Source organism: Streptomyces hyaluromycini (genome assembly GCF_002217755.1).
GTDB lineage: Bacteria > Actinomycetota > Actinomycetes > Streptomycetales > Streptomycetaceae > Streptomyces > Streptomyces hyaluromycini.
In genome coordinates, this window is the sequence record NZ_BCFL01000029.1 from 1 (window position 1) to 113537 (window position 113537).

Sequence of the window (113537 nt, forward strand, 5' to 3'; positions counted from 1 at the left end):
CCGGTCGTCTGCAGGCGGCGGGCCACGCGCGCGTGCGTGCGCAGCGCGTCCGCGAGCCCGGGCAGGACGGGCTCGCCCGCGTCGACCAGCACCCGCCCGCCGACCACCGTCGTCCACGCCCGCGCGGGTCCGCAGCGCAGCCAGGCCTCGACGGGGTCGGTGAGGGCACCGGCCAGGGCGACCTCGTGGAGGTCCCAGACGACCAGGTCGGCGCAGGCGCCGGGGCGCAGATGGCCGAGCTCGTCGGCGCGGCCCAGGCAGCGGGCCGAACCGCGGGTGGCGATGTCCAGGGCGTCCCGGGCGGTCATGGCGGCGGGTCCGCCCCGGTAGCGGCCGAGCAGCAGGGCGTTGCGCGTCTCCATCCAGAGGGAGGCGTGGTCCGTGGAGGCCGAGCCGTCGCAGCCGAGGCCCACGGGCAGTCCGAGGTCGCGCATCTCCCGCACCCGGGCGGTGCCGCCGCCGATGAGCATGTTGGAGCTGGGGCAGTGCGCGACGCCGACGCCCGCGGCTGCGAGCCGGCGCAGTTCGCCGTCGTCGGGGTAGATGCAGTGGGCGACCCAGGTGCGGTCGCTCATCCAGCCGCAGTCCTCGAAGTACTCGACGGGACGGCAGCCGTAGGTCGCCAGGCAGTAGGTGTCCTCGTCACGGTCCTCGGCGAGGTGGGTGTGCAGCCGGACGTCGTACCGCTCGGCGAGCTCGGCGGTCGCCGTCATCACCTCCTGGGTCACCGAGAAGGGCGAGCAGGGGGCGAGCGCGACCCGGATCAGGGCACCCGGTGCGGGATCGTGGTGGGCCTTGATCAGCCGTTCGCTGTCGGCGAGGACCTCGTCGGTGGTCTGCGTGACGCTCCGGGGCGGCAGTCCGCCGTCCTCGACGGAGCGGGTCATCGAGCCGCGGGTGGCGTGGAAGCGGAAGCCGATGTCGCGGGCCGCGCGGATCTCGGCGTCGACCAGGCCGGGGCGCGGATGCACATAGAGGTGGTCGGAGGAGGTGGTGCAGCCGCCCATGAGGAGTTCCGCCATACCGACGTACGCGGAGATGTAGGCGGCCTCCTCGTCGAGGGCGGCCCACAGGGGGTAGAGGGTGGTCAGCCAGTCGAAGAGGGAGCCGCCCACGGCAGGGGCGTAGGAGCGGGTGAGGTTCTGGTAGATGTGGTGGTGGGTGTTGACGAGGCCGGGGGTGACGAGCCGTCCGGACGCGGACAGGACCGTACGGGCCTCGGGCTCGCTGCCGGCCGTTCCGACCGCGGTGACCCGACCACCGGCTAGGGCCACCCAGCCGCCCGGGATCTCCTGCCCGCCGTCCACGACGAGCAGTCCGGCGTCCCTGACCAGCAGATCAACAGCAGACGGCATGGGCTCATCGTAGGTGCCGGGCAGCGCAGAGGCCTGGTGATTCGTCGGACCACCCACGTACGGTGTGATCATCCGCACCTTCCCTTCGCCAAGGCGGTTGTTGATGGCCCTGTTCGACCTTCCCCTCGACGAGCTCCGGGAACACCGCAGCGAGTCGGTGGCACCCGACGACTTCGACGCCTTCTGGTCCAGGACGCTCCAGGAGGCCCGCGAGCACGATCTCGACGCCCGCTTCGAGCCGGTCGACACCGGGCTGTCCACGGTCGACGTCCACGACGTGACGTTCGCCGGGTTCGGCGGCCACCCGGTCAAGGGCTGGCTGCGGCTGCCGGCCGGCGCCACCGGACCGCTGCCGCTGGTCGTGGAGTTCGTCGGGTACGGCGGCGGGCGCGGGCTGCCGCACGAGAACCTGCTCTGGGCGTCGACGGGACGGGCGCACTTCACGATGGACACCCGGGGCCAGGGCAGCGCCTGGGGCGGCGGGGGCGCCACGGCCGACCCGGTGGGCGGCGCGCCGGCGTATCCCGGGTTCATGACGCGGGGCATCGACGCGCCGGAGAACTACTACTACCGGCGGGTGTTCACGGACGCGGTGCGGGCCGTGGAGGCGGCCCGTTCGCACCCGCTGACCGACGCGACGCGGACCGTGGCGCTCGGGGCCAGCCAGGGCGGCGGGATCACCCTCGCCGTCGGCGGTCTGGTCCCGGACCTGGTCGCGGTCGCCCCCGACGTGCCGTTCCTGTGCGACTTCCCGCGCGCCACCACGCTGACGGACCGTCACCCTTACCGGGAGATCGCTCTGTTCCTCAAGACCCACCGCGGCCGGTCGGCGGACGTGCAGCGAACCCTCTCCTACTTCGACGGTGTGCACTTCGCGGCGCGCGGCCGGGCCCCGGCGCTGTTCTCGGCGGCCCTGGAGGACCAGACCTGCCCGCCCTCCACGGTCTACGCGGCCTTCAACTCCTGGGCGCACGAGGACAAGACGATCGAGGTGTACGACTACAACGACCACGAGGGCGGCGGCCCGTACCACGAGGCGGCGAAGGTGCGCTGGCTGCGCTCGTACGTCTGAGGAGGCGGCGGAGATGGACACGCGCGAGGCCGCCGAGCGGTTCGTCCGGGTCTGGGAGCGGAGCTGGGCCGCGCACGACGTGGACGCGCTGCTCGCCCTGTACAGCGAGGACTGTGTGCACCGCTCGATGCCGTTCCGCGCCCCGCACCGGGGGCGGGACGAACTCGCCGCCTATCTGCGCTGGTCGTTCGAGGCGGAGCGGGTGACGGACGTCCGCTTCTCGGCGCCGCTGGTGGGCCCGGACGGGGTCGCGGCGGCGGAGTTCCGGGTGCGGTCGGAAGAAGGGGGTACGGCGGCCACGCTGGCGGGGTGCGTGTTCGTGCGCTTCGACGCGCGGGGACTCGCGGTGGAGACCCGCGACTACTGGCACACCGCCGAGGGGCACCAGGAGCCGGCCGGGCGGCTCTTCCTCCTCTGACCTTCCCTCCAGTCCGACCAGTCGGTACGTTCGGGATGCCCGGGCCGCAGCGTCGCGGTCCGGGTTTTCCGGCGTACGACGGAGGACGCATGTCCGAGCACGAGCCACAGCCACACGTCCACGGCCAGTGCGAAACGCGTTTCGCGGCGGTGCGGGAGGCGTTCGAGGAGAACTTCCGGGACCAGGAGGAGCTGGGTGCCGCCGTCGCGGTGACGGTCGGCGGCGAGACCGTGGTGGATCTCTGGGGCGGCTGGGCGGATCCGGCTCGCACCCTGCCGTGGGAGCGCGACACCCTGGTCAACGTCTGGTCCACCACCAAGGGCCCGGTGGCCCTGTGCGCGCACATCCTGGCCGACCGGGGGCTGCTCGACCTCGACGCGCCGGTGGCCGCCTACTGGCCCGAGTTCGCGGCGGCCGGCAAGGAGCGGGTCCTGGTCCGCCATCTGCTGTCGCACCGCGCGGGACTGTCCGGGCTGCGCGAGCCGCACTCGCTCCAGCAGCTGTACGACTGGGAGCTGACGACCGCGCGGCTGGCGGCGACGGAGCCCTGGTGGGACCCGGGGACCAGGTCCGGGTATCACGCGCTGACCTACGGCTTCCTGGTCGGCGAGGTGGTGCGGCGGGTGTCGGGGCTGCTGCCGGGGGCATTCCTGGAGCGGGAGGTCACCGGTCCGCTGGGGATCGACTTCACCGTCGGGCTGCCGGAGAAGGAATCGGGCCGGGCGGCCGAACTGATGCATCCCCGGGTCCTGCCGGACAGCGAACAGGCTGCGATCTTCAGCCAGTTGGCGCCGGCCGCCGTCGCCGCCCTGGCCAACCCGGGGGTGGGCGCGAGTGCGGCGAACACCCCCGAGTGGCGGGCGGCCGAGATCCCGGCGGCCAACGGGCACGGCACGGCCCGGGCGGTCGCGGCGCTGTACGGGGTGTTCGCCGGCCGGGGCGAGTTCGGCGGCCGGCGCGTGCTGTCGCCGGAGGCGGCCGAGCGGGTGCGGGAGGGCCAGGGCAGCTGCCGTGACCTGGTGCTGGGCGCGGGTTTCGAGGACGAGACCGAGGTCGGCCTCGGGCTCTGGCTGAGCGGGTCGAACGGCTCGTACGGGCCGAACCCACGCGCCTGCGGGCACGACGGGTTCGGCGGCTCCTGCGGGTTGGCCGACCCGGAAGCAGGCGTCTCCCTCGGATACGTCATGAACCGCATGGGGCCGCGGATCGCCGACGACCCCCGCAAGACAGCCCTGGTCAACGCCGTTTACGCGAGTCTGTGAGGCCCGTTCGGTTTCGGCCGAACCCGGCGGCCGCTCTTCCCTGATGGTTTAGACCAATGCTAGATGTGGTCGCGGAACGAACCCGCACGGCTACGTCTTGTCATCGGGCCCGTCGGCAGGCGTCAGCACGCCTGTCCGCGTGCCCGGTGACCAAGCCCTGTCACCCACAGGAGGCGCGGCATGGCCCGCACCACCCCGCACGACCACTCCGAGAGCGAAGGGCAGCCCCTGTACTGGCGGATCGCGACACAACTCCTCGGCGAACTGCGCGACGGCACCCTGCCCCCGGGTGAACGGCTGCCCGCGGAACGGCAGTTGGCACAGCACTTCGGGGTCAGCCGGGAGACCGTCCGGCAGGCGCTGGAGGTGCTGCGGCACAGCGGACTGGTGGCCACCGACCGGCGCGGCAGCCACGCGACGCTGCACGGCCGTCCGGTGGAGAGCGCGGTCTCGCTGGCCTTCCCGGTGGGCGCCGGGACCACGGAACACGGCGCGGTCGACCGGGCCACGGTCACCTGGGAGGAGCCGCCGCCCGAGCACGCGGCGGCGCTGGGGCTGGCCCCGCACCGGCCGACCCTGGTGCACCGCTACGAGTCCGCCTCCCCCGACGGACACGCCCTGCGCACCGCCGTGACCTCGTTCTCGACCGTGGCCCTGACCGAGGTCGAGGAACTCGGACGCTACCGGGACCGGGCCGACGGCTGTACCGCCGCGCAGCTGCGCCGGGCCTACGACTGGATGCGCAAGGCCGGCCTCACCCTGCACCACCGGGACTCCATCACCCAGGTCGCGGACGCGTCCTCGGTCCGGGTGACCCGCCGGGTGCACGACCAGTACGCCCGCCCGCTGGAGATCACCGACCTGGTGGTGGACGCCCAGCAGGACACTCTGGTCTACGAGTTCACGGTCCCTGCCTCAGGCTGACCGCGCCGGGCCACGACCAGCCGGGCACGTGGGCTGCCGTCGTCGCGCTCGCCGAACTCGGGCAGCACGGACAGTTCCACGGAGAACCCCGCCCGCGCCAACTCCCCCAGTACGGACCCGAGTCGGAAGGCCCGGTAGTACATGACGAACGGCGGCCGCCACAGGGCGTTGCGCACCCGCATCACGGCGTCGAAGCCCAGCAGCATCCAGAACCCGGGGCTGGTGGGCCGCGGCGGCGCGAGCACCGGGAAGGCGAAGGTGCCGCCCGGCCGCAGCACCGCGTGCACCTGGTCGAAGAGGCCGGGCAGCTCCCGGGGCAGGAAGTGCCCGAACGCCCCGAAGCTGACGACCAGGTCGAAGGCGGGCCCGAACGGCAGGGCCCGGGCGTCGCCGCGCACATAGGTGACGTCCGGGCCCTCGGGCGGGGTCTGCCTGCGGGCGACCTCCAGCATGCCGGCGCTGAAGTCGACCCCGGTGACGCTGTGCCGGCACACCCGGGCCAGCACGTCGGTACCGGCTCCGGTCCCGCAGCACAGGTCGAGGCCGTCCTCGAACGGACCGAGCGGCATGAGCGCCTTCGCGACCGCCTCAAGGACCGAGTCGGGTGTCCTGAAGGGGGTGTGGTCGAACTTCGGGGCCAGCAGGTCGTAACCGCGCTCGACGGAGGACAGGGCCTGGACGGTGAGTTCACGGAGGCTCGGGCCTTCGGGGCTGAACATCCGGCCAGCTTACGGGAGCTCCCGCTGCCGGGCGCGGAGGAGGCGCGGACCGTGGAAGAGACCGCGCCTCCTGTCTGGTGTCACGCTACGGCGCCGGGCATCAGGCCACGGTGAGTGTGAGGGCGCCCGTGTAGGTGGTGCCCGCGGTGATCGCCGTCTCGGTGCCGTCGACCGTCAGCTTCACGGCCTTGCCGCGCGGTGCGTTCACGGCCGCGTCGGCCGCGAGGGTGAGGCTGGTCAGGTACGACGTCCCGGTGACCGTCCAGGTGGAGCCGCTGTCCAGCTTCACCACGACGCCGTTGTTGACGGCGGCCTGCGTGGTGTTGATGACGATGCCCAGTTCGTAGAAGGCGGACGAGTCGATGGAGGACACCCGGTGCTTGGCCCTGGTCGCCGAGATGACGCCCTCGACGGACGAGTCCTCGAAAGTGAGGACCATGTTCTTGCCGTTGCGCATGCCGTTGTAGAAGTCGCCCTTCAGCCTGATGGAGCTGAAGGTGGCGGCGCCGTCGGTGGAGTGGACGGCGGTGACGTCGAAGGAGGAGTTCTTCACCGGGTCGGTGGTGGGCTCGGTGTAGACGCCGACGTTCATCATCTTGCCGTTGACGGGAACCGGACCCGGGTCGTCCAGCTCGATCATCTGCAGGATGACGCCGTCGCGCGGGTTGAGCCGGGCCCCCTTGGAGCCGTCGACCGAAATGGTGGTCTGCTGGCCCTTGTTGAGGAAGGTGGCCCGCTCGGAGTTGATGACGGTGCCGCCGTCCAGGGTGAGTTGACCGGCGCCGAAGAACATGTAGCCGAAGTGGCCGGAGTTCACCTCCGTGCTCCGCTCCGGGATCCCCCGCAACTCGGCGTTGGACAGGCCGAGTTCCAGCTCGGTGTTGAGGGCGGCGACGGCCTCGCGGGTGCTGTCGCCGTAGTGCACGACGGCGGCCGGCCCGGCGATGATCGTCGCGTAGGAGCCGACGTCGAAGCGGGAGCCGAGGACGCGGACGGTGGCGTCGCCGATGGCGTAGGTGCCGTAGCCGTAGTCGCCGGTGTTGCCGACATGGCTGTTGATCGCGGTCAGCTTCAGGCCGCTGCCGCCCTCGACCGACAGCGCGCCCCAGGTCTCGGAGAACACGGTCGAGTTGAGGTAGGTGGCGATGCTGTTCTTGCCGATCAGGTTGGTGGCGCGGACGTTGCCGTCCAGGCCCAGCATCCAGGGCACCGACTCCATGTACGGGGTCTCGACGGTGGCCTGGTAGTCGGCGGGCAGGACGCCGTTGCGGGCGCGCAGGAAGGAGTCCTTGACGAGGACGTTGGCGCCGTTGTCGGCGATGACGGTGGTGCGGACCACGCCCTTGTTGCTGATCCGGGCGCCGTCCACGACCAGCCTGGTCGCGGAGCCGTCGCCGACCACGGCCGCGCCGTACCCGGCGAAGTCCGAACGGCCGTTGCCGTCGAGGGTGATGGTGGGGCTCTGGAGGGTGTAGCTGCCGCTCTCGACGTAGACGCCGGTGAAGCACTCGCCGGTGGACGCGATCGACACGTTGCGGGCGGCCGTGTCGGTGACCTTGCCGCCGCGTACGGCGGACAGCACGGACTTGGCGGAGTCGACCCCGTCCGAACCGACGTACAGGGCCTGCCGGAACGGGAAGGTCAGCGTCTGGTAGGTGACGTCGTTGGACTCGGCGACCGTGAGGACGACGTCACCGCGGTAGGTGCCGGCCTGGACGAGGGTCCCGGTGGCGCCGGTCGCGGTGAGCAGCTGGCCGGTCTCCACCCCGTCGACGGTGAGGCTGATGTCGTACCCGTCCGGGGCGACGATCCTGCCGCCGTCGCCGATGGTCAACTCACTGACCTTGGTGGTCGCGGCGAGTTCGTAGGTCTCCCCCGCGGCGACGGAGATCGTCCTGCCCGGCGCCTTCGGCGCTGCGGTGGCGGTGCCGGAGGCGACCGGGACGAGCACAGCCGCTGTCGCGGCGGAACCGGCGATCAGGAACGAGCGTCGGGATGTCAGCGTCATTGCAGGCCTTTCCACGGGTGGAGTGCGCCGTCGCGCAGAGTCACGGGTCGCCGGTCGGAACCAGGGCGACGAAGGCACCAGAGGTGCACGGGTGGGAGTGAATCAGCCTCGGTAAACCCGGGACAGGGCTTGCACATACGCATCCCGGAACCCGATGCCTCGGATCGTGCCGCCCACTTCATGGCGCTCACACAGAGTGGCCACAGTCCCCGGCGCCGGGCACGCACGACGGCGAGGTGGACGGCCCGCGCGCCGTCCACCTCGCCGGGTCCCTGCAGCTGATCTACGCCGGTGCGATCATCCCCGCCGACAGGTCGATGTCGGCCCCGCACAGTCCCGGCATCGCCAGCATGGCGACCAGCGCCCGCGCGACCTCGTCCTCCTCCACCAGCCGGCCGAGCGCGGCCCGGGAGGCGAAGTCCCGTTCCGCCTCCTCGACGGAGCAGCCGGTGAGTTCTGCGGTGAGCCGGAAGTTGCGGTCCATGCGGGGTCCCCGGACCGGGCCCGGGGAGAGGGAGTTGACCGCGACGCCGTGCGGGCCCACCTCGCCCGCCAGGGTCCGGGTGAGGCCGATCAGCGCCATCTTGGAGGCGGTGTAGGGCGTGCGGTTGAGCAGCGGGCGCTTGCCGCTGACCGAGGCGACGTTGACGATGTCGCCCCGTCCGGCGGCGAGCATGGGCGGCAGGAACGCCCGGCACATGAGGTAGACACCGCGTACGTTGGCGGCGAACACGTCGTCCCACTCGTCGGGTTCGATGTCGACGAGCGGCCGCACCGGTCCCGCGACGCCGGCGTTGTTGACGAGCAACGACACCTCCTCGTCGGCGAGTTCCGCGGCCAGCGCGCGCACGGCGGCGGGGTCGGAGACGTCGCACACCGCCGTGCGGGCCGCTTCCCCGGCCTTGGCCGCCGCCTCCGCGAGGGCCTGCTCGTTCCGGCCGACGAGGATCACCCGGGCCCCGGCGTCGGCGAGCGCCGGCGCGAAAGCCCGGCCCAGCGGCCCTCCCCCGCCGGTGACCAGGGCCGTACGGCCGTCCAGGCTCACGCTTCGTTCCACGGCAGCGCGTCGCCCGCGGCCCTCGCGGCCCGTACGTCACCCGAGCGGGCGTGGCCCTCGAACAGCTCGACCCGGGACGCGCGCCCGCACAGCCGCCCGAGCAGGGCCTGCGAGGCGGTGTCGGTGACCTCCTGGTAGGTGACCGTCTTGAGGTACTTGCCCACCCACAGGCCGCCGGTGTAGCGGGCGGCACCACGTGTGGGCAGCACATGGTTGGTGCCGATGACCTTGTCGCCGAACGACACACAGGTGCCCTCGCCGAGGAACAGGGCGCCGTACTGGGTCATCCGCTCCAGCGCGAGGCGCGGCTCCGCGGTCAGCACCTCGACGTGTTCGAAGGCGAACGCGTCGGCGAGTTCGTACAGTTCGTCGACCGAGCCGACGACGTGCACCTGGCCGTGGTTGCGCCAGGCGGGCTCCGCGTAGTCGCGGGTGGGCATGCCGGGCAGGAGACGCTCCACCTCGGCGATGGTCCGCTCGGCGACCTCGCGGGAGGTGGTGATCAGGACCGCCGGGGAGTCCGGGCCGTGCTCGGCCTGGGAGAGCAGGTCGACCGCGCAGACGAACGGGTCCGCCTGGTCGTCGGCGAGGACCAGGATCTCGGTGGGTCCGGCGAACAGGTCGATGCCGATCTCGCCGAACAGCTGGCGCTTGGCCTCGGCGACATAGGCGTTGCCGGGGCCCGCGATCAGGTTGACCGGTTCCATGGTGTCGGTGCCCACGGCCATCGCGGCCACCGCCTGGACGCCGCCGAGCAGCCAGATCTCGTCGGCGCCCGCGAGGTGCATGGCGGCGACGGTGGCGGCGGGGATCTCGCCGTGGATCGGCGGGGTGCAGGCGACCACCCGCGGTACACCCGCCACCTTGGCGGTGACGATGGTCATGTGGGCGGAGGCGGTGAGCGGGTAGCGGCCGCCGGGGATGTAGGCGCCGGCCGCCTGTACCGGGATGTGCTTCTGGCCGAGCTTCACGCCCGGCAGGGTCTCCACCTCGAACTCGCCCATCGAGTCCAGCTGGTGGCGGGCGAAGGTGCGGACCTGCTCCTGCACGAACCTGATGTCGTCGATGACCTGCTGCGGCACCGAGGCGACGATCTTGTCGACCTCCTCCGCGCTCAGCCGGAAGGAGTCGGGGCTCCACTTGTCGAACTTCTCGGAGTACTCGCGGACGGCCGCGTCACCGCGCTCGCGGATATTCGCGATGACACCGGCGACCGTCTCGCGCACCTGGTCGAGGGAGGCGGCCACCTCGGCCTCGGGCACGGCGTGCTTCAGGATCTCTGCCACAACTGCGGCCTTTCTCAAAGGATTTCGGCTCGGAGGGGGTCACACCGGGGGCGCTTCGAAGAGCACGTCCGGGTCGTTGAACTGCTCCTTGGCGACCGACTCGCTCATCGGGTCGGCGGTGCCCCACTGGTCCTGGGTGATCGGGTCGTCCACGTCATGCCGGCCGGGGTGCCACAGGTCCTCTTCGAGGACGGCGAGCTCGGTGGTGTACTCGACGGTGTTGCCGTGCGGGTCGTGGAAGTAGGAGAAGGTGTTGTCGCCGGCCAGGTGCCGTCCCGGGCCCCAGGTGAGCCGGGTTCCGGCGCGCAGCGCACGCCCGGTGCCGCGCATGTACTCCTCCACCCCCCGCATCTCGAAGGAGGCATGGTGCAGCGACACATGGGGCCCGCGCGCGATGGCGAAGGAGTGGTGCAGCGGACTGCACCGCAGGAAGTACATGAGGTCGCCCATGTGCGTGGAGTACAGGGTGTCGGTGAGCCGGAACCCGAGGTTCTGGATGTAGAAGTCCCGCAGCCCCTCCGGGTCCTGGGAGTTGACCACACAGTGCGAGAGTCGTACCGGAATGGCCTCCCGCTCCTCGATCTTCCGGTGGGTGCGGGTGGCCACGTCGGCCGAGACCTCGACGACCCGCCCGTCGGGGTCGAAGAACCGCAGCCCGTAGCCGCCGCCGGGGGTGTCCAGCGCCCGCGGCTCGTGGACGGTCTGCACCCCGGCCCGTCCCAGCCGCACCGCGAGTTCGTCCACCGCCGCCGGTGACACCGCGCCGAAGGCGACGAGGTCCATCCGCTTCCGCTCGTCCTCGCGGATGCGCACGATGTACTGCTCGGGGCTGCCCTCGGCGGCGAAGAACGCGATGCCGCTGTCGTTCGCGACCTCGGTCAGGCCCCAGGTGGTGCCGTAGAAGGCGCGCTGGGTGGCGAAGTCCGGTACGGCCAGGTCGACATGGCGCAGATGGGTGATGGGCTGGAAGCTCATGCGTGGCTCCTGACGGTGTTGCGCTGGCGGCCGAGGCCGGTGATCTCCGCGTCGATCACGTCTCCGGACCTGAGGAAGACCCCCCAGTGCGCACCGTTGCCGGCCGGGGAGCCGGTGAGCAGCAGGTCGCCGGGGCGCAGGGTGGTGGTCGTGGAGGCGTAGGCGATCAGCCGGGGAATGTCGAAGATCATGTCCTTGGTGGACTCGTCCTGCCGGACCACCCCGTTGTGCCGGAGTGTGATCCGCAGGTCGCCCGGGTCGCCGACGAAGTCCGCGGGGACCAGGAACGGCCCGGTCGGCAGGAAGGTGTCGGCGTTCTTGGCGGTGAACCAGTCGGTGCCGATGGCCTTCAGGTCGGGCCGGTAGAGCCGGTCACGGGTGGTGAGGTCGTTGCTGATCGTGTAGCCGGCGACGTACGACATCGCGTCCTCGACCGGAATGTTCTTCCCGGATCTGCCGATGACCAGGGCGAGTTCGAGCTCCCAGTCGTGCTGTTCGCCGAGCGCGGGCAGCACGACGTCGTCGTACGGTCCGCACAGCGCGCGCGGTGAGCCGAGGAAGATGTAGGGGACGCCGTCGCGGATCCGCTCGTCCATCATCTTCTCGGCGTCGGCGCGGGCCTCCTCGGGGGTGGCGCCGTGCACGCTCTCCTTCTCGGCGGCGACCAGGTCGGCCACGTGCTTGCGGTAGTTGGCACCGCTCTGCAGGATCTGGCCCGGTTCGATCGGCGTCAGGACCCGCAGGTCGGACAGGTTGTGCCAGGCGCCGTCGGTGGCCGCGGCCAGCTCGTGCAGCCGGGGCAGCCAGGTGTCCCAGTCCTCGACCAGCGCGCGTACCGACGGGGCGGCGCCGGAGAGGTCGCGGACCCGCGTGCCGGCGACCAGGCCGGGGAAGGCGGCCGCTCCGTCGCTGAAGGTGCCGAGCGCGAAGGGTCCGGCGTGGGAGGGGGAAGGTTCGGGCACGGGCGGCTCTCCTCGTACGGGTGGGGGCTCGCCTTCGACGCTAGGCATCGCGCCCGGTCGGCGGAAATGGCCGTTCACGATGGCTGCCATCGCCCGCGCACTCCGCCGCGGCCTGCGCCGATGTGCGGCTCCGCGGCGGGGACCGCCATCGCCGTCGGGGATGGATGACGTCCCCCTTGTCGATGCCTCGATCCGTTGACCCTGCACCTACCGCCGATCAGGCTCGATGCCACCCCGAACCGAGGAGCGCACCGTGGTAGTCGAGCACGCCGAGCTGACCGTCCAGGAAGGCCGGGAAGCGGAATTCGAGGAGGTCTTCGGCAAGGCCCGCGAGGTGCTCGCCGAGGCGGACGGGTTCCGCTGGGCCGAGCTGCCGCGCTGCGCGGAGCGGCCTCGGACCTTCCTGCTGCTCGTCGGCTGGGCCTCGGTCGAGGCGCACACGGTCGGCTTCCGGGACTCGGAGCGGTTCGCGCGCTGGCGGGCCCTGGCCGGCCCGTTCTTCGCCGCCCCGCCGGCCGTCGAGCACTACCACGAGCTGGGTCCCCGCTTCACCGGCTGAAAGCTGCTGACCCCCACCATCTGTCTTTCTACTTTCGCAAGGATCGCCCATGCCCGTGAACAAGGTGCTCGTCGTCGGCGGCGGCATCACCGGAAGCGTGCTGTGTCTCGCCCTCGCCCAGCGCGGGGTCGGGGTGGAGCTCGTCGAGGTCTCGCCCCAGTGGTTCGGGGTGGGCCATGGCATCACCATCCAGGGCAACGCGCTCAAGGCGCTGCGTTCGGTCGGCGTGCTGGACCGGGTGCTGGCCCGGGCGGTGCCGTTCGACCTCATGCGGCTGCGCCGGGCGGACGGCGGTCTGATCACCGAGCTGGAGACCCCGCACACCGGCGGCGCCGACCTGCCGTCCACGGCGGGTGCACTCCGCTCGGACCTGCAGAACGCGCTGTGCGACGCGGTGTACGCGCACGGCGTCACGGTCCGCCTGGGCCTGAGCGTGCGCGGCCTCGACCAGTCCGCCGACCATGTGGACGTGACGTTCACCGACGGCTCCGCCGGCCGCTACGACCTGGTGGTCGGTGCGGACGGCATCAACTCGGCGATGCGCGCGCTCATCGGGATCTCGGCGAAGCCGCGCCCCGTCGGCATGTCGATCTTCCGGGTGGTGGCCCGGCGCCCCGCCGAGATGGACTGCGCCGAGGTGTACTACGGCGGTCCGCGCTACAAGGCCGGCTACAGCCCGATCTCCGACGACCAGTGCTACGCCTACCTCCTCGACGAGAACCTGGACGCCGCCCTCATCGGCCCACGGGCCTCGCTGGACCTGCTGCGCGAGCGCGGCGCCGGGTACGGCGGCACCTGGGGGAAGATACTTGCCTCGCTGCCGGACGACACGGCGGTGGACTACCGCTGGATCGAGGCGGTACTGGTCGACGAGGACTGGCACCGGGGCCGGGCCATGGTGGTCGGGGACGCGGCGCACGCCTGTCCGCCGCTGATCGCGCAGGGTGCCGCGATGTGCATGGAGGACGCGGTGCTGCTGGCCGAGCTGGTCACCGCCGACGAGCCGGTGGACAGGGCCCTGGCACGGTTCATGGCCCGGCGGCTGCCCCGCGTCCGCATGGTGCTGGACAACTCTCTCCAGCTCGCCGAGTGGGAGATCCACCCGGACACCCCGGGCGCGGACCCGGCCCGGATCATGTCGGAGACGCTCTCCTCCCTGACGGTGGCCGCATGAGCACGCCCGTCGTCGACTTCCACGGCCATCTCGCGGTCCCCGGGGCCGACGCCCTGGTGGCCGGCACCGCGGGCTTCGCGGCCGAGCTGGCCGCCGAGCAGCGCGCCCACTCCGCCGAGTCGCTGGCCGCCAACCGGGCCCAGCTCCAGCGTCTGGCCGGAAGGCTGACGGATGTGGACATGCGGCTCGCCGACCTCGACGCGATGGGCGTCGACCTGCAGGTGGTCGGCCCGATGCCCATGCACCACTACTGGGCCGGCCCCGGTCTCGCGGTGCAACTGGCCCGTACCGTCAACGAGGCGGTGGCCGCGCACTGCGCGGCCGCGCCCGGCCGGCTCTACGGCCTCGGCACGGTACCGCTCCAGCACCCGGACCTCGCGGTCGCCCTGCTGGACAAGGCGGTCACCGAGCTGGGCCTGTACGGCATCAGCGTCTCCACCACCGTCGAGGGCCGCGAGCTGGCCGACCCCGTGCACGACGACGTCTGGCTGAAGGCCGAGGAGCTGGGTGCGGTCGTCTTCGTCCACCCCTGGGGCTGCTCGCTCGGCGAGCGGCTCGCCTCGCAGTATCTCGGCAACACGGTCGGCCAGCCCGCCGAGACCGCGGTCGCGCTCTCCCACCTGATCTTCACGGGGGTCCTGGACCGGTTCCCGCGCCTGAAGCTGGTGGCCGCGCACGGCGGCGGCTATCTGCCGACGTACATCGGCCGCTCCGACCACGCCTGGCGGGTCCGGCCGGACGCCCGCGGCTGCGCCGAGCCGCCCAGCTCCTATCTGCGGCGGATGTGGTTCGACGCCCTCGTCTACACGCCTCGCGCGCTGCGCCATCTGGTCGAGGAGGTGGGCGCGGACCGGGTGGTGCTCGGCACCGACCACCCGTTCGACATGGGGGTGACGGACCCGGTGGCCCGTCTGGACGCGGCCGGCCTCGCCCCGGCCGCACGGGACGCGATCGCCGGGGGCAACGCCCTCGATCTGCTGCTGAAAGGACACACCCGATGACCCTGGGTCCCCTGGAGGAAGAGCTGGCCAAGGCCCGCGCCGCCTACCGCAACCGGGGGCGCTGGGGCGAGGACGACGTGCTGGGCACGCTCAACTTCATCGACGACGCGATCCGCGCGCACGCCGCGAGTCTGGTCCGGCGCGGCCGCTCCTTCTCGCTGGCCCAGGGGTTCGAGGGGTCCGGTCCGTGGCCCGGCCGCCAAGCCGTCACGCGATGGGAGGGGTTGGGCCGCGGCCACGCCACCGAGCAGGCGTGGAACGGCCGTTCGTGCACCGCCGTCGACGGCCACGGCGGCGACTGCGTGACCGGCTTCGGGCACCTGCGGGGCGCCTTCACCGGCCGCGGGGTGCTGCTCGACGTCGGCCGGGCGGTCGGCGACGCGCTCGGTGAACTCCCGGACGGCTTCGCGATATCGGAGGAGCACCTCCAGGACACCGTCGAGGCGCAGGGTGCCACCTCCAGTGTGCGCCGGGGTGACATCGTTCTCGTCCGCACCGGACAGCTCGGCCGGGTACGGCGGCTCGGCGCGTGGGACGGGTACGCGGCCGGGGACGCGCCCGGCCTGTCCTTCACCACCCTCGGCCGGCTGCACCGCACCGAGATCGCGGCCGTCGCCACCGACACCTGGGGCCTGGAGGTGCGGCCGTACGAGTTCGCCGAGCCGGCGGCCGCGCCGCTGCACCGGATCGCCATCCCCCACATGGGCCTGCCGCTGGGCGAGATGTGGGACCTGGAGACCCTGGCGGAGGACTGCGCGGCCGACGGCGTGTACGAGTTCCTGCTGGTCGCCGCGCCCCTCCCGGTCACCGGCGCGGTCGGTGCCCCCGTCAACCCCATCGCAGTCAAGTGAGCCGCCCGTGAACACGAACCGATTCTCCGGCACCCTCCACCTCCCCGGTGACGAGGACTTCGAGGAGGCCGTGTACGGCAGGGTCTTCAACGCCCGCCGCCCCGCCGACCGCACCCCCGCCGCCGTGCTGAGGGCCGTCACCGAACAGGACGTCGTCGAGGGCGTACGGCTCGCCCTGGAGCGCGGCTGGCAGGTCGCCGTCCGTTCCGGCGGGCACAGCTGGGCCGCCTGGTCGGTGCGCCGGGACGCGCTGCTGATCGACCTCGGGGGCTTCCGCGAGATGGCGTACGACGAGGCCACCGGGATCGTCACGGCCACCCCCAGCGTCCAGGGCGGTGACGAACTCAACCCGTATCTGGGTGAGTTCGGGCGCTTCTTCAACGGCGGGCACTGCCCGTCGGTCGGCATCGGCGGCTTTCTGCTCCAGGGCGGGCAGGGCTGGAACGCGCGCGGCTGGGGCTGGGCGGCCGAGAACATCGTGGCGATCGACGTCGTGACGGCCGACGGCGAGCTGGTCCGTGCCGACGAGACGCGGCACAGCGACCTGTTCTGGGCGGCGCGCGGGGCGGGCCCCGGCTTCTTCGGCGTCGTCACCCGCTTCCACCTGCGTACCCGCCCCCTCCCCCGGCATCTCGCCCACACCGTGCACGCCTATCCGCTCGACCTCTTCGACGAGGTCATGACCTGGCTGCACGGCATCCACCACACGGTTTCCGACCTGGTGGAGATCGTCGCCCTCACCCAGACCCCGCCCGGCCTCGACGGGCCGGTGCTGCTGGTCACCGGGGTCTCGATGACCGACAGCCCGCAGGAGGCGGCCGAGGCGCTCGCGCCGCTGCACGCCAATCCGTACGCCGACCGGGCCCTGTTCCGCATCGAGGCGCAACCCACCACGATCGCCGAGCAGTTGACCGGGCAGCGCACCGCCAACCCCGAAGGCCACCGCTACTTCGTCGACAACGCCTGGCTGACCGGCAGCGCCGAGGAGGTCGTCCCGGCGATCCGCAAGGCGTTCACCGAGCACCCGACCCGGCAGACCTTCACCATCTGGTTCTCCATGGCGCCGCTGCGGCAACTCCCGGACATGGCCTTCTCGTTGCAGTCGGAGATCTACTGCGCCAGTTATGTCGTGTACGACGACCCCGGCCGGGACGCGGAGCTGCGCGGCTGGCTGGACGAGGCGATGGCGGCGATGCAGCCGGTGACCGCGGGCCAGTACCTCGGTGACTCCGACTTCACGGTACGGCAGTTGCGGTTCATGGGCGACGAGCAGTGGCGGCGGCTGAACGAGATCCGGGCCGCCCGTGACCCCAAGGGCGTGTTCGCCGGCCATCTGAGCGCCGGGACCGTCACCAACACCAACCACTGGGAGCAGTGAGCAGCCATGCGTTTCGCGACATACGAGCACGACGGCGAGGAGCGCGCCGGTGTGGTGCGGGACGGGGTGATCCACCCGCTGCCCGACGGGGTGAGCGTCCTCACCCTCGTCGAGGCGGGCGTGCTGTACGCGGCCGGGACCGAAGCCCTCGATACACCGGGCGGGTTGACGGTGGATCAGGTACGGCTGCTGCCACCGCTGAAACCGCCGTCCATCCGGGACTTCGTGGGGTTCGAGGCGCACATCGAGGGCGTGTCGAAGTCGCTGGACGGCCTGGAGCACGTCCCGGAGGAGTGGTACCGGGCGCCCAACTTCTACTTCACCAACCCCCATGCCGCCTACGGCGCCCATGACGACGTGCCGGTCCCGGCGGGGTGTTCGGTGCTGGACTTCGAGCTGGAGGTCGGTGCGGTCATCGGCCGCAGCGGCCGCGACCTGACCCCCGAGCAGGCGAGGGACCACATCATCGGCTACCTGGTCTTCAACGACTGGTCGGCCCGTGATCTGCAGAAGCCGGAGAAGAACCTCGGCCTGGGCTTCTCCAAGGGCAAGGACTTCGCCAACACGCTCGGCCCCTACCTGGTCACCGCCGACGAGGTCGAGGACCGGCGCGATGCGGACGGCTTCCTGGACCTGGAGATGACGGTCACCCTGAACGACGAGCTGATCGGCCGGGACACCCTCGCCAACGTCTCCTGGACCTTCGAGGAGATGATCGCCTACGCCAGCCGGGACGCCTGGGTGCGCCCCGGTGACATCCTCGGCTCCGGAACCTGCGGCTGGGGCGCGCTCGCGGAGTTCTGGGGCCGGCTCGGGGAGCGCACCCCGCCCCCGCTGCAGCCCGGTGACGAGGTGACGCTGACCGTCGAGGGGCTGGGCACGGTGTCCAACCGGATCGTGCCCGGGCGGGCGGACGCGTACCTCCCGCGAGCCCGCAAGAGGGGCCGCACACCACGCCCCTAGCACCCGAAGCTGTGGGGGGCCTGTGGTGCGCGCGGGCCCCCCACCTGCGGGTATCCGGCGACGGGATGCCTGGCATCGCATCTTCCTGAGAGTCGCCCCGACCCCCTTCCTCGACGGCCGTCCGCTGGTTAACCTCGCGTTTCACCGAAGCTTCAAGGACGTGGCCGGCCGGAAGGGGACACTCGTGGGTCTCGGAGCGATCGATCTCAATCTTCTGGTGGCACTGGAAGCGCTCCTGGAGGAGAAGAACGTCACCCACGCCGGTGTACGGCTGTCCACCAGCCAGTCGGCGATGAGCGGCTCGCTGGCCCGGCTGCGCCGGCACTTCAACGACGAGCTGCTGATCCGGGTGGGCCGCGAGTACGAGCTGACGCCGCTCGCGGAGCGGCTGCTGCCGGTCGTCCAGGGCTCGCTGCAGAAGGCCGAGGAGGCGCTGTCGCTGACCCGGCACTTCGACCCGGCCCGCAGCCGCCAGCGGTTCTCCGTGGTCATGTCGGACTACGTGATGACGGTGTTCGTGGAGCCGCTGCTGCGGGTGATCGCGGCCGAGGCGCCGGGTGTGCGGATCGACTTCCATCCGATCGTGGACGGGCAGCTGGAGACGGAGACGCATCTGCGCTGCCACGACCTGATGATCGTGCCGCTCGGCTACCAGCTCCCCGGGGTCAGCGAGGCCGTGATGCACGACCGGTTCGTGTGCATCGTCGACCCGGACAACCCGCGCCTGGTGGACGGCCGGCTCACCCTCCGCGACCTCGCGGAGATGCCGCACGCGGCCTGCGCCATCGGCAAGAGCCACACCCCCGCCGAGCGCCAGCTGGAGACCCTCGGGATCACCCCGAAGGTGCAGGTCAGCACGCCGGGCTTCAGTGTGCTGCCGTTCCTGGTGAGCGGTACGGACCTGGTGGCCATGGTCCCGGAGCGGCTGGCCCGCCGCTACGAGGGCTTCGCGCGCTGTGCGGTCGTACCGGCGCCGTTCCCGGACGTGCCGCTGGTGGAGGCCATGTACTGGCACCACAACCGGCACGCGGATCCGGCGCACCGCTGGCTGCGGGACACCGTGCGCAAGGTCGGGGCGGCGCTGGGCGAGGAGGCCCCGCCGGAGATCGCCGAGGCGGATGCCACCCATTCCGAGAGCGTGTTTCCGGAGCTGTCCGCGGCTTCCTAGCGTGGACGGGAGGACCTCTCCCGTACCCCTCTTGGAGGAAGCCGTGAGCCGCACGCGCCTGGCGGGCCGTACCGTCGTCGTCACCGGAGCCGCACAGGGCCAGGGGGCCGCGGAGGCGGCCGCGGCCGCCCGGGAGGGCGCGGCGGTGATCGTGACCGACGTGCTGGACGAGGCCGGCGAGAAGCTCGCCGCGGCCCTGCGCGCCGACGGACTCGACGTCCGGTACGTCCACCTGGACGTGACCTCGCCGGACGACTGGGCGGCCCTGGCGGCCTCCCTGGAGACCGTGCACGGCCTCGTGAACAACGCGGGCATCCCGATGCGGGCCCGGCTCGGCCATGTCGAGCTCGCCGACTGGAACCGGGCCTTCGCCGTGAACACCACCGGCGCCCTGCTCGGCATCCAGGCCCTCGCGCCGCTGATGCCGGCCGGCTCCTCGATCGTGAACGTCGGCTCGGTCGCCGGGCTCACCGCCCATCACGCGGTCGCGTACACGACCAGCAAGTGGGCGCTGCGGGGTCTGTCCAAGGTGGCGGCCCTGGAGCTGGCGCCGCGCGGCATCCGCACGAACATCATCCACCCGGGGTACATCGAGACCCCGCTGATGGCCACCGCCAACCCGGTGTTCGTCGCCGCCCACCTCGCCATGACGCCCCAGGGCCGCCCGGGCACGGTCGACGAGGTGGCGCCGCTGGTCGTCTATCTCCTCTCCGACGAGGCCTCCTACGTCAACGGTGCGGAGATCACCGTCGACGGCGGCTACGCGGCGCACGGCCCGGTGAAGGCGATCACCAACGCCCTCGACCAGGACTGAGCGTCAGCCCTTGAGCTGCTCCAGCGTGGACTTGGTGTCGGTCTTCAGCCAGCCGGTCACGTCGTCGAGGGACGGCGGGTCGGTGTCGCTGTCGTACGAGGAGAAGTACGCGCTGTAGTACATGGTGTACGTCATCCAGCCGTCCCGTACCGCGAGCGTGGCATAGCGCGAGCCGCTGGTGGTGGAGCCGTTGCTGGTGTCCTGGGTGACCAGGTAGGCCTCGTCGCCGATGCCCTGCACGGGCGTCACGTCGTAGTCGGTGTGGCTGTCGCCGTAGTTCTTCCAGGTGGCCGTGAACTCCGGTGCCGGGTCGGTCTCCTTGTGCAGGTCGACCTGGACGGAGAGATAGGCGTCACCGTAGCTGGAGCTGGTCTTCCTGAGGCTGAGGCTGCAGTAGCTCTCGTCCAGCGCCGGGTCCTTCATCGCGGTCTTCGTGGGGGCCGAGTCGTCCACGGGGTACTCGTCCTTGAACGACGAGTAGTCGGCGCTGGAGCAGAGGTTCGCGGGCGCCCGGTAGCCGCGCAGGTCCGCACTGCTCCCGAAGCCGCCGGTCAGGAAGAGTCCGGCCGCCCAGCCGGCGGATGCCACGACCGCGCCCACGACGGCCCACAGCACGGCTCTCCCGGCCGCGTTCCCACCGGTTGCCGGCGGTGCGGCCGGCGGCGGGTAGCCGTAACCGGGCTGCACGGCATAGGGGTTGGCCTGCTGCGGCGGAGCGGGCTGGCCCGCGAGGGTGGGCTGGGCGTAGGGGTTCTGCGGGAGCGGCGACTGCGGGTTCGGATACGGGTACGCGGTCGGCTGGGGCTGCTGGGGCTGCGGCGATACCGCCGGGGGCTGGTCCGGCTGCTGCGGAGGCGGCGAGGACTGCTGCGGAGCCGACGACGGCTGCTGCTGCGGAGAGGACGGCGGCTGCTGCGGTGGCGTGGACATGTCGTGAAGATACGGCATAACCGGACGTCAAGTCCCCGTCAGGACCGGGATCGTTATGGTCCGGGGACATCCGTTACCGGCCAAGGCCCGTTTGTTACAGGCCAGTTGGACTGCATGCCGGAAGGCCGGGGCACGAGCCCCGGCCTTCTTGTCACGTCGGCGGTCAGGCGGATGCCGGCTGCACCGGCGCCTGGGCCGTCGCCCGTGCGGTGTTCCTGCGGACCAGCAGCAGGGTGACCAGCGCGCCGAGCAGCGACGCGCAGCCGCAGATCACCACGCCCAGGGCCATGCCGTGCGCGAGCGCGTCCTGCGCGGCGGCCCTGGCGCTGTCGCTGCCCGCGTTGACCACGGCGAGCGGTCCGGCCGCGGCCTCCATGCCGGCGTCGGCGCCGGACAGCTTGCCGACCAGCGCGGAGGAGGCCGCGCTCATCGCGATGGTGCTGATCACGGCCGGGCCCAGGCCCTGGCCGAACTCGCGGACCAGGCTGGTGGCACCGCTCGCCATGCCGGTCATCTCGATCGGCACCGCGTTGACGGCAGCCGACGTCAGCGAGGAGACCACGCAGATGAAGCCGATGCCGAGCAGCAGCACCGGGCCGATGAAGGCCGCCAGGGAGGTGGTGGTGATGGGCAGTGCGGCGATCCAGAACTGGCCGGCGGCCATCGGCAGCAGGCCGCCCATCAGGAGCCAGCGCGGCTCGACGCGGGTGAGCATCTTGCTGAGCACCGGTGCGAGGAGCAGCGGGATCAGCTGGAGGATCACGAACGGCATACCGGCGCGCAGGGCGCTGAGGTGCATCACCGCGCCGAGCCGGATGGAGACGCAGTAGGCGGTGCCGATGAAGCCGAACATGCCGGTCAGCGCGACCACCGCGGCCGCCGCGAACGACGGGATCCTCAGCAGCTCCAGGTTGAACATCGGGGACGCGGCGCGCCGCTCCGCCATCACGAAACCGACGAGGGCCACGGCGGCGAGGGTCAGCGCGAAGACGATCGAGGGGCTGCTCCAGCCGCGGTCGCCGCCCTCGATGATGCCCCACAGCAGGGCGGTGAGGCCGACGGCGATGCTGATCTGGCCCGGCCAGTCCAGGGCGCGGCCCTCGGGCGCCTTGGAGTCGGTGACCAGCGCCCAGCAGGCGATGCCGACCGCGACACCGAGGACAACCGGCGGCACGAACGCCCAGCGGAAGTCGGCGACCGTGGCCAGGATGCCGGAGGAGAGCGGGCCCACGGCGGAGGCGAGGGAGATGCTCAGCGCCCAGGTGGAGACCGCCTTGGCGCGGTCCTTCTCCTCGGGCGTCGCGGCCGCGATCACGGCGAGGGAGCTCGGGAAGAGGGCGGCCGCACCGATGCCGGCGAGGGCCTGGCCGATCCAGAGCATGGTGATGTTCTGGGAGGTGGCGTTGAGGAGTTCCCCGATCGCCAGCACGAATCCGCCGAGGATCAGCAGCCGCTTACGGCCGAACAGGTCGCCCACCACACCGAAATTCAGTTCCAGAATCGCGGTGGGCAGAATGAACGCGGAGGTGACCCAGGCGACTTGCGATCCCGAGGCTCCGAATGCGCTCTGGATCTCCCCGTTGATGGGCGAGGGGACGGTAATGCACAGCTGCGCGGCGGCAACTGCCAGACAACAGGCTATGAGCGTGCCCACGTCCAGTTTTTTCACAGCGTTGGTCATTCCGCACTCCATCTCACGGGTTATCGGTGGTGCCGCGCTCTTCGGCTTCGGCGAGTTCGCCGTGCTCGCCGAGTCCGCCGCGTTCTATGAGTTCGATGAGATTTCCCTCGGGGTCCTTGACCCAGGCCATCCGCACCCCGGGTTCGGGGGACGGACCGGGGGCGAGGACCTCGCTCGCTCCGTGCGCCACCAATGCGGCGTACACGGGGTCGAGTTCGGGGGTGGTGACCGCGAAGTGCCCGTACCCCTCGGTGAGGGCTGCGGTCATCGGGTCCGGGGCCCTGAGGCCGGGTACGGACCCGGGCCTGGCGAGCAGTTCGAGCCGCCAGCCGTGCGGGTGTTCCAGGACGACGCCGGTGAGTCCGGGGCCGTCGAGACGGAACTCGAAGACGGTCTTCAGTCCGAAGACCGTTTGGTACCAGGCGAGTTGAGCGGGCAGGTCGCGTACGTTGACGCCGACGTGGTCGAGTCGTGCGTGCATCCGCGCTCAGCCCGCCATCGCGCTGTCGCCGCCGTCGACCATGAGGTTGGCGCCGTTGACGAAGGCCGCCTCGTCGGAGCAGAGGAAGGCCGCCGCGCGGGCGATGTCCTCGGGCTGCCCGACCCGGCCGACCGGGATCCGTGCCTCCAGCTGGGCCTTGGGGCCGTTCGGGTCGTCGAGGAAGGGCGCGGTGGCCGAGGTGCGGGTCATGCCCGGGGCGATGGTGTTGACCCGGATGTGGTGCGGGGCGCCGGCCGCGCACAGGTGCTTGCTCATCGCCAGCACCCCGCCCTTGGCGGCGCCGTGCGGCACCATCGGCATGAACGGCGCGCCGCGCACGGCGGCCACGGACGCGACGTTCAGGACGGCTCCGCCGCCGCGTGCGATCAGGTGCGGCCAGGCCGCCTGCGTGCAGAAGTAGGGGATGTCCAGCTCGTTCCTGATGGTGAAGTACCAGTCTTCGGCGGGCATCGTCTCGAAGGGGCCGTTCCGCAGGGCGGAGGCGTTGTTGTAGAGGATGTCGATCCCGCCGAATTCCGCGATCCCGGCCTCGATCCACTCCCGCGCGCCGGCCTCGGTGGAAAGGTCGACCGGTGCCAGGGAACGCATGACACCGTCGGCCTTCTCGACGAGTTCCACGGTTTCCGCGGCGCTCTTCTCGTCGATGTCGCAGCCGAATACGGTGGCGCCCTCCGCCGCGAACACCTGTGCCGCGGCCCGGCCGATTCCAGCCCCCGTTCCACTGATGAAAGCGATTTTTCCGGCCAGTCGACCCATGATTGCCAAGTCCCTTGTCCATGCCGCCGAAGTGCGGTGGTGGCAGCGTAGGTAGGGCCTATGGCCAGAACAAGAAATGCGTCAGTGAAACGCCATCGGGGGTTCGTATGGCTGGTATGCGCCGCAGCCGCCGGGCCGAGGACGCGGCCGCATCGGGAGGGCGCGGACACGGCCGCTCGTGCTCGGCCGCGAGTCCCCGGGAAGGGACGCTCCCCGGGCAGGCACGTCCGGCACCGGGTCCGGGAATATCGGTGACCGGTGCCATGTTGACGATCGCGGAACCCCGGGTATAGTGCGATCAGCACGTGTGAGCGCCCCTCTATCGGGTGCCCCGTGCCGGTTCCACTCCTCCAGCCGTGTCGCCCGTCGTTTCCCGACCGGCCGCCGGCTTCTCAGCACCACCTCGTGACCAGGGCCTTTCCGCCGTTCCCGAGGTGTTGTTCCCCGCCGCACGGAGACCTGCGCACATGCGCCCTCCCGCTCGCGGCCCACTCCCCCCTTCGTTCATGTCTTCCGTCCGCGAAAGGACCACCTCTCATGACCACCACACTCGAACCCCCCGTACAGCAGCAGGACCGGCCCGCGGGCCGGTCCGTCACCGGTGTCCTCGACATCGACCAGGGCGGGAAGGGCCAGCTGCGGGCCCCCGACTGCCAGCCCTCCCCCGCCGACCCGCAGGTCTCCCCGGCGCTGATCCGCCGTCACGGCCTGCGCAAGGGCGACCTCGTCGAGGGCGTCCGCGGCGACCGGCGCACGCTGACCGAGATCACGCGCGTCAACGGCCGTACGCCCGAGGAGTCGCGCGAGCGACGTCACTTCCGCGATCTGACCCCGCTGCACCCGCACGAGCGGATCCGCCTCGAACACCCCGCCGCCGGGCTCGCCGGACGGGTCGCCGACCTGCTCGCGCCGGTCGGCAAGGGGCAGCGCGGGCTGATCGTGGCCCCGCCGAAGACCGGCAAGACCGTGCTGCTCCAGCAGTTCGCGGCCGCCGTCGCCGGCAACCACCCGGAGTGCCACCTGATGGTGCTGCTGCTCGACGAGCGCCCCGAGGAGGTCACCGACATGCGGCGCTCGGTGCGCGGCGAGGTCTACGCCTCCACCTTCGACCGGCCCGCGAAGGAGCACATCGCCCTGGCCGAACTCGTCGTCGAGCGCGCCAAGCGGCTCGTCGAGGACGGCCAGGACGTCGTCATCCTCCTGGACTCCCTGACCCGGCTGTGCCGGGCCCACAACAACGCGGCCGCCTCCAACGGCCGTACCCTCAGCGGCGGTGTCGACGCCGCCGCGCTGCTCGGCCCCAAGCGGTTCTTCGGCGCCGCCCGCAAGGCCGAGGAGGGCGGCTCGCTCACCATCCTGGCCACCGTCCTGGTGGACACCGGCTCCCGGGCCGACGGCTACTTCTTCGAAGAGCTGAAGAGCACCGGCAACATGGAGCTGCGCCTGGACCGCGAGCTGGCCTCCCGGCGGGTCTTCCCGGCCCTGGACATCGCCCCCTCCGGCACCCGCCGCGAGGAACTCCTGCTCACCCCGGCCGAGTTGACCGCCGTTCGCGGACTGCGCCGGGCCCTCCAGAGCCGGGAGGGCACCCCGAGCGGCCTGGAGACGCTCCTGGAGCGGATGCGGGAGACCCCGGACAACGCGACGTTCCTGCGGCGCGTGCAGCCGACCCTGCCGACGGGCTGACACCGGACACCCCTCCCGGCGGGCCGGGACCGGGCCCGGGCGTGCGGCATCCGGGTTGCTCACGGCATCCGACCGGCCCACGCAGCGCGCGGGACACCGCCCCCATTCCTACGTTGATCATATGACGATCGGATTCCCTGACCGATTCCCTCGGCGAGCGGCGGCGTCGACCTGCGCCCTGTGCCTGGCGGGCCTGCTGGCGCTGGCACCCGGCACGGCCGCCGCCGGCACCCGGGCGCTGGACCCGGCCCCGCCCCCGAGGGCGGTGGTGCCCGGCCCGTCGCTGCTCTACCGGTCCGGCCCGCAGGTGCGGCCGCACCTCGGGGCCCCGGAGCTCCCGGACGTCTCCGCGCTCTCCTGGCTGGTCGCCGACGCGGGCACCGGCCAGGTGCTGGCGGCCAACCACGCGCACCGCAAACTACCGCCGGCCAGCACTCTGAAGACCCTGTTCGCGCTCACGGTGCTGCCCGTCCTGCCCGCGGACCTCCAGCACCGGGTGACGTCCGAGGAGCTGGCGGACGTCGCCGAGGGCAGCAGCCTGGTCGGCGTCGAGGAGGGGCACACCTACCGGGTGTCCGACCTGTGGCGCGGGGTCTTCCTCAGCTCCGGCAACGACGCCGTGCACGTCCTGGCCGCTCTCGACGGCGGCTGGGACCGCACCGTCACCCGGATGCAGGCCAACGCCCGCTCGCTGGGCGCCCTCGACACGCACGTCGAGTCCCCCGACGGCTACGACGCACCGGGGCAGGTCTCCTCCGCGTTCGACCTGGCCGTGTTCGGCCGGGAGGGGCTGCGCAACCCCGACTTCGCGCGGTACTGCTCCACCGCCGAGGCCCGCTTCCCCGACGGCGCCGGCTGGTCGTTCGGCATCGAGAACACCAACCGGCTGCTGACCGGCGAGGACGGTGTGGGGCGGTACCCCGGCCTGATCGGGATCAAGAACGGCTACACCAGCAACGCCGGCAACACCCTCGTGGCCGCCGCCCGGCGCGGCGGCCGCACCCTCCTCGTGACGGTGCTGAACCCTCAGGACGGCGGCGTGTACGACGAGGCCCGTCAGCTGCTCGACTGGGGTTTCGCGGCGGCCGGACGGGTCGACCCGGTGGGCTCGCTGGACGGTCTGCGGGCCAAGCCGCGGCCCCGGCCGGGCCCGAGCACCGTACCGATGGCGGCGGCCACCGCGCCCGAGGACGACTCCGGCTGGTCGGACACCGCCATCGCCGCGGGCTTCGCGGTACTCGGCGCGGGCGCCGTGAGCCTGGCGATCCGGCTCAGGGGCGAACGCTCCGGGCGGGGCTGACCGACCGGCAGGCCCAGCAGCAGGCCCAGCGTGATCCAGGTGTAGAGGTTGCTGCCGAAGAACCCGTCGATGCCGGACGCGTCGTCGAACCACAGCCACACCACGCTGGTGCACATCACCGCGTACAGGGCGCCCGTGATCCGCGGGTGCCCGGCGCGGGCCAGCAGCGCGAACGACGGCAGCACCCACACCAGGTGGTGCACCCAGGTGATCGGGCTGACCAGGCAGGCCGCGAGACCGGTGAGCGCGAAGGCCGCCGTCCAGTCGCCGGCCGTCAGTGCCCGGCGGGTCCGCCACGCCCACACGGCCAGCGTGAGCAGCACCACGATCGCCCACAGCGGCTTGTCCGGATGGCCCAGCCGGGCCAGCACGCCCTGCAGCGACTGGTTCGAGACGTAGTCGAGCCGGCCGACCCTGCTGGTGTCCCAGAGCGCGTCCGTCCAGTAGAAGCGGGAGGCCTTCGGGTCGGCCCAGGCCGCCAGAGCGGTCGCGGCGAGCGCCACGGCCGTGGCGACACCGGCCGCCCGCCACCTGCGGCCGATCAGCAGCATGCCGATGAACAGCGCGGGCGTGAGCTTGATCGCGGCGGCGAGCCCGATGCCGACCCCGGCCCAGCGGCCCCGCCCGCTGCGCAGCAGACAGCAGTCGCCGAGCACCAGGGCGAGCAGTATCAGGTTCACCTGGCCGAAGCTGAAGGTGTCCCGCAACGGCTCGAACAGCGCCAGCGCGCACAGCGCCAGCGCCCAGCGGTACCAGCCCCAGCGCCGCCAGCCCGGCCCGGCCAGGACGCGCAGCACGAACGCCAGCGCGGCCAGGTTCAGCAGCAGCGAGGCCGCGATGGCCAGGTGCAGCCCCACCAGCGCCATGGGCAGCATGCCGACGGCGGCGAACGGCGGGTACGTGAACCCGTACGTCGTACCGGGTACCCGGTAGTCGTAGATCCGCCCGCCGTGATGCACCCAGGTGTGCACGGTGCCGTAGTACACGCGCAGGTCGAACCAGTCGCGCAGCAGCGGCACGGTGGCCGTGAACGCGGTCACGGCGGCGACGAGGACCAGGACGAGCAGCAGCCTCCCCCGGTCGGTCCGTGGTCCTCTCGGGCCTCTCATGCCGTACGTCCCACGGCCGGGGCCTGCGCGGCCTGGTGGGCCTGCCACAGCACGACCACGCCGAGCACCCCGCCGGAGACGGCGAGGACCAGCTGGCCGATGTCGGCGGGACCGCCGCTGGGCAGCACGGCGAGGGCGAGCACTCCGGTGACGGCCGCCACCCGGTGCCGTACCGAGGTGCTGGGTGCCGCCGCCGCTATCAGGAACAGGCCCCAGATGGCGTACCAGGGGCGGATCGCGGGCCCGAAGGCGGCGACCGCGGCCAGGCTCAGGCCGAGGGCGTAGACCGGGCGGGGCCGCAGCCGGACCCATATCAGCAGCACGGTCACCGCGGTGAGCGCGAGCCCGAGCAGATGCCAGGCCGGGACGGCCAGCGGCGCCAGATCACTGCCAAGGTGTTCGAGGAGCGCGCCGGTGGCCCGGCCGAGCAGGCTGCTGAGCGCCCAGTTGTGCGGGGAGACGGGCGTGTCGAGCGCCCTTATCCACCCGTACCCCGTCCCGGCGACCGCGGTCGCCACCACGGTCGTGGCCCCCGACGCGACCGCCGTCGTCAGGGTGGCCCGCACGGGACTGCGGCCCTTGCGCGCCTGTACGACGATCACCGCGAGCAGACCGAGCGCCGCGGGCGCCTTCACCAGCGCCGCGAGCGTGACCAGTACGGCCCCCAGGAACGGCCAGCGGCCGAGCGCCGCGACCAGGCCGAGGCCCAGCAGACCGAGCATGATCGCGTCGTTGTGGGCGCCCGCGACCAGGTGCAGCAGCACCAACGGGTTGAGGGCGCCGAGCCAGAGCGCGGCGGCCGGGTCGGCGCCGCTGTGCCGGGCGAGCCGGGGCAGCGCGGCCGCCATCAGGCCGACCCCGAACAGGGCGACCAGCCGCATCCCGAAGAGCCCGGCCGGGAGTTCGCCCCGGGTCAGCCCGGACAGCAGCGAGGCCACGCCCATGAACGCGGGACCGTACGGGGCGGCGGTGTTCTGCCACACCGGCGCGACCTCGTCGGCCAGCGGGCCGCCGAGCTGCGCGGGTCCCGACGTGTAGACGTCCATGTGCGCGTCGACCATCGCGCCCTGCGCGAGATAGCTGTACACGTCCCGGCTGAACAGCGGGGGCGCGAGCAGCAGCGGGGCCGCCCAGACGGCGAGGACCAGCAGCAGCTGCCGCGGGCTTGGCGGCTCGGCGCCGCGCACCAGGCGGCCGAGCAGCAGCCACGCCGCGATCAGCAGTACGACGCCGAAGTAGACGCCCACCAGACCGAACGCCGCCTGCACCGAGCTCGGTGCGAGCAGGTCCTCCACGGGGAGGGCGCCGGCTGTCTCACCTCCCAGGGCAAGGAACGCGGTGCCGGCCAGGCCGAGTACCTGGCAGCGGCGGAGATCGACGGGGAAAGCCATGGCCAACACTGGGTCAGCGTGTCAATTGCGGGTGGCCGGAAAGCGACGAGGTGTTTTCTTGGGAGGGGCCTGGTTGTTACCTGTGGGTGGTGGACCGTGGTCGGATGCATCAGGTCGCCCCCGTGTTCACCGTAGTGGGGGCCCCTCTGCCGACTGTGCGCTGTCCACGGCACCGGCCAGGAGCGTGACCAGCTCGTCGATGAGCGGAAAGCGGGCACTGGGTCTGCTGACGGCGAGGATCTCGCGGTAGAGCGGCGCGACGCCCGGCTGGAGGACCACTCTCTCGACCCCGGCGTCGTGTCCTGCTCCGAGGAGCGTGGCCGGGATCAGGCCCACTGCGAGACCCGCCCGGATCATGGCGAGCATGCTGTGCAGGTCGTCGGTCTCCAACGTCACCTGCGGCGCGATCCCGGTCTCTCCGGCCCAGCGGTGCAGCAGCCGCCGGTCGGGGTTGTGGGCGTGGCCTGAGACCCATTCCCGTTCCAGGCACTCGGCCAGCTCCACCGGCCGTCGGCGCCCGGGCTCGGCACCTGTGACCAGGACCAGCGGCTCACGCCCCAGAAGAGTGATCGTCAACGCGTCGGACGGGGCCGGCGGGTCCTCGGGCAGGTAGCGGTAGGCGACGAGCAGGTCGATGTCTCCCGACGTCACCCTCGGCAGGCCCTCCTCCGTCTCCACGACGACCAGCCGGATCCGGGGACCTGGGCGGCGAGCCCTGAGCGTGGACAGGACCTGAGGGAGGAGGTAGGTCATGGCGCTGGGGTAGACCCCGACGCGCAGTTCGGCGATCTCGCGGTTCGCGATGCCGCGGGCGGCGTCCTGGAAACGAGCGCTCGCGTCGAAGAGCGGCTGCGCAGCCTGGGCGAGAGCGCGGCCGGCCGCGGTGAGGATCAGTCGGCTGCCGGGGCGGCGGGTGATCAGTTCGAGGCCCATGTCGCGTTCGAGTACGGCGATGTGCTGGGACACCGCCGAGGGCACATAGCCGAGCTCGGCCGCGGCCTCGGCCATCGAGCCCCGGTGCACGACGGCCAGGAAAGTGGCCAGGAGCTTCAGATCCGGCTGAGACTTCACGGTTCATGAACTTTCTCTTCGGGATCCATCGCTTTACGTGTCTCGGGGTCGGCACCCAGAGTAAAGGCAGCGCGACGCCAGGCACTCCGCCCGACAGAAAGCAGAGAGATGGCCATCGACCTCACCGCCCTGCGGGCCCACTTCCCCTCCCTCGCCACCGGGCTCGCCTTCTTCGACGGTCCGGGGGGAACGCAGACCCCCCGCCCGGTGGCCGACGCCATCACCGCGACTCTGACCGGCCCCCTGTCCAACCGGGGCACCGTCACCCCGTCCGAGCTGAACGCCGAGCGCGCCGTCGCGGAGTTCCGCGCCGCCTGCTCCGACCTGCTGAACGTGCCCGCGCACGGCGTCGTCCACGGCCGCAGCGCCACGCAGCTCACCTACGACTTCTCCCGCCACCTGGCCAGGACCTGGAACGCGGGCGACGAGATCGTCCTCAGCCGCCTCGACCACGACGCCAACGTCCGCCCCTGGGTCCAGGCCGCCGAGCGCGCCGGAGTGCGGGTCCGCTGGATCGAGATCGACCCGGAGACCACGGAGCTCGATCTCGACTCGTACGAGCAGGCCCTGACGCCCCGCACCCGGCTGGTCGCGGTCACGGCGGCCTCGAACGTGCTGGGCACCAAGCCCCCCGTCCGCCGGATCGCCGACCGCGCCCATGAGGCCGGCGCCCTGGTGTACGTGGACGGCGTCCACTACGCCGCGCACCACCTCGTGGACGTGCCCGCCCTCGGGGCCGACCTGTTCGTCTGCTCGCCGTACAAGTTCCTCGGACCGCACTGCGGGGTGCTGGCGGCGGCGCCCGAGTTCCTCGAGACCCTGCGTCCCGACAAGCTCCTGCCCTCCCCCGACACGGTGCCCGAACGCTTCGAGTTCGGCACGCTGCCGTACGAGGTGCTGGCGGGCGCCACCGCCGCCGTGGACTTCCTCGCCGAACTGGACCCGGGCACGGGGGTCTCACGCAGGGAGCGGCTCACCCGCTCCCTGGAGTCCGTGCACAAACACGAACTGAGTCTGCGGGCGCGGCTGGAGGAGGGCCTGGGCTCCCTGGGTGACACCGTCACCGTGCACTCGAAGGCCCCCGACCGCACCCCGACGCTCCTGATGACCCTCGAAGGCCGCGACGCGCGCGAGGCCCAGGCGCATCTGGCCGCGCGCGGCGTGGTGGCTCCGGCCGGGTCGTTCTACGCCTGCGAACCATTCGCCGCGCTCAAGCTCGAAGACCCCGCCCTGCGCGCGGGCCTGGCCCCCTACAACACCGCCGACGAGGTGGACCGCTTCCTCGACGGGCTCGCCTCTCTCCTGTGACCTCGCCACCGCGTCGATCGCGCGTGATCTGCTCCCGGCCGGTACACCACCGGCTCCAAAGGAAACAGTGTCCTAGAACACCGACAGACCCGTGAGTGTCGTGAACCGGTCCAGCGCCGCCACGCCCGCCACCGAGTTGCCCCGCTCGTCCAGTCCCGGGCTCCACACACAGATCGCACAGCGGCCCGGCACCACGGCGATGATGCCGCCCCCGACCCCGCTCTTCCCCGGCAGGCCGACCCGGTAGGCGAAGTCGCCTGCCGCGTCGTACGTGCCACAGGTCAGCATCACCGCGTTGACCTGCTTCGCCTGGCTTCTGGTCAGCAGGCGGGTGCCGTCGGCACGTATGCCGTGGCGGGCCAGGAAGGTGGTGGCCAGGGCCAGGTCGGCGCAGGAGGCGGCCACGGAGCACTGGCGGAAGTACTGGTCGAGGAGGACCGGGATCTCGTTGTCGATGTTGCCGTAGGACGCCATGAAGTGGGCCAGGGCGGCGTTGCGGTCGCCGTGCTGGGACTCGGAGGCGGCGACCTCCTTGTCGAAGTCCAGGGAGGCGTTGCCGCTCTCGGCGCGCAGGAAGGCCAGCAGCTCGCCGGCCGCGTCCCCGGTACGGGTCTGGAGGCGGTCGGTGACGACGAGGGCGCCCGCGTTGATGAACGGGTTGCGCGGGATGCCCTGCTCGTACTCCAGCTGGACCAGGGAGTTGAACGGGTTGCCGGAGGGCTCGCGGCCGACGTGCTCCCAGAGTTCGTCGCCCTCGCGGGCCAGGTCGAGGGCGAGGGTGAAGACCTTGGTGATGGACTGCGCGGAGAACGGCTGCCGCCAGTCGCCGACGCCGTAGACCGTGCCGTCCAGCTCGGCCACGGCCATGCCGAAGCTGCGGGGGTCGCAGGCGGCGAGCGCCGGGATGTAGTCGGCGGGGCGGCCGCGGCCCGGCGTGCGCTCAATCTCCTCGGCGATGCGCTCCAGGACCGGCAGGAAGGCTTGGGACGACGTCATTGTCATGATCACTATTGTGCCTCCGGGCCGGTCCTGGTGCGTACTCGCAGGTCAGGCGAGGGGTGAGCCACTGCCGGCGACGACCTCGGGACGCAGCAGGTCGGCGAGCCGCCCGGCGGGCAACAGGCCCTTCTCCAGGACGAGTTCGGCGACCCCGCGGCCGGTGACGAGGGCCTCCTTGGCGATGTCGGTGGCCGCCGTGTACCCGATGTACGGGTTGAGGGCGGTGACCAGGCCGATGGAGTTCTCGACCGTCGCCCGCAGCACCTCGGTGTTGGCGGTGATCCCGTCCACGCAGCGCTCGGCCAGTGTGAGGCAGGCGTTGCGCAGGTGTGTGATGCCCTCCGACAGGGAGTGCAGGATGATCGGCTCGAAGGCGTTGAGCTGGAGCTGCCCGGCCTCGGCGGCCATGGTGACGGCGACGTCGTTGCCGATGACCTCGAAGGCGACCTGGTTGACGACCTCGGGGATCACCGGGTTGACCTTGCCCGGCATGATCGACGAACCGGCCTGCACGGGCGGCAGGTTGATCTCGCCGAGCCCGGCACGCGGTCCGGACGACAGCAGCCGCAGGTCGTTGCAGCTCTTGGAGAGCTTGACCGCGATCCGCTTGAGCACGCCGGACATCTGGACGAAGGCCCCGCAGTCCTGGGTCGCCTCGACCAGGTTGGCGGCGGTGACCAGGGGCAGCCCGGTGATCTCGGCGAGGTGCCGGCGGGCGGACTCGGCGTAACCGGCGGGCGCGTTGAGGCCGGTCCCGATGGCGGTCGCCCCGAGGTTGATCTCGTGGATCAGCTCCACGGCCTCGGCGAGCCGGCTGCGGTCCTCGTCGAGCATGACGGCGAAGGTGGAGAACTCCTGCCCGAGCGTCATGGGAACCGCGTCCTGCAACTGCGTACGGCCCATCTTCAGCACGTCACGGAACTCGACGGCCTTGCGGCCGAAGGAGTCCTGCAGCACGGCCATCGCCCTCAGCAGCCCGCGCACCGCGAAGACCGTGGCGACCTTGACGGCGGTCGGGTAGACGTCGTTGGTCGACTGACCGAGGTTGACGTCCTCGTTGGGGTGCAGGAACTGGTACTCACCCTTCCCGTGCCCCATCAGCTCCAGCGCCCGGTTGGCGACGACCTCGTTGGCGTTCATGTTCGTCGAGGTGCCCGCCCCGCCCTGGATGACGTCGACCACGAACTGGTCGTGCAGCTTGCCGGCCCGTATCTCCCGGCAGGCGGCGACGATCGCGGCGGCCTTCTCCGGCGCCAGCAGCCCCAGCTCCTCGTTGGCGAGGGCGGCGGCCTCCTTGACGGCGGCGAGGGCGTCGATCAGGTGCGGATAGGCGGAGATCGGCGTACCGGTGATCGGGAAGTTCTCGGTGGCACGCAGGGTGTGCACACCCCAGTAGACGTCGGCGGGGATGTCACGGTCGCCGAGCAGATCGTGTTCGCTTCGGGTGACGACGGTGGTGGTCATGAGGGTAGGAATTCCTCTTTCGGAGGGAGTGATTTTTCAGGACCGTGACTGAGTCGCCCCGATAGGGGCGCGGGGAACTGCGCGACCAGCCACAACGGACCCGCAGCCGCCGACCGACAGCCGGCCCGCCCCACTAGGCGCACACAACCGCCTCAACCGGCTCCAGCGATCGAACGGGCCGCACGCACCCGACCGCTCGCCCACCACCGAGCAGCGCCTCACCAGCGAACTGGGTAAGCAGCTCCGGATCAACCCCGGCCCTCTCCAGTGCGGCCGCAGCGACCGGCACCCGCGCCCGGTTCGCCCCGTCGGCGATCTTCACGGCCACGGCCCGCCCGTCGGGCAGCGCCGCGACCTCGACGCCCTCGAAGCCGTCCTTGGCCAGCAGCCCCGGCACGGCCGCCATCAGCGCGGCCACGTCGCGCCCCGCGCCGGACGCCATCTCCGCGTGCTCCCGCATCGCGTCGGCCACCCGCGCCTCGGGCGTACCCGGCGCGGCGGTGACGATCCGCGACACCGCACGCGCCAGCCCGTGCAGGGAGACGGAGAACAGCGGCGCCCCGCACCCGTCCACGGTGGTCGCCGCCACCCGCTGCCCGGTCAGGTCCTCGACGATCTCGGCGATCGCCTGCTGGAGCGGATGGGCCGGATCGAGATAGTCGTCCAGCGACCAGCCGTTCAGCTTCGCGGTCCAGAGCATCGCCGCATGCTTGCCGGAGCAGTTCTGGGCGAGCCGCGACGGCTCCCGGCCCTCGCGGATCCAGGTGTCCCGCACGGCGGGGTCGTACGGCATGTCGGGCACGTTGCGCAGGTCGGCCTCGGTCAGTCCGGCGAGGTCGAGGATCCGCCGGGTGCCGGCGAGGTGGCGCTCCTCGCCGGAGTGGCTGGCGGCGGCCAGCGAGAGCAGGTCGCCGTCGAGGGACAGCCCGGCCCGCAGCATGGCCACGGCCTGGACGGGCTTGAGGGCCGAGCGCGGGTAGAACGCGGCCTCGATGTCGCCGAGCTGGAACCGGACTTCCCCGTCGGCGCCGAGGACGACGACGGAGCCGTAGTGGATGCCCTCGACGACCCCGCCGCGGATGAGGTGGGCGACGGGGGCGTGGAGGGGTTCACGGACGATGGGTGCGTCCGCGGGGGAACTGCTGTGCATCACTGCCTGGTCTCGGGTGAGGTGGGACGGACCGGTGCGCGGTTCACGCGTCGGTTCCGGTGGACGTGCGCGGGCGCCGGCGCCGGATGGCGTACCAGCCGGCGACCAGCGCGGCGACGATCAGCGGCACGCACAGCACGGTGGTGCGTCCGGCGCCGCCGTCGGCGTACATGAGGACCAGGACGGAGGCGAGGAACGCCAGCGTCACGATCTCGGTCCAGGGGGAGCCCGGCAGCCGGTAGCCGGGGCGGGTGAGTTCGCCGTTCTGGGTCTTCCGCCAGAAGAGCAGGTGGCAGAGCATGATCATGCCCCAGGTGGAGATGATGCCGATCGCCGCGAAGTTGAGGACGATCTCGAACGCGTCGGCGGGGACGACGAAGTTGAGGCCGACGCCGAGGACACAGATGCCGCTGGTGAGCAGGATGCCGCCGTACGGCACCTGGGTGCGGCTCATCTTCGCGGTGAACTTGGGGGCGGAGCCGTTGACGGCCATGGAGCGCAGGATGCGGCCGGTGGAGTAGAGGCCGGAGTTGAGCGAGGACATGGCCGCGGTGAGGACGACGAGGTTCATCACGCCGCCGGCCGCCGGGACGCCGATGTGCGAGAGCACGGTGACGAAGGGGCTCTGTCCCGCCGTGTACTTGTTCCAGGGCAGCAGCATCGACAGCAGGATCACCGAGCCGACGTAGAAGAGGCCCACCCGCCACATGATCGAGTTGATCGCCTTCGGCATGATCTTCTCGGGGTTCTCGGTCTCGCCGGCGGCGACGCCGACCAGTTCGACCGAGGCGTAGGCGAAGACGACGCCCTGGATGATCAGCAGCATCGGCAGCAGGCCGTTGGGGAAGACGCCGCCGTTGTCGGTGATCAGGGACGGGCCGGGGGTCGCGCCGTCCACGGGGTGCTGGGTGACCAGCAGGAAGATGCCGATGACCATGAAGATCACCAGGGCGCTGACCTTGACGATCGCGAACCAGAACTCCAGTTCGCCGAAGATCTTGACCGAGATCAGGTTCACGGTGAGGACCACCGCCAGGGCTATCAGGGCGATCACCCACTGGGGTATGTCGGAGAACATCCCCCAGTAGTGGGTGTAGGTGGCGACCGCGGTGATGTCGGCGATGCCGGTGGTCGCCCAGTTCAGGAAGTACATCCAGCCCGCGGTGTAGGCGCCCTTCTCGCCCAGGAACTCCCGGGCGTACGAGACGAAGGCGCCGGAGGACGGGCGGTACAGGACGAGTTCGCCGAGGGCGCGCACGACGAGGAACGCGAAGATGCCGCAGACCGCGTACGCGACGAACAGGGAGGGGCCGGCGTCGGCGAGCCGGCCGCCGGCGCCGAGGAAGAGGCCGGTGCCGATGGCGCCGCCGATGGCGATCATGTTGACGTGCCGGTGCTTCAGCGACTTGCTGTAGCCGTGGTCTCCGGCGTCGACGTGACGGGACGAGGGGCGCGTCTCGTCTTTGAGGTGCTGTTCGCTCACGCCTCGGTTCCGCCTTCCTGGTGCTGGTCCGTGCGCGCGGGGCGCACGATGTGGGTGAGGGTGGTCTCGACGCGGTCGAGGTGGTGGCTCATGGCGTCCACGGCGTCGATCTCGGAACCGTCGATCAGCGCTTCGACGATGGCCCGGTGCTCCCGGTTGGACTGCTCGCGGCGGCCGCCCAGCTCGTTGAGGAAGGCCGACTGACGCGCCAGTGCGTCCCGGATCTCCTCGATGACCCGGCGGAAGACCGGGTTCTGGGCGGCCTCGGCCACGGCCAGGTGGAAGAGGGTGTCCATCGCGACCCACGCGGTGGTGTCCGTCTCCCGCTCCATGCGGTCGAGCAGATGGGCCAGGTGGTCCAGGTTCTCCGGGGTACGGCGCAGCGCCGCGTACCCGGCGACCGGGATCTCGATGTGCCTGCGCACTTCGAGCAGGTCGCTGGCCGCATAGTCGCCGAAGGTGGGGTCCTCGACGGCGTTGGCGACCACGAAGGTGCCCTTGCCGGTCTTGGAGACGGTCAGGCCCATCGTCTGCAGGGCCCGCAGGGCCTCGCGCAGGACGGGCCTGCTGATCTCCAGGGTGCGGCAGAGCTCCGCCTCGGAGGGGAGCTTGTCGCCCACGGCGTACTCGCCGCGCTCGATGGCGGCGCGCAGGTGCGCCAGTACCGCTTCCATGGCGCTCACGCGCCGCGGAGGCTGTCCGGCTGTCGGGCTGTCTGACAGGTTCACGCGTGAGATGTTCCGGGTTGCGTGTGGACGCTGTCAAGGTTTCCGGAAAGGAAACATTCACGGGGTGCGACGCCTGAATGCAGGCATCACACCCCGTGGCGGAGCGGTGACTCGTGGGACGGCGGCCGTCAGGCGTTGATGGTGCCCGCGGCGAGGAGGCCGAAGAGCGCCAGGCCGATCACGATCCGGTAGATCACGAACGCGTTGAAGGAGTGCTTGGCGACGAACTTGAGCAGCCAGGCGATGGAGGCGTAGGCGACCACGAAGGAGACGACCGTACCGACGACCAGCGGGGCGGCGCCCACGCCCGCGCCGAGCGCGTCCTTGAGCTCGTAGATGCCGGCGCCGGTCAGGGCCGGGATGCCGAGGAAGAAGGAGAGGCGGGTGGCGGCGACCCGGTCCAGGTCCAGGATGAGCGCGGTGGACATGGTGGCGCCGGAGCGGGAGAAGCCGGGGAAGAGCAGGGCGAGGATCTGCGAGCAGCCGACCAGCATCGCGTCCTTGAAGGAGGTGTCGTCCTCACCGCGCTTGTGGCGGCCCATCTGGTCCGCGCACCACATCACACCGGAGCCGACGATCAGCGAGCCGGCGACCACCCACAGCGACCCCAGTGGCCCCTCGACGAGCTTCTTGGCGGCGAGGCCGACCACGACGATCGGGATGGTCGCGGCGATCACCCACCAGGCGAACTTGTAGTCGTGGTGGTAGCGCTCGTTCTTGTTGACCAGCCCCCGGCCCCAGGCGGAGACGATCCGCTTGATGTCCTTGAAGAAGTACACGAGCACGGCGGCGATGGCGCCGACCTGGATGACGGCGGAGAACCCGACGACGGACTGGTCGTCGACGGGGATGTTCATGAGCCCCTCGGTGATCTTGAGGTGGCCGGTGGAGGACACGGGAAGGAACTCGGTCACCCCCTCGACTACCCCGAGGACGGCGGCCTGACCGACTGAGATGGCGCTCATGGGATCCAGTTCTGCAGAGTTTGGTCGACAGTGCTGTAGACAGTCTTACAACGGGCGGGTGTGAGGCAAGTCCTAGGCCCAGACGGCCTGGGCGATCGCCACCCCGGCGAAGGCCGCCCCGAGGCCGGCCACGAGACTCGCGACGGTGTTGGCGGCAGCGTAGAGCCCCGCGCCGGTCTCGGTAAGCCGGAGGGTCTCGTAGGAGAACGTCGAGTACGTCGTCAGCGCTCCGCACAGCCCGGTGCCGAGCAGCAACTGGAGGTGCGGGCTCGCCGCACCCGTCGTCGCGGCGCCGGTCAGCAGGCCCAGGATCAGGCAGCCGGTGACGTTCACCACGAAGGTGCCCCAGGGGAAGACGGAGTCGTGCCTGGCCTGGACGGCGCGGTCGGTGAGGTAGCGGAGCGGAGCACCGACCATGGCGCCGAGGACCACCAACAGCCAGTTCACAACGACTTCTTACCCTTCTCGTCCGTTTTGCCCGTGTTGCCTGTTTCGCGCGTGCGGCCGACATACCTGATGACCTCGCAGTCGTCCAAGGTCACGAGTCCCTCGGTCACCAGTTCGTCGAGCTGCGGCAGGAACGCCCGGACCCGTTCCTCGGTGTCCACGACGACGACCGCCACCGGCAGGTCCTCGCTCAGGGACAGCAGCCGGGAGGTGTGGATGCGGGAGGAGGCGCCGAAGCCCTCGATGCCCCGGAAGACGCTGGCTCCGGCGAGTCCGGCCCGGTGGGCGCGGTGCACGATCTCCGTGTAGAGGGGCTTGTGGTGCCAGGTGTCGTCCTCGCCGATGTAGACGGTCAGGCGCAGGGCGCGGCCGGTCAGTCTCGTCATCGCTGCCTCCGGGTGAGGACACGGCGGGTCGCGGTGGCCGCGCACCACACCGCCGCGAGGGCCGCGCACAGGGTGGCGGCGAGATAGGCAAGGCCGACGGCGGGCCGACCGTGGTCGACCAGTTTCTGGATGTCGACGGCGTAGGTGGAGAAGGTGGTGAAGCCGCCGAGGACGCCGGTGCCGAAGAAGGGGCGGACGAGGCGGTGCGCCGGAAGTCCTTCGGTGATCAGGACCAGGAACGCGCCGATCACCGCGCAGCCGATGACGTTCGTCCAGAAGGTCGCCCAGGGGAATCCCCCGGCGGCCGTGGGCAGGGCCAGGGCGAGGGCGTAGCGGGCCACGGCGCCGATCGCGCCGCCGGCCGCGACCACCGCGACGACCGGTGCCTGGGCACGCCACTCGGGCCGCCGCTGGGGGCTCGGCTGGACTCGGAGGCTCTCGGCTTCCGGGGCTGTCATGGTCGTACGTCTCCTGTTCGGCACCGCCCCTGACGGGTGCCTCAGGGTACCGCCGGGCGTACCCGGCGGTCACTTCGCGGTGGGGGCCGCGCAGACCGCGACGCCGGGCTCCCACACGCTGCCGAGGACCAGGTGGCGGCCGGTCCGGCAGACGCTGGTGACCATGCGGAAGCCGGAGTTGCGGCGGGCCAGGTGGTGGACGACCCGGCCGTGGTCGTCGAGCGCCACCACGGCGACGGTGCCGGCGGGGCGGTAGGGGGCGTGCACGGCGGCCCGGGCGGCCGCTCGGCGGACGGCGGGCGGGGCGCGGTGGAAGAGGTCGAGCGGGGGGTTGCGCGGGCCCGCGAGGGCGACCCAGATGAGGTCGTCCTCGCGCCAGATGTTGTCGGGCATGCCGGGCAGCTCGGCGAAGAACTCCGCGTGGCCGGTCCGGGGGCCGGTGAGCCAGTAGCGGGTGAGGCGGTACCCGCCGGTCTCGGCGACGATCAGGAAGGTGCCGTCGCCGCTCACGGTCAGGCCGTTGGCGAACTGGAAGCCCTCCCAGGCCACTTCGGCCGTGCGGGCACCCGGCGCGAGGCGCAGCAGGCGGCCGGTGCCGCTGTGCTCGACGATGTCGCCGATCCACTGGCCGAGGGGGAAACGGCGGCTTGAGGCGGTGAAGTACACGGTGCCGTCGGGCAGGGCGGTGACGTTGCTCGCGAACCGCAGCGGCTCCCCCTCGACCGTGTCGGCGAGGACGTGGACGGCGCCGTCGGCGAGGCCGACGCGCAGCAGGCCGCGTTCCGCGTCGCAGACCAGCAGGTCGCCGTCGGGGAGGAGGTCGAGCCCGAGCGGGCGGCCGCCGGTCCGGGCGAGCGTGCGGACCCGGGCGGTGTCCGGGTCGCCGAGTCCGTCCAGGCGCAGGATGCGGCCGTCCTCGACGCCGGTCAGGACCCGGCCGTCCGGATCGGTCACCACGTCCTCCGGGCCCCGGCCGCCGATGGCGACGTAGTGGAGGGGTACCAGGCGCGTGGGTCGGTCCATGAGTCCCATGGTGGCAGGCGGAGCCGGTCTCACCAGCCCTTCTCGAACATCCGGGCCACTTCGGCGATCCGGATCTCGTCGCGCCGGTAGTAGACGCGGTACCGGATGCGCTTGGTGCGCAGCAGGCCGAGACGGGCCAGCAGCCCCAGATGGGTGCCGGCGACCTTGCGGGAGACCCCGAGCTTGGCGGCGACGGCCCGGACCGTGACGCCGTCCTCGGTGAGGTCGGCGTGGCGCTGGGGCGGGAAGTGGGCCGCCGGATCCTTGAGCCAGTCCAGAATGTCCAGGCGGCTTACGCCGTTGGAGTTCCTCAGCATCCACCAGCCTCCGTCCTGCCTCCTCGCAGTGTGTGTTCCCACTGAACCGCAGCCGAAGCCCCCACGTCAGGGACTCGGTGAGCGTTGTCCGAGACCGAACGGCGGTACGAGATCGACCGGTTGGGAAGTTGCCTGAGCAACATGCCCGGGGCAGGGCGGAGGGGCCCGGCCGTCCCCTTACGGCCGGGCCCCGGTCGGTGGTGGTTCAGCGGTGGCTGAACCACGCCATGGAGGAGAGCGCCTTGTCGTCGTAGCCGAACAGGGCCTGGTTCTCCCAGCCGTTGCCGGAGGTGGCGTCGGTCGGGTCCCAGCCATTGCCGGTGACGGCGGTCCAGGTCGCCTCCCAGTAGAAGACGCCGAGGCCTCGGCCGTTCGGGACGGCCTCGACGATGCTCGCGACGGCGTTCATCCAGGCCAGCTGGCCGGCGGCGGTGGCCGGGTAGCCGGTGACCAGTTCGCTGCTGGTGTCGATCTGGTTCTCCAGCGAGTCGTCCTGGGCGAGGGTGAACGGGTAGGCGGTCTCGGCGATGAAGACCGGCTTGGCGTAGCGGGAGGCCACGTCGTCCAGGGTGGTCTGGGCGGCGGCCAGCGAGCCGTGCCAGTAGCCGTAGTACGACAGCCCGATCACGTCGTAGTTGATGCCGTAGGTCTTGGCGTTGTCGAACCACCAGCGGACCGTGGCGTCGTCGCCCGCGTTGGCCAGGTGCAGGGCGACCTGGGTGCCGGAGGAGACCGCCTTGGCCGCGCTGTAGCCGGAGTTGATGAGGCCGGCGAGCTGGGACCAGTTGTCGGTGGAGCCCTCGGACCAGAGCATGCCGCCGTTGATCTCGTTGCCGATCTGCACCATGTCGGCGGTGGTGCCCTGCGCCTTCAGCGCGTTGAGGACGTCATAGGTGTGGTTGTAGACGTCGGTCTTGAGCTGGCTGTAGGAGTGGCCGGACCAGGCGGCGGGCTTGGTCTGCTTGCCCGGGTCGGCCCAGCTGTCCGAGTAGTGGAAGTCGACCAGCAGCTTCATGCCGGCCGCCTTGATCCGCTTGGCCATGGCCAGGACATGCGCCTTGTCGTTGTAGCCGTCGGCCGGGTTGACCCAGACCTTCAGGCGCGCGTAGTTCATCCCGGCGCCCTTGAGGATGGTGACCGCGTCCCCGGTGGTGCCGGAGCTGGTCTTGTAGACCCCGCCCTTGGCCTCGCTCTTGGCGAGTGACGAGATGTCAGCACCCTTGATGGACAGGCCGGTCGACCCGGAGGCGAAGGTCAGGTCGTCGACGTTGATCCAGTTGCCGGCGTTGGCGTCGGAGTAGACGCTGATCGTGCACTGGTTGTTGGTGACCGCGATCGAGGTGACGATCCGGACCCAGCTGCTGGTGGAGACCGGCAGGTCGGTCTTCTGGTCCGAACTGCCGCAGTTCTTCAGGGATATGTAGGCGGAGTTCTGCCCGCCGCTGGAGCGGGTCCAGGCGGTGAGGGTGTAGGTGCCGTTGGTCAGCCCCGACAGGTACTGGTACGTCTCCACCTTGTAGGCGGAGGCCGAGTAGTGGCTCAGGCGGTAACTGCCGCTGTGGCCGCCGGACTCGGTGTACGAGGCGCCCGTGTCGCCGTACTCCGACCAGCCGGTGGGCGTGGCCACGCCCGCACCGTCGGACTCGAAGCCGCCGTTGGTGAGGGTGCTCGCCGCCTGGGCGGTCTGCGCGGGGAGGGCGGTGAGGGCGAGTCCGGCCAGGAGCGGCAGCAGCAGGGCTCTGATGGTGCGTCTGGGATGGAACATCATCGTCCGTCGTCCCTTCGACGTGACTGGGGTGGGGATGTCCTCCGGCGGGGCCGGAGGAGGCCCCTCCGCCCGCGGCTCTCGTGGCACTCGCGGACGGAGGGGGGTCTCGGTGGGCGCGGACGCGGCGGCCCCGGGGCCCGCGCCGCGGCTCAGCCGTCGAGTCGTACGACCCGCACGGTGCCGGCCGGGACCGCGAGGCGGCCCGCGGCGCGTTCGCCCGTCAGCAGTTCGGTGCCGTGCGCCTCCAGGGGCACCTTGGCGTCGGTGGCGGTGTGGTTGATCGCGAACAGGAAGGTGCCGGACTCGCCGGTGCGGCGGACGACCTCGACATCGCGGGGCAGTTCGGCGCGGGGCGCGATCCGGGCGTCCTCGGCGGCCCAGCCGAGCAGGGCGTCCAGGCCGTGCGCGTCCAGGCGCGTCGACACGTACCAGGCGGTGCCCTCCCCCAGCTGGTGGCGGGTGACGGCCGGGTGGCCGGCGGTGAGGCCGTCGGCGTAGCTCCAGACGGTCTCGGCGGCGCCCGGGACGACGAACTCGGTCCACACGTCGCCGGTCAGCTCGGAGCCGTCGGGGCCGGTCAGTCGCACCCGCTGGTCCTTGAGCAGGGGCGAGAACTCCTCGACGGTGAGGCCGAGGGTCTCGCGCAGGGTGCCCGGGTAGGCGCCCTCGTGCACGGCGTCGTGCTCGTCGACGATCCCGGAGAAGTACGAGACGACGAGGGTGCCGCCGTTCTCGACGTACTCGCGGAGGTTGTTCCCGGCCGCCTCCGTCATCAGGTAGAGGGCCGGTACGACGACAAGGGGATAGGCCGACACGTCGCTTTCGGGGTGGGCGAAGTCGACCGTGAGGTGGCGGTCGTAGAGGGCCTCGTAGAAGGCGTCGGCGCGTTCGCGCGGGTCGTGGTCCTCGCTGGGGCGCCACTGGAGGTTCTGCGCCCACCAGGACTGCCAGTCCCACAGGACGGCCACGTCGGCCCGGGTGCGGGTGCCCTTGATCTGGCTCAACGAGTCGAGGGAAGCGCCGAGTTCGACGACCTCGCGCCACACCCGGGTCTCGGTGCCGCCGTGCGGGAGCATCGCGGAGTGGAACTTCTCGGCGCCGCGCCGGGACTGCCGCCACTGGAAGAACAGCGCGCCGTCGGAGCCGCGGGCCACGTGGGCGAGGGAGTTGCGGGCCATCTGGCCGGGGGCCTTGGCGGGGTTGCGGGGCTGCCAGTTGACGCCCGAGGTGGAGTGTTCGAGCAGCAGCCAGGGGGCGCCGGCGGCGACCGAGCGGGTGAGGTCGGCGGCCATCGCGAGGTTGACGTGGGTGCGGCGGCCGTCGGTGATCAGGTAGTGGTCGTTGGTGACCAGGTCGACCTCACGGCCCCAGGCCCAGTAGTCCATGGAGTCGCACTGGCTGAGGGCGGTCATGAAGTTGGTGGTCACCGGGACGCCGGGCGAGAGGCGGTGCAGGATGTCCCGCTCCATGCGGAAGTTCTCGCGGATGGTGGCGTCGGTGAACCGCTTGTAGTCGAGAGCCTGGCCCGGGTTGCCGACGGTCGGGGTGACGCGCGGCGGGTTGATCTGTGCCAGGTCCGTGTAGTGCTGGCCCCAGAAGGCCGTGCCCCAGGCCTCGTTGACCGCGTCCACGGTGCCGTAGGCGTCGGCGAGCCAGCGGCGGAAGTGGGCGGCGCAGGAGTCGCAGTAGCAGGCCGAGACGGGGACGCCGTACTCGTTGTGGACGTGCCACATGGCGAGGGCCGGGTGGTGGCCGTAGCGCTCGGCGAGGCGGGTGGTGATGTTCGCCGCCGCCGCGCGGTAGTCGGCGTCGGAGTGGCAGATGGCACCGCGGGAGCCGAACTCGTAACGCACGCCCTCCGCGGTCACCGGCAGGGCCTCGGGGTGGGCGCGGTAGAACCAGGCGGGCGGCGCCACGGTGGGGGTGCCCAGGTCGACGCGGATGCCGTTCTCGTGCAGCAGGTCGAGGACCCGGTCCAGCCAGCCGAAGTCGTACTCCCCCGGGGCCGGCTCCAGCAGGGCCCAGGAGAATATCCCGACGCTCACCATCGTGACCCCGGCCTCGCGCATCAGCCGGACGTCCTCGTGCCAGACGCTTTCCGGCCACTGCTCGGGGTTGTAGTCACCGCCGAAGGCGAGCCTGGTCAGGCCCCTGGGGGTGGTGTCCGGCATGGATCTCTCCCGTTTAATCGATCATTTGGGAACGTTCACACACAACGATCGTGGCGTGAGCCCAACATAACCGCACAGCAACAACCATTGACAAGTGTCCGGGATGTTTCTCTACTGTGAACGCTCACAGAGCATGACACGGACTCGCGACGGGTGATGATCCGGGTCTGAGAACGCTCACACATCTGCATGGCAGGTCCCCGCGACGGGCGGGGACCCAGGTCAGGGGAGAGATCCATGCCGCACACGAAGCGCCGCCGCCTCGTGACAACCGCCGTCGCCGTCTCGCTCGGCGCCACCGCCCTCGCCGCCTGCGGCTCGTCCGACGACAGCAAGGCCGACTCCGGTCCGGTCTCGCTGACGTACTGGGCCTGGGCGCCCGGTATGGACAAGGTCGTCGACCTGTGGAACAAGGGCGAGGGCAAGAAGGACCAGATCACCGTCACGGTGAAGAAGCAGGCGTCCGGCGACACGCTGGTCACCAAGATCCTCACCGCGCACAAGGCGAAGAACGGCCCCGACCTGGTGCAGGCCGAGTACCAGGCGCTGCCCACGCTGGTCAGCAACGACGCGGTCGCCGACATATCGAAGAGCGTCGGCGACGCCAAGTCCAAGTTCGCCGACGGGGTCTGGCAGCAGGTCACGCTGGGCACGGACGCGGTGTACGCGGTGCCGCAGGACATCGGCCCGATGATGTTCTACTACCGTGCGGACCTCTTCAAGAAGTACGGCCTCAAGGTGCCGACCACCTGGGACGAGTTCGCCCAGGACGCCCGTCAGCTGAAGAAGAAGGCACCCGGCCTCGACCTGACGACGTTCTCCGCCAACGACTCCGGCCTCTTCGCGGGCCTCGCCCAGCAGGCCGGCGCCAAGTGGTGGACCACCTCCGGCGACAAGTGGAAGGTCGCCATCGACGACGCGGCCACCCAGAAGGTCGCCTCGTTCTGGGGCGGCCTGGTCAAGGAGGGCGTCATCGACAACCAGCCGATGTACACGCCGGCCTGGAACAAGGCGCTGGACACCGGCAAGCAGATCGCCTGGGTCTCCGCCGTGTGGGCACCGGGCACGCTGACCACGGCCGCGCCCGACACCAAGGGCAAGTGGGCGATGGCCCCGCTCCCCCAGTGGTCCGCGTCCGAGAACGTCACCGGCAGCTGGGGCGGCTCCTCCACCGCCGTGACCACGGACTCCAAGCACCAGGCGGCCGCCGCCAAGTTCGCGGCCTGGCTGAACACCGACGGCGAGGCGCTCAACGCGCTGGCCAAGGAGAGCGGCATCTACCCGGCCGCCACGAACGCCCAGACCAGCGGCGCCTTCGCCACCTCGCCCGACTACTTCTCGAACCAGTCGGACTTCTACACCAAGGCCGCCGAGATCGCGAAGACCACGGCGCCCTCCGCCTGGGGCCCGAACGTGAACGTCGCCTACTCGTCCTTCAACGACGCGTTCGGCGCCGCCGCGAAGAACAAGTCGGACTTCACCGCCGCCCTGCAGAAGATGCAGGACGACACGGTCGCCGACATGAAGAAGCAGGGCTTCGAGGTCTCTCAGTGACCAGCCCCACCGGCCGGAGGTCGTACGGGGTCAAGGGGGCCCCGTACGCCTTCCTCCTCCCCGCCACCACCCTCTTCGCGCTGTTCTTCGCGCTGCCCATCGGGTACGCGGTCTGGCTCAGCTTCCGCAAGGTGCACGTCTCCGGCCTCGGCCTGGGCGCCGGCGCCCGCACCGAGGTCTGGGCCGGCCTGGAGAACTACAAGGACGCCCTCACCGACAACGAGTTCTGGGCCGGCGCGCTGCGCGTCCTCGGCTACGGCTGCATCGTCGTCCCGGTGATGCTCGGTCTCGCCCTCCTGTTCGCCCTGATGCTCGACTCCGAGCGGGTCCGGCTCGCCCCGTTCACCCGGCTGGCGATCTTCCTGCCGTACGCCATCCCCGGCGTGGTGGCCGCGCTGCTGTGGGGCTTCCTGTACCTGCCGGACGTCAGCCCCTTCTACTACGTGCTCGCCAAGCTGCACCTGCCGCAGCCGAACCTGCTGGACGGCGGTCCGCTGTACCTGGCCCTGTCCAACATCGCGGTCTGGGGCGGCACCGGCTTCAACATGATCGTCATCTACACCTCGCTCCGGTCCATCCCGGCCGAGGTCCACGAGGCGGCCAAGCTGGACGGCGCCTCCCCGCTGCAGACCGCCCTGCGGATCAAGATCCCGATGGTGGCGCCCTCGCTGGTGCTGACCTTCTTCTTCTCGATCATCGCGACGCTCCAGGTCTTCAACGAGCCGATGACCATCAAGCCGTTCACCAACTCCGTCAACCTGAGCTGGAGCCCCCTGATGAAGGTGTACCAGGACGCCTTCCGCCGGGGTGACATCTACTCGGCAGCCGCAGAGGCGACCCTGATCGCCATCGCCACGCTGGTGCTGTCGTTCGGGTTTCTGCGGGCCGCGAACCGCCGAAACAGGCGGGACGTCAGTCAAGGGGGGGCACAGTGAGTTCTCTTGCCGTCCGCAAGGCCGCCCCGGCGGCCGGTACGACGCCCGGGACCGCGCAGGGACCGCCGCTGCGCCGCCGTATCGCCCTGATCCCGACGATCACCCTGCTGCTCGGCGCGGTCTACACGCTGCTGCCGGTGGCCTGGGTGGTGATCGCGTCCACCAAGTCCGGCAGCGAGTTGTTCTCCACGTTCACCTTCCTGCCCGGCTCCGGCTTCGCCGACAACCTGAAGGACCTCAACGCCTACCGCGACGGCATCTACTGGAAGTGGATGGGCAACTCCGCCCTGTACGCCGGTCTCGGTGCCGTGGTCTCGACGGGTGTGTCGGCGTTCAGCGGCTACGCCCTGGCGACCTACCGCTTCAAGGGCCGCGAGGCGTTCTTCAACGTGCTGCTCGCCGGTGTGCTGATGCCCCCGGTCATCCTCGCCATCCCGCAGTACCTGCTGCTCGCCAAGGCGAACCTCACGGACTCCTACCTGTCCGTGCTGCTGCCGCAGATCCTCTCCCCGTACGGCGTCTATCTCTCCCGCATCTACGCGGCCGCGGCCGTGCCCTCCGACGTGGTGGAGGCCGGGCGGATGGACGGGGCGAGCGAGTGGCGGATCTTCACGCGGATCGCGCTGCCGATGATGATCCCCGGCATGGTGACGGTGTTCCTGTTCCAGTTCGTGGCCGTGTGGAACAACTTCCTGCTGCCGTACATCATGCTCAGCGACGACGAGAAGTTCCCGCTCACGGTCGGTCTGTACACGCTCCTGGAGCAGGGCGCCAACACGCCGGCCCTGTACACCCTGGTGATCACCGGCGCGTTCCTGGCCGTGCTGCCGCTGATCGCGCTCTTCCTGGTCATTCAGCGCTTCTGGAGCCTTGACCTGCTGTCCGGGGCCGTAAAGTCATGACCATGAGCAGCAGTGCGGGGGGCCGGCGCAAACCGCCGACGATCCATGATGTGGCGCGCGAGGCCGGTGTCTCACGGGGCACCGTCTCGCGGGTGCTCAACGGCGGGCACTACGTCAGCCCCGCCGCCGCGGAAGCGGTCAACGACGCCATCCGCAGGACGGGTTACGTCGTGAACCGGCACGCCCGCTCGCTGATCACCGGGCGTTCGGACTCGGTCGGCTTCCTGCTGACCGAGCCGCAGGAGCGGTTCTTCGAGGACCCCAACTTCAACGTCCTGCTGAGCGGTTGCACCCAGGCGCTGGCGAGCCACGACATCCCGGTGCTGCTGATGCTGGCGGGCACGAAGGACGAGCGGCGGCGGATCACCCGGTACATCACGGCCGGGCACGTGGACGGGGTGCTGCTGGTGTCGAGTCACTCCGGTGACCCGGTCGCGCAGGAACTGCGCGAGGCGGGCGTGCCGCTGGTGGCCTGCGGCAAGCCGATCGGGCTCGGCTCGAAGGTGAGTTACGTGGCCGCCGACGACCGGGACGGCGCCCGGGACATGGTCCGGCACCTGCTGGACGTGGGGCGCCGCCGGATCGGCATGATCACCGGCCCGCTCGACACCCCGGGCGGTGTCGAGCGGCTCGCCGGGTACAAGGAGGTCCTCACCGAGGCGGGCATCGCAGTCGACGAGGCGCTCGTCGTGCCGGGGGACTACAGCAAGGCGAGCGGCGAGGCGGGGGCGGAGCGGCTGCTCGCGCAGGCGCCGGACCTGGACGCCGTGTTCGTGGCCTCCGACCTGATGGCGCAGGGCGTGCTGGCGGTGCTGCAGCGGGCCGGCCGGCGGGTGCCGGATGACATCGCTGTCGGCGGTTTCGACGACTCCCCGGCGGCCACCGCGGTGACCCCGCAGCTCACCACCATCCGTCAGCCCTGGGACCGGATCAGTACCGAGATGGTCCGGGTGCTGCTCGCCCAGATCGGGGGCGAGGACCCGGCGGCGGTGATCCTGCCGACGGAGCTGGTGCGGCGCGACTCTACGTGAGACCGGGCGCGGTCCGGGGTGCCGGGGCGCGTTGTCGGGCGGCTGCGGCCGAGTGGGGGCTGAGCGCGCCCACGCGGCGGCAGCCGCATATCAGGCAGAGCCCCGCGCCCCTTCAGGGCGCTATCGGCGAGGGCGGCAAGCGGTCAGGATTGGAGAAGCTGCGGTGGGCGCCCCTGTCCTAGCGTGGGATCACCGGCCGAAAAGCGCCGGTTCCCTTACCGCCAGGAGTGAGAACGCCATGACCGCAGGCGTACAGACGATCATCTACCCCGTCAAGGACGCGGCGCAGGCCAAGGCCCTGTTCAGCGCGCTGCTCGGCGTCGAGCCGTATGCCGACGAGCCGTACTACATCGGGTTCAAAGCCGAGGGGCAGGACGTCGGCCTCGACCCGAACGGGCACGCCCAGGGGCTGACCGGGCCGACGCCGTTCTGGCACGTCACCGATCTGCGGGAGCGGCTGGCGGCACTGCTGGCGGCGGGAGCGGAACTGGTCCAGGACGCGCGGGACGTCGGCAACGGCCGGCTGGTCGCCTCGGTGAAGGACGCCGACGGCAACATGGTGGGCCTGCTCCAGGACCCGGTGGCCTGACCGTCGTACTCCTCGGACGACTGCTTGCACCCGCACTAGTTGCGCACTCAACAATTGGCCGGATCGGTGTTACGGTGCGGGTATGGCAGTGAAGACGGCCGAGGCCCGGCTCGAGGAACAGTGGCGGGACATCCTCTCGGTGCACGCGCGCACGATGTGCGAGATCGACCGGGTGCTGCATCCGCACGGGCTGGGCGCGAGCGACTTCGAGGTGCTCGACCTGCTCGCCACCGAGACCCCCGCCGAGGGTGACCACTGCCGGGTGCAGAACCTGGTGGGGCGGGTCCATCTGAGCCAGAGCGCGCTCTCCCGGCTGATCGGGCGGCTGGAGAAGGACGGTCTGGTGGAGCGGTCGGTCTGCGTCGAGGACCGGCGGGGCGTGTGGGTCGCGCTCACCGCCAGGGGCCGCGCCCTGCACGCCGAGGTACGGCCGCTGCAGCGGGCGGTGCTGGAGCGGATGCTCGAAGGCACCGACGCCTGAGCAGTTCGCGGGGACCGCGCCCCGAAGGGGCGCGGGGAACTGCGCGACCAGCCCCCACCGGCCCGCGGCGAACGAACCGCATGGCCCGCGGCGCGCCTGGTGTCAGCCTGAAGCGTGCCGCCGCGGGCTACCGGACTCGAACCGGCTCAGACCTCGCGGTCACAATCTCGGAGATTGAAGCGGCTATCCCAGCACGCCTTTGCCCGTCACGGCGCTAGAGCGCGAACTCGATCCCGTCGGGGAGGACCTCGACGCCCTCCGCGGCCACCTGGGCGCGGGCCCGGGACGCCGGGTCGACCAGGGGGTTGGTGTTGTTGAGGTGGGTGTAGATCCGGCGGGTGCGGGGATGGCGGGCCAGGGCGGCGAGGCTGCCGTGCGCGCCGGAGACCGGGAGATGGCCCATCGCCGCCTGCCGGGGACCTGAGCGGACCGTGGTGCCCATCTCGCGGGCGGTGAAGAAGGTGCCGTCGAGCAGGACGCAGTCGGCCTCCGCGCACAGCTCGTCCAGGACCTCGCTCCAGGCGCCCACGCAGGGGGCGTAGAGCAGCACTCCCCCGGTGGCCAGGTCCTCGACCCGGTACGCCGTGACCCAGCGGCCGTCGGCCTCGGCGAGCGCGGCCGGGACGTACGCCGGGACCTTGGCGCCGACCGGGTGGGCGGTGACCACCAGGCCGCCGGCCAGCACGAAGCCGCCGTCGGCCAGGCTGTCGGCCCACTCCCAGGGGGCGTAGCGGTCGAGGGCGCCCCGGGCCGGGGCCAGCACCGTCCGCACCGGCGGGGCCGCGTACACCTTGAGGTCCGGCGCCCCGCGCAGCACGGTCAGGCCGGAGACGTGGTCGGCCTCGGCGTCGGTGAGCAGCACGCCGCGCACCGGGGTGTCCCGGGGGCCCGGTCCCGGCCACAGCGCGGCCGTGGCCGTGAGCTGGGCGCGGATGTCCGGGGAGGCGTTGAGCAGCCACCAGTCCCGGCCGTTGCCGGTCAGGGCGACGCACTCCTGGGTCCGGGAGGGCAGCTTGCCGTCCCGGGCGGCGGCGCACAGCGCGCAGGCGCAGTTCCACTGCGGGAATCCGCCGCCCGCGGCGGTGCCCAGCAGGACGACCCTCACGACGATCCGCCCCTCTCGCTCTCCCCGGCCCCTGCTGGGATCTTCCCTCAGGATGCGCCGCGCTACCCGCGGGAAGGGGGAACTTCCGGCCGTCCTTCGGAAGGCCGCCGGTCCACCGGGCGGCGCGGCGGAATCGGTTCCGACGGGAAGTCGCGGCCACCGGTCCACAGCGCGGGTACGGCGTCGCAGCGGCGGCACAGCTCGTAGGCGACCGCCTCGTAGTTGACCCGCCAGCCGTGGAAGTGCGGCCAGGCCTCGTCGGTGCCGCGTTCGGCACGGAAGCCGGTCTTCTCCAGCATGGTCACGGCCTCCTCGAACTCGCCGTACGTCAGCTCGATGGGGGCGTCCGGGGCCGGGTCGGTGTCGAAGGTCGCCCGGACGGAGGCGGCGATGTCACGCAGTGCGGTGAACCCGGCGCGCAGCACCAGCCGGGCCTCCGGCGGGGCGGTGCGCGGGGCGAGCGCGAGCTGCAGGGCCGCCGCGTCCATGACGGCGATCAGGCCGACCAGCCAGCTGCGGTAGGGGCGGGGCGAGCGGAACGCCAGCAGCACCGGGTAGGTGGCGTGGCTCTCGCCCATGTCGGCGGCCAGCCGCTCCCAGGACCGGTACAGCTCGGGCAGCGCGGTCTCGGTGTCGACCAGCCACTGCCGGGCGAGGATCTCCGGGCCCCAGGCGGGCTCGCCCGCCCTGGACTGGAGGAGGGTGACCTCCAGTTCACGGCGGTTGTAGGCGGCGTACAGCGTGGGCAGGTAGGCGATCTGGAGCGCGATGACGACCGGGCCGGTGGCGGCGGCGACGAAGTCGAGCGCGGACAGCCGCAGCCGGGCGCCGCTGGCGAACCCGAGGGTGAACAGGCTGGAGCCCGCCTCCCGGAACGCGATGCTCCAGGACAGCGGGGAGAACGCGTAGAGCAGCAGGCCGAAGCCGAGGAACGCCCCGCCGAGCCAGGCGGCGAGCATGCCGACCAGCATGAGCGGGGCGAGCCAGGTCTGGGCGCGGTCGATGGCCCGGTAGCCGCCGCGGTGCGCGGTGAAGCAGAGCATGCGGCGCAGACCCCACCACAGCCGGTACACCAGTACGGAGTACAGGCCCCGGGGGACCACGAGCGTGCGCAGGATGCTGCGCAGGACCAGGATCAGTACCAGTCCTCCGGCCACCCCGGAGATCCATTCCATGGCGCCATTCTGGCCCGGGCGGCGGCCTCCCGGTGACCGGAGCCGTTCGTTCAGCCCGCCGGCCGGGCCAGCAGGGTGCGCACTCCCTCCGAGGTGAGCGTCAGCGCGTGCGCCGAGCTGCCGTCTATGGCGAGCGAGAGGTTGTCCTCGGGCCACTGCGAGGCGAGCGCGCCGAGCGGCACCACGCGGTAGCGGGAGACCGTCGGCAGCAGGCCGGTCAGCTCCCCCTCCGAGGTGAACACGGGGACGACGGGGTCGCCGTCGGGGCGTTCCAGGACGGGCAGGGCGATCATCGCGGGGTCGGCCGCCTCCGCGGCGTCGTCCGGCACCGGGACCAGCACGTCGCTGTGCGCGAGCGTGTCCAGGGCGGTGGGGTCCTCGGCGTTCACGGCCAGCGTGTCGAGCGCCCGCTGGGCCGGCGTCGGGAAGTCGTGTGCGGGTGTCTCCATGGCAGATCCCCAGGTAGCGGTGGTGGTACGGGCCGCAGGACCGGCAGGGCACCGGGCGGCCACGCCACGCGTACCCGGTCGGGGCCGGGACATGCGCCGGGACCGGCAGGGCTTTCGCCCTGCCCGGTGATGCCGCGCCGCGATCCCGGCGGCTCCCGGCCGGAAACCACCGGCCGGGGGTGGCGGGGGCGGAGCGAGGGGTGGTGCGGGGGCAGTTCCCGGTGGCACGTGCCTCGCGCTCCGTCCCCCGGCGTCACTCGCGGCGCGGGCACCGGGGTAGGGGTAGCCGCGGAAGGTGACGGTCCGTGTCCGACCTGTCACCCCTGCGACGCGAGAGAAGGAATGCGATGTCGGTCGAGACCGGTACGACGCCCGAGGCGGGCGCCGAGGAGCGGGAGCAGCAGAGCCTCGGTACCGCCGCGGCACGGAATCTCACCACGACGACCAAGTCCGCACCCCAGATGCAGGAGATCAGCTCACGGTGGCTGACCCGGACGCTGCCGTGGGTGGACGTGCCCGGCGGCACCTACCGCGTCAACCGCAGACTGTCCTACCGGGTCGGCGACGGCCGGGTGACCTTCGTGCAGACCGGTGCGCAGGTCGCGGTGATCCCCGCCGAGCTGGGCGAACTGCCGTTGCTGCGCGGCTTCGAGGACGGCGCCGCGCTGCAGGCGCTGGCAGCGCGGTTCGAGCAGCGGGAGTACGCGCCGGGGCAGGTGATCGTGGCGGCCGGCCGCCAGGCCGACCATGTGTATCTGATCGCGCACGGCAAGGTGGAGCAGGTCGGGTCGGGGCCCTACGGCGACGAGGCGGTCGTCGGACTGCTTGCGGACGGCGACACCTTCGGCGGCCGGGTGCTGGCCGGACTCGACGGCGCCTGGGAGTTCACGGCCCGCGCGGCGACGGCCACCACCGTGCTGGCGTTGCCGCACACGGCGTACCGGGAGGTGGCGGACCGGCACGCCGACCTGCGGGCGCACGTGGAACTGGCGGGGCTGGACGGGCACCGGGAGACGAACGCCTTCGGCGAGGCCGGGATCGCGCTCAGTGCGGGCCATGCCGGCGAGCCGGACATCCCGCACACCTTCGTGGACTACGAACCGGCGCCGCGCGAGTACGAACTGAGCGTCGCCCAGACCGTGTTGCGCGTCCACACCCGGGTGGCCGACCTCTACAGCCGGCCGATGGACCAGACCGAGCAGCAACTGAAGCTCACCGTGCAGGTGTTGCGGGAGCGCCAGGAGCACGAGCTGGTCAACAACCGGGACTTCGGCCTGCTGCACAACGCCGACCACGGCCAGCGGATCTCCACGCACGCGGGCCCGCCCACCCCCGACGACCTCGACGAGCTCCTCGCCATGCGGCACGACACCACGCACCTGTTCGCCCACCCCCGGGCGATCGCCGCGTTCGGCCGGGAGTGCAACAGGCGCGGCCTGTACTTCGGGAGCGTGGAGGTCGGCGGCCACCACCTCCCGGCCTGGCGGGGCGTCCCGCTGCTCCCCTGCGGGAAGATCCCGGTCACCGGGGCTCGCACCTCCTCCATCATCGCGCTGCGGGCCGGCGAGCAGAACCAGGGGGTGATCGGCCTCCTCCAGACGGGCCTGCCGGGCGAGAAGGAACCGGGCCTGACCGTCCGTTTCATGGGGATCAACGAACAGGCGGTCGCCTCCTACCTGGTCACCGCGTACTACTCGGCCGCCGTCCTGGTCCCGGACGCCCTCGGCATCCTGGAGAACGTGGAGGTGTCCCGCTGGGGCTAGGCGCTCCGCCAGGCGCTCCGCTGGGGGGGCCGCGTCGTCGGTCGTCTGGGGCGCCGTCGTGGCTGGTCGCGCAGTTCCTCCCCCAGCCTTCGGCCGGGGGTACCCCCAGCGCCCCTTACGGGGCGCTGCAGCAGCGCGGTTGACTTCATTCGGCGCGCTCAGCCCAGCAGTTCGGCGGTCGTCGTCACCCGGATCAGCGGGCGGTAGAGGTCCAGCAGGTGCAGCGCCTTCGCGTGGGAGTCGTCGTCGGCGCCCGCGCAGGCGTCCGCGACGACCAGGACCTCGATGCCGGCGTCGGCCGCCGGCAGTGCGGTGGACAGGACGCAGCAGTCGGTGCTGACGCCGGCCAGGACCAGGCGGCCGTGCGGGGTGGCCAGGGCGGCGAGTTCGGGGGTCCATTTGCCGAACGTGGGGGCGTCCAGGACGACTTCGGCCTGCTGCTCGAACTCGTCGGTCAGGCGCCAGAGTTCGGCCTCCGGGGGCTGGAGCGCGAAGGGCCACCGGTCGTAGTAGGCCCGCCAGGCCCCGGTGGGGTGTGCGGGGGCGACGAAGCGGGTGAAGACCGTGCGGTTCCCGAACGCCGGGAGCAGGCGTCGTACGCCCGCGGCCGCCTCGGCGTAGCGCGGGGCGGCCCAGGGGCTTGCGGAGTCGGCGAAGACGTGCTGCATGTCGATGACGGCCAGGAGGCCGGGTGGGGTGGTCATACGGTTGATGCCGAGGCGATGGCGGGCAGGCTCTCCTGGGTCCGGACCCGGCCGCGGCCCAGGGCCAGGGTGCCGAGGAAGCCGAGCGCCAGGGCGGCCAGGACGCCGAGGTTGGCGTACGCCCAGGCGCCGGACTTGCCGCCGAGGCCGAGCGGTCCGAGCAGATAGCCCTGCCAGGTCAGCCAGCTCGCGGCGGTGTTGGTGACCAGGCCCCAGCCGAGGGCGGTGGCGGCCAGGGTGAGGAGCAGGGGCAGGAGGGGGACGTCGCCGTAGCGGCCGGCGGGGCGGTAGAGGTCGGCCTCGTCGTAGTCGCGGCGGCGCAGCGCCAGGTCGGCGAGCATGATCCCGCACCAGGCGGAGATCGGCACGCCGAGGGTGGTGAGGAAGCCCATGAACTGGCCGAGGAAGTCGTCGGCGAAGAAGACGATGTAGACCGAGCCGGCGATCATCAGGACCCCGTCGACCAGGGCGGCGAGGTAGCGGGGCACGGGCAGACCCGCGGAGAGGAGGGCCAGCCCGGAGGAGTAGATGTCCAGGACCGCGCCGCCGACCAGGCCGAGGACGGCGACGACGGCGAACGGGACCAGGAACCAGGTGGGGAGGATGGTGGTCAGCGCACCGATGGGGTCGGCGGCGATCGCCTTGTTCAGGCTCTCGGAGGAGCCCGCCAGCAGCAGGCCGAAGACCAGCAGGAGGAGCGGGGCGACGGAGCCGCCGAAGGTGGTCCAGCCGATCACGCCCCGGCCGGAGGAGGCGCGCGGCAGGTAACGCGAGTAGTCGGCGGCCGCGTTGACCCAGCCGAGGCCGAAGCCGGTCATCATGAACACCAGCGCGCCGATGAACTCCTGGGCGGAGCCGGACGGGATCGCGTTCACCGTCGCCCAGTGGATGTGGTCGGCGACGAGGACGACGTAGACGACGGTGAGGACGCCGGTCACCACCGTGATCACGGTCTGCAGCCGCATGATCAGGTCGAAGCCCATCACACCGCCGGCCACGGTCAGCGCGCAGACCACGATCAGCGCGACCACCTCGGTCTCGGTGCCGCCGCCCCAGCCGAGCCGGGTGAAGACGGTCGCGGTGGCCATGGTGGCCAGGGCGGTCAGGACGGTCTCCCAGCCGACGGTGAGCACCCAGGAGACCACCGACGGCAGCCGGTTGCCCCGCACGCCGTACGCGGCCCGGCTGAGCACCATGGTCGGTGCCGAGCCCCGCTTTCCGGCGACCGCGATGAAGCCGCAGAGCAGGAAGGAGACGAGGATGCCGAGGACGCCGGCGGCCAGCGCCTGCCAGAAGGAGATGCCGAAGCCGAGCGCGAAGGCGCCGTAACTCAAGCCGAGGACGGAGACGTTCGCGCCGAACCAGGGCCAGAACAGGGTGCGCGGGGTGCCCTTGCGGTCGGCGTCGCCGATCACGTCGAGCCCGTGCGTCTCGACCTGGAGCTGTCTGCCGGGTTCCCGTGTGTCCGCCATCGTCGGCCCATCTGTCCAGGTGTGTTGGCTGGAGGCTAGGTCGGCCGTCGGCGGGGGTCAAGGACGAATGATCAGCCGGGATCGGCACAGCGGCCCCGGACGGCAGCCTTCCGCACCCCGCCGGACCTGCGGCTCCGTCGACCGCGCGGCTCCGCAACCCGCTTGGACCACCCCGATTTGACACCGCCCATGATCCATTCCAACCTATGCTCATGAAATCCATTTTCAAAAGGAGCGACGGTTAGCCATGCGTGTTGCCTTCGTCGGCAAGGGCGGCAGCGGCAAGACGACGCTGTCGGCCCTCTTCACCCGTCATCTGGCACGGTCCGGCGCGCCCGTCGTCGCGATCGACGGTGACATCAACCAGCACCTGGCCCACGCCCTCGGCCTGGACGAGGACGAGCTGTTCACGGCGCCGCCGCTGAGCGCGCGGACCGGTGAGATCAAGGACTACCTGCGCGGCACCAATCCCCGGATCGCGTCCCGGGAGGCCATGGTCAAGACGACACCGCCGGGGCACGGCTCGCGGCTGCTGCGGCTGCTGGGCGACGACGAGGTGCACTCCCGTCACGTCCAGGAGGTCGGCGGGGTGCCGCTGATGGTCACCGGGGCGTTCGCCGGGAGCGACCTCGGGGTGGCCTGCTACCACTCCAAGCTCGGCGCGGTGGAGCTGTACCTCAACCACCTGGTGGACGGCCCCGGCGAGTACGTGGTCGTCGACATGACGGCGGGCGCCGACGCCTTCGCCTCCGGTCTGTTCACCCGCTTCGACATGACCTTCCTGGTGGTCGAACCGACCCGCAAGAGCCTGTCCGTGTACCACCAGTACCGGGATCACGCGGCCGAGTTCGGGATCCCGGTCGCCGTGGTCGGCAACAAGGTGACCGGCGCGGACGACCTCGCCTTCCTGCGCGAGCGGGTGGGCGAGGACCTGCTGGCCCACTGCGAGCTGTCGCCGCACGTCCGCGCCCAGGAACAGGGACGTGACGGCGGCGGGCTGGAGCCGCACAACTCCCGGGCCCTGGACCGGCTGCGGGCGGCGGTGGACGCGCGGCACAAGGACTGGGACGCCTTCCAGCGGCACGCCGTGGAGTTCCATCTGCGCAACGCCGCCGCCTGGGCCGACGCGGCGACGGGCCAGGATCTGGCCACGCAGGTCGATCCGGACTTCCGGCACGGCCCGGCGGCACTGCCCGCCTTCGCCTGAGACGCCGGTCTCCCGTCGCGCGGATCCCTTCTGCACAGACCCTCCTGAACACCCCCTTTCCGTAACCCCTTTGAAAGAACAGGACACCGCCACATGTCGCTCGACGTCTCCCCGCAGTTGCTCGCCGAAGCCGAGAACGGCGCGGTACGGGAGGAGGACTTCATCGAGACCGTCCGTACGTCACTGCCGTACGCGTACGGCCTCGTCGCCCGGCTGGCCGCCGAACTACGCGGCGGCACGGCCGAGTTCGCCGACAACCAGACCCCGCCGCCCTCGGAGAGGGAGCGCGGGCAGCTGCTGCGGGCGCTGTCCTCCGACGCGATCCGGGGCAGCCTGGAACGGCACTTCGAGGTCGCCCTCGCCTTCCAGAACTGCCACCGGGTCGCGGTGTTCCCGCCCGGCGCGCGGGGCGGCGAGACGCACACCCGCTTCACCTCGACGCGCGCGCAGATCCTCAACCAGTCGCCGGAGTTCCGCGACTGCTGAGTTCCCGCCGGGCGGCCCCACGAAGGCCGCCCGGCACCGCGGTCGACCGCTTCACGCACCGACCTCGGTGGCGCGCGAGCCGTCGGCCCGCAGGCTCCGGGCGACGGCGTCGGCCGCCGCCCGGACCTGCGGGGCGAGTCTGAGCGGCTGGACGACCTCGACCGGACCGAACACGCCCACGGCGGCGATCACGGCCCCGCGGGAGTCGCGCACCGCCATCCCGAAACCGTCGCGCTCCTCGGTGAGTGTGCCGCGCATGACGGCGTGTCCCTCCCGGCGCACCTTGGTCAGGGAGCGCTCCAGCAGGGCACCGTCGGTGACGGTGTGCGGCGTGTAGGCCTTCAGCGGACCGGAGCAGACCTCCTTCTGTACGGATTCGCTCGCGTGGGCGAGCAGGACCAGGCCGACCGCGGTGGCGTGCAGCGGCAGGCGCCGGCCGGTGTCGCCCCAACGGCCGGAGAACTCCGCGTCGCAGGAGACGAAGCCGAGGCAGACGCCCTCGGCTCCCTCCCGGATCGCGAGGATGGCGGCGGCCGAGGACTGCGCCTGCAGGGTGACCAGGTGCGGGAGTGCCCGCTCGGCCAGGGTCGCGGCGCGCGGCGCCAGGGAGCCCGTCTCCCACAGGCGCAGTCCGATGCTGTACGCGCCGTCGGCGGACCGTTCGAGAGCGCCCCAGAGCTGGAGCTTGTTGACGATGCGGTGAACGGTGGCGACGGGCAGCCCGGCCCTGCGGCTGATGTCGCTCAGCGACAGGGTCCGGTTGTCCTTGTCGAAGGCGCCGAGGATGCTGAGCGTCCGGTCGACGACCGAGCGCTCCGGTACGGCGGAGTGGGGAGTGGTCATCCCGATCAGTTCCCTTCACGTCGTGGGTGCTTGCTGACTCCTGCGTGCACCAAGGGTGATCTGACATCGGGCGGCCGCCTCTATCATTGAAGCGTCAAGTGGCCAGTGAAAGGTCGATTCCGGAACGTTCATGGTCGATTTCGCATCGTTACCGATCCCCGTCATCGCGTACACCCCTGTCTGCCGCCCGGGCCTCGGTATCGCGTTGACGACCGTGCGCGAGCTGCACGCCAAGGCTCCCCCGGAGCTGCTCACCCGGCCGCACCGGCTGGCCTTCCACCAGATCGTGCTGTTCACGGAGAAGTCGGGCTCCTACGGTGTCGATTCCACCCGCTTCCCCTGCGGCCCGGGCACCCTGCTCTGGACCCGGCCCGATCAGGTGGTGCAGGCCTGTCCGGCAGCCGGGGCGGACGGCGACGTCATCATGTTCACCGAGGCGTTCCCGCTCCAGATGGGCCCCCGGATGGGGCTGCTCGACGATGTGCTGCGCCCCTCGCACTGGGTGCTCACCGAGCAGGAACTCGCGGCGTTCCAACAAGTTCTGAGCCTGCTTCAGGAGGAGTTCCAGCGGCCCGACCGGGGCTTCGGCGAGGAATTGCTGAAGCATCTGCTGGCCGTCGTCCTGCTCCATGTCGACCAGGTGTGCCGCCATCGTCACCCGGACGGCGAGGACGGCGCCCCGAGCGGGGAGGCCGGCGAACTGTTCATGCGGTTCCGCCGCGAACTGGACCGTTCCTACGGCTCCACCCGGCTGGTCGAGGACTACGCGGACGCCCTGAACTGCAGTCCCCGTGCCCTCGCCCGGGCCTGCCGCGCCTTCGCCGGCACCTCCACCAAGGACCTCATCGACGCCCGGGTCGCGCTGGAGGCCCGCCGGCTCCTGGTCCACACGGACCTGCCGATCAGCGCCATCGCCCGACAGCTCGGCTTCTCCGAGGTGACCAATTTCGGGAAGTTCTTCACCCGGCGGGTGGATATGACACCGGGCGCGTTCCGTCGTGAGGCAAAGGCCCGCAGTCAACCGTAAGGTGCCGTCGCGAAGCGGCATTTCACCTTCCAGTCACTTGATCCGCCACCAGGTAGACGCCTGTCAACCCGGATTTCTTTCCACTCTCCGGAAGAGCTGTTGTTCAGGATTCCGATAGCTGGCAAGACTGTGGCCTGCGTGCTTCGGGCGGCCACTCCGAAGTCTTCGCCGGGCTCGCGGGACCGTACCCCCGCCCACGCGACGCAGCACCCCACCGAAGCGGAGCGCGCCGAAGACTTACTGACAAGTAATTCGCAGTGCCCGAAGGCGTTCCGGGAAATGTGACGCGCCCGACGATTCCGCGGGCTTTACGGCCGTCTATGGCAGACGTGCGCCCATTGCCCGCGCGCCCCACCCACCCTCAGGGAAGGACGACCATCATGGCCGCAGTGACCGCTCGTGAGGCCGAGGACTGGCTCATCGGGAAGATCGCACACCGCCTGGGCGTGGCAGACGACGAGGTCTCCCGCGAGGTGTACTTCGACGAACTGGACCTCGACTCCACCGAGGCGCTCATCCTCGCCGGCGAGATGGAGAACTGGCTCGGTTTCGAGCTGAGCACCACGACGCTGTGGTACCACCCGACTGTCAAGGACCTGGCCGCCTATATCGCGGAGGAGAGTTCCCAGCGTGCGGCCGCCGCGTGAGCTGACGCCGCCGGTCGTCCGCCCGTTCCGGCAGGCCGGGCCCGGCGGCCGGACGGTGTACGTGGTGCACCCCGGCGCGCTGGCGGCGCAGGTCTACCGGGGGCTGGCGGACGCCCTGCCGGAGGGCGACGGACTGACCGTGCTCGATCTGTCGGGCGTCGCCGAGTACGCGCAGGCGGCGCTGAACGGCGGCCGGGCCGCGACCACCGTGCAGGACCTGGCCGACGGCCTGGCCGCGCACCTGGAGCCGGAGCAGGGCCCGTACACCCTGGCGGGCTGGTCCTTCGGCGGGGTCCTCGCCCACGCCATGACCCGCTCCCTGCCCGCCGGCCGGCTCCCCGGGTCCCTGGTCCTGCTGGACAGCATCGCGCCCGTCGACGCGTACAAACAGCCCGACGACGCGCTCGAACCCGCCCTGCTCCTTGGCTGGTTCGCCATGTACCTGGGCGCGAAGCGCGACCGTGCCGTCGGCGTCGACCCGGCGGCGCTCGCCGGGCGCGGCACCGACGAGGGGCTCCCCCTGGTGCTCGACGCGGCCGTCGCGGCCGGGGCGCTCGCCGCGGACACCCCGCTGCCCGGACTGCGCAAGCTCTACGACACCTACGTCGACGGGCTGCTGCGCAACAACCGCCTCACCGCGCCGTACCGGCCCGGACCCGCCCCGCTCCCGCTGGTGCTGGTCAAGGCCGAGCGCGGACTGCTCCCCGAGGACGCCTCCCTCGGCTGGGAGTCCCTCGCCGCGCGCGGGCTGACCGTGCGCCCCTGCCCGGGCGACCACTACACGATGCTCGCCCGTCCCGACGCGCTCGCCGTGCTCGCACCGCTGCTGCACGCCGCGTAACTCCCTTTCTCTTTCCCCCCTTTCGCGTGTCACCCCCAGGGCCCCGTACCGACCCGGGCTGTCCAGGCCCCGTCCGACCAAGAGAGCCTCGCCGTGAACGCTTCGCACCGCTCGTCCGACCTCGATCGCCGGCTGGCCCGCGATCCCATCGCCGTCGTCGGCCTGTCCGCCCTCTACCCCAAGTCGCGTGACCTGCGCGAGTTCTGGGCGAACGTGGTCTCCGCCGCCGACTGCATCGAGGACGTCCCCGCGACCCACTGGGACGTGTCGGAGCACTACGACTCCGACCCCGCCGCCCCCGACAAGACGTACTCCCGGCGCGGCGGCTTCATCCCCGACGTCCCGTTCAACCCGCTGGAGTTCGGGCTGCCGCCCAACACCCTCGAAGTCACCGACGTGCTCCAGCTGTTGAGCCTCGTCGTGGCACGTGACCTGCTCAAGGACGCGGGCGCCGACCAGGACTGGTACGACGCCTCGCGCACCGGGGTGGTCCTCGGGGTGACCGGCGCCAACCAGCTCACCCAGCCGCTGTCCGCCCGGCTGCAGACACCGGTGCTCAAGGAGGTGGTCCGCTCCTGCGGGCTCTCCGACCGGGACGCGGAGGAGATCGCGGAGAAGTTCAAGCTGGCCTTCGCGCCCTGGGAGGAGAACTCCTTCCCCGGCATGCTGGGCAACGTGGTCGCGGGCCGGATCGCCAACCGGCTCGACCTCGGCGGCACCAACATGACGATCGACGCGGCCTGTGCCAGCTCGCTCGGCGCGGTCAAGTCGGCGGTCAGCGACCTGCTGGAGCGCCGCTCGGACATGATGCTGGTGGGCGGCTGCGACGCCGAGAACACCATCTTCATGTACCTGTGCTTCTCCAAGACGCCCGCGTTCTCCAAGGCCGGGCGGATCCGCCCGTTCGACGCGGACGCCGACGGCACCCTGATCGGCGAGGGCATCGGCATGCTGGCGCTGCGCCGCCTCGCCGACGCCGAGCGCGACGGCAACCGGATCTACGCGGTCCTGCGCGGCATCGGCTCCTCCAGCGACGGCCGCTTCAAGTCCATCTACGCCCCGCGCAAGGAGGGGCAGATGGCGGCGCTGCGCCGGGCGTACGAGGACGCGGACGTCACCCCGGACTCGATCGAGCTGTTCGAGGCGCACGGCACGGGCACGGCGGTCGGCGAGGCGACCGAGCTCTCGGCGCTGTCCGCGGTGGTCTCGGAGTACACCGGGGAACGGCAGTTCGCGGCCGTCGGCAGTGTGAAGTCGCAGATCGGGCATACCAAGGCGGCCGCCGGCGCGGCCGGCATGATCAAGCTGTCGCTGGCCCTGCACCACAGGCTGCTGCCGCCGACCATCAACGTGGACCGGCCCAACCCGGCCATCGACTGGTCCGAGAGCCCGTTCTACGTCGGCACCCGCACCCGCCCCTGGATCCGGGACCCGCGTCGGCCGCGGCGCCGGGCGGCCATGTCCTCGTTCGGCTTCGGCGGCACCAACTTCCACCTGGTGCTGGAGGAGCACGGCGACGGGGACGACCTGCGGGTGATGTTCCCCGTGAGCCGGACCTATGTATGGCATGAACCTGACATGAATGGTCTGGTGCGGGCGGTGGACGGCGGGGCCGAGCCCCGCACCGGCCCCGCACCGCACGGCCACCCCCGGCTCGCCCTCGTCGCCCGCTCCGCGGCCGAACTCGCCGAACTGCGCGCCCTGGCCGCCGAGCGGCTGCGGGCCGAGCCGGACGCCGAGGCCTGGTCGCACCCCAAAGGCATCTACTTCCGCCGCTCCGGCGCCGACCTCGGCAGGGTCGGCGCGCTCTTCGCCGGCCAGGGCAGCCAGTACGTCGAGCCCGGCCGGACCGCGGTGCTCGCGCTGCCTCCGCTGCGGACGGCCTTCGACCGGGCCAACGCGGCCTTCGGCGACCACGAACTCCCGCTGTCCCGGGTGGCGTTCCCGCCGCCCGCCTTCGACGAGGTGACCCGCGCGGCCCAGGAGACCGAGCTGCGCCGCACCGAGTACGCCCAGCCCGCGATCGGCGCCCTGGCGGCCGGACAGTACCGGTACCTGACCGGACTCGGCTTCACGGCAGACGGGTTCCTCGGGCACAGCTTCGGCGAGCTGGCCGCGCTGTGGGCGGCCGGCGCGATCGACGACGACACCTACTTCACGCTGGCCCGGGCCCGCGGTGCGGCGATGGCCCCGCAGGGCGACGCGGACGCCGGGGCGATGGCGGCCGTCACCGCCTCCGCGGAGCGGGTGGACGAACTGCTCGCGCAGTTCGGAGAGTTGACCGTCTGCAACCGCAACGCGGCCGACCAGATCGTGGTCGGCGGTGCCACCGAGGCGGTGGAGCGCTTCGTGACGGCGGCGGAGGCGGCCGGGGTACGGGCGGTTCGGCTGCCGGTGTCGGCGGCCTTCCACACGCCGTTCGTGGCGCACGCGGTGACGGAGTTCGGGCGGGCGGTCGCGGACGCGGCGATCGGCGAGCCGGACCGTCCGGTGTTCGCCAACTCGCCCGGCGCGGCCTACGGTCCGGACGCCGACGCCAACCGGCGGACCCTGGTGGACCAGCTGGTCAAGCCGGTCGAGTTCGCCGACCGGGTCGAGGAGATGTACGCGGCGGGCTTCCGTACGTTCGTGGAGTTCGGGCCGAAGGGTGTGCTGACCCGGCTGGTGGACCGGATCCTCGGGGAGCGCGAGCACTTCGCGGTGCAGCTGGACCCGGGCAGCGGCGGCGACGCCGACCTCACCCTGAAGCGGGCCGTGGCTCAACTGGCCGTGCTGGGGCTGCCGTTGGCGACCGCCGACGACTATGTCGCGGAGCTGCCGGATGTCGAGCCGGTCAAGGGGATGACCGTGCCCCTGAACGGAATCAACCATGTGCCCGAGGCACGCCGGGCCGCGTATCGCGAGGCGCTGGAGCACGGGTACCGGGTGGCGCTGCCGACGGCCGCGGCACCCGTGGCCGCGCACGCGGCGGCAGCTGCCGCCGCGGTCACCCCGGCCGCCGCCCCTGTCTCCGCCCCGGCCGTCGCTGCCGCGCCGGTGCCGGTCGCCGTGTCCGCCGTGGAGGCCCCGCTGTCGGTCGTCGAGACGGCCGTGCAGCACCCGGTGCCGGCGCCCGAGGCGGCAGCGGAACAGCTGCCCGCCGTCGCCCTGCCCCGCCCCGCAGACGTCCTGGAGAGCGAGCTCGTGGAAGAAGCGCACCCCGCCCCGGTACCCGCCCCCGCCGACGACCGGCTCTCCGAGCTGATCGCCGACCACCTGGCACTGCACGACGACTATCTCAACGGGCAGCTCAGCAACGCCCAGCGCATGATGGGCCTGCTGGAGCGGGCCGACGAACAGGGCCGCGTGGACGACGTGATCCCGGGTGTGGCCTCCGTCAAGGAGCACGGGCTGGCCATCGGGCGTACGCATCTGCGGGCCAACGAGATCCTGCGGGACCTGGCGTCGATGGAGTTCGGGCAGGCCGGGACGCCCGTGGCACCGCCGGCCCCCGCCCCGGCCGCCGTACCGCCCCTGGCAGCCGCGCCCGCCGCGCCCGTGCAGGCGCCTCCCGCCCCGGCGGCGCTCCCCCAGGCACCGGCCGCGTCCGCCGCACCGCTCCCGCCCGCGCCGCCGGCCGCCGCGCCCGCCCCCGCCGCGCCCGTCCCCGCCCCCGTTGCCCCCGCGCCCATGGCCGGGGCCTCCGCCGACGATGTGGCCGCGGCCCTGCTCGACGTCGTGTCGCAGAAGACCGGTTACCCGGCGGAAATGCTCGAACTCGGCATGGACGTGGAGGCGGACTTGGGCATCGACTCCATCAAGCGCGTCGAGATCATGGGCGTCCTCCAGGAGCAGTTCCCCAGCCCCACCCCGGTCGGCCCCGAACAGCTGGCGGAGCTGCGCACGTTGAGCGAGATCGTCGGCTTCGTGCTCAGCCTCGGCGGTGCGAGCGCCCCGGCGCCGGCCGAGACGTCCGTGCCCGGCACCGCGTTCAGCACCGAGGCCGTGACGGCGGCTCTGCTCGGTGTCGTGGCGCAGAAGACCGGCTACCCCGCCGACATGCTCGACCTCACCATGGACGTCGAAGCCGACCTCGGCATCGACTCCATCAAACGCGTCGAGATCATGGGCGTTCTGCAGGAGCAGTTCCCCAGTCCCACCCCCGTCGGCCCCGAACAACTCGCCGAACTCCGCACGCTGAACGAGATCGTCGGCTTCGTGCTGGAGCTCGGCGGCGAGCGCCCGGCCGCGGCCCCTGCGCAGGCCGCCCCTGCCACGGCCGTCTCCGCCGACGACGTGCGCGCCGCCCTGCTCGGTGTCGTGGCCCAGAAGACCGGCTACCCCGCCGACATGCTCGACCTCACCATGGACGTCGAAGCCGACCTCGGCATCGACTCCATCAAACGCGTCGAGATCATGGGCGTTCTGCAGGAGCAGTTCCCCAGTCCCACCCCGGTCGGTCCCGAGCAGCTGGCCGAGCTGCGAACGTTGGGCGACATCGTGGGCTTCGTGACCGGGCTCTCAGACGGCGCAGGTGCCGAACCCGCCCCCGCGGCGGCCACCCAGCCGACCACCACCACCGCCACCACGGCCTCGGCCCCTTCGCCCATCGGCCGCGGCCACGCCGCCCTGCTGGACCTGCCGCTCCCGGACCGCCTGGTCGGCGCCTACCCGCAGGGGGCGACGGCGCTGGTCGTGGACGACGGCAGTGAGATCGCCCAGGCCGTCGCCGCGCGGCTCGGCGGAAGTGGCTGGCTGGTGCGTGTGCTGCGGCTGCCCGGTGTCCCGCAGCGCGTCGCCGGGGCCGCCGACCTGCCGCTGACCGGCTGGGGTGCAACCGAACTCGCCGCCAGGGTGGAGGAGTTGGGTGCCGATCCGCTGCACCTGGCCGTCACGTTCGCGGCGGCGGACGGGCTGCCGTGGGCCGAGGGCGTCCGCCGCCTCGCGCACACGCTGCTCACCGCCCGGCACCTGGTCGCCCCGCTCACCGCGGCCGCCGCGACGGGCCACCGTGCCGCCTTCGTGACCGTCACCCGGCTGGACGGCGCCTTCGGGCTCACCGGTGTCGCCGAGGACGCGGCTCCGGCCGGCGGCGTGGGCGGTCTGGTGAAGACCCTCGCCGTGGAGGCGCCGGAGCTGTTCTGCCGCGCGCTGGACCTGGCTCCGGGGCTGGGCGCCGACGCGGCGGCCGACCTGGTCCTGGAGGAGCTGTCCGACGCCGGGACGAGCCCGGTCCAGGTGGGCCGTGACGGGGTCCGGCGGGTCGCGCTGACACTCGGCGAGCAGGACCCGGCCGCCGGCCGCACCGGCGCCCCGCTCTGCGCCGACGACCTCCTGGTCGTCACCGGCGGCGGCCGCGGCATCACCGCCCGCTGTGCCGTGGCCCTGGCGGCCGCGCACCGGCCGGGTCTGCTGCTCCTCGGCCGAACCGCGCTCGGCACCGAGCCCGCGTGGGCGAACGGGCTGACCGACGCGGGCGCGCTGAAGGCGGCGGCCGTCGAGCAGCTCAAGGCGGCCGGTGAGAAGCCCACCCCCAAGCGGGTCGAGCAGCTCTACCGGTCCGTGGCCGGCGAGCGGGAGGTCCGGCAGACCCTGGCCGAGATCCGCGCGGCCGGCGCCGAGGCCGAGTACCTTGCCGTGGACATCACCGACGCGGCCGCGACCGCCGCCGCCCTCGCGCCGTACCGGAAGCGGATCACGGGACTGGTGCACGGCGCGGGTGTGCTCGCGGACCAGCTGATCGCCGCGAAGAAGGCCGCCGAGATCGAGCGGGTCTTCGCCGTCAAGCTGGGCGGGCTGCGCTCGGTGGTGGCCGCGCTGCCCGCCGAACGGCTGCGCCACGTCCTGCTGTTCTCGTCGGTCGCCGGGTTCTTCGGCAACCGGGGCCAGTCCGACTACGCGATGGCCAACGAGGTCCTCAACGCCTGGGCCGGCGCCTTCCGCGCCAACCACCCGCAGGCGCATGTCACTTCGCTCAACTGGGGCGCCTGGGACAGCGGGATGGTCTCGCCGCAGATCAAGGCGGTCTTCGAGGAGCGCGGCATCGCGCTGATCCCGGAGGAGACCGGAACCCGGCTGTTCGCCGGGCAGTTCGCGCCCGAGCGGGCCGGGGACACGGTCGTGGTGCTCGGTCCGACCACGCCCCTGTCGGTGCCCGGGCGCACCGCGCCGGCGGCGCCCGTCGTGCTGGAGCGGGACCTGTCCGCGCTGGCCGGCGAACCGCTGATCGCCGACCATGTGATCGGCGACGCGCCGGTGCTGCCGGCCACGGCGGCGCTGGGCTGGGCGATCGGCTCGGTCGAGCGGCTGACCGGCGCCGAGGTCGCCGAGGTCCGGGACTTCGCGGTGCACAAGGGCGTCGTCTTCGACGGCGAGGCCGACGCCGGGCGCTTCCAGCTGACCGCCGACCCGGTGCCGGACGGCACCGAGGCCGACGTGGCGATCCGCTCGGTCGGCGCGGACGGGACCGTACGGCCGCGGTACGCGGCACGGGTGCTGTTCGGCGCCGGTGCGGCGCCGGCTCCCCGGATCGGCGGGCTCCCGGCGCCGGGCGGCGGCAGCGACGCGCAGGTCTTCTACGCCGACGGCACGCTGTTCCACGGTCCGTCGCTGCGCGGGCTGCGCCGGGTGCTGGAGTCGGCCGAGGCGCGGCTGGTCCTGGAGTGCGCGCTGGCCGAACACCGGCCCGCGGGCGGGGCGTTCGGGTCCGCGCGGTACGCGCCCGGCACCGCCGACCTGCTGCTGCAGGCCGCGCTGGTGTGGATGCGGGTCAACCGTGACACGGCGACGCTGCCGGTCGGGGTGGCCCGGGCCGAGCTGTTCGAGGCGCTGCCCGACGGCGAGCCGTTCCTGGTCGTGGTCGAGCCGCTCCAGGCGGGCGGCACCGGCGCGACCCTCACGGTGACGGCCTGCGCTCCCGACGGCCGGGTGCTGACCCGGCTCACGGGTGTGTCGCTGGTGTCCACCCCGCAGCTGGCCGCCTCGTTCGCCCGCCGCTGAGCCGACGCCGACCTGTGGACCGCCGGTCCCGGCGGGCGGACCTGTGTCACCGCCCGCCGGGCCGGCCTCCTGGAGGAAACAGCGCTATGAGCAAGTACGCGATCGTCGGCATCTCCTGCCTGTTCCCCGGGGCAGAGACTCCCGACGCGTTCTGGAGGAACCTGCGCGACGGCGTCGACAGCCGCACCGAGGGCGGCCCGGACGTCTTCGGCCCGGCCCCCGACCCGCGTGTCGCGGACCGGGAGCACGCCATCACCTGTGTGCGCGGCGGCTTCGTGACCGGTTTCGAGTTCGACCCGACCGGCTACCGGCTCCGCCCCGAGGACCTGACCCGTCTGGACCGTGTCTTCCACTGGTCCCTGCACACCGCCCGCGAGGCCCTGCGCGACAGCGGCCACGCGGACCGCCCCGAACTCCTCGCCCGCACCGGCCTGGTGGTCGGCGACTACTCCTTCCCCACCCCGGCCTCGGCCCGCATCAGCCTGCCCCTGGTCCACGAGGCGGTCCTGGACGGCGTACGGCGCTCCGGGCACCCGGCACCGGCACCGGCCGCGCTGCTCGACCCGGCCGCCGTGCACCCGGCGGACGCCCGGGTGAGCGGCGCGCCCGCCCGGATCGCGGCCGCCGCCCTCGGCCTGGGCGGCCCCCGCTACGCCCTGGACGCGGCCTGCTCCTCGGCCCTGTACGCGCTGAAGCTGGCCTGCGACCACCTGGCGGCCGGGCAGGCCGACCTGGTGCTGGCGGGCGGGGTCTGCGCACCCGACCCGACCCTCATCCACCTGTCCTTCTCCGACCTGCACGCCTATCCCGAGAACGGGATCAGCCAGCCCTTCGACGCCCGCTCCACCGGCATCCTCACCGGCCAGGGCGCGGGCATGGTCGCGGTCCGGCGGCTCACGGACGCGCTGGCGGACGGCGACCGGATCTACGCGGTCGTCGACGGCATCGGCCTGTCCAACGACGGTGCCGGCCGCCATCTGCTGGTCCCGAACCCGTCAGGTCAGCTCGCGTCGTACGAACTCGCCTACGCCCGCGCCGGGTTCGGCCCCGACGAGGTCGACTACCTGGAGTGCCACGCCACCGGCACGCCGGTCGGCGACGGCACGGAGGCAGAGTCGGTCGTCGGCTGGTTCGGCGCGCACGGCGGTACGGTGCCGCCGCTGGGCTCGGTGAAGGGCAACCTCGGCCATCTGCTGACCGTGGCCGGCCTGAGCAGCCTGCTGAAGGTGATCCTGGCGATGGGCCACGGCGAACTGCCGCCGACCATCGGGGTCGGCCAACCCCTCACCGACGCCCTCCCGTTGGTCCGCGAGGCCCGCTCCTGGCCGGACGGGCGTCCGGGTCCGCGCCGGGCGGCTGTCTCGGCGTTCGGCTTCGGCGGTACGAACGCCCACGTCGTCCTCTCCCAGGAGGCCGTGGACGAAGGGGAGTCGGAGCCCGCCGTGCCGCCGACCCTCGACATCGTGGGCCTCGGCGCGCACTTCGGCACCCTCGACTCGGCCGCCGCCTTCGAACGCGCCCTGCACGACGGCACCGACGCCTTCCGGCCGCTCCCCGAACACCGCTGGCGCGGCCTGGAGGAGACCGCGGGCGGCACCCTGGAACGGGCCGGACTCGACCGGGCGCACCTGCCCGAGGGCGGTTTCGTCGACCGGATCGAGATGGACCCCGCCGGCCACCGCATCCCCCCGGCCGACCTGCGCAACTACAACCTCCAGCACGCCCTGATGTCCAAGGTCGCCGACGAGGCGCTGCGCGACGCCGGGTACGACCGGACCGTGCCGCCGGGCGCGAAGGCGCCGCAGGCACGCCGGATCGCGGTCGTGGTGGCGATGGAGATCGAGCCCAGCGCCCATCTGCACCTGGCCCGGCACGGCATCGGCGACTTCCTTCAACGGGCTTACGCCGAGGCCGGGTTGGAGCTGCCCGGCGATCTCGCGCAGGCCGCCCGGGAGGCGATCCACCGGCCGATCGTCGCCAACGAGGTGCTCAGCTACATCGGCAACATCATGGCCAGCCGCATCTCGTCCCTGTGGAACCTGACCGGCCCGTCGTTCACCGTCTCCTCCGACGCGGCCGGCGCCGCCGAGGCCCTCCAGATCGCCCGGCTCCTGCTCCTTGACGAGACCGTGGAGGCCGTCCTGGTCGGCGCGGTCGACCTGGCCGGCTCGCCCGAGAGCCTGCTGCTGCGCGGCACGGCACCGGTCCCGGGCGCGGGCCTGACCTTCGGCGACGGGCAGCGCGGCGTCCGGATCGGCGAGGGCGCGGGCGCGGTCGTGGTGACCCGCCCGGGGGCCCGGCGGGCCCAGCGGGTCTATGCGCGCGTCGACTCCGTCGCCGTACGGCACTCCGCTCCCGTCGACGGCCGGCTGCCCGAGGCCGACGCGGACGCCCTCGCGGAGGCCGCGGGGCAGGCGCTGGCCGCCGCCGGGATCGGCCCCGGCGACATCGGCTACCTGGAGGCGCACGCGGGCGGTACGGCGGTGCGGGACGCAGCCGAGGTGGACGCCCTGGCGCGGGTCTACCCCGCCGGTTCGGGCACCGTGGCCCTCGGCAGCGCGAAGGCGCAGGTCGGCGACACGGTGGGCGCGTCCGCGCTGGCCGGACTGTTGCGGGCGGTGCTGTGCCTGCACCACGGCTACCTGCCCGGCGTACCGGGCTGGCGCAGGCCCGCGCCGGAGCTGGCGGAGCGGTTCGCGGCGTCGGCCCTGCACGTGCCGGACGCGTCCCGGCCCTGGCTGCGCACCGACCACACGCGGCGCCGGTACGCCGCCGTGAACGTCATCGGCTCCGACGGCGCCCACGGCCATCTGGTGCTGTCCGCGGAGGGCACCCGCGGCGACGTCGCCCCTGTCGACTGGCGGCGGGCCGGTGCTCCGGCGCTGCTGCCGCTGGGCGCGGCGGACATCGACGGGCTGCTGGCCGAGGTCGCGCGCCACACGGAGCTGCTGGACGCGGGCGCCGACCCGTACCATCTCGGCCGGGCCGCTGCCGAGCGGCTGCCGGGCAGCGCCCTGCGGGTGGTGCTGGTCGGCCGGGACCGTGAACAGCTGCTCCAGCAGCTGGAGTCGGCCGCCCGCGGCCTGCGCGACGCGTACGCCACGGGCGAGGAGTGGACCACTCCGGCGGGCAGTTGCTTCGCACCCCGCCCGATCGGCCCGGACGGCAAGGTGGCCCTGGTGTACCCGGGTGCCTTCAACTCCTATCCCGGGCTGGGCCGCGACCTGTTCCGCATCTTCCCCTCCCTTCTCGGCGGCTTCGAGTCGGAGGCGGGCGACCCGGACCGGATGTTCCGTGCCGCCCAGCTGTATCCGCGGACCCAGACCGCCCCGGAGCGACGGGACCTGATGCGCCTTGAGGGCGAACTCGGCGAGGACATCCCGTTCATGCTCGCCACCGGCACCACCTTCGCCATCCTCTACACGGACCTGGTCCGCGAGCGGCTCGGCGTCACGGCGCACGGCGCGTTCGGCTACAGCCTCGGCGAGTCCAGCATGCTGTTCGCCACCGGCGGCTGGCGGCGATCCGCCCGCCGCGACGACCGGATCAGCGCCACCCCGCTGTTCCGGGGCCGGCTGACCGGCCCCCGGCGCACGGTCCGGGAGCTGTGGAACCTGCCCGACGACACCCCGGACGAGGCCGTGTGGGGCAGCTTCGTCCTCCTGGAGTCGGCGGACCGGGTCACCGAGGCCCTGGCCCGCCACGACCGGGTCTTCCTCACCCACGTCAACACCCCCACCGAGGCGGTCATCGCGGGCGATCCGGTCCAGTGCCGGGCGCTGATCGAGGAGTTGGGCTGCCCGTCGGCCCGCTCCCCCGTCGGCTCGGTGATGCACTGCCCGGTCGTGGACGGCGAGCTGGCCGGCCTGGCCGAGCTCAACAACCATCCGACGGGCTCCGTGGGCGGCCTCGAACTGTTCAGCGCCTACGACTACGAGCCCGTCGGCGACCTCGACTCGGCGGAGGTGGCCCGACGCATCGCCCGGACCCTGCGCTCCACCATCGACTTCCCGAGGCTCGTGCGCACCGCCTACGACCGGGGGTTCCGCTACTTCGTCGAGACCGGCCCCGGGGCCACCTGCACGCGCTGGGTGCACGACACCCTCGGCGACGCCGCGCACGTCGCGATGCCGGTGGACCGCCGGGGCGTGCCGGCCGCCCGTTCGGTGGCCCAGCTCGCCGCCCGGCTGGTCGCCCACGGCCTGCCGCTCGACATGGCGGGCCTGCTCGGCCCGGACCCGGTGACCGCCGGGCGCGCCCCGCTGCTGCGGGTGCCGGTCGGCGGCGGCCCGTCCATCCTGGCCGGGATCGCGGAGCGTACGAAGCCCGCCGTGCCCGTCCCGGCCCCCACCTCTGTCCACGGCGCCCGTGCGGAAGAACGCGCGCCGTCCGTCCGTACGGCCGTACCGGCACCGGTGGCCGCCCCCGTCGACGCCGAGGACGCGCGGCCCGCCCCCGTGGCCGCCGTCTCGCTGGAGGTAACCGACCTGATGCCCGCCGACCCGACACTCGAAGACACCGAGGTCATCACCTTCGACGGCGAACCCCTCGCGTTCCTGCCGTGGACGGAACAGACGGAAGAGCCCGTACGGCCCGAGACACCCCGGCCACGCCCGGCCTCGGCCCCGCGCCCGGCCACGGCCCCGCAGCCGGCTGCCGCGCCCGGCGGCTCCGCCGCCGACCTGCTCCGTGACATACGGCAGCAGATGGTGGCCACGCACTCGGTGGTCATGGAGACCCAGCGCGTCCTCCAGGAGCACACCCTCACCCGGACGGAAGCGCTGCTGGACGCCGGCGCACCGGCCCCCGCACCGGCCCGGCCCGCCGGGCACGCGACCACCGGGCCCGTGGTCGCCGGGCCCGTGGCCGTCGAGCCCGTGGTCGTCGAGCCCACGGCCGTGCTGCCCCCCGCCGAGCCCCCCGCGCTGCCGGCCGGCTCGCCGCGCTCCCCGCGCACCCCCGGCGTCATCTGGGACGAGCAGCAGCTCCTCGCCTTCGCCACCGGCCGCCTCACCGACGTCTTCGGCCCCGAGTTCACCGAGATCGACGGCTACGCCAAGCGCGTCCGGCTGCCCGCGCCGCCGTACCACTTCGTCACCCGCGTCACCGCGCTCCAGGCCGAGACCGGGGTGTACGAGCCGTCGTTCATCCGCACCGAGTACGACGTGCCCGAGGACGCCTGGTACGCGGTGGACGGCGGAGTGCCGCCGGCCGTGGCCATCGAGGCCGGCCAGTGCGACCTGCTCCTGATCAGCTACCTGGGCATCGACTTCCGCAACAAGGGCGAGCGCGTCTACCGGCTGCTCGACAGCAAGCTGGTCTTCCACGGCGACCTGCCGCGCACCGGCCAGACCCTGCGTTACGACATCTCGATCAACCGGTTCGTCCGGCAGGGCGACACGACCCTCTTCTTCTTCAGCTACCTCTGCTACGCGGACGGCGAGCTGATCCTCGAACTCAAGGACGCCTGCGCCGGGTTCTTCTCCGCGGCGGAACTGGCCACCCCGCTCGGCGTGGTCATCACGGCGAAGGAGAAGCAGCGGCGGGAGGCGCTGACGAAGACCTGGTTCAAGCCGCTGGCGGACACCGACCGGAACCATCTCACCGCCGCCGACCTGGAGTTGCTCGCCGAGGGGAAGCCGGGCGAGGTCTTCGGACCGCACCACGCCCAGGACCCCGGCCTCAACCCGGCGCTGCGGCTGCCCGACGCCCGCCTGCGGATGGTCGACGAGATCCGCATCGACCGCACGGGCGGTCCGCGCGGGCTCGGTGCGATCACGGCGTACAAGCGTCTGGTGCCGGACGCCTGGTACTTCGAGTGCCACTTCCCCGACGACCCGGTGCTGGCCGGCTCGATGGTCGCGGAGGGCGCGGTGCAGACCCTCCAGGCCTACCTCCTCCACCAGGGCATGCACCTGGTGCTGCCGGACGCCCGCTTCCAGACCGTCATCGGCCTGGAGACCGAGGTGCAGGTGCGCGGCCAGATCACCCCGGAGCACCGGGAGATCCGGTACGAGATCGAGGTCATGGAACTGACGCTGCTGCCACGGCCCTCCGTGATCGCGGACGTCCTGGTGTACCTCGGCGACAAGGCGGTGATCCGGATGCGGAACTTCGGCATCCAGGTCCGCGAGAAGGACGGCACCGCGTACCGTCCGCCGCTCGGCGGTGTCCCCGGGTTCCTCGGCCGCCGCAACCGCTCCGGCGAGCCCGCGATGATCAACGAACTGCACCTGGCGCACGCCGCGAAGGGCGACCTGGGGACGGCGATGGGCCCCGAGTTCGACGTCTACAAGGAGAGCCGGGCGCCGTACATCCCCAACGGGGACTTCCAGTTCGTCGACCGGATCATGCGACTCAAGGGTACGCGCGGTGAGTTGAAGCCGGGCGCCGAGATGGTCACGGAGTACGACTCCCCCGCCGACGCCTGGTACTACCGCGAGAACTCCCACCCGCACCTGCCCAACTGCGTCTACATGGAGACGTCGTTGCAGGCGGCGATCCTGCTCGGCTACTACCTGGGGGCCACCCTCAAGCAGCCGGAGACCGAGTACTCCATCCGCAACCTCGACGGCAGTGCCACCCTCGTCAAGGACGTGGACCTGCGCGGCAAGACGATCCGGCACCACTCCACGCTCCTGATGACCAGCGCGGTCTCGGGCGCCGTGCTCCAGAACTTCCGCTACGAACTCTCCGCCGACGGCGAGGTGTTCTACACCGGCGAGTCCCTCTTCGGCTACTTCAGCGAGGCCGCGCTCGCCAACCAGCTGGGCCTGGACAGCGGCACGTACGTGGCACCCTGGATCGAGCAGGCGAAGCCGGAGAACGTCCGCCGCATCGAACTCTCGGACGACGCCCCGCAGTTCGGCGGCGAGCTCCGCCTCCCCGCCGGTCACTTCCACCTCGTGGACCACGTCGACCTGGTCGAGGACGGCGGCCGGCACGGCAAGGGGTATCTCCACGGCCACCGCGCGATCCGGCCCGACGAGTGGTACTTCGACTGCCACTTCCACCGCGACCCGGTGATGCCCGGCTCGCTCGGTGTGGAGGCGATCCTCCAGGCCATGCGCCTGTACGTGCTGGAGCGGGGCCTGGCGGACGGCATCGAGCGCCCCCGGTTCGCGCTCGGCACCGGCATCGCCATGAGCTGGAAGTACCGCGGCCAGATCCTGCGCCACGACGGCGAGCTGAGCTTCGACGTGCACGTCAAGGAGGTCCGCCGGGACGGCGACCGGCTCGTCGTGGTCGCCGACGCCGACCTGTGGAAGCCGGGGCTGCGCATCTACGAACTCACCGACGTGGCCATCGAGGTCCGTCCCGACGACACCCACGCCTGATGCTTCGAGGAGACGTCCGAGTCATGCACGCCCAGCCCACTCCGCTGCGCTGGCAGGGAGCGAGCGCCCCGCACACCGACCCGGCGGGCATCTACGGGGCCCTCGCCGATCTGGACCGCCCCTGCTTCGTGGTCCGCACTCCGCACGGCATCGGGGCGGCGGCCGGCGGCACCGCCACGGCGGGCCCGCAGGGCCTCCCCCTGCTGGCCGCCGCCGCTCCCCTGCCGCCCCGCACCCTCGGCTCGCCGGCCTTCCTGGCCGCGCACGGCGTCCGGAACGCCTACATGGCCGGCGCGATGGCCGGCGGCATCGCCTCCGCCGACATGGTGATCGCACTGGCCCGCGAGGGCTTCCTCGCCTCCTACGGCGCGGCCGGACTGCTCCCGGAGACCATCGCGAAGGCGCTCACCCGCTTCGCACAGGAGATCCCCGGTCTTCCGTACGCCGTCAACCTGATCCACAGCCCGAGCGAGGAGCGCCTGGAGCGCGAGGCCGTGGAGCTGTTCCTGCGGCACGGGGTGCGGTGCGTGGAGGCGTCGGCCTTCATGAGCCTCAGCCCGCACGTGGTGCGCTACCGCCTGGCCGGCCTGCGCCGCGAGCCGCAGTCCGGTGCCGTGGTGTCGGACCACCGGCTCATCGCGAAGATCTCCCGCCCGGAGACCGCCGAGCGCTTCATGCGCCCCGCCCCGGCCACCATCATCAGTGCGCTGCTCGGCCAGGGCCTGATCACCGCCGAACAGGCCGACCTGGCCAAGTACGTGCCGATGGCCGACGACATCACGGTCGAGGGCGACTCCGGCGGCCACACCGACCGCCGCCCGCTCCCGGCCCTCCTCCCGACGATCCTGCGGCTGCGCGACACGGTCCAGCACGAGCACCGCTACCCGGTGCCCATCCGGGTCGGCGCGGCCGGCGGCCTGGGCTGTCCGGTCTCGGTCGCGGGTGCCTTCGCGATGGGCGCCGCGTACGTCGTGACCGGCTCGGTCAACCAGTCGTGCGTGGAGTCCGGCGCCTCGAAGGCCACCAAGGCGCTGCTCGGCGACGCCGGTATCGCGGACTGCGAGATGGCACCGGCGGCCGACATGTTCGAGATGGGCGTGGAACTCCAGGTGCTGAAGAAGGGCACCCTGTTCCCGATGCGCGCCAAGCGCCTGTACGAGCTGTACCAGTCGTACGACGGCCTGGAGGCCCTCCCGGCGGCCGAGCGCACCAAGCTGGAGACGCAGGTCTTCCGCCGTCCGCTGGAGGACGTCTGGCAGGAGTGCGTCGGCTACTTCACCCGCCGCGACCCCGAGCAGCTGGCCCGCGCCGCCGGCAACCCGAAGCGGCGGATGGCGCTGGTCTTCCGCTGGTACCTGGGCATGGCCTCGCGCTGGTCCACGACCGGCGACCCGGACCGCGTCCTGGACTACCAGGTGTGGTGCGGCCCGGCGATGGGCGCCTTCAACGACTGGGTCACCGCCAGCTACCTCAAGGCCCCCGGCAACCGCCGCGTGGCCGACGTCGCCCACCACCTGATGCGCGGCGCGGCCTTCCACACCCGACTGGCCCAGCTGCGCGTCGCGGGCGTCCGCATCCCGCCCTCGGCGGCGGACTACCGCCCGGTCCCGCTGGAGTCCCCCGCACTGGAGGGCGCCCGATGACCCCCGACGAACTGGAACGCCTGCTGGGCGACCCGTACGACCCGCTCAATCCGTACGGGTTCGCGGCGGCGGTCGCCCGCGACGAACAGGACGCGTTCCCCGAGGAGTTGTGCGCGAAGCTGCGCGAGGCCGGCTTCCACCTGAACTACCTCCCGCGCGAGTGGGGCGGCCGCTTCGAGTCCTTCGACCGCAGCATGCTCCTGGTCCGCACGGCCGCCCGCCGGGACCTCAACGTGATGCCCGGCACGATGTTCGGCATCACCGCCGCCACCTGCCTCGCCCTGCACGGCTCGCCCGAGCAGCGCAAGCGGGCGGGCCAGATCCTCACCGAGGGCGGCGCGATCGGCTTCGCCCTCTCCGAGGCACGGCACGGCAGCGACCTGCTGGCGAACACGGCCCGCCTCGAACCGACCGCTGACGGCTGGGAGTTGACGGGCGACAAGTGGCTGGTCGGCCTCGGCCACCGCTGCGAGGCGGCCTATGTGGTCGCCAAGACGGGCGAGCGCGGCCCGGCCGCCTACTCCGCGGTCTTCGTCGACCTCACCACCGGCACCGGCCTGGACCGCGGCCCGCTGGTCCCGGCCGCCGGCATGCGCGGCATCGACTTCGCCGACCTGGGCTTCGACCGCTTCCCGGTCCCGCGCGAGGCCCTGGTGGGCCGGGAGGGCGAGGCGCTGGAGTCGGTGATGAAGGCGCAGCAGGTGGTCCGCGTGATGAGCATGGCGGGCAGCCTGGGCATCGCCGACACGGCACTCCGCCAGACGCTGGACTTCGCGGCGGACCGAAGGGTGGGCCGGACGACGGTCCTGCGATCCCCCTATCCCAGACGCGAGCTGGCCATCGCATCGGCGGCCCTGCTGGCGGCGGACGCAACGGCGCTAGCGGCGTCGAGGGGCATCCATGTGGTCCCCGAGACCTTCAGCGTCTGGGGCTGCGCGGCGAAGCACGTGGTGGCGGAGAGCACGGAGGAGATCCTGCGGCGCTGCGGGGGCGTACTGGCATCGAGAGCGGTGCTCCGCGACGGCATATTCCAGAAGCTCCAGAGAGACGCGCAGATCGTGAGGGTGGTGGACACAAGTCCCCTGGCGAACCTCCGCTCGTTCGCAAGTCAACTGCAGCAGACGCTTAGGGGCGCGGGGAACTGCGCGACCAGCCCCCACGCACCCGCAGCCAGAGATCAAATCCAAGCCGTCTTCAACCTCGAAGAGCCCCTCCCCCCATACGCCCCCGACCGTCTCGACCTCAACGCCCGCGGCTACGACCCGGTCACCGCCGCACTCCCCCTCATCGCCCCCGAAGCCCTCGCCAGACTCACCGCCGCAGCGGACCACCCCACCGCACACCTCGTCACCCAACTGGTCGCAGCCGTGGGCGATCTCCCCGCAGAACTCGCCGCCGCCGACCGGGACACCGGCCTCATAGACGTGGCCGAACGCTTCACCTGGCTCCACGCGGCAGCGTCCTGCCTCCACCTCTGGTGGGCCAACGAAAGCAACCCCTTCTTCACCACCGGCTGGCTGCACGCCACCCTCGCCCACCTCCTCGCGAGAGCGACCGGCACCGATCTCCGCCGAGAGGGCGACGCCCAGCTCCCCGCGCTGGACATCACCACCGACCTGCACGACCACGACCAGCTCTTCAGCGCCCTCCCTGTCCACTTGGCCTGACCGTCGGAGACACCCGTGCCGAAGAAGGACCTCACAGAACTCGCGGTCCGGCTGGAGAACCACCTCGGCGATCCACACGACCCCGCGAGCCGGATGCCGTACGCCAAAGTCCTGGAGTACGACGAACGGGAGGACTACCCCTACGAGTTCGTCAACCTGCTCCAGCGCTGGGGCGCGCTCGACCACTCCCTGCCCCGTGCCCAGGGCGGCAAGGCCGGGGACGTGGAGATCGGTTTCAATCTGATGCGGCTGATCGCCCGCCGCGACCCGACCACCGCCACCGCGTTCATCATCACCAGTCTCAGCTTCATGCCGGCCTGGGTGGCCGGCACCGACGAGCAGAAGCGGGCCCTCGTCCAGGCGATCCAGCAGGGCACCCGCTACGCCTGGGGCCTGTCGGAGCGCAACCACGGCAGTGATCTCACCGCCAACGAGATGACCGCCGAGAAGACCTTCGGCGGCTATCTCCTCACCGGCGAGAAGTGGCTGATCGGCAACGGCCGGGTCGCGGACGGCCTGAGCATCCACGCCCGCACCGACCCGCGCGGCGGCCCCGCCGGCTACTCCGTGTTCGTGCTGGACAAACGCCGTACCCCCGCCGGCGCGGTGGACGAGCTGCCGCGGGAACGCATGCACGGGCTGCGCGGCCTGGACATGAGCGGCTTCCGGCTGAACCGCGTCTTCGTACCCGACTCGGCGCTGCTCGGCCGGGAGGGACAGGGGCTGGAGATCGCGCTCAAGACGTCGCAGACGGCGCGTGCGCTGATCAGCGGGATCGCGCTGTCGGCGGTCGACACGGGACTGCGGGTGACACTCGACTTCACCGAGGGACGGCAGGTGTTCGGCCGTACCGTCAGCGACATCCCGTACTCCCGGCGGCAGTTGACGGAGTGCTTCGCGGACCTGATGGTGGCGGACGCGGTCAGTCTGGGCGCGGTCCGGGCGCTGCAGGTCGTGCCGGAGCAGACCAGTGTGTGGTCGTCGGTGGTGAAGTACTTCGTGCCGACGCTGCTGGAGCGGACGTTCGCCCGGCTCAACGTCGTCCTCGGGGCCCGTTTCTACCTCCGTGGCCACCCGCACTACGCCATCCACCAGAAGATGATGCGCGACCTGCCGGTGGCGAACTTCGCCGACGGCAACACGGTGGTGAACCTGAAGAACATCGCCCTTCAGCTGGAGGGCCTGCTCGCCGCCGGGCCGAGCGCGGCGGCGGAGGAGCGGGCGGCCGTGCTCTTCGGCATCGACCAGGAGCTGCCGCTGTACCGGCCGTGGGACCAGGAGCTGTTCAGCCGGGGCCAGGACGACGCGCTGCGGGCCGCACCCGCCGCGCTCGCCCGGCTGCGCGCTCTGGCCCAGGCGGGCGACGAGCACGGCTGGCTGGCGCGGTCCGCGGCCGTCGCCGCCGAACTCCTCGCGCACGCCGACTCGTTGCGGGAGCGCACCGCGGGGCTCAGGGCCGGGCTCGGCCGGGCGTACGGCCAGTCGGCCGAACTCTTCGACCTGGCCAAGGAGTACTGCCTGCTGCACGCCACCGCCGCCTGCCTGCACACGTACGTCCACTCGGCCGCCGCTCTCGACGAGCCGCTGCCCAGCGGTGCCCTGCTGCTGCTCCAGCTGGAGCGGATCCGGCGGCACCTGCGGCCGCACGAGGCCGTCACCGACGCGGCCGTGGTCGACGAGGTGATGCGGGTGCTGCGGGTGCTGTACCGGGAGAACCGGCTGTTCTCGTACTGGCAGTTCCCGCTCGCCGAGCGCGGCGACCTGGCCGCGGCGCGCCGCTGACATGTCCGACCGTCATCTGTGGCTGCTGCCGGAGGCCGCCGCCGACGCGTTCGTGGCGCGGCTGGGCGGTACGGCGCTGCTCTCCGGGGAGGAACGGGCGCGCTGCGAGCGCGCGCTCTCGCCGGAGCTGCGGCGGCGCCGGCTGGCCGCGCGGCTGCTGGCCCGGCACGCGCTCGCCGAGCGGTCCGGACGGCCGCCCGGCGCGTGGTGGTTCCGTACCACCGGGGACGGCCGCCCGGAGCCCGAGCCGGCGTACGACGGGCTGCGGTTCAACCTCACCCACACCGACGGCCTGATCGCCTGTGTGGTGACCGACGCGGGCCGCGCCTGCGGGGTCGACGCCGAGCCGTCACCGGCGGGTACGGACGCGCTCGCGCACCTGCCCCGGTTCTTCGCCCCGGCCGAGCGGGCCGAGCTGGAGCGGGCGCCGCGGGAGGAGCGGGCGGCGCTGGTCGCCGCGTACTGGGTGCTGAAGGAGGCGTACCTGAAGGCGCTCGGCACGGGGCTGCGCCGCGAGCTGTCCACCATCGCCTTCACACACCCGGCCGGCGCCCCGCACATCGCCGTGCACGACTCCCGGTCGGCCGCCCGGCACTGGCACTTCGACCTGGTCCACCCGACCCCGGGGCACGTGCTGGCCGTCGCCAGCGAGCGGTCCCGTGCCGACGGCCTGACCACCACCGTCCTGTCCTGCTGAAGCCTGTCCTGCTTGAAGACCGAGGAGCACCGATGTCCGTCAAGCCCAGCATCGCCGTCGTGGGCGGTGGCGTGGCCGGCCTCTCCGCCGCCTACGCGCTGCGCGAGCACGCCCAGATCACCCTGTTCGAACGCGAGGACCGCTTCGGCGGCCACGCCAACTCCGTGGAGGTCGAGGACGCCGGCCGCGTCCTGGGCATCGACACCGCGTTCGTCGTCTTCAACCGGCCCGCCTATCCCAACCTCTCCGCGTTCTTCGAGGAGTTGGGGGTGGCCGACAAGCAACTGCTCAGCGGCTTCAACTTCTTCGACCTGAGCAACGGTCTGCAGTACGGCAGCGACGAGATGGACCTGCCGGAGGAGGAGGTCCGGGCCCGCTATCCGGAGTACTTCCAGACCATCTGGCGGGAGGCGCGGCGGTTCCACCAGGAGGGCCGGCACGACTTCTTCCGCAAGCGCACCGACCTGCCGATGGGCGAGTACCTGGACCGGGGCGGCTACAGTGAGGAGTTCCGGTACGGCTACTTCATCCTGCTGTGCAGTGCGGTGTGGTCGGTGCCGGCCGAGCTGATCTGGGAGATGCCGGCCACCACGGTCATCGCGTTCTTCATGGCGCACGACGAGAGCGGCCTCGGCGGCCGCCGGGTCGACTGGCGGACCGTGGAAGGGGGTTCGATCTCGTACGTGCGCAAGGTGCTCGCCGCGATCGACCCGAAGACGCGGCTCTCGGAGCCGGTCACCGGCGTCCGCCAGGAGGCCGACGGGGTCGTGATCCGCACCGCGAACGGCGAGGAGCGCTTCGACCACGCCGTGCTCGCCACCCACGCCGATGTGACCCGCTCGCTCCTTGAGAACCCGACCCCGGCCCAGCGCGACCTGCTCGCGCCCCTGCGCTACAACGCCTCGACCGTGATCCTGCACACCGACCCGTCCGTGATGCCGGCCGGCCGGGACCGCTGGGAGGCCTGGAACTACGGCAAGGTGACCGTCGACGGGCAGCCGCGCACCTACGTGGCGTACTACATGAACAAGCTGCACGGCTTCGAGTCGGAGACGGACTACTTCGTCACCCTGGACTACCCGCTGGAGGTCGACGAGGCGGCAGTCATCCGGCGGTTCCACTACGAGCACCCGATGATCGACATGGCGATGCGCACCGCGCAGCAGACCATCTACGCGGTCAACGAGGGCCCGCGGGTGAAGCTCTGCGGCTCCTGGTTCCACTCCAAGCAGCAGTACTGGGACCAGATCGGCTCCCACGAGGCCGCGTTCTCCTCCGGAAAGGAGGCGGCGGCCCAGCTGCTGCGGGAACTCGGCGCCTGAGCGAGGCGCCCCGAAGGGGCGCTGGGGGTACCCCCAGCCGAAGGCTGGGGGAGGAACTGCGCGACCAGCCACGACGGCGCGGCAGACGGCACTTCGCAGCACGTACGGCGTAGCCCTCGGCTAGCCCGCGTGCCGGTGCGCGGACTCGTTCTCCTGGGCCATGCGGCGCAGCGCCATCAGCGCGGGCTCCAGGAGGACGGTCAGCAGCAGGGCGCGCTCGGCGGCCTCCAACGGGTCCTCGATGCCGTCGAGTTGGTCGAGGTCGAGGGCCGCGGTGCGTTCGGCGAGGCGGGCGTAGGGCAGGAGGGTGTGCCAGTCCAGCGGGACGCCGAGCGAGCGGAGCGAGGTGATCGTCTCCGCGAGCGTGCCACGGGCGGGTGCGTTCTGGTGCACCTGCCAGCCGAGCTCCTTGACCAGCGCGTCGACTTCGGCGGTCTCGGGTTCGTCCCGGGCGGTGTCGGCGGGCAGCCGGATCGTGCCCAGGGCGAGGCCGAGGAGCCGGTGGGTGTCGCCGTCGTGCTCGCCGAGCGCGTCCAGGACCTCGCGGGTCCCGCTGACCGAGAGGCCGCGCACGCCGGTCAGGGCGCGGATCAGCCGGAGCCGCCGCAGGTGCTGTTCGTCGTACTCGGCCTGGGTCGCGGCGGTCTGACGGCCCGTCGGGAGCAGGCCCTCGCGGAGGTAGTACTTGATCGTCGTGACGGAGACGCCGCTGCGGCGGCTCAGCTCGGACATGCGCATCGGGTTCGGCTCCGCTCTCGCGTCGGTATCGGCCCCGTTCCACCGGACGACACCTCGGCACTGGAAATTGGATACCCCTACTGTCTAACATGGATAGTAGAGGTATCCAATTTCTTCCCACGGGAGAAGGCCGCGCCATGCCCACCCTGCGCTGGACCACCGTCAACACCCCCGCAGCCGACGCCGAGGCCTTCGTCATGGCGTCCCGTCTGGAGGTCCGCTCCCTCAAGGACGTGCCGCGCTTCTTCGCCAAGTCGCTGGTGGCGTGGAAGCAGGTCACCGGGGCGCCCGGCGCGTACGGCGCCTCGCTGATCGCCGAGCCCCTGAAGCGGACCTTCTGGACGCTGTCCGCCTGGGAGGACAAGGACGCCCTCTACCGGTACGCGAGGACCGAGCCGCACAAGTCGGTGATGACCGGACTGCGCCCCACCATGAAGGGCTCGGTCTTCACGTTCTGGCAGGTCCCGGCGGCCGAACTGCCCATCGACTGGACGGACGCCCGGCGCCGGCTCGCCGAGCAGGAACGCGCCGACTCCTGACACCCGCCCCGCCCGGCCCTCCGCACACACGAGCCCCTCCCCCACGAGCCCCTTCGCTAGGAGCCCCCTGCCATGACCCTGTCCGAAGAGAGCCCGGTCCTCGACGAGGAGCCGGCCGCCGCGGTCGCCGCCGCGGGGCGCCGGGTGCCTCTGTGGCTCGCGATCGTCGCGTGCAGCGTGCCGATGTTCATGGTCGCGCTCGACAACCTCGTCGTGTCGACCGCCCTGCACACCCTCGCCGTCGACCTGGAGGCGAACACCCAGGAACTCCAGTGGTTCGTCAACGCGTACGTGCTGAGCTTCGCCTGCCTGCTGATGACGGGTGCCGCGCTCGGTGACCGGTTCGGCCGCCGTACGGTGTTCGTCATCGGCATCGCCGTGTTCACGCTGGCCTCCATCGGCTGCGGACTGTCCGACACCAGCGCCCAGTTGATCACCTTCCGGGCCGTCCAGGGCTTCGGTGCGGCGGCCGTGATGCCGCTGTCGCTGACCCTGCTCTCGCAGGCGGTGCCGGAGAAGCTGCGCGGGCTGGCGCTGGGCGTCTGGTCCGGGGTGAGCGGGCTCGCCGTGGCCATGGGCCCGGTGGTCGGCGGCGCGGTGGTCGACGGCCTGGACTGGCGCTGGATCTTCTGGATCAACGTGCCGGTGTGCGTGATCGCGATACCGCTGGTGCTGTTCGCCCTGAAGGAGAGCTCGCTGCCGGGCGTCCGCCTCGACCTGGTCGGCATGGTGCTGGCGGCGGCCGGGCTGTGCGCGGTGGTGTGGGCGATCGTGCACGGCGAGCCGGACGGCTGGACGTCCGCCAAGGTGCTCGGCGCGTTCGCGGGCGGCGCGGTGCTGCTCGCCGCGTTCGTGGTCTGGGAGTCCCGGACCGACGAGCCGATGCTGCCGCTGTCCTTCTACCGGGTGCGGGCCTTCACCCTCACCAACATCGTGTCGGCGACCATGTACTTCGGTGTCTTCGGCTCGCTGTTCCTGCTCGCGCAGTACCTCCAGATCGTGCCCCCGCGCTCCCCGCTGGAGGCCGGTGTCCGCACCCTCGCCTGGACGCTGATGCCGATGTTCGTGGCCCCGGTGGCCGGTCTGATCACGGACAAGGTCGGCGGCGGCCGGCTGATGGCCCTGGGCCTCTTCCTGCAGGGCGTCGGCCTCGGCTGGATCAACCTGGTCGCCGGCACCGACACCGCGTACCCCTCGCTGGCCGGCCCGATGATCGTGGCCGGCATCGGCATGGGCTTCGTGTTCGCGCCGACGGCGGCGGTGGTCCTCGGCTCGGTGGCCAAGGAGCACGCGGGCAAGGCGTCCGGCGCCAACACCACCGTCCGCGAGATCGGCGGCGCGCTCGGCATCGCCGTCCTGAGCACGGTGTTCGTGACGTACGGCAGCACCGAGGGCCCGCAGCAGTTCGTCGACGGACTCCACCCGGCCGTCTGGGTCGGTGTCGCGGTCGTCTTCTTCGGCGCCCTGTGCGCGCTGGGGATCCCGCGCCGGCCGCGGCCGGCGGACGAGCAGGCCTGAGCCCCGCTCCGGGCGGAGGCACCCCGACGGGTGCCTCCGCCTTTTCGCGTTCAGCCGGCGACGATCTCCGCGAACCGCTCCGCCCCCACGTTGCCGCCGGACAGGACGACCCCGATCCGGCGCGGCAGCGGCGCCACCCGGTGGGCGAGCAGCGCGGCCAGACCGCTGGCACCACTCGGCTCCAGGACGGTCTTCAGACGCTCGAAGGCGAACCGCATCGCGTCCCCGATCTGGCCGTCGGAGACCAGGGAGATGTCGTCCACCAGGCGCTGGTTGAGGGAGAAGGTCAGCTCGCCGGGGATGTCCGCGGCCTGGCCGTCGGCGATGGTGCGGGGCACCGGGATCGACACCCGGTGCCCGGCCGCCAGGGACCGCCTGGTGTCGTCGCCGGCCTCCGGCTCGACCCCGACGACCCGGATCCCGGGCAGCAGCCCCTTGGCGGCGGTGGCGCTGCCCGCGATCAGCCCGCCGCCCCCGACGGGCACCACCAGGGCGTCCAGGTCGCCGACCTCCTCGATGAGTTCGAGAGCGGCCGTGCCCTGACCGGCGATGACGTGCGGGTGCTCGTACGGCGGGATGAGCGCGAGCCCGCGTTCGGCGGCGAGGGCCTCGCCGATGGCGACCCGGTCGCCGGTGTAGCGGTCGTACGTCACGATCTCCGCGCCGTATCCGGCGGTCGCCTCCAGCTTGGCGCGCGGGGTGTCCTCGGGCATCACGATGACGGCGGTGGTGCCGAGTTCACGGGCGGCGAGGGCGACGGCCTGGGCGTGGTTGCCGGAGGAGTAGGCGGCGATGCCCTGGGCGAGCTGCGCGGGCGACAGCCGGGACGCGGCGTTGTAGGCGCCCCGGAACTTGAACGCGCCGATGCGCTGCAGGTTCTCGCACTTCAGGAAGACCTCGGCACCGACCAGCGCGTCCAGGGTGCGCGAGCGCAGCACGGGGGTGCGGTGGGCCACCCCCTTGATCCGCGCCGCCGCGTCGTGCACGTCCTGGAGGGTCACGGGCGGGGTGTCGGGCATGTTCGTCCTCCGTTCCGGGCGCCGCCGGGCGCCGCATGGGCGTTGGGCGCCGATCACATGGACTTATTGTCTATCATCTGGACAGGAAGTCCAGACCCTGCCCTGACCCGACCCTGACGGGGGTACCGATGACACACGGACCGGCGGCACCGAGCGGCGAGGCCGCGGCGCGAGCCGAGCAGGACGCGATCATCGGCGCGCTGTCCCCGGTCGTCGAGGGGATCGCGGCGACCTTCGGCTCCTTCTGCGAGGTCGTCGTCCACGACTTCCGCCGTCCGGAACACTCCGTCGTCGCCCTCGCCGGGTCGGTCACCGGCAGGGGCGTCGGCGGGTCGATGAGCGAGATCGGCATGAAGCTGCTGGCGGCCGGCGACGAGGCACGCGACGAGCTGAACTACCTGACCCGCACCCGGGACGGGAAGCTGGTCAAGTCGTCCACGATGGTGCTGCGCGACTCGCGCGGTACGGCGTTCGGGGCGCTGTGCGTGAACCTCGACGTCACGGCCGTCCACCAGGTGCACGAACTGGTCGGCGGCCTCGCCGGGGTCACCGCGGACACCGTGGCGCCGCCGACCACCACCTTCGGCGACGACATCACCGCCGTACTGGACTCGATCGTCGACGCCCGCCAGCTCCGCCGGCCCAAGCCGTGGCCCCAACTCACCCGCGAGGAACGGCTGGAGCTGTTCCGCGACCTCGACCGGCAGGGCGTCTTCGCGGTGCGCGGTGCGGTCCAGCAGGTCGCCGCCCGCCTCGGCATCTCCCGGGCCTCCGCCTACACCTACCTGTCCGCGACCCGCGCCGGCTGACCGTCTGCCCGGCGCGGGCCGGCCGCGCTAGCCGAGCTCGACGACCCGTGCCCAGGCGGGCGGTGCGTCCGGTACGTGGTCGGGGTCGTCCTCGTCCCACGACGTGCCGCTGTACTGCCGGGGGAAGAGGCCCACCACCGTACGGCAGGCCGGCTGCGTCTTCGGCCAGGGTGTCTGCCCGTCGGTGAGGGCCACCACGACGTCCGGGGCCGGCCGGGTCCGCAGTGCCCTGGCGAAGCCCGCGCGCAGGTCCGTACCGCCGCCGCCGACGAGCGCGATGCCCTCCGCGCGGCACAGCGGCTGCACGGTCCGGGCGGCCGCGTCGCAGGACAGCACGGAGACCAGGTCCCGGCGGCCCCCGACGGCGCGGGCGATCGCGGCCACCTCCAGCAGGGCGCTGCCCAGTTCGGCGTCGCTGACCGAGCCGGAGGTGTCGATGACGACCGAGACCCGGGGCGGGCGGCGGCGCAGGCTGGGGAGGACCACGCCGGGCAGGCCGGCCGACCGGCGCGAGGGGCGGCCGTAGCTGTAGTCGTCGCCGGCGCCCGCGGCGGAGGCGGCCGAGCGGACCGCCGCGCCCAGCAGCTCCCGCCAGGGCTGCGGCGGATGGAAGGCCTCATCCGCCCAGCGCCGCCAGCCCTCCGGGGTGCTGCCCGGCCGGCCGGTGATGGCCTGTGCCACCCGGAACCGGACCCCGTCCCGCTCCTGCTCGCTCAGACCGTGCGCGCCCTCCGCCCCCAGGTCCCACTCCCGGTCGCGGCCGTCGGCGCCGCTGCCGCAGTCCAGCCAGGTGAGGTCCTGGGTCAGCGGCCCGAGCCGGAACTGACGCAGGTAGTCCTCCATCAACTGGCCCTCGTCCAGCCGCAGCATGTACGGCCGGACGGCTCCGCGGGGCTGTGCCAGCCCGTCGCCGTACGCGTCGTCGTTGATCTCCAGGTCCGCCGCGATGTTCATCCGCAGCCGCTCGCCGGCCCCGGTCAGTCCGCGTTCCCGGGCGACCCGGTCGCTGCGCCCGTGGTGCTCGCGCAGCAGGTGCGACACCTCGTGCACCCACACCCCGGCCAGGTCCTCCTCCGGCATCCGGTCCACGAACGCGGGCGAGACATAGCAGCGCCAGTGCTTGTCGACGGCCATCGTCGGCACCTGCCGGGACTCCACGACGTGCAGGGCGAACAGGGCCGTCGCAAGGTAGGGCCGGGCCCGGGCGGCCTGCAGCCGGGCGGCGTAGAGCTTGTCCAGGTCCAGGTCCGGCGCCCCGGCCGGTTCCGCGGTCATCGGCTCGCCTTCGCGGCGACGCGTTCGGCGACGCGTTCGGCGGCCCGGTCGGCGCGCCGGGAGACGGAGACCGCGCCGGCGAGCCGTTCGATCGCCGCCGGGACGTCCCAGTCGTCCCGGCGCAGCGAGGCCAGGGTGGTGGCGGGGACCACCACCAGGTCGGGGGCTCCGGTGTCCAGCGCCCGCACCAGCAGGGCCCAGGCCGCGTCCCAGCGGGCCCGGTCCGGCCGTTCGCGGACCGCCGCGACCACGCCGTCCAGCACGGCCTGGCGCAGGTCGCCGCGCTCGGGCAGGTCGGCCGCGTCCGGGTCGGCGAGCAGCGTCTCGGGGTCCGGGAGCTCCATCCGGTCGACGCTCGCCAGCAGTTCGAGCCCCGGGCCGTCCCCGACCGTTCCCCTGACCAGCAGGGAGAGCACGTCCCGGGACGAGCCGGCGGCGTGTGCGAAGGCGACCAGGCGCAGGGTCATGTCCCAGCTGCGGGGCGACGGCCAGGCGCCGCCCCGGCGCATCTCGCCGCTCGGCAGCCGGTGGACGAGCGTGGGGCGGGTGGCGAGCAGGCCGCACACCGCGCGGCGCGCGAAGTCCACGGCGGCGGGCAGCCGGTCCGGGTCGAGCCGGGGCAGGGTCGCCCGGGGCCAGGTGCCGCCGAGACCGCGGACGACGACCTCGTGGTCGTGGGCCCACTGCAGGTGCACGAACCGGTTGGCCAGCGGCGGGCTGAGCTCCCAGCCGTCGGCCGCCGAGGAACGCGGGTTGGCGGCGGCCACGATCCGTACGCCGGGCGGGAGCCGGAGGGCGCCCACGCGACGTTCCAGGACCAGCCGGAGCAGGGCGGCCTGGACGGCAGGGGGCGCGGTGGACAGTTCGTCGAGGAACAGCAGGCCCCGGCCGGCCTGTACCAGCCGTACCGCCCAGTCCGGCGGGGCCATCGGGACGCCCTGGACGGCCGGGTCGTCGCCGACGACGGGCAGGCCGGAGAAGTCGGACGGCTCGTGCACGCTGGCGATCACCGTGGTCAGCGGCAGGTCGAGCGCCTCGGCCAGCCGGTTCAGGGCGGCGGTCTTGCCGATGCCTGGCTCGCCCCACAGGAGGACGGGCAGGTCGGCGGCGACGGCGAGGGTGAGCGCCTCCAGCTGGGTGTCGGGCCGGGGCTCGGTGGTGGAGTCGCCGAGCAGCCCCGACAGGGTGTCGGCGACGACGAGTTGGTCAGGAGCATGAAGGGGCATGAGAGATCACCTAGGGGTGTGGGAAGACAAGTGGACGGGTGTCAGCGCCGGCCGGCGGGGCGCGGGCCGAGGCGCGGGTCGCGGACGGACCGGCGTCGCCGGGTGCGGACGGGGCCGGTGCGGGATCCGGTGAGGCCCGCCCGGTAGAGGCCGTACGTGATCCGCCGTCGCGCGGCCGCCTCCAGTTCGTCCTTCAACGGGCCGTCGCGCAGGACGGCTTCGGGCCCCAGCAGTCCTTCTACGACGGCGAGCGCGCCGGCGATGTCCCCGTGGTCGAGGCGTTCACGGACGCCGGTGAGGCAGTCGGGGCGGCAGTGCGCCTCGTCGATGACCCGCAGACAGGGCAGCGGCGGGCCGCCCAGCGCCACCAGCAGTTCCTCGCGCCGCAGTTCGTCCGGGGAGTGGTCCAGCGGGGACAGCACCCCGTCGACCAGGCCGATCCGGTGCCGGGCGCCCCGGCACTCCACGAGACGTGACTGCCGGGCCGGGTCGGGGTGCGGGTCCCGGGCGGCCGGTGCGTGCCCGGGGACGAGGGCGCCGGCGACCAGCGGGTGCAGCCGCCCGGCATCGACCAACCCGGCACGCAGCAGCTCCAGATCGGGAAGCGTCCAGGTCGCCGCGTCGGGCAGGACGAGCGGTGCGCCGGAGCCGGCATCCCGGCCCGCGGAATCCCGGCCTGCGGTCCCCTGGCCACCGCCGTCCCGGCCTGCGGTCCCTTGGCCACCGCCGTCCCGGACCGCGGTCACGGTCCCGTCGGCCGCGAGGTGCAGCGCGAGCCGCTGCCGGCCGCCCAGGCGTACGACGACGGTCCCGCTGTCCCGCCCCGCGGTACCCAGCACGATCCGCGCCTCGTCCGCCCACCGCTCCGTGGCACACAAGGCCCCTTCGTGGTCGGGGAGTTGGCCGGTGAACGTGAACCAGTCGGCGTACGCGGGCCGTTCGCCGCCCGCAGGCAGCTCGCCGCCCGCAGAACGGTCGGCGCCCGAGCGGGTCCGCAGTTCGCCGGAGGCGCCCGCGTCCCACAGATGGCGGTGCAGGTCGAAGCGGAACCGGCGGCTGGGGCGCGGATGCGGATGCGCCCGGGCGACGGGTTCGCTCAGCGTGCCGTCCCACAGCGCGAGGCTGATCCGCTGCCCGCCGTCCGCCCAGGCGGGCGGTGTCCGGACCACGAGGCACAGGGAGCCTTCCCCGGCGTCGTAATGAGCGAGCGGCATGGTCAGCCCCGGCCGCAGCAGCCCGTCGGGCGCGATCCTCGGCAGATGCCAGCGCAGCAGGTCGGGCGCGAGCCGCCGCAGGTCGGCACGGATCCGTTCCCGGACGTCCCGGCCCCAGGCACGGGACAGTGCGCGCAGGTCGAGGTCGAGGTCGAAACCGGCGGCGGCACAGGCCCCCGCCCAGTCGCCGGCGTTCCGGCGGGCGGTCGCGGTCTCGATCATGGCGGGCGGCACGGCGAACTCGCGCACGCGCCGCCACAGGGAGAGGCGGGTGTCCCCGTTCGCGAAGTGAGTGGCCATCAGCACCCACCAGACGCGGACGGGACCCCCAATCTGACAGCAGAGTGAGTGGTCATCGCGGGGAGCATACGGCGCCGTCACCGAGGTCCGCCAGGCAATTACGCCCCGGGCCCGCACGTGACGCGGATCACCCCGGCCGGGTGCAGCGTTCTGCCGCCCCCAGGGTCTTTTCCCAGGTGTAGGCAGCCGGGGAGAGCGGGGACCGTGGGAATGGAGCAGGCTCGGGCCGGTGAGTACGACGAGTTCGTGGCAGCCCGCTGGTCGGGGCTGTTCCATCTGGCCCGTCTGCTCACCGGTGGCGATCGGCATCGGGCCGAGGATCTGTTGCAGGAGTCCTTGGTCCGGTTGTGGTTCGTCTGGCCGAAGATCGCCGACGAGGCGCCGGAGGCGTACGTCCGGAAGGTCCTGGCGCGCGCGGCGGCCCGCTCGGCGCGGCGCCGCTGGTGGGGCGAGCGCCCCGTCGAGGAGCTGCCCGAGGTGGCGGCGGCCGGCGACATGTCGGCGCTCGTCGCCGAGCGTTCCCGGCTGGAGGCCGCGCTGGCGCTGCTGACCCCGCGCCAGCGGGCCGCGGTCGTCCTGCGCTACTACCAGGACCTGCCCGACCGGCAGGTCGCCGAGGTGCTGGGGTGCCCGGTGGGCACCGCCAGGTCGCACGCGGCGCGCGGGGTGGCCCGGCTGCGGGAGCTGCTGGCGGACGCCATCGAGCCGGTGGGGTGAGGGAGAGGCCATGGATCACTTCGAGCGGCAGTTGACTCAGTTGATGCACGGCGACCGGGAACCGGCGGCGTTCGAGCCCCGGCACCGGGAGCGGCTGCGGGCCGGTGTGCAGACGCGGCGGCGGATCCGGGCGGCCCGGCGGGCGGCGGGCGGTGTCCTCGCGGCCGCGGGGCTCGGCCTCGGTCTGTTCCTGTGGCCCCACGCCGATGTCCGTGACGAGCCGAGCGCGCCGCATCCCCGGCCCGCGACCAGCCCCACCGGCCCTGCGGCACCGACGCCGGGTGTCTCCCCCAGCGCGCCGCCCTCCGGCGCCACGACCTCGGCCCCGCCGCCCACGGACACCACCGCGCCCGAGGACACCCCGTCGGCCACGAGCGGGAGCACCGCCTCGTCCACGCCGACCGCGACGTCGACAGCCACCCCGGACGCGGGCACGACCCGGAGCGCGACGGAGGGCGCGTCCGGGGGTTCGACCGCCACCACGTCACCGCCGTCGGCGCCCGCGACCGAGAGTCCCGACCCGTCGGACGGCTCGTCGGCCACGGTCGGCTCGGCCGGATAGCCGACGGCCGGCGGGCCGCACCCCTTACCCACCACCCCACCGCCCCACCACCGGGTGTGTCCTCGGCACGCCCCGAGAACGAGAGCGAATGCGAAAAAACGCCATGAATCATCCTCGGGCCACGCTCCCGGTGCCTGCGCCGCCGTCTCCGACGCACCATGACGAGCCGGTCCTCGACCTGGCCGTACCGGTGTTCAACGAGGAGGCGGACCTGGAGCCGAGTGTGCGGCGGCTCCACGCCTATCTGCGGGAGACGTTCCCATACCCCTTCCGGATCACCGTCGCGGACAACGCCAGCACCGACGCCACCCCGCTCATCGCGGCCCGGCTCGCCGCCGAGCTGCCCGAGGTGGAGTGGATACGGCTGGCCGAGAAGGGCCGCGGCCGCGCCCTGCGGGCCGTCTGGTCGGCGTCGACGGCGCCCGTCGTCGGCTATCTCGACGTGGACCTGTCGACCGGGCTCGCGGCGCTGCTGCCGCTCGTCGCCCCGCTGCTCTCGGGCCACTCCGACCTGGCCATCGGCACCCGGCTGGCGCCCGGCGCCCGGGTGGTGCGGGGCCCCAAGCGGGAGGCCATCTCCCGCTGTTACAACGTCCTGCTGCGCTGCACGCTGTCGGTGGGGTTCTCGGACGCGCAGTGCGGGTTCAAGGCCGTACGACGGGACGCCGCCGCGCGGCTGCTGCCGCTGGTGCGGGACTCCGCGTGGTTCTTCGACACCGAGCTGCTGGTGGTCGCGGAGCGGGCCGGGCTGCGGATCCACGAGGTGCCGGTCGACTGGGTGGACGACCCCGACAGCCGGGTCGCGCTGGTGTCCACGGCGCTCGCCGATCTGCGCGGCATCGCGAGGGTCGCGCTGTCGCCGGCGCGGGGCGCCAAGCCGGCGGGGCCGGGCGCGCTCCCGTCAGGGCGAGGCGCGCTGCCGTCGGGGCGGCCGCCACGGCCGTACGTCGTCCCCGCGGCCGTCATGGCTCTCGCCCATCTGCTCCTGTACGCGGCGCTGCGCCCGGCCGCCGCCGCGCAGGTGGCCAACGCGCTGTCCCTGCTGGCCTGCTGGACGCTCGCCCTGCCGGTTCGCGGCCGGCTCCCGCGGCCCGCCCCGCCCGCCCTGGCCGCTCGTCTGGCACTCACCGCCGGTTCGCTCGCCGTCCTGCGGCACACGGTCCCCGCCGCCGGACTCCGCGCGGAACTGGCCGCACTCGCCACCGCCCACCTGTCCCTCGTCCTCGCCCGGTCGGCCTTCGGCCGGCGGGGTCGCCGGACGGAGTCCACGGCCTCATGACCACGACCCTGAAGAGCAGCGCGCCGCACCGCGCCGCCGCCCCCGGAACCGCCGCACCGGGCCTCGGCCGGCACCTGCGCGACACGGTCCGCCGCCACGGCCCGGTCCTCGCGCTGTACGGCGTGCTGAAGCTCGTCGGCTTCGGCTCCTTCATGTATCTGCTGGACTCGGCCGGGGACTTCCGCAGGAAGCATCCGCGGTTCGGGGGTGGCGCGCACACCTGGGACGTGCTGGGCACCTGGGACGGCTGGTGGTACCAGCAGATCGCCCTGCACGGCTATCACCCCGCGCTGGTACCGGTCCCCGGCGCCACCGGCCTGATCACCCTCCAGGGCAACTCGGCCGCGTTCTTCCCGCTCTACCCGGCGCTGATGCGGACGGCGATGGAGGTCACCGGGCTCGGCCCGTTCGGAGCGGGGCTGCTGGTGTCGGTCGTGGCGTCGTTCGCGGCGGCGCTGGGGATCTCCGCCGTCGCCGCGTGGTTCGGCGGCCGGCGGGCAGGACTTGCGGCGGCCGGGCTGTGGGCCGTGTGGCCGGGTTCCGGCGTGGAGTGGGCGGTCTACTCCGACTCGCTGTACGTGGCCCTGGCCGCCTGGGCCCTGTACGCCCTGCTGACCCGCCGCTGGCTGACGGCGGGGGCGCTGACCTTCACGGCCGGCCTCAACCGGCCCACCGCCGCCGCCCTGATCGCCGCGCTCGCCGTGGCCGCGCTCCTCGCGCTGCGCCGACGCGCGGACGGCGTCGCCCGTCCGTTGACCGCGATGCTCGTGGCCCCGCTGGGTCTGCTCGGCTACCTGGGCTGGGTGGGCCACCGCATGGGCGACTACGGCGGCTACTTCGAGCTCCAGTCAGGGGCGTGGGGGCACGAGTTCGACTACGGCGCACAGACCCTGGACGTCCTGACGTCCGTCCCTGTGGGCCACTTCGGCTATCTCTTCGCGCTCCCCTTCGCGGACGTCATCGGGGTCGCGGTGGTCCTGCTGGACCTGGCACTGCTGCCGCTGCTGTTCCGGCTGCGGCCGCCGGCGGTGCTGGTCGTCCACACGGTGCTCACCCTCGCCCTGGTGCTGGGCAGTCAGCAGTACTTCGCGAACGTCTCGCGCTATCTGCTGCCCGCCTTCCCGCTGTTCGTCCCCCTGGCGGTCGCACTGCGCCGGATCAGCCTGCCCTGCCTCTGCGTTCTGCTGGGCATCGCGGCGCTGGCCTCCGGCTCGTACGCGGGCTACGCCCTGTTCGAGCTCGGAGTGCCCTGACGACAGCTCAGTCCCGCTCGACCACGGCTCAGGCCTTCTTGACGGCCACTCCGCCGTAGAAGCCGATCTCCTCGGAGCCGGCCGGCGGGGTGGTCTCCGGGCGCCAGAACGGGACCTGGGCGACGCCGGGTTCGACCAGCTCGAACCCTTCGAAGAAACCCTCGACCCGGGCCCGGGGGCGCAGGTTCATGGAGGCGGTCGCGTTGTTGTAGACGGCCTGGGCCTCGCTGCGGTCGTCGGCGAAGTCGTCGGTGGCGTGCGAGAGCACCAGGAAGCTGCCGGCCGGGAGCGCGTCGCGCAGGGTGGCCACGATCCGCTCGGGCTCCTCCTCGTCGCGGACGAAGTGGAGGATGGCGACGAGGAACAGGGCGACCGGCTCGTCGAAGTCGATGATCCGGCGCACCTCGGGGTGGTCGATGACGGACTGCGGGTCGCGCAGGTCGGCGAGGACGATGCTGGTGGTGCCGGCCCGGCTGAGCAGCGCGTCGCCGTGGGCCTTCACGATCGGGTCGTTGTCGACGTAGGCGACGCGGACGCCCGGCGCCAGCTCCTGGGCTATCTCGTGCACGTTCGGTGAGGTGGGCAGCCCGGTGCCGATGTCGAGGATCTGGCGGACGCCGCTGTCGATGACGTGCCGGACCGCGCGCTGCAGGAAGCCGCGGTTGGCCCGTACGGAGATCCACACCTCGGGCGCGACGGCGGCGAGCTGGTCGGCGGCCTTGCGGTCCACCTCGTAGTTGTCCTTGCCGCCCAGCAGGTAGTCGTAGATCCGCGCCGGATGCGGCCTGCTGGTGTCGATCTCCACGGACCCGTTGCCGTCCTGCGTCACGTGCGCTCCTCTCAACGACCGTCCCGGCTCCCCTTGGCCCACCGACGGCTGGCGACAGCTTTCCATATCAACTTCTGTTCCGGCGCACCGAGTTCCCCCTCCGTCCGCCCTCCCGGACATCGTGCGGAGCGCGCCCGCGGCACCGGCCGACGGGCCCGGTCGACCGACCGGGCCGGACTTGACTACCATCGGGCCCAGGTGTCCGGGCAGGTGGCCCGGTTTGGTTTTGGTTGGGGGTTTCACATGGTTTCTGGTCGTGTGGTGCGGTTCGACAGCTCGCGCGGGTACGGGTTCATCGCTCCGGACGGTGGCGGAGAGGACGTCTTCCTGCATGTGAACGACATGCAGATGTCGGAGTCGTACGTCCGCCCCGGCGTGGCCGTGGAGTTCGAGATCGAGGCCGGCGAACGCGGTCCGAAGGCGTCCGGTGTCCGGCTCGCCCGGGGAGCCGACGTCCGCACGCTCGGGCCGGACGACGACTCGCTGTGCGATCTGCTCAGCGCGGACGAGTTCACCCGCGAGGTCACCGAGACGCTGCTGGCGTCGGCGCCCACGCTCACCGCGGAGGAGATCGTGCGGGTCCGGGGCGCGCTGGCCCAGTTCGCCAAGAACCACGGCTGGATCGAGGGCTGACCCGCCCGCGGCGGACGGCCGGTTCACACGTCGCGTCCACGTGTCGCGTTCACGCATCGCGCATGCGGAGCACCCGGCCGCCCGCCGCAAGGGCGGCCCTGTCGTTGACCGACGGGCCCACCCTGCGGGCCGCGGCCGGCTTCTGGTCCCGGGGTGCTGGGCCGAAGCGGCTCCCGGGCGGCCGCTGCCGGAACAGGTGAGCGCCAGTACGAAGCAGCTGGTGCAGGCTCTTGTCACCCTGGCCAGACCGCAAGGGCGTCCGGACAAGGGGGACATGACCCGGATCGCCATGTCCTGGTTCGACATGGAGGACTGGCTCAAGGCGCTGATCACCGTCTTGGGGCACGGTCTCTTCCGGGCAGCGGTACCCACTGAGGTCAAGGCCGAGCTGCGGGAGCACGCCGCAGCGGTCGCCGACCGGTCGCAGAACGCCGCCTGGGTCAGAGACCTGGCTGCCGTCCTCGACGACGAGCCTCTGGTCGTCCTCAACCCGCGTGCGCGTAGGGGGTATGCCCTCACGATGAGCGGTGTCGGGGACAACTTCCAGCTGCACACCCTGCTCGCGGACCGGCTTGTCGGTGACTCCGACCAAGGCATGGTTCCAGGTGCGCGCCCCGACCGCTCGTGGGTCGCGGCAGCGACGGACGCTGAACCGTACCTGGGTCCCGAGAATCCGGCGCTCCGCCGTTCCCGCCTTTTCGACGGCCACGGCGCCTACGTCTACCCGGAAGGGATGCCCGCCGACATCAGAACGGCCCTATGACCAGAGCGAGTTGCACGTAGCCGGTGCCGGAGGCGGCGTCCGCGGGACCGAGCCGTGGCCGGCGACGAGGTCCGCGAGGGACTCGGCGACCGCGAGGCACCCGTGCAACACCGCGTAGGGGTACGGCCGTTGGGCGGTCCGGCGGCGCAGCCGACGCCACCAGGTGTCCCGCGGTGCCCCCGCACGCATCACGCCGGTCAGCACGACAGCGGGCGTGTCCGGCCATCCAAACATCATCGTGACGAGGGTCACACTCGCGCGGTCGAACTTTGGCGCTCGTCCTGCATCTTGTCCGCGTCGGTTCTCGAACGGCCGCGGAGCAACCCCCCTCCAGCGCCGTCCAATTGATTCAGCAAGGAACATTCAATGGGTTTCATGGCTTATCTGCGCGGCTTCGTCCCCTGGATCGTCGCCGGCGTCGTGTCGGGCTTCGTCGACTGGCGCTGGGGCGCTGTCGCCGGTGTCCTCTCGGGGCTGGTGCTGCTGCTCCAGGACCGCCGTCGGGGGGTCGACCTCGACGCGCTGATCCTGGAGGCCAGCACCATCCTGTACTTCCTCGTGATCGGCGGCGTCTCCATCAGCAACCCGGACTCGGGGCTGAAGGACCACACGGACGTCCTCTCGTTCGCCTGGCTGGCCGCCACCGCGTGGGGCTCCATGGCGATCCGCCGCCCCTTCACGCTGGGCATCGCCAAGCGCCAGACGCCGCGCGAGTACTGGGACATGCCCGAGTTCCTCCAGGTCAACAACTACATCACCAGCTCCTGGGGCGCCGGCTTCACCTTCATCGCCGTCGCCCTGGCCATCGGCAACGCGGTGGACGCCCCGGCCTGGGTGGGCATCACCGCCCACGTCATCGGCCTGGCCGCCCCGATCGTCTTCACGAAGGTCTACCCCGAGCGGGTGCAGCGGCGCCTGCTGGCGTCCCAGGGTCTGTCGTCCGCACCCCGGTGACCCGTCGCCACGGCTCCGCACGGCGTCCGGGATCCCGAACGCCGAGCAGCAGGCCGGGTTTCCGCCCGGCCACCGCCCGACCGCTCCGGACCTGATCCAGCACGGGGCCGGCACCGCCCTGCCGGCCCGGACAAGGAAAGCACCATGACCGAAGAGACCACCACGCCCCTCTACCTCCGGGGCCGGTTCGCCCCGGTCCCCGAGGAGCACAGCGCCTTCAACCTCACCGTGCGCGGCACGCTCCCGCCCGAACTGGACGGCCGCTACCTGCGCAACGGCCCCAACCCGCTGCCCGACGAGGACAACGGCCACTGGTTCACCGGCCCCGGCATGCTCCACGGCCTCCGGCTGCGCGACGGACACGCCGAGTGGTACCGCAACCGGTGGATCCGCACCCGCGAGCTGGAGGGCCACCCGTTCGTCCGCGAGGACGGCACCTTCGACCTGACCGCGACACCCGGCAACACCCATGTCATCCGGCACGCGGACACGGTGCTGGCGCTGTGCGAGGTCGGCTTCCCCTACTGGGTCACCCCGGCGCTGGAGACCGTCGGGCCGTACGACTTCGGCGGCAAGCTGACCACGTCGATGACCGCGCACCCCAAGGAGGATCCGGTCACCGGCGAACTCCACCTGTTCGGCACCGGGTTCGCCCCGCCGTATCTCACCTACCACCGGGTCACCGCGCAGGGGGAGCTGGTCGACAGCCGCCCGGTCGAGGTGCCGGGCCCGACGATGATGCACGACTTCGCCATCACCGAGCACCACATCGTCTGGATGGACCTGCCCGTCGTCTTCCGGCCCGAACTCGCAGGCCACGGCGGCATGCCCTACCAGTGGGACGACGGCTACGGCGCCCGGCTCGGCATCATGTCCCGCACGCCCGGCAGCACCGAGGTGCGCTGGTTCGACGTCGACCCCTGCTACGTCTTCCACGTCGGCAACGCCTACGAGGACGCCGAGGGACGGATCGTCCTCGACGCGGTGCGCTACGACCACGACCGGTTCGAGCACGCCTGGGGCGACATCGGCGGGCCCACCGGCGTGGCCGTCGTACCGGAACCGGGCCTCCTCCAGGCGCCCGCGGTGCTGTACCGCTGGACGCTGGACCCGGCCACCGGCAAGGCCGCCGAGCGCCGGCTGGACGACCGGGACGCCGAGTTCCCCACCCACAACGAGACCCTCACCGGACGCGAGAACCGCTACCTGTACACGGTCTCCGGTGACGGCATAGCCAAGCACGACCTCACCGGCGGGACCACCCGGGTCCATGCGACGCCCGGCGCCCGCTACGCGGGTGAGGCGGTGTTCGTCCCGGCCGTGAAGGGCCGGAGCGAGGACGAGGGCTGGCTGCTGTCGCTCGTCTCCGACGACGACGGCAAGGCCGGGGAACTGCTCGTCCTCGACGCCACGGACCTGTCCGAGCAGGCGGTGGTGGAACTCCCCTACGCTGTCCCGGCGGGTTTCCACGGCAGCTGGCTGCCGGAACTCGGCGACGAGGACTAGCCGGAACCCGCGAGAAGAGGGAGGCCGAGAAGATGCGGTTGCTCCGGTCCGGGCACCGGAAGGACACACCACCTGATGCCGGTTCGGCACCCGGTCCCGCAGCCGCATCCGCCTCCACCCCCTCCTTCGCCGGTGCGGCCTCATGATCCGGGAGACGGCCGAGGCCGCGCGCGTCGAGGACGCGGTGCTCACCCGGGCCGCGCAGGCGGGCGAGGTCGTCGCCCTGGGGCTGCTGCTCGAACGCCACCGCGCGGGTATGCGCGCGGTGGCGCTGAGCCTGCTCGGGCCGGGCCCGGACACCGAGGACGTCCTGCAGGACGCGGCGCTGACTGCGCTGCGGCGGATCGGCGACGTCCGTGATCCGGGGGCGGTGGGCGCGTGGCTGCGGATGATCGTGCGCAACGCCGCGCGCTCCCTGCTGCGGGACGCGGTTCCGGTCCGGCCGGTGGAGGAGGGCCTGCACCTGCCGTCCGCGGAGGCGGGTCCGGAGCAGTGGCTGGAACAGAGCGCGCTGCGGGACTGGATCTGGGCGGCGCTGGAGGAACTCTCCCCGACGCTGCGGCTGCCGCTGGTACTGCGCCACTTCACCACGAGTGTCACCTCGTACGAGGGGATAGCCGACGTCTGCGGGATCCCCGTCGGCACGGTCCGCAGCCGGCTCAGCCAGGGCCGGGCCAAGCTCGCGGCGGCCCTGGCCGGCACGGCGGACGCCGCGCACGGCGACACCGCGCGGCGCACCCGGGACAGCCGTACCCAGGCCCGGGAGACCCTCGCCGCCGCCGAGAGCGGGGACTTCGGCGCGCTGCTCACGGAACGCTGGTCCCCCGAGGTCGCCCTGCTCAGGGGCGGTGACCGGGTCGGGGGCGGGGAGCTGCTGGTGCGTGCCATGGACGGTGACATCGCCGCCGGGGTGCGGCAGCGCCTCGCGCATGCCGTCGCCGGACGGTCGCTGGCCGTCTGGGAGATGGACATCGTCAACCCGTCCGACGACCCCGGGCACTGCCCGCCCACCGTGGCCTGGCTGATGACCCTGGACGAGGCCGGCCGGGTGCACCGGCTGCGCCTGTTCCATCCGCGGCCGCTCCGGGCGATGGAGCGGCTCCCGGTGCTGTGACCCGTCAGGCGCCGGGGCCGGCCTCGGCCGGCTCGGCCTCGGCGGCGAGGACCCTGGCGCGCAGGTCCGCCGGGAAGACGCCCTCGAAGTTGGCCTGCGGGGCCCGTCCGTGGCCCTCCGCAGGAAGCAGCGCGTCATGGACGACGACGGCTCCCCAGCCGCTGTGCAGTTCCTCCTCGGTGAAGCACGGGTACCACGGCATGATCGGCCCGTGCCACTGCTCCTGACGCAGCGTCGGGTGCACCCGGGTGGCCAGTGCCCACAGCAGGTCCGAGTCGTTCGCCGGGTCCACGTCGTCGTCGAGGACGTAGACGACCGGGGAGAGCCGGCCGACGCGGGTGCCGTTGAGCACCTCGCCGATGCGGTGCACGAACCGCGCGGTGTCCATGCCGGGCAGCAGGTCGCGCCAGTTCGACGGGACCGTGATCACCGTCCAGAAGCAGGCGGCGCGCAACGGCAGCCAGGCGGTGGTGACGGGCAGCCCGGCCTTGCGCAGTTCCGCGACGACCTCGCCGGAGATGCCGGCGGCGGGTGCGACGTGCGAGTCGTCGACGGGCCGTCCGGCGGGGGCGAGCGGCCAGATCGGGTCGTCCCGGTAGGTGATCGCCTCGATGCCGAACAGCGGCTGCGGCGAGGTCTCGGGCAGCGCCCAGCCGTGGAACTCGGCGAACGGCCCCTCGACGGCGTCGCGGGTCGCGGACAGGTGGCCCTCGATGACGACCTCGGCGGAGGCCGGCACCTCCAGGTCGTTGGTCTCGCACTTCACCACGTCGACCGGCCTGCCGAGCAGCGCTCCGAGGTACGCACCCTCGTCGACCTCGGTCGGGACGGTCATACCGCCGACGACGGCGGCACCCGGGTCACCGCCCTGGAAGAGCGCGTACGGCATCGGCTGGCCGAGTGCCTCCCACTCCCGCCAGATCATGCCGAGGTGCTGGCCCGGCAGGACCAGTCCGGTCATGTGCCGGTCGTCGATCTGCATGATCCGGGAGATGGCCCAGTTGGTCCAGCGGCCGTCCGGCGTCCTGGCGACGACGACGCCCCAGGTGTTGACGTAGGGACCGCCGTCGGCCTGATGGACGAACGGGATCGGGAACCGGTCGAGCCGGGCGTCCTCGCCGGTCAGGACGTGCTGCTTGCAGGGCGCGCCGGCGGACGCCACCCGCCGAGGCGGGAGCAGTTCCCCGGTGCCCGCCCGCGCGAGCCTTTCGACCAGTTCGGCGGCGGTCGTGGTGTGGGGCAGGCCGAGCGAGAGGGAGATCCGGGCCAGCGGATGCCCGGGGATGCTGGACAGGGCGCCGGGAGCGCCGACCATGCGGAAGCCCTCGGCGACCCCCTTGAGGTGCTCGAAGAACGGGGCGGGGCGGCCGTTCTCGGTGGAGCGCCGGGTGACGGCGGACGCCTCCAGGTCGGGATCGATCACCCGGGAGATGCGCTGGAGGTCGCCCAGCTCTTCGAGCGCGGCGAGGTAGGACCGGAAGTCATCGGTGGCGGCCATCAGTTGGTCGCTCCTTTCGGTTCGGACTGGCGGGGCATTCCGTCCCAGCGCCGGGCCGACGGCACCTGGATGCCGATCTGGTCCAGCACGCGGACGGCGATGTGCCCGACGAGGTCGTCGATGGTCTGCGGGCGGTTGTAGAAGGCCGGCATCGGCGGCACGATCCGCGCTCCCATGCGGGAGAGCGCGAGCATGTTCTCCAGATGGATCTCGCTGAGCGGGGTCTCCCTCGGCACGAGCACCAGGGGCCGCCGTTCCTTCAGCGTGACGTCGGCGGCGCGCGGGATGAGGCCGTCGGCGTATCCGGTGCGGATCCCGGCGAGGGTCTTCATGCTGCACGGCGCGATGATCATGGCGTCGACCGGGAACGAGCCGGACGAGATCGCCGCGCCCTGGTCGTTCCACGCGTACGTCACGTCGGCCAGGTCGGTGACGTCGCGCACCGAGAGGTCGGTCTCCAGATGGATGGTCGCCCTGGCCCACTGGGACAGCACGAGACGGGTCTCCACGTCCGGCTGCTCCCGCAGCCTGCGCAGCAGTTCGACACCGAAGACGGCGCCGGTCGCCCCCGTCATCCCCAAGATCACTCGTCGCGGCATGGGAAACACCTTCCGTACGCGGTAAGTCCGTACACGGATCAATCTAGACCACCCGCCTTGCGATGGCAAACGCTCCGTGTGCGGAATGACAGTGCACGGAGGTAATCTGGGCCCATGACGAGTGGTGCGCGATACGACGGAACGCTGGAAGACGGCATGGCCCACCAGCTGCGACGGGCCTCGCAGGCGGTGAACGCCTCGTGGCAGCTGCGCAGCGGCGACCTGACGCCGCCGCAGTTCGCCGTGCTTCAGATCCTGGACGAACGCGGGAGCCTGGACCAGAAGACGCTCGGCGCCCTCGCCGCGGTCGACCGCTCGACGCTCACTCCCCTGCTCGACCGGCTCGTGGCGCGTGGTCTGGTCACCAAGAACACGGACCCCGGCAACCGCCGCCGCCAGCTGATCGCCCTGACTCCCGTCGGGCGGGAACGCACGGCCCTGGGCCGCGAGCAGGCCCAGGAGACCAGCCGCTGGATAGAGGAACTGCTCGGCCCCGACCGGCTGGCGACCCTGACCCTGCTGCTCAGGGAACTCGGGGACGCGGGCCGCGAGCAGTAGACAGTGGTCGTACGGTTGCCTTAACGCTCAAGTCATCGTGGTGCGCTCAGCGCACCGGCGAGTCGATCCGCCCGAGGATGCGTTCGGCGTCCTGGCCGAGCCGGCGAAGGCGCTCGGGCGAGAGGTTGTCCACGACGAGGTGCCGGACGTTGGCCACATGGGCGGGCGCGGCCGACTCCAGCTTGCGCATGCCGTCGGGCAGCAGGATGGCGTTGGTGAAGCGCCCGTCGGCCGGGTCCGGTTCCCGCCGGACGTAACCACGCTTCTCCAGGCGCTTCACCAGGTGCGACAGCCGGGACAGCGACGAGTTGGTCTCCTCGGCCAGCACACTCATCCGCAGGGTCCGGTCGGGTGTCTCGGCCAGCATCGCCATGGCCATGTACTCGACCATGCTCAGGTCCGCGTCCCGCTGCAGCTGGGCGTCCAGCGCCCAGGGCAGCCGGTTGACCAGACGGACCACCGACATCCACGAGGCCAGTTCGGCGGGCGCGAGCCACCGGTCGGCATGCTCGTCGTCCGGTCGGGGCTGGTCGGGGGCGGTCACGCCGGGAGCGTACCAGCTCACTTGAGCCTTCACGTCATGCCCGCCGCGGGGCGCACCGCGTCGGCGGCCGGGTCAGGACACCGCCGGTCCGGTCAGGTACCGCCCCTTCTCGTCGTACGGCCAGACGTTGGGCAGGCACCCGTGCATGCCCTTGATCTGCTGCATCATCACGGGAGCCGGCTGTCCGGCACCCGGGCAGCCGACATGGCCGTGGCCGAGGAAGTGGCCGACCTCGTGGTTGATGATCAGCGCCCGGTAGTCCTTGACGCGCCGGGCGTAGACGGGGGTCGCGAGGAGCCAGCGCCTGAGGTTCACCATGACCTGCCGGCCCACGTCGCAGTTGACCTCGCCGCCGGTGTCCAGCCCGTACTCCCCGCAGATCCTGTCCACCGTCCCGGGCGTCGCGACCCGGACGACGAAGTCGGTCGGACCGCCCGACACCCGTTCGAACGCCGAGCGGCCGTCGGCGGTCCAGCCGCGCCGGTCGGCCAGGATCCGCTCGACCTGCCGGGCGACGTCCGCCGTGGACAGGTCGATGCCCTTCTCGACGTCGACCCGGTAGCGCAGGACCGTCCCGGACCCGACCCTGGTGCTGCCGCCGGCCGCGGTGACGAACGTGCCCGGTCCCGTGGCCGGGATCTCCGGGGTGGACGAGGTGCCGGGGCCGGGCGAGGCGGAGGTGGCGGCCGGACCGGGCGACGGGGACCGGGAGCCGTGCGCCGGACCGGTGGCGCCGAGGCCCCCGGGGCGCGCCCGCTCGGTGGGCCCGGTCCGGTCGCCGGCGTGGGCCGCGCCCGTGCCGGACGAACCCCCGTCGACGGCCGCGAACCCGGCGGCGCCCAGGACCGCCAGCGCGGCCACGGCTCCCCAGACGGGCCCCTTCCGCTTCCCTCTGCGGGGCGAGGCATGCGAGGGACCGCTCCGGCGGCTGCCCCGGGGCGAAGCTGCTGTGCGCGTGGTCATGACCGTCAGGCTGTGATCGGAATGTGATCGGACCTGGCGCAAGCGATATCGAAGAGATAACGGGCACGGCGTTGCGGGCTTATATGATCATCCCGTAACAAGCGCACAGCTGTGCGGATGCGATGCGGATACTGAGCGCATGCCACGCGTTCTGCTGATCGAAGACGACCGCGCCGTGCGGGAGGGGGTGGCCCTCGCCCTGCGCCGCCAGGGCCACGAGGTCGCCGCCGTGGCGACCGGGGAGGACGGGCTGGAGCGGGTGCGGTCCTTCCGGCCGGACGTCGTGGTGCTGGACCTCATGCTGCCGGGGATGCCCGGACTCGACGTGTGCTGCCGGATCCGCGGCCTCGACCAGACCCTGCCGATCGTCATGGCGACCGCGCGCGGCGACGACGAGGACATCGTGGTGGGCCTGGAGGCGGGCGCCGACGACTACGTGGTCAAACCCGTGCGGGCGCGGGTCCTTGAGGCCCGCCTGCGCGCGGTGCTGCGCCGGGCGGGCGGCCCGCCCGCCGAGGGCGGCATACCGAAGATCGACACCTACGGGGACCTGTCCGTCGACCGGGCCGGCCTCTCGGTCGCCCGCGGCGGTGTGCCGATCCCGCTCGCCCCCTCCGAACTCCGGCTGCTGCTCACCCTGTCCGCTTCGCCCGGTCAGGTGTTCAGCCGGCAGCAGCTCCTGGAGGCGGTCTGGGAGCACAGCTACCACGGGGACGCCCGGCTGGTGGACGCCTGCGTACGGCGGCTGCGCGCCAAGATGGGCGAGCCGCCGCGCGAGCCGCGCCACATCCAGACCGTGCGCGGCTTCGGCTACCGGTTCGCGGCCCGGTGAGGCGCCCCCGTCTCCCGCAGCTGCGCGGCCTGCGGACCCGGCTGGTGCTCGCCTTCACGCTGGTCGCCGCCGTCACCGCGGCCACCACCGGCGCCCTGACCTTCCGCGAGGCCCGTACCGGCGTCCTCCAGCAGAGCCAGGACGCCGTGATCCAGCAGCTGCGCACGCAGGTCGGCCGCCTCGCCCCGGGCCTCGCCTTCCCGCCGGACGAGGCCGCACTGGCCCGGTTCGCGTCGGACGTGGCCCGCTCGGAGCCCTCCGGGATCTGGCGGGTGCTGGCCGCCTACGGCAGCCTGAGCGCCACCTCCGCCGCGGGCGACCGCTTCGAGGAGCTGACGCCCGCCGTGCGCGAGGCCGTCGGCTCCAGCATGGCCACGGTCTTCCAGCGGGTGGCCGACGGCGACCGCACCGCACTCGTCGTCGGCATGTCGGTCACCTTCGACCGGGCGCCCGCCAAGGGCGTGTACACCTCCGGTGTCCATGTCTTCCTGACGGTGCCGCAGACCACCGAACGCGCCTACGTCGACGCCCTGGTCACCGCCGCCGAACGCGCCGCGGTGCCCGCGCTGACGCTCGCCGTGCTGCTGGCGCTGCTCGCCGCCCGCGGGGTGCTGCGCCCGGTCCGGGCCCTGCGCCACGCCACCCGCAGCATCGCCGAGGGACGCCTGGACACCCGGCTCGCCGTGGACGGATCCGACGAACTCGCCGATCTCTCCCACACGTTCAACGAGACGGCCGCCGCACTGGAGAAGTCGGTGGCCGAACTGCGTGGCATGGAGGCCCGGGCCCGCCGGTTCGCCGCGGACGTCTCGCACGAACTGCGCACCCCGCTCGCCGCCATGTCCGCCGTCACCGACCTCCTCGACGAGGACGCCGCCCGCCTGGATCCGGACACCGCCACCGCCGTCCGCCTGATCAGCGAGGAGACCGTGAAGCTGGCCCGGCTGGTGGACGACCTGATGGAGATCTCCCGTTTCGACGCGGGCGCCGCGGTGCTGCACCTGGACGAGATCGACCTCGCCGAGTCCCTGCGGCGCACCCTGGACGCCCGTGCCTGGACCGGCCTGGTGGACTGCGACCTGCCGCCGCCCGGCACCCTGCGCGGCCGCGTGGACCCGCGCCGCCTCGACGTCGTCGTGGCCAACCTGGTCGGCAACGCACTGCGGCACGGCGCCCGGCCGGTCGCCCTGCGCCTGTACGACGGCGGGGAGCCCGGCGGGGCGCGGCTCGCGGTGATCGAGGTGCTGGACAGCGGGCCCGGGATCCCGGACGACGTGCTGCCGCAGGTCTTCGAGCGGTTCTACAAGTCGGACGCCGCCCGCGCCCGCACCGAGGGCAGCGGCCTCGGCCTCGCGATCACCGCGGAGAACGTCCGGGTGCACGGCGGCACGGTCCGCGCCGCGAACCGGCCCGGGGGCGGCGCCGTCTTCACCGTACGGCTCCCCCTGCCGGCCGGCGAACCGGCCCGGGAGGACCGGTGACGAGCCTCCGGCGGCGGGCCCGTCTCGCGCTCCTGGTCCCCGCGGCGGTGTGCGTCCTGGCCTCCTGCGGCATCCCCACGACCGGTGTGGTGCAGGCGGGCGGTCCCGCCGGTGGCGTCGTGCCGAAGACGCGGCTGTACTTCGTGCGGGACGGCGCTCTGGTCGCCGTCCGGCGCGAGACCGACGCGCCGGGCGACGTCGAGTCGGCGCTGCGGGAACTGCTCCTGGGCCCGACCGGTGCGGAGCGCGGCAAGGGACTGACGACACGGCTGCCCCTGCTCACGGGCCTGCCGTCGGCGGTCCCCGCCGCCCCGGCGCCGGGCGGGGGTGGCACCGCCGTACCGGAGGCTCCCGACGGGGCGCACTTCCTGCGGGTGACCGCTCGGCAGGACCGGATCTCCGTCGAACTGTCCGCCGTCGCCGGTGAGTTGAGCGATCCCGGCCTCGCCGCCGCACAGCTCGCCTGCACTGCCGACGCGGCGCAGCGGATAGCCGACCCCGGTGCCGAACCCGAGCCGGTGACGGTCACGCTCCCCGGCGGCCGGCACATCGGGGGAGCCGCCCGCGGGTGCCCCGGCGCCTGACACCCGGCTCATCGACCGGCCGGCGGCACGATCTCCTTCTTGAGGATCTTCCCGGTGGGTCCCTTGGGCAGGGTGTCCGCGATCCACACCTTCCGCGGGTACTTGTAGGCGGCGACCTGGCCCTTGACGTACGCGCGCAGTTCCTCGGCCGTCGTCCGCGCCTCCGGCCGGAGCACGACCGCCGCACCGACCTCCTCGCCGAGGTCGGGGTCGGGAAGGCCGATGACCGCGGCGTCGGCGACGGCCGGGTGCTCGTAGAGCACGTCCTCGACCTCGCGGGGGTACACGTTGTACCCGCCGCGGATGATCACGTCCTTCTTCCGGCCGACGATCCAGAGGTACCCGTCCTGGTCCACCCGGCCGAGGTCACCGGTGTACAGCCAGCCGTCCCGGATCGTGGCGGCGGTCTCCTCGGGGCGCTGCCAGTACCGCTTCATCACGTTGTGCCCGCGCACCGCGATCTCGCCGGTCTCGCCCCGCGGCACCTCCGCGCCCTGCTCGACCACCCGCACCCGGACACCCGGGATCGGGGTGCCGACCGACCCGGGCTTGGGTCCGGCCCGCAGGGTGTTGACCGAGACGACGGGCGAGGTCTCCGACAGTCCGTAGCCTTCGAGCACGACGCAGTCGAACGCGGCCTGGAAGTCGTACAGCACCTGGACGGGCAGTTCGGCGCCGCCGGCGAGGCACACGCGCAGCCGGGAGACGTCGTGGCTCTCCTTGCCGGGCTGCCGTACGAGCCTGCTGTACACCGTGGGCACCCCGGCGAAGACGGTCACCCCGTGGGCGTCGAGGATGCCGAGGGCCTGCGCCGCGTCGAAGCGCGGCAGCAGGGTGAGGCACGCGCCCGAGGCCACGGCGGCGTTGAGGGTGCAGGTCTGCCCGAAGGCGTGGAACAGGGGCAGTCCGCCGAAGATCACGTCGTCGGCGGTGAGCTGGAACAGCTCACCGGCCACGACGTCGCAGTTGCGGGCCAGGTTGGCGTGGGTCAGTTCGGCGCCCTTCGGCCGGCCGGTGGTCCCCGAGGTGTAGAGAATGACCGCGGTGTCGTCGTCGTGACGCTCCGTCAGTTCGTCGAGGGGAGACGCCGATTCCAGCAGCTCGTCGAGGGCGCCGGGACGGACGACGACGGCCTCCGCGTCCGTCTGCCGCGCACCGGCGTGCGCCTCGTCGGCGAAGTCGTGCCAGGCGAACAGCAGCCCGGCCCCCGAGTCGCCGAGGTAGTAGGCGACTTCACGGGACTTGAGCAGGGGGTTCATCGGGACGACGATGCCGCCGGCCCGGAGTACGCCGTAGTAGACGACGGCGAACTCGGGAACGTTGGGCAGCATGAGCGCGACCCGGTCGCCGGGCTTCACGCCACGGTCGCGGAGCAGTCCGGCCATGCGGGCGGTGCTCCGGTCGAGCGCGCGGTAGGAGACCGCGGTGTCCTCGATGCGGAGCGCGGGGCGGTCCGGGTGCGCCCGGGCACTGTCGGGCACGTGGTGGGCGAGGTTCATGTCGCGTCCTTCTCAAGCGCTTCTCAAGGGCTCGAATGAGCAGAGGCTAGGCCCGGAAGGCAGGCAAATCACTGGGCTCGCGATACGACCCCGGGGCCCGAATTGGTGCCGTTGGACCATTCTGCGGTTAGCTTTGAGGCATGGCTGCGGAGCACCCAGAGGCCGTGAAACAACTGTCCGTGGTCGCGGAGAACGTAGGGTCACATCTTCCGGAGGTCGGCCGCGACATCGGGGACTACGTTCTTGCCGAGATACCGGAGCTCAGGGGCGACGCGACCATCGTGAAAATCCTGCGGGCGAGCATCACGGAAAACGTCGGCACACTGCTGCACGTCTTCGAGAACGACATTCCCCTGGAAAAGGTCGAGGGGCCCGCGGCCGCCCTCGAATACGCGCGGAGACTGGCACAGCGGGGAATTCCCCTGAGCGCGTTGATCAGGGCCTACCGGATCGGGCACTGGCGCTTTCTGCAGTGGTGTCTGGACGAACTCAACCGGCAGAACGCAGCCGAGGATCTGGCCGTCGCGACCAACCGGCGCATGCTGCACACGAGCTTCGGCTACATCGACCGGATCACCGAGCACGTCATCGCGGAGTACCAGCACGAACGCGACAACTGGCTGCTCAGCCAGACCGCGGCGCGCGCCGCCCGGGTGCGCGACATCCTCGCCGCGAGCGACGTCGACCTCAACCGGATCGAACCGGCCCTCGGTTACCGGCTCCGCCAGCATCACCTCGGGCTGGTGGCCTGGCTGCCCACGCCGAAGGACGGGGGCGAGGGGCTCTCCCGGCTGCACCGGATCACCGACGAGCTCGCCCGGAGACTCGGCTGCGCCGCACGCCCGCTGTTCGTCCCCCGGGACGCGATCGTGTCCTGGGCCTGGCTGCCGCTGGGCCCGGACAGCGACGTCCCCTGGCACGAGGTGTCGAGCGTGCTGGAGCGCGGCGATCCCTCCGTCCGCATGTGCGCCGGGGGCGTCGGATACGACATCGAGGGCTTCCGCGCCACCCACCGGCAGGCGCTGCGCGTCCAGGAACTCGCGGCCGTCGCCGATCCGGTCCCCCGGTTCACGCAGTTCTCCACCGTGGCTCCCATCGCCCTGATGGCGACGAACATCGACGACATCCGTGCCTGGGTGTGGGACGTCCTCGGCCCGCTGGCCCTCGACGACGAGAACAGCGCCCGCCTTCGCGAGACCGCGCAGATATTCCTGGACAGCGGCTGCAGCTACACGGCCACCGCGAGTACCCAGATCCTGCACAAGAACACCGTGCAGTACCGCATCCGCAAAGCCGAGGAGATCATGGGGCACCCGGTCCAGAAGGAACACACCGATCTGGAGATCGCGCTGCGCGCCGTCCAGTACCTCGGCTCCACACTGCTGCGCACGAACGCCGAACGGCACGCATGACACGCGCGACATCTGTCGGCGTCCCGGGTCAGCGGCCTTCCCAGTGCGGCTGACGCCGCTCCGCGAAGGCGTGGGCGCCCTCCTGGGCGTCGTGGGAGGCCAGCACCGGGTCGGCGATGAGGTCCTGGTCGGCGAAGGCGTCCTCGTCGCTGAAGGCCCGCCGCTCGTTGACGACCCGCTTCACGGCCTCCACGGCCAAGGGCGCGTTGAGCGTGATGCTGCTGGCCAGTTCCAGGGCCCGCTGGAGCGCCTGACCCGGTTCCGTGAGCTCGTTGACCAGGCCGAAGCGCTCGGCGCGCTCGGCGGGCAGGGGCTCGCCGGTGAGCAGCAGTTCGAGCGCGATGTTGTGCGGGATGCGCTCGGGCAGGCGCACCATGCCGCCCTCGGGCGGCACGATGCCGTAGCGGACCTCGGTCTGGCCGAAGGTGGCGTTCCGCGCGGCCACGATCATGTCGCAGGCGAGCGCCATCTCGGTGCCGCCGCCCAGCGCATAGCCCTCGACGGCGGCGATGAGCGGGGTCCTGATCCGGGCGCGGGTGATCCCCGCGAAGCCCCGTCCGCCGACGATGGGCTTGTCGCCGGCCGCGAAGGCCTTGAGGTCCATGCCCGCGCTGAAGACGCCGCCGGCCCCGGTGAGGATGCCGACCCTGAGGTCGTCGCGGGACTCCAGCTCGTCGAGGGCGGCGGCGAGGGCCCGTGCGGTGGCCCCGTCGATGGCGTTGCGGGCCCGGGGCCGGTCGATGGTGATCACGAAGATGCCGTCGACCTCCTCGGTCCGTACGGTCGGTGCGTTCGTGGCCGTGGTCATGACGTGGTTTCCCTTCTCTCCCTGGCGCCGGTCCCCCGCGCCCTTGTCTCGTGCCGTCGGGCCATTGGCCTCAGGCGACGGCCTCGGCCTTGTGCAGTTCGCCGATCCCGGCGGCGTCGAAGCCGATGTCACGGAGCACCGCGTCGGTGTGTTCGCCCAGGTCGGGGGCCGGACGCGGACGGACCTTGGGTTCCTGGTCCAGCCGTACGGGGCTGTCGACGGTCAGGTGCGGATCGGTGCCGCCGTCGTCGATCGGTACGAGGATCCCGTTGGCCACGAGCTGCGGGTCGTGGGCGAACTCCTCGATGGTCTGCGCGACCCCGTAGGTGAGGCCAGCGGCGTCGAGCACCTGACGCCACTCGGCCAGCGGACGGGCCGCGAACGTCTTGTCCAGCACGCCGGCGATCTCGGCGGCGTGGGCGCGGCGGCTCTGCGAGTCGGCGTAGTGCGGGTTCTCGGCGGCCTCGGGGTGGCCGATCGCATGGAGGAAGAGGGGGACCTGCTTGTCCTCGTTGGCGAAGGCCAGCAGCAGCCAGCGGTCGTCCGCGGTGCGGTAGGCGTTGGCGAGCGCGTTCGGCGGGTCGGTCCTGTCGACCGGGCGGGGGGCCTTCCCGCCGACCAGTACGGCCTGCAGCCACATGCCGGCCGCCCAGGCGCCCTCGGCGACCAGCGAGGCGGTGACGCGTGCGCCCTCGCCGGTCTTCTCCCGCCGGTACAACGCGGTCATGATCCCGGCGAACAGGGTGATCGCCGTCGGGTGGTCGCCCGACCCGAACGCGTTGATCGCCGGCGGCGCCTCGTGCTGGCGTGTGACGTCCATGAGGCCGCTGCGGGC

The 113537-nt window shown here is 72.3% G+C and carries 96 protein-coding genes and 1 pseudogene (1 of these 97 running past the window's edge); 51 read left to right on the top strand and 46 right to left on the bottom strand.

The annotated features are described in order from the left end of the window. On the bottom strand, positions 1–1355 hold a 1355-nt coding region (locus SSP29_RS39005), incomplete at its 3' end, for an 8-oxoguanine deaminase (RefSeq protein ID WP_107436341.1). 103 nt (positions 1356–1458) lie between these two features. On the opposite strand from SSP29_RS39005, the gene SSP29_RS39010 reads away from it, so the two are divergent. From SSP29_RS39010 to SSP29_RS39025, 4 genes are all read left to right on the top strand, one after another. Beyond that, positions 1459–2427: an acetylxylan esterase gene (locus SSP29_RS39010; RefSeq protein WP_089105675.1), complete on the top strand. Its 969-nt coding sequence runs from the start codon at positions 1459–1461 to the stop codon at positions 2425–2427. Between the two features lie 13 nt (positions 2428–2440). After that, complete coding sequence (locus tag SSP29_RS39015) at positions 2441–2845, top strand: nuclear transport factor 2 family protein (protein WP_089105676.1); 405 nt, start codon at positions 2441–2443, stop codon at positions 2843–2845. Between the two features lie 89 nt (positions 2846–2934). Continuing rightward, a complete protein-coding gene (locus SSP29_RS39020; RefSeq protein ID WP_089105677.1) occupies positions 2935–4107 on the top strand; it encodes a serine hydrolase domain-containing protein in 1173 nt (390 codons plus the stop codon). Positions 4108–4287: 180 nt separating this feature from the next. After that, positions 4288–5031, top strand: coding sequence for a GntR family transcriptional regulator (locus tag SSP29_RS39025; RefSeq protein WP_089105678.1), 744 nt, complete (start codon positions 4288–4290; stop codon positions 5029–5031). Here SSP29_RS39025 and SSP29_RS39030 read toward each other — a convergent pair. The 6 genes from SSP29_RS39030 to SSP29_RS39055 all read right to left on the bottom strand — a co-directional run bounded on the left by SSP29_RS39030 (position 5001) and on the right by SSP29_RS39055 (position 12038). After that, complete coding sequence (locus SSP29_RS39030; RefSeq protein ID WP_089105679.1) at positions 5001–5750, bottom strand: class I SAM-dependent methyltransferase; 750 nt, start codon at positions 5748–5750, stop codon at positions 5001–5003. The genes SSP29_RS39025 and SSP29_RS39030 overlap by 31 nt on opposite strands. A gap of 100 nt (positions 5751–5850) precedes the next feature. After that, positions 5851–7758, bottom strand: a complete 1908-nt coding sequence (locus SSP29_RS39035) for a hypothetical protein (protein ID WP_089105680.1) — start codon at positions 7756–7758, stop codon at positions 5851–5853. A gap of 283 nt (positions 7759–8041) precedes the next feature. After that, complete coding sequence (locus SSP29_RS39040) at positions 8042–8803, bottom strand: SDR family NAD(P)-dependent oxidoreductase (protein ID WP_089105681.1); 762 nt, start codon at positions 8801–8803, stop codon at positions 8042–8044. Further along, positions 8800–10101, bottom strand: coding sequence for a histidinol dehydrogenase (hisD, locus tag SSP29_RS39045; RefSeq protein ID WP_089105682.1), 1302 nt, complete (start codon positions 10099–10101; stop codon positions 8800–8802). The genes SSP29_RS39040 and hisD overlap by 4 nt, the downstream gene beginning before the upstream one ends. Before the next feature lie 39 nt (positions 10102–10140). Beyond that, positions 10141–11076 (bottom strand): VOC family protein, encoded by a 936-nt coding sequence (locus SSP29_RS39050; RefSeq protein ID WP_089105683.1) that lies wholly within the window; start codon positions 11074–11076, stop codon positions 10141–10143. Next, positions 11073–12038, bottom strand: a complete 966-nt coding sequence (locus tag SSP29_RS39055) for a fumarylacetoacetate hydrolase family protein (protein ID WP_089105684.1) — start codon at positions 12036–12038, stop codon at positions 11073–11075. The genes SSP29_RS39050 and SSP29_RS39055 overlap by 4 nt, the downstream gene beginning before the upstream one ends. A 253-nt stretch (positions 12039–12291) precedes the next feature. On the opposite strand from SSP29_RS39055, the gene SSP29_RS39060 reads away from it, so the two are divergent. The 8 genes from SSP29_RS39060 (at position 12292) to SSP29_RS39095 (ending at position 19946) form a co-directional block, all read left to right on the top strand. Further along, a complete protein-coding gene (locus SSP29_RS39060) occupies positions 12292–12597 on the top strand; it encodes an antibiotic biosynthesis monooxygenase family protein (RefSeq protein WP_089105685.1) in 306 nt (101 codons plus the stop codon). Positions 12598–12646: 49 nt separating this feature from the next. Next, entirely contained in the window at positions 12647–13771 is a 1125-nt protein-coding gene (locus SSP29_RS39065) for an FAD-dependent monooxygenase (RefSeq protein ID WP_089105686.1), read from the top strand. Beyond that, positions 13768–14772, top strand: coding sequence for an amidohydrolase family protein (locus SSP29_RS39070; protein WP_089105687.1), 1005 nt, complete (start codon positions 13768–13770; stop codon positions 14770–14772). The genes SSP29_RS39065 and SSP29_RS39070 overlap by 4 nt, the downstream gene beginning before the upstream one ends. Continuing rightward, positions 14769–15623, top strand: coding sequence for a cyclase family protein (locus SSP29_RS39075; RefSeq protein ID WP_089105688.1), 855 nt, complete (start codon positions 14769–14771; stop codon positions 15621–15623). The genes SSP29_RS39070 and SSP29_RS39075 overlap by 4 nt, the downstream gene beginning before the upstream one ends. A gap of 7 nt (positions 15624–15630) precedes the next feature. After that, on the top strand, positions 15631–17001 hold the full coding sequence (locus SSP29_RS39080) for an FAD-binding oxidoreductase (protein ID WP_089105689.1): 1371 nt from the start codon (positions 15631–15633) through the stop codon (positions 16999–17001). A 6-nt stretch (positions 17002–17007) separates the two neighbouring features. Then, entirely contained in the window at positions 17008–17964 is a 957-nt protein-coding gene (locus SSP29_RS39085) for a fumarylacetoacetate hydrolase family protein (RefSeq protein WP_089105690.1), read from the top strand. 184 nt (positions 17965–18148) lie between these two features. Then, positions 18149–19132 (top strand): LysR family transcriptional regulator, encoded by a 984-nt coding sequence (locus SSP29_RS39090; protein WP_089105898.1) that lies wholly within the window; start codon positions 18149–18151, stop codon positions 19130–19132. A 43-nt stretch (positions 19133–19175) separates the two neighbouring features. Continuing rightward, positions 19176–19946 (top strand): SDR family NAD(P)-dependent oxidoreductase, encoded by a 771-nt coding sequence (locus SSP29_RS39095; protein ID WP_174856044.1) that lies wholly within the window; start codon positions 19176–19178, stop codon positions 19944–19946. Between the two features lie 3 nt (positions 19947–19949). Here the strand turns inward: SSP29_RS39095 and SSP29_RS39100 are convergent, their stop codons facing one another. From SSP29_RS39100 to SSP29_RS39115, 4 genes are all read right to left on the bottom strand, one after another. Then, on the bottom strand, positions 19950–20876 hold the full coding sequence (locus SSP29_RS39100) for a hypothetical protein (RefSeq protein ID WP_150135758.1): 927 nt from the start codon (positions 20874–20876) through the stop codon (positions 19950–19952). Between the two features lie 163 nt (positions 20877–21039). Then, entirely contained in the window at positions 21040–22557 is a 1518-nt protein-coding gene (locus SSP29_RS39105; protein ID WP_089105693.1) for an MFS transporter, read from the bottom strand. Positions 22558–22570: 13 nt separating this feature from the next. Continuing rightward, positions 22571–23038: a VOC family protein gene (locus SSP29_RS39110; RefSeq protein ID WP_089105694.1), complete on the bottom strand. Its 468-nt coding sequence runs from the start codon at positions 23036–23038 to the stop codon at positions 22571–22573. 6 nt (positions 23039–23044) lie between these two features. Further along, positions 23045–23815 carry an SDR family NAD(P)-dependent oxidoreductase gene (locus SSP29_RS39115; protein ID WP_089105695.1) on the bottom strand — a complete coding sequence of 257 codons (771 nt, stop codon included), beginning with the start codon at positions 23813–23815 and terminating at the stop codon, positions 23045–23047. A gap of 537 nt (positions 23816–24352) precedes the next feature. Between SSP29_RS39115 and rho the strand changes: the two genes are divergently transcribed. Together rho and SSP29_RS39125 are read left to right on the top strand one after the other, a co-directional pair. Further along, a complete protein-coding gene (gene rho, locus SSP29_RS39120; RefSeq protein WP_089105696.1) occupies positions 24353–25501 on the top strand; it encodes a transcription termination factor Rho in 1149 nt (382 codons plus the stop codon). A gap of 121 nt (positions 25502–25622) precedes the next feature. Continuing rightward, a pseudogene (locus SSP29_RS39125) lies at positions 25623–26468 on the top strand (D-alanyl-D-alanine carboxypeptidase family protein); the annotation flags it as partial. An 89-nt stretch (positions 26469–26557) separates the two neighbouring features. Here SSP29_RS39125 and SSP29_RS60435 read toward each other — a convergent pair. From SSP29_RS60435 to SSP29_RS39140, 3 genes are all read right to left on the bottom strand, one after another. Then, the gene (locus tag SSP29_RS60435; protein WP_089105697.1) at positions 26558–27910 is read right to left on the bottom strand and encodes a glycosyltransferase family 87 protein; all 1353 of its coding nucleotides are present in this window, start codon (positions 27908–27910) and stop codon (positions 26558–26560) included. Next, entirely contained in the window at positions 27907–29301 is a 1395-nt protein-coding gene (gene mptB / locus SSP29_RS39135) for a polyprenol phosphomannose-dependent alpha 1,6 mannosyltransferase MptB (protein ID WP_089105698.1), read from the bottom strand. Before mptB ends, SSP29_RS60435 begins: the two co-directional genes overlap by 4 nt. 126 nt (positions 29302–29427) lie before the next feature. Beyond that, positions 29428–30372, bottom strand: a complete 945-nt coding sequence (locus tag SSP29_RS39140) for a LysR family transcriptional regulator (protein ID WP_089105699.1) — start codon at positions 30370–30372, stop codon at positions 29428–29430. 108 nt (positions 30373–30480) lie between these two features. Here SSP29_RS39140 and SSP29_RS39145 point away from each other — a divergent pair, with 108 nt between their 5' ends. Then, on the top strand, positions 30481–31680 hold the full coding sequence (locus tag SSP29_RS39145; RefSeq protein ID WP_089105700.1) for a cysteine desulfurase-like protein: 1200 nt from the start codon (positions 30481–30483) through the stop codon (positions 31678–31680). 72 nt (positions 31681–31752) lie between these two features. On the opposite strand, the gene SSP29_RS39150 is transcribed toward SSP29_RS39145, so the two are convergent. From SSP29_RS39150 to SSP29_RS39210, 13 genes are all read right to left on the bottom strand, one after another. Beyond that, on the bottom strand, positions 31753–32682 hold the full coding sequence (locus SSP29_RS39150) for a glutaminase (RefSeq protein ID WP_089105899.1): 930 nt from the start codon (positions 32680–32682) through the stop codon (positions 31753–31755). Positions 32683–32727: 45 nt separating this feature from the next. Then, positions 32728–34143 carry an aspartate ammonia-lyase gene (aspA, locus tag SSP29_RS39155; RefSeq protein ID WP_089105701.1) on the bottom strand — a complete coding sequence of 472 codons (1416 nt, stop codon included), beginning with the start codon at positions 34141–34143 and terminating at the stop codon, positions 32728–32730. Between the two features lie 133 nt (positions 34144–34276). Continuing rightward, positions 34277–35293, bottom strand: a complete 1017-nt coding sequence (locus SSP29_RS39160) for an asparaginase (protein WP_089105702.1) — start codon at positions 35291–35293, stop codon at positions 34277–34279. A gap of 43 nt (positions 35294–35336) precedes the next feature. Further along, a complete protein-coding gene (locus SSP29_RS39165; protein WP_089105703.1) occupies positions 35337–36776 on the bottom strand; it encodes an amino acid permease in 1440 nt (479 codons plus the stop codon). Continuing rightward, positions 36773–37450 carry a FadR/GntR family transcriptional regulator gene (locus SSP29_RS39170; protein ID WP_089105704.1) on the bottom strand — a complete coding sequence of 226 codons (678 nt, stop codon included), beginning with the start codon at positions 37448–37450 and terminating at the stop codon, positions 36773–36775. The genes SSP29_RS39165 and SSP29_RS39170 overlap by 4 nt, the downstream gene beginning before the upstream one ends. A 182-nt stretch (positions 37451–37632) precedes the next feature. Continuing rightward, a complete protein-coding gene (locus SSP29_RS39175; RefSeq protein ID WP_089105705.1) occupies positions 37633–38469 on the bottom strand; it encodes an undecaprenyl-diphosphate phosphatase in 837 nt (278 codons plus the stop codon). Positions 38470–38541: 72 nt separating this feature from the next. After that, positions 38542–38916 carry a fluoride efflux transporter CrcB gene (crcB, locus tag SSP29_RS39180; RefSeq protein ID WP_089105706.1) on the bottom strand — a complete coding sequence of 125 codons (375 nt, stop codon included), beginning with the start codon at positions 38914–38916 and terminating at the stop codon, positions 38542–38544. Further along, on the bottom strand, positions 38913–39302 hold the full coding sequence (locus SSP29_RS39185; RefSeq protein WP_089105707.1) for a DUF190 domain-containing protein: 390 nt from the start codon (positions 39300–39302) through the stop codon (positions 38913–38915). The genes crcB (SSP29_RS39180) and SSP29_RS39185 overlap by 4 nt, the downstream gene beginning before the upstream one ends. After that, positions 39299–39760: a fluoride efflux transporter CrcB gene (gene crcB / locus SSP29_RS39190; RefSeq protein WP_089105708.1), complete on the bottom strand. Its 462-nt coding sequence runs from the start codon at positions 39758–39760 to the stop codon at positions 39299–39301. Before crcB (SSP29_RS39190) ends, SSP29_RS39185 begins: the two co-directional genes overlap by 4 nt. A gap of 69 nt (positions 39761–39829) precedes the next feature. Further along, positions 39830–40783: an SMP-30/gluconolactonase/LRE family protein gene (locus SSP29_RS39195; RefSeq protein ID WP_089105900.1), complete on the bottom strand. Its 954-nt coding sequence runs from the start codon at positions 40781–40783 to the stop codon at positions 39830–39832. Between the two features lie 29 nt (positions 40784–40812). Then, complete coding sequence (locus SSP29_RS39200; protein WP_089105709.1) at positions 40813–41100, bottom strand: helix-turn-helix domain-containing protein; 288 nt, start codon at positions 41098–41100, stop codon at positions 40813–40815. Positions 41101–41305: 205 nt separating this feature from the next. Continuing rightward, a complete protein-coding gene (locus SSP29_RS39205) occupies positions 41306–42865 on the bottom strand; it encodes a glycosyl hydrolase 53 family protein (protein ID WP_089105901.1) in 1560 nt (519 codons plus the stop codon). Between the two features lie 152 nt (positions 42866–43017). Beyond that, complete coding sequence (locus tag SSP29_RS39210) at positions 43018–45039, bottom strand: beta-galactosidase (protein ID WP_089105710.1); 2022 nt, start codon at positions 45037–45039, stop codon at positions 43018–43020. Between the two features lie 237 nt (positions 45040–45276). Here SSP29_RS39210 and SSP29_RS39215 point away from each other — a divergent pair, with 237 nt between their 5' ends. The 6 genes from SSP29_RS39215 to SSP29_RS39240 all read left to right on the top strand — a co-directional run bounded on the left by SSP29_RS39215 (position 45277) and on the right by SSP29_RS39240 (position 50531). Next, positions 45277–46593, top strand: coding sequence for an ABC transporter substrate-binding protein (locus SSP29_RS39215; RefSeq protein WP_089105711.1), 1317 nt, complete (start codon positions 45277–45279; stop codon positions 46591–46593). After that, positions 46590–47528 (top strand): carbohydrate ABC transporter permease, encoded by a 939-nt coding sequence (locus tag SSP29_RS39220; protein ID WP_089105712.1) that lies wholly within the window; start codon positions 46590–46592, stop codon positions 47526–47528. The genes SSP29_RS39215 and SSP29_RS39220 overlap by 4 nt, the downstream gene beginning before the upstream one ends. Next, entirely contained in the window at positions 47525–48430 is a 906-nt protein-coding gene (locus SSP29_RS39225; protein ID WP_089105713.1) for a carbohydrate ABC transporter permease, read from the top strand. The genes SSP29_RS39220 and SSP29_RS39225 overlap by 4 nt, the downstream gene beginning before the upstream one ends. After that, positions 48427–49461 (top strand): LacI family DNA-binding transcriptional regulator, encoded by a 1035-nt coding sequence (locus SSP29_RS39230; RefSeq protein ID WP_089105714.1) that lies wholly within the window; start codon positions 48427–48429, stop codon positions 49459–49461. Before SSP29_RS39225 ends, SSP29_RS39230 begins: the two co-directional genes overlap by 4 nt. 238 nt (positions 49462–49699) lie before the next feature. Then, positions 49700–50050, top strand: coding sequence for a VOC family protein (locus SSP29_RS39235; RefSeq protein ID WP_089105715.1), 351 nt, complete (start codon positions 49700–49702; stop codon positions 50048–50050). Between the two features lie 82 nt (positions 50051–50132). Continuing rightward, positions 50133–50531, top strand: a complete 399-nt coding sequence (locus SSP29_RS39240; protein WP_089105716.1) for a MarR family winged helix-turn-helix transcriptional regulator — start codon at positions 50133–50135, stop codon at positions 50529–50531. A gap of 214 nt (positions 50532–50745) precedes the next feature. Here SSP29_RS39240 and pqqB read toward each other — a convergent pair whose 3' ends face one another. From pqqB to SSP29_RS39255, 3 genes are all read right to left on the bottom strand, one after another. Continuing rightward, on the bottom strand, positions 50746–51636 hold the full coding sequence (gene pqqB, locus SSP29_RS39245; protein WP_089105717.1) for a pyrroloquinoline quinone biosynthesis protein PqqB: 891 nt from the start codon (positions 51634–51636) through the stop codon (positions 50746–50748). A gap of 62 nt (positions 51637–51698) precedes the next feature. Further along, complete coding sequence (locus SSP29_RS57160) at positions 51699–52811, bottom strand: hypothetical protein (RefSeq protein WP_089105718.1); 1113 nt, start codon at positions 52809–52811, stop codon at positions 51699–51701. Between the two features lie 50 nt (positions 52812–52861). Further along, positions 52862–53260 (bottom strand): SseB family protein, encoded by a 399-nt coding sequence (locus SSP29_RS39255; RefSeq protein WP_089105719.1) that lies wholly within the window; start codon positions 53258–53260, stop codon positions 52862–52864. A 347-nt stretch (positions 53261–53607) separates the two neighbouring features. Here SSP29_RS39255 and SSP29_RS39260 point away from each other — a divergent pair, with 347 nt between their 5' ends. Continuing rightward, positions 53608–55023, top strand: a complete 1416-nt coding sequence (locus tag SSP29_RS39260) for a family 2B encapsulin nanocompartment shell protein (protein ID WP_089105720.1) — start codon at positions 53608–53610, stop codon at positions 55021–55023. 158 nt (positions 55024–55181) lie between these two features. Here SSP29_RS39260 and SSP29_RS39265 read toward each other — a convergent pair whose 3' ends face one another. After that, positions 55182–55727: an isochorismatase family protein gene (locus SSP29_RS39265; protein ID WP_089105721.1), complete on the bottom strand. Its 546-nt coding sequence runs from the start codon at positions 55725–55727 to the stop codon at positions 55182–55184. After that, the gene (locus SSP29_RS39270; protein WP_089105722.1) at positions 55724–57199 is read right to left on the bottom strand and encodes a purine-cytosine permease family protein; all 1476 of its coding nucleotides are present in this window, start codon (positions 57197–57199) and stop codon (positions 55724–55726) included. Before SSP29_RS39270 ends, SSP29_RS39265 begins: the two co-directional genes overlap by 4 nt. A gap of 247 nt (positions 57200–57446) precedes the next feature. Between SSP29_RS39270 and SSP29_RS39275 the strand changes: the two genes are divergently transcribed. Together SSP29_RS39275 and SSP29_RS39280 are read left to right on the top strand one after the other, a co-directional pair. Beyond that, complete coding sequence (locus tag SSP29_RS39275) at positions 57447–58406, top strand: ATP-binding protein (protein WP_089105723.1); 960 nt, start codon at positions 57447–57449, stop codon at positions 58404–58406. A 93-nt stretch (positions 58407–58499) separates the two neighbouring features. Continuing rightward, complete coding sequence (locus SSP29_RS39280; protein ID WP_089105724.1) at positions 58500–58892, top strand: SCO5389 family protein; 393 nt, start codon at positions 58500–58502, stop codon at positions 58890–58892. Positions 58893–58943: 51 nt separating this feature from the next. On the opposite strand, the gene SSP29_RS39285 is transcribed toward SSP29_RS39280, so the two are convergent. Further along, positions 58944–59735, bottom strand: coding sequence for an IclR family transcriptional regulator (locus SSP29_RS39285; protein WP_089105725.1), 792 nt, complete (start codon positions 59733–59735; stop codon positions 58944–58946). Positions 59736–59865: 130 nt separating this feature from the next. On the opposite strand from SSP29_RS39285, the gene SSP29_RS39290 reads away from it, so the two are divergent. The 10 genes from SSP29_RS39290 (at position 59866) to SSP29_RS39335 (ending at position 83676) form a co-directional block, all read left to right on the top strand. Then, a complete protein-coding gene (locus SSP29_RS39290) occupies positions 59866–60762 on the top strand; it encodes a helix-turn-helix transcriptional regulator (RefSeq protein WP_089105726.1) in 897 nt (298 codons plus the stop codon). 380 nt (positions 60763–61142) lie between these two features. After that, positions 61143–61409 carry an acyl carrier protein gene (locus SSP29_RS39295; protein WP_089105727.1) on the top strand — a complete coding sequence of 89 codons (267 nt, stop codon included), beginning with the start codon at positions 61143–61145 and terminating at the stop codon, positions 61407–61409. Continuing rightward, entirely contained in the window at positions 61393–62250 is an 858-nt protein-coding gene (locus tag SSP29_RS39300) for an alpha/beta fold hydrolase (protein ID WP_089105728.1), read from the top strand. The genes SSP29_RS39295 and SSP29_RS39300 overlap by 17 nt, the downstream gene beginning before the upstream one ends. A gap of 93 nt (positions 62251–62343) precedes the next feature. Next, positions 62344–69228, top strand: coding sequence for a type I polyketide synthase (locus SSP29_RS39305; RefSeq protein WP_089105729.1), 6885 nt, complete (start codon positions 62344–62346; stop codon positions 69226–69228). Positions 69229–69314: 86 nt separating this feature from the next. Further along, positions 69315–76565 carry a beta-ketoacyl synthase N-terminal-like domain-containing protein gene (locus SSP29_RS39310; protein ID WP_089105730.1) on the top strand — a complete coding sequence of 2417 codons (7251 nt, stop codon included), beginning with the start codon at positions 69315–69317 and terminating at the stop codon, positions 76563–76565. A 23-nt stretch (positions 76566–76588) separates the two neighbouring features. Continuing rightward, entirely contained in the window at positions 76589–78208 is a 1620-nt protein-coding gene (locus SSP29_RS39315; RefSeq protein ID WP_089105731.1) for a PfaD family polyunsaturated fatty acid/polyketide biosynthesis protein, read from the top strand. After that, complete coding sequence (locus SSP29_RS39320; RefSeq protein WP_089105732.1) at positions 78205–79875, top strand: acyl-CoA dehydrogenase family protein; 1671 nt, start codon at positions 78205–78207, stop codon at positions 79873–79875. Before SSP29_RS39315 ends, SSP29_RS39320 begins: the two co-directional genes overlap by 4 nt. A gap of 15 nt (positions 79876–79890) precedes the next feature. Further along, positions 79891–81657, top strand: coding sequence for an acyl-CoA dehydrogenase family protein (locus tag SSP29_RS39325; RefSeq protein ID WP_150135770.1), 1767 nt, complete (start codon positions 79891–79893; stop codon positions 81655–81657). 1 nt (position 81658) lies between these two features. Continuing rightward, on the top strand, positions 81659–82354 hold the full coding sequence (locus SSP29_RS39330; protein WP_089105733.1) for a 4'-phosphopantetheinyl transferase family protein: 696 nt from the start codon (positions 81659–81661) through the stop codon (positions 82352–82354). A gap of 32 nt (positions 82355–82386) precedes the next feature. After that, positions 82387–83676, top strand: a complete 1290-nt coding sequence (locus tag SSP29_RS39335; RefSeq protein WP_089105734.1) for an NAD(P)/FAD-dependent oxidoreductase — start codon at positions 82387–82389, stop codon at positions 83674–83676. A gap of 120 nt (positions 83677–83796) precedes the next feature. On the opposite strand, the gene SSP29_RS39340 is transcribed toward SSP29_RS39335, so the two are convergent. Further along, the gene (locus SSP29_RS39340; protein ID WP_089105735.1) at positions 83797–84414 is read right to left on the bottom strand and encodes a MerR family transcriptional regulator; all 618 of its coding nucleotides are present in this window, start codon (positions 84412–84414) and stop codon (positions 83797–83799) included. A 137-nt stretch (positions 84415–84551) separates the two neighbouring features. Between SSP29_RS39340 and SSP29_RS39345 the strand changes: the two genes are divergently transcribed. Further along, complete coding sequence (locus SSP29_RS39345; RefSeq protein ID WP_089105736.1) at positions 84552–84953, top strand: DUF3291 domain-containing protein; 402 nt, start codon at positions 84552–84554, stop codon at positions 84951–84953. A gap of 72 nt (positions 84954–85025) precedes the next feature. After that, on the top strand, positions 85026–86471 hold the full coding sequence (locus SSP29_RS39350; protein WP_089105737.1) for an MFS transporter: 1446 nt from the start codon (positions 85026–85028) through the stop codon (positions 86469–86471). 50 nt (positions 86472–86521) lie between these two features. Here the strand turns inward: SSP29_RS39350 and SSP29_RS39355 are convergent, their stop codons facing one another. Then, on the bottom strand, positions 86522–87490 hold the full coding sequence (locus SSP29_RS39355) for a threo-3-hydroxy-L-aspartate ammonia-lyase (RefSeq protein ID WP_089105738.1): 969 nt from the start codon (positions 87488–87490) through the stop codon (positions 86522–86524). A 128-nt stretch (positions 87491–87618) separates the two neighbouring features. Between SSP29_RS39355 and SSP29_RS39360 the strand changes: the two genes are divergently transcribed. Beyond that, positions 87619–88299: a helix-turn-helix transcriptional regulator gene (locus SSP29_RS39360; RefSeq protein ID WP_089105739.1), complete on the top strand. Its 681-nt coding sequence runs from the start codon at positions 87619–87621 to the stop codon at positions 88297–88299. Between the two features lie 27 nt (positions 88300–88326). Here the strand turns inward: SSP29_RS39360 and SSP29_RS39365 are convergent, their stop codons facing one another. From SSP29_RS39365 to SSP29_RS39375, 3 genes are read right to left on the bottom strand one after another with little or no spacing between them, the layout of a single operon-like run. Continuing rightward, positions 88327–89574, bottom strand: a complete 1248-nt coding sequence (locus SSP29_RS39365) for a vWA domain-containing protein (protein WP_089105740.1) — start codon at positions 89572–89574, stop codon at positions 88327–88329. Further along, positions 89571–90800 carry an AAA family ATPase gene (locus tag SSP29_RS39370; RefSeq protein WP_089105741.1) on the bottom strand — a complete coding sequence of 410 codons (1230 nt, stop codon included), beginning with the start codon at positions 90798–90800 and terminating at the stop codon, positions 89571–89573. Before SSP29_RS39370 ends, SSP29_RS39365 begins: the two co-directional genes overlap by 4 nt. 41 nt (positions 90801–90841) lie before the next feature. Then, positions 90842–92314, bottom strand: coding sequence for a hypothetical protein (locus SSP29_RS39375; protein ID WP_107436332.1), 1473 nt, complete (start codon positions 92312–92314; stop codon positions 90842–90844). 210 nt (positions 92315–92524) lie between these two features. On the opposite strand from SSP29_RS39375, the gene SSP29_RS39380 reads away from it, so the two are divergent. From SSP29_RS39380 to SSP29_RS39395, 4 genes are all read left to right on the top strand, one after another. After that, a complete protein-coding gene (locus SSP29_RS39380; protein WP_089105742.1) occupies positions 92525–93031 on the top strand; it encodes a SigE family RNA polymerase sigma factor in 507 nt (168 codons plus the stop codon). Positions 93032–93041: 10 nt separating this feature from the next. Beyond that, positions 93042–93593 carry a hypothetical protein gene (locus SSP29_RS57165; RefSeq protein ID WP_089105743.1) on the top strand — a complete coding sequence of 184 codons (552 nt, stop codon included), beginning with the start codon at positions 93042–93044 and terminating at the stop codon, positions 93591–93593. 103 nt (positions 93594–93696) lie between these two features. Next, positions 93697–94872, top strand: coding sequence for a dolichyl-phosphate beta-glucosyltransferase (locus SSP29_RS39390; protein WP_089105744.1), 1176 nt, complete (start codon positions 93697–93699; stop codon positions 94870–94872). Continuing rightward, positions 94869–96125, top strand: a complete 1257-nt coding sequence (locus SSP29_RS39395) for a putative hexosyltransferase (RefSeq protein ID WP_150135774.1) — start codon at positions 94869–94871, stop codon at positions 96123–96125. The genes SSP29_RS39390 and SSP29_RS39395 overlap by 4 nt, the downstream gene beginning before the upstream one ends. Before the next feature lie 28 nt (positions 96126–96153). On the opposite strand, the gene SSP29_RS57170 is transcribed toward SSP29_RS39395, so the two are convergent. Further along, positions 96154–96954 (bottom strand): SAM-dependent methyltransferase, encoded by an 801-nt coding sequence (locus tag SSP29_RS57170; RefSeq protein WP_089105745.1) that lies wholly within the window; start codon positions 96952–96954, stop codon positions 96154–96156. Positions 96955–97197: 243 nt separating this feature from the next. Here SSP29_RS57170 and SSP29_RS57175 point away from each other — a divergent pair, with 243 nt between their 5' ends. The 5 genes from SSP29_RS57175 (at position 97198) to SSP29_RS39430 (ending at position 101924) form a co-directional block, all read left to right on the top strand. Further along, complete coding sequence (locus SSP29_RS57175) at positions 97198–97587, top strand: cold-shock protein (protein WP_089105746.1); 390 nt, start codon at positions 97198–97200, stop codon at positions 97585–97587. Positions 97588–97783: 196 nt separating this feature from the next. Continuing rightward, positions 97784–98350, top strand: a complete 567-nt coding sequence (locus SSP29_RS39410; protein WP_089105747.1) for a hypothetical protein — start codon at positions 97784–97786, stop codon at positions 98348–98350. 366 nt (positions 98351–98716) lie between these two features. Next, positions 98717–99304, top strand: coding sequence for a hypothetical protein (locus tag SSP29_RS39420; RefSeq protein WP_150135776.1), 588 nt, complete (start codon positions 98717–98719; stop codon positions 99302–99304). A gap of 144 nt (positions 99305–99448) precedes the next feature. Then, positions 99449–100810: a carotenoid oxygenase family protein gene (locus tag SSP29_RS39425; protein ID WP_089105749.1), complete on the top strand. Its 1362-nt coding sequence runs from the start codon at positions 99449–99451 to the stop codon at positions 100808–100810. 142 nt (positions 100811–100952) lie between these two features. After that, complete coding sequence (locus SSP29_RS39430) at positions 100953–101924, top strand: RNA polymerase sigma factor (RefSeq protein ID WP_089105750.1); 972 nt, start codon at positions 100953–100955, stop codon at positions 101922–101924. Between the two features lie 4 nt (positions 101925–101928). On the opposite strand, the gene SSP29_RS39435 is transcribed toward SSP29_RS39430, so the two are convergent. Beyond that, on the bottom strand, positions 101929–103422 hold the full coding sequence (locus SSP29_RS39435; protein ID WP_089105751.1) for a UbiD family decarboxylase: 1494 nt from the start codon (positions 103420–103422) through the stop codon (positions 101929–101931). Then, the gene (locus SSP29_RS39440) at positions 103422–104021 is read right to left on the bottom strand and encodes a UbiX family flavin prenyltransferase (protein ID WP_089105752.1); all 600 of its coding nucleotides are present in this window, start codon (positions 104019–104021) and stop codon (positions 103422–103424) included. The genes SSP29_RS39435 and SSP29_RS39440 overlap by 1 nt, the downstream gene beginning before the upstream one ends. A gap of 114 nt (positions 104022–104135) precedes the next feature. On the opposite strand from SSP29_RS39440, the gene SSP29_RS39445 reads away from it, so the two are divergent. Beyond that, the gene (locus SSP29_RS39445; RefSeq protein ID WP_089105753.1) at positions 104136–104579 is read left to right on the top strand and encodes a MarR family winged helix-turn-helix transcriptional regulator; all 444 of its coding nucleotides are present in this window, start codon (positions 104136–104138) and stop codon (positions 104577–104579) included. A gap of 46 nt (positions 104580–104625) precedes the next feature. On the opposite strand, the gene SSP29_RS39450 is transcribed toward SSP29_RS39445, so the two are convergent. Continuing rightward, complete coding sequence (locus tag SSP29_RS39450; RefSeq protein WP_150135777.1) at positions 104626–105123, bottom strand: MarR family winged helix-turn-helix transcriptional regulator; 498 nt, start codon at positions 105121–105123, stop codon at positions 104626–104628. Positions 105124–105195: 72 nt separating this feature from the next. Beyond that, the gene (locus SSP29_RS39455) at positions 105196–105975 is read right to left on the bottom strand and encodes a DUF3152 domain-containing protein (RefSeq protein ID WP_438363835.1); all 780 of its coding nucleotides are present in this window, start codon (positions 105973–105975) and stop codon (positions 105196–105198) included. 250 nt (positions 105976–106225) lie between these two features. On the opposite strand from SSP29_RS39455, the gene SSP29_RS39460 reads away from it, so the two are divergent. Genes SSP29_RS39460 through SSP29_RS39470 form a run of 3 tightly spaced genes read left to right on the top strand, consistent with a single transcriptional unit; the run spans position 106226 to position 108983 of the window. Further along, positions 106226–106918, top strand: a complete 693-nt coding sequence (locus SSP29_RS39460; RefSeq protein ID WP_089105755.1) for a response regulator transcription factor — start codon at positions 106226–106228, stop codon at positions 106916–106918. Next, entirely contained in the window at positions 106915–108399 is a 1485-nt protein-coding gene (locus SSP29_RS39465) for a sensor histidine kinase (protein ID WP_089105756.1), read from the top strand. The genes SSP29_RS39460 and SSP29_RS39465 overlap by 4 nt, the downstream gene beginning before the upstream one ends. After that, positions 108396–108983 carry a hypothetical protein gene (locus tag SSP29_RS39470; RefSeq protein ID WP_089105757.1) on the top strand — a complete coding sequence of 196 codons (588 nt, stop codon included), beginning with the start codon at positions 108396–108398 and terminating at the stop codon, positions 108981–108983. Before SSP29_RS39465 ends, SSP29_RS39470 begins: the two co-directional genes overlap by 4 nt. An 8-nt stretch (positions 108984–108991) precedes the next feature. Here SSP29_RS39470 and SSP29_RS39475 read toward each other — a convergent pair whose 3' ends face one another. Then, positions 108992–110482 (bottom strand): long-chain-fatty-acid--CoA ligase, encoded by a 1491-nt coding sequence (locus SSP29_RS39475; protein ID WP_089105758.1) that lies wholly within the window; start codon positions 110480–110482, stop codon positions 108992–108994. Positions 110483–110622: 140 nt separating this feature from the next. Here SSP29_RS39475 and SSP29_RS39480 point away from each other — a divergent pair, with 140 nt between their 5' ends. After that, entirely contained in the window at positions 110623–111894 is a 1272-nt protein-coding gene (locus tag SSP29_RS39480) for a PucR family transcriptional regulator (RefSeq protein ID WP_089105759.1), read from the top strand. A 28-nt stretch (positions 111895–111922) separates the two neighbouring features. Here the strand turns inward: SSP29_RS39480 and SSP29_RS39485 are convergent, their stop codons facing one another. Together SSP29_RS39485 and SSP29_RS39490 are read right to left on the bottom strand one after the other, a co-directional pair. Further along, entirely contained in the window at positions 111923–112702 is a 780-nt protein-coding gene (locus tag SSP29_RS39485; RefSeq protein WP_089105760.1) for a crotonase/enoyl-CoA hydratase family protein, read from the bottom strand. A 70-nt stretch (positions 112703–112772) separates the two neighbouring features. Continuing rightward, positions 112773–113537, bottom strand: partial view of a CaiB/BaiF CoA transferase family protein gene (locus tag SSP29_RS39490; RefSeq protein ID WP_089105761.1) — the 3' portion only. It continues 453 nt past the right edge of the window; 765 of the gene's 1218 nt are visible here — the last part of the coding sequence; the start codon falls outside the window, past its right edge — the gene reads right to left on this strand; it ends in the stop codon at positions 112773–112775.

What these genes read in the sequence shown, in the direction of transcription:
- SSP29_RS39195 (WP_089105900.1), bottom strand. Translation starts at nt 40,783, where the DNA reads ATGGACCGACCCACGCGCCTGGTACCCCTCCACTACGTCGCCATCGGC.
- SSP29_RS39070 (WP_089105687.1), top strand. Translation starts at nt 13,768, where the DNA reads ATGAGCACGCCCGTCGTCGACTTCCACGGCCATCTCGCGGTCCCCGGG.
- SSP29_RS39485 (WP_089105760.1), bottom strand. Translation starts at nt 112,702, where the DNA reads ATGACCACGGCCACGAACGCACCGACCGTACGGACCGAGGAGGTCGAC.
- SSP29_RS39390 (WP_089105744.1), top strand. Translation starts at nt 93,697, where the DNA reads ATGAATCATCCTCGGGCCACGCTCCCGGTGCCTGCGCCGCCGTCTCCG.
- SSP29_RS39280 (WP_089105724.1), top strand. Translation starts at nt 58,500, where the DNA reads ATGTCGCTCGACGTCTCCCCGCAGTTGCTCGCCGAAGCCGAGAACGGC.
- SSP29_RS39010 (WP_089105675.1), top strand. Translation starts at nt 1,459, where the DNA reads ATGGCCCTGTTCGACCTTCCCCTCGACGAGCTCCGGGAACACCGCAGC.
- SSP29_RS39185 (WP_089105707.1), bottom strand. Translation starts at nt 39,302, where the DNA reads ATGACGAGACTGACCGGCCGCGCCCTGCGCCTGACCGTCTACATCGGC.
- SSP29_RS39355 (WP_089105738.1), bottom strand. Translation starts at nt 87,490, where the DNA reads ATGCCCGACACCCCGCCCGTGACCCTCCAGGACGTGCACGACGCGGCG.
- SSP29_RS39440 (WP_089105752.1), bottom strand. Translation starts at nt 104,021, where the DNA reads ATGCCGCGACGAGTGATCTTGGGGATGACGGGGGCGACCGGCGCCGTC.
- SSP29_RS39340 (WP_089105735.1), bottom strand. Translation starts at nt 84,414, where the DNA reads ATGCGCATGTCCGAGCTGAGCCGCCGCAGCGGCGTCTCCGTCACGACG.
- SSP29_RS39110 (WP_089105694.1), bottom strand. Translation starts at nt 23,038, where the DNA reads ATGCACGCACGACTCGACCACGTCGGCGTCAACGTACGCGACCTGCCC.
- SSP29_RS39475 (WP_089105758.1), bottom strand. Translation starts at nt 110,482, where the DNA reads ATGAACCTCGCCCACCACGTGCCCGACAGTGCCCGGGCGCACCCGGAC.
- SSP29_RS39420 (WP_150135776.1), top strand. Translation starts at nt 98,717, where the DNA reads ATGGGTTTCATGGCTTATCTGCGCGGCTTCGTCCCCTGGATCGTCGCC.
- SSP29_RS39290 (WP_089105726.1), top strand. Translation starts at nt 59,866, where the DNA reads ATGGTCGATTTCGCATCGTTACCGATCCCCGTCATCGCGTACACCCCT.
- SSP29_RS39335 (WP_089105734.1), top strand. Translation starts at nt 82,387, where the DNA reads ATGTCCGTCAAGCCCAGCATCGCCGTCGTGGGCGGTGGCGTGGCCGGC.
- crcB (WP_089105708.1), bottom strand. Translation starts at nt 39,760, where the DNA reads ATGACAGCCCCGGAAGCCGAGAGCCTCCGAGTCCAGCCGAGCCCCCAG.
- SSP29_RS39435 (WP_089105751.1), bottom strand. Translation starts at nt 103,422, where the DNA reads ATGGCCGCCACCGATGACTTCCGGTCCTACCTCGCCGCGCTCGAAGAG.
- SSP29_RS39460 (WP_089105755.1), top strand. Translation starts at nt 106,226, where the DNA reads ATGCCACGCGTTCTGCTGATCGAAGACGACCGCGCCGTGCGGGAGGGG.
- SSP29_RS39310 (WP_089105730.1), top strand. Translation starts at nt 69,315, where the DNA reads ATGAGCAAGTACGCGATCGTCGGCATCTCCTGCCTGTTCCCCGGGGCA.
- SSP29_RS39170 (WP_089105704.1), bottom strand. Translation starts at nt 37,450, where the DNA reads ATGGAAGCGGTACTGGCGCACCTGCGCGCCGCCATCGAGCGCGGCGAG.
- SSP29_RS39445 (WP_089105753.1), top strand. Translation starts at nt 104,136, where the DNA reads ATGACGAGTGGTGCGCGATACGACGGAACGCTGGAAGACGGCATGGCC.
- SSP29_RS39175 (WP_089105705.1), bottom strand. Translation starts at nt 38,469, where the DNA reads ATGAGCGCCATCTCAGTCGGTCAGGCCGCCGTCCTCGGGGTAGTCGAG.
- SSP29_RS39085 (WP_089105690.1), top strand. Translation starts at nt 17,008, where the DNA reads ATGCGTTTCGCGACATACGAGCACGACGGCGAGGAGCGCGCCGGTGTG.
- SSP29_RS57160 (WP_089105718.1), bottom strand. Translation starts at nt 52,811, where the DNA reads ATGGAATGGATCTCCGGGGTGGCCGGAGGACTGGTACTGATCCTGGTC.
- SSP29_RS57175 (WP_089105746.1), top strand. Translation starts at nt 97,198, where the DNA reads ATGGTTTCTGGTCGTGTGGTGCGGTTCGACAGCTCGCGCGGGTACGGG.
- SSP29_RS39365 (WP_089105740.1), bottom strand. Translation starts at nt 89,574, where the DNA reads ATGACCGCGGAACCGGCCGGGGCGCCGGACCTGGACCTGGACAAGCTC.
- SSP29_RS39215 (WP_089105711.1), top strand. Translation starts at nt 45,277, where the DNA reads ATGCCGCACACGAAGCGCCGCCGCCTCGTGACAACCGCCGTCGCCGTC.
- SSP29_RS60435 (WP_089105697.1), bottom strand. Translation starts at nt 27,910, where the DNA reads ATGAGAGGCCCGAGAGGACCACGGACCGACCGGGGGAGGCTGCTGCTC.
- SSP29_RS39330 (WP_089105733.1), top strand. Translation starts at nt 81,659, where the DNA reads ATGTCCGACCGTCATCTGTGGCTGCTGCCGGAGGCCGCCGCCGACGCG.
- SSP29_RS39030 (WP_089105679.1), bottom strand. Translation starts at nt 5,750, where the DNA reads ATGTTCAGCCCCGAAGGCCCGAGCCTCCGTGAACTCACCGTCCAGGCC.
- SSP29_RS39145 (WP_089105700.1), top strand. Translation starts at nt 30,481, where the DNA reads ATGGCCATCGACCTCACCGCCCTGCGGGCCCACTTCCCCTCCCTCGCC.
- SSP29_RS39230 (WP_089105714.1), top strand. Translation starts at nt 48,427, where the DNA reads ATGACCATGAGCAGCAGTGCGGGGGGCCGGCGCAAACCGCCGACGATC.
- SSP29_RS39480 (WP_089105759.1), top strand. Translation starts at nt 110,623, where the DNA reads ATGGCTGCGGAGCACCCAGAGGCCGTGAAACAACTGTCCGTGGTCGCG.
- rho (WP_089105696.1), top strand. Translation starts at nt 24,353, where the DNA reads ATGACCACCACACTCGAACCCCCCGTACAGCAGCAGGACCGGCCCGCG.
- SSP29_RS39240 (WP_089105716.1), top strand. Translation starts at nt 50,133, where the DNA reads ATGGCAGTGAAGACGGCCGAGGCCCGGCTCGAGGAACAGTGGCGGGAC.
- SSP29_RS39425 (WP_089105749.1), top strand. Translation starts at nt 99,449, where the DNA reads ATGACCGAAGAGACCACCACGCCCCTCTACCTCCGGGGCCGGTTCGCC.
- mptB (WP_089105698.1), bottom strand. Translation starts at nt 29,301, where the DNA reads ATGGCTTTCCCCGTCGATCTCCGCCGCTGCCAGGTACTCGGCCTGGCC.
- SSP29_RS39065 (WP_089105686.1), top strand. Translation starts at nt 12,647, where the DNA reads ATGCCCGTGAACAAGGTGCTCGTCGTCGGCGGCGGCATCACCGGAAGC.
- SSP29_RS39105 (WP_089105693.1), bottom strand. Translation starts at nt 22,557, where the DNA reads ATGACCAACGCTGTGAAAAAACTGGACGTGGGCACGCTCATAGCCTGT.
- SSP29_RS39395 (WP_150135774.1), top strand. Translation starts at nt 94,869, where the DNA reads ATGACCACGACCCTGAAGAGCAGCGCGCCGCACCGCGCCGCCGCCCCC.
- SSP29_RS39360 (WP_089105739.1), top strand. Translation starts at nt 87,619, where the DNA reads ATGACACACGGACCGGCGGCACCGAGCGGCGAGGCCGCGGCGCGAGCC.
- SSP29_RS39270 (WP_089105722.1), bottom strand. Translation starts at nt 57,199, where the DNA reads ATGGCGGACACACGGGAACCCGGCAGACAGCTCCAGGTCGAGACGCAC.
- SSP29_RS39315 (WP_089105731.1), top strand. Translation starts at nt 76,589, where the DNA reads ATGCACGCCCAGCCCACTCCGCTGCGCTGGCAGGGAGCGAGCGCCCCG.
- SSP29_RS39375 (WP_107436332.1), bottom strand. Translation starts at nt 92,314, where the DNA reads ATGGCCACTCACTTCGCGAACGGGGACACCCGCCTCTCCCTGTGGCGG.
- SSP29_RS39025 (WP_089105678.1), top strand. Translation starts at nt 4,288, where the DNA reads ATGGCCCGCACCACCCCGCACGACCACTCCGAGAGCGAAGGGCAGCCC.
- SSP29_RS39260 (WP_089105720.1), top strand. Translation starts at nt 53,608, where the DNA reads ATGTCGGTCGAGACCGGTACGACGCCCGAGGCGGGCGCCGAGGAGCGG.
- SSP29_RS39205 (WP_089105901.1), bottom strand. Translation starts at nt 42,865, where the DNA reads ATGTTCCATCCCAGACGCACCATCAGAGCCCTGCTGCTGCCGCTCCTG.
- SSP29_RS39370 (WP_089105741.1), bottom strand. Translation starts at nt 90,800, where the DNA reads ATGCCCCTTCATGCTCCTGACCAACTCGTCGTCGCCGACACCCTGTCG.
- SSP29_RS39275 (WP_089105723.1), top strand. Translation starts at nt 57,447, where the DNA reads ATGCGTGTTGCCTTCGTCGGCAAGGGCGGCAGCGGCAAGACGACGCTG.
- SSP29_RS39100 (WP_150135758.1), bottom strand. Translation starts at nt 20,876, where the DNA reads ATGTCCACGCCACCGCAGCAGCCGCCGTCCTCTCCGCAGCAGCAGCCG.
- SSP29_RS39285 (WP_089105725.1), bottom strand. Translation starts at nt 59,735, where the DNA reads ATGACCACTCCCCACTCCGCCGTACCGGAGCGCTCGGTCGTCGACCGG.
- SSP29_RS39115 (WP_089105695.1), bottom strand. Translation starts at nt 23,815, where the DNA reads ATGGGTCGACTGGCCGGAAAAATCGCTTTCATCAGTGGAACGGGGGCT.
- SSP29_RS39035 (WP_089105680.1), bottom strand. Translation starts at nt 7,758, where the DNA reads ATGACGCTGACATCCCGACGCTCGTTCCTGATCGCCGGTTCCGCCGCG.
- SSP29_RS39210 (WP_089105710.1), bottom strand. Translation starts at nt 45,039, where the DNA reads ATGCCGGACACCACCCCCAGGGGCCTGACCAGGCTCGCCTTCGGCGGT.
- SSP29_RS39075 (WP_089105688.1), top strand. Translation starts at nt 14,769, where the DNA reads ATGACCCTGGGTCCCCTGGAGGAAGAGCTGGCCAAGGCCCGCGCCGCC.
- SSP29_RS39320 (WP_089105732.1), top strand. Translation starts at nt 78,205, where the DNA reads ATGACCCCCGACGAACTGGAACGCCTGCTGGGCGACCCGTACGACCCG.
- SSP29_RS39255 (WP_089105719.1), bottom strand. Translation starts at nt 53,260, where the DNA reads ATGGAGACACCCGCACACGACTTCCCGACGCCGGCCCAGCGGGCGCTC.
- SSP29_RS39200 (WP_089105709.1), bottom strand. Translation starts at nt 41,100, where the DNA reads ATGCTGAGGAACTCCAACGGCGTAAGCCGCCTGGACATTCTGGACTGG.
- SSP29_RS39345 (WP_089105736.1), top strand. Translation starts at nt 84,552, where the DNA reads ATGCCCACCCTGCGCTGGACCACCGTCAACACCCCCGCAGCCGACGCC.
- SSP29_RS39235 (WP_089105715.1), top strand. Translation starts at nt 49,700, where the DNA reads ATGACCGCAGGCGTACAGACGATCATCTACCCCGTCAAGGACGCGGCG.
- SSP29_RS39020 (WP_089105677.1), top strand. Translation starts at nt 2,935, where the DNA reads ATGTCCGAGCACGAGCCACAGCCACACGTCCACGGCCAGTGCGAAACG.
- SSP29_RS39350 (WP_089105737.1), top strand. Translation starts at nt 85,026, where the DNA reads ATGACCCTGTCCGAAGAGAGCCCGGTCCTCGACGAGGAGCCGGCCGCC.
- SSP29_RS39430 (WP_089105750.1), top strand. Translation starts at nt 100,953, where the DNA reads ATGATCCGGGAGACGGCCGAGGCCGCGCGCGTCGAGGACGCGGTGCTC.
- SSP29_RS39295 (WP_089105727.1), top strand. Translation starts at nt 61,143, where the DNA reads ATGGCCGCAGTGACCGCTCGTGAGGCCGAGGACTGGCTCATCGGGAAG.
- SSP29_RS39150 (WP_089105899.1), bottom strand. Translation starts at nt 32,682, where the DNA reads ATGACAATGACGTCGTCCCAAGCCTTCCTGCCGGTCCTGGAGCGCATC.
- SSP29_RS39050 (WP_089105683.1), bottom strand. Translation starts at nt 11,076, where the DNA reads ATGAGCTTCCAGCCCATCACCCATCTGCGCCATGTCGACCTGGCCGTA.
- SSP29_RS39160 (WP_089105702.1), bottom strand. Translation starts at nt 35,293, where the DNA reads ATGCACAGCAGTTCCCCCGCGGACGCACCCATCGTCCGTGAACCCCTC.
- SSP29_RS57165 (WP_089105743.1), top strand. Translation starts at nt 93,042, where the DNA reads ATGGATCACTTCGAGCGGCAGTTGACTCAGTTGATGCACGGCGACCGG.
- SSP29_RS39015 (WP_089105676.1), top strand. Translation starts at nt 2,441, where the DNA reads ATGGACACGCGCGAGGCCGCCGAGCGGTTCGTCCGGGTCTGGGAGCGG.
- aspA (WP_089105701.1), bottom strand. Translation starts at nt 34,143, where the DNA reads ATGACCACCACCGTCGTCACCCGAAGCGAACACGATCTGCTCGGCGAC.
- SSP29_RS39265 (WP_089105721.1), bottom strand. Translation starts at nt 55,727, where the DNA reads ATGACCACCCCACCCGGCCTCCTGGCCGTCATCGACATGCAGCACGTC.
- SSP29_RS39380 (WP_089105742.1), top strand. Translation starts at nt 92,525, where the DNA reads ATGGAGCAGGCTCGGGCCGGTGAGTACGACGAGTTCGTGGCAGCCCGC.